This window comes from Methylobacterium sp. CM6257, assembly GCF_054611515.1.
In genome coordinates this window covers 3,073,372-3,184,491 of the sequence record NZ_CM137735.1, presented here as the reverse complement: position 1 = coordinate 3,184,491, position 111,120 = coordinate 3,073,372, and the positions used below count along the sequence as shown (strand labels likewise).

The following is a 111,120-nucleotide window of genomic DNA, read 5'->3' as shown; positions in this document are numbered from 1 at the left end:
TCCACGAAGGCGACGTGCCGCCAGCTGTTGGCGGAGAGGGCGCCGGTGTTGTCGAAGCTCTGGCCGGTGAGCCCGACATTGTCGGCCGGCAGGTTGTTCCACTCCTTGCAGGCGACCTCGCAGGCCTTGCAGCCGATGCACACGGTCGTGTCGGTGAAGAACCCGTAGGAGCGCCCCGGCTCGATCCGCACGCCGGCGGTGAGCTCGGATTCGTCGGGGATCACACGGGTGAGGGTCGAAGAGGCGTGGTCGAGGGCGCGGGGATGCATGTTCACGGGCCGACGCCTCCTCAGCGGGCCGCTTGCTGCGAGAGGAGGGTCACCGAACGGGCGATCAGGCCGATCAGGTTGCGGGCAGGCTCGTAGGTCACGCGCACCCGCGCCTGCCGAGCCTGGAGGGGCGCGAGCTGCGCCGGCTCGGCCGCGGCGTTGCGGTCCAGCAGGAACAGGTGCGAGATCCCGTTGTCGTCCGTGAGCTGGAAGCGGCTCTCCTGGACGATGGTGACCACACCATCTTTAACATGCGTCAAAGTTCGTCCCCGGGAAGCGGCCGTTGCAGCCTGGAATCGCTCGCACCTGTTCCGACAACCCCGGCTCGCCGCCGAAGTTTCTGCGCGCGGTCGGACTCAACCTTCGCCCTGCGACGTGATTGCCTTCGGCGCCGCCACTGGCCGGGAACCAATGGCCCCCACACCCGGCTTACCGCGCAAAGGCCGAGCAACGGGTGGCACCATGGCGACGATCCGCAGGCGCTTAACAGAGAGGGTGTCGGGCTTCGTGCGGGACTGGTCGCTCCCGCGCCAGCTCGCCGGGCAGAGCGTCATGTCCGAGGCGGCCCGGAGCACGACGTCCGAGCACCTGCGCCCGCGCCTTGAGGAGGCCGACCGGATCGGCACCAGCGTCTGCCCGTTCTGCGCCGTGGGCTGCGGCCAGCTGATCTACGCCAAGAACGGCAAGCCGATCCACGTTGAGGGCGACCCGCGCAGCCCGATCAACCAGGGGACACTGTGCCCCAAGGGCGCCGGCACGCTGGGCATGCTGCTCTCGCCGGAGCGCATCAGCGACGTGCTCTACCGCGCCCCCTATTCGGATCGCTGGGAGAAGAAGCCGCTGGCCTGGGCGATGGAGCGCATCGCGCAGCTCACCAAACAGGTCCGCGACGAGACCTTCGCCGAGACCCTGCCGGACGGGCGGATCATCAATCACACGTTGGGCCTGGGCTCCCTCGGGGGCGCCACCATGGACAACGAGGAGAATTACCTCATCAAGAAGCTGTTCGGCGGCGGCCTCGGGATGATCAATATCGAGAACCAGGCGCGCATCTGACACTCGTCCTCGGTGCCCAGTCTGGGTACCACCTTCGGGCGCGGCGCCGCCACCATGGCGCTGTGGGACCTCGCGAATTCCGACTGCATCATCGAGATGGGCTCCAACATCGCGGAGAACCATCCGGTGGGATTCCGCTTCGTCGTGGAGGCCCAGCGCCGCGGCGCGACCGTCATCCACATCGACCCGCGCTACACCCGCACCAGCGCGCTCGCCGACATCTACGCGCCGATCCGCTCAGGAAGCGACATCGCGTTCCTCGGCGGGATGATCCGCTACATCCTGGAGAATGACCTGTGGTTCCGGGACTTCGCGCTCGCCTACACGAACATCAGTCACATCATCGAGGAGGGCTACGGCGACCCTGAGCAGAACGAGGGCCTGTTCTCGGGCTACGACCCGGTGGCCGGGACCTATTCGCAGGACACCTGGCAGTACGCCGGCAAGACCGTGCCGTCCCCGGTGGCCGAGCATCGGGTGCAGTCCCAGGAGAACGCCTCCGACGAAGGCGAGGCGTTCGAGAGCATGACCAAGTCGCCGCCACCGCAGGACCCGACCCTGCAGCATCCGAACTGCGTCTACCAGATCATGAAGCGCCACTACGCGCGCTACACGCCCGAGATGGTCGAGGCGGTGACCGGCTGTCCGAAGGATCTGTTCGTGCGGATCGCCGAGATCTTCGCGAAGAATTCCGGCCGGGAGAAGACCGGGGCCTTCACCTACGCGGTGGGCTGGACCCATCATTCCACCGGTGTGCAGATCATCCGGGCGGCGAGCATCATCCAGGGGCTGCTCGGCAATATCGGCCGGCCGGGCGGGGGCATCATGGCCCTGCGCGGCCATGTCAGCATCCAGGGCTCGACCGACATCCCGACGCTCTACAACATGCTGCCGACCTACCTGCCGCAGCCGAACGTCTTTCACGACCACGCGACCCTCGACCGGTATCTCAAGACCGAGACGCCGACCACGGGCTGGTGGTCGAACATGCCGAAATACGTGATCAGCCTGCTCAAGGCCTGGTACGGTGACGCGGCCCGCGCCGACACCGAGTGGGGCTACCAGTTCCTGCCCAAGCTCACCGGCGACGCCTCCCAGGAGCCGATGACCATGGCCATGGCCGACGGCGTCGTGAAGGGGCAGTTCATCCTCGGCCAGAACCCCGCGGTCGGGGCGGTGAATTCCGAGCTCGTGGAGAGCGGCTTCGCCAAGCTCGAATGGATGGTCGTGCGCGACTTCGCCATGACCGAGACCGCCAATTTCTGGCAGCAGGGCCACCGGGTCCGCAAGGGCGAGGTCCGGCCCGAGGAGATCGGCACCGAGATGTTCTTCCTGCCGGCCGCCATGCCGGGCGAGAAGGACGGCTCGGTGACCAACACGAGCCGCCTCGTGCAGTGGCACGACGTGGTCTGCGAGGCGCCGGGCGACAGCCGCTCGGACCTCTGGTTCATCGTCCATCTCGGCCGGCGCCTGAAGGAGCTGTATCGGGACTCTACCGATCCCAAGGACCGGGCCATCCAGGCGCTGACCTGGGACTACCCGCTGAAGGGCGAGAAGCTGGAGCCGGACGCCGAGTCGGTGCTGCGTGAGATCAACGGCTGGACCGTGGCGGACGGACGCCAAGTCCCGGACTACCGGCAGCTCAAGGATGACGGCTCCACGGCCTGCGGCGGCTGGATGTATTGCGGCATCTTCCCGGAGACGGGGAAGAACCTGTCCCGCTCGCGCCGGCCGGACGGGCCGGGCGAGTCCGGCGCGCATCTGGGCTGGGCCTGGACTTGGCCGCTGAACCGCCGGACGCTCTACAATCGCGCCTCCGCGGATCCCGCCGGGAAGCCGTGGTCCGAGCGCAAGAAGATGATCTGGTGGGACGAGGCGCAGTCCAAGTGGACCGGCGACGACGTGCCGGATTTCGTGGCCGACAAGCGGCCCGATTACCGTCCGGACTGGTCGACGCAGCCGCACGGCATGGAGGCGCTCGGCGGCAACGACCCGTTCATCATGGAGGCGGACGGCAAGTGTGCGCTGTTTGTGCCTTCGGGCCTGAAGGACGGGCCGCTGCCGACACATTACGAGCCGATCGAGAGCCCGGTGCGGAACCCGCTCTACCCGAAGCAGCAGCGGAACCCGGCCGCGAAGCTCTGGGGGCGGCCCGGCAACGCGCTCCATGAGACCGCCGACCCGCGCTTTCCCTACGTCTTCACCACCTTCCGCCTGACCGAGATGCATTGCGGCGGCATCGCCACACGGATCATGCCGCACACGGCGGAACTGCAGCCGGAGGCCTTCGTGGAGGTCTCGCCGGAACTCGCCGAGACCCTGGGGATCGCGCATCTCGGCTGGACCGTGATCTCCACCCTGCGGGGCGAGGTCGAGGTCCGGGCCATGGTGACGGAGCGGTTCAGGCCGTTCCGGATCGAGGGCCGGATTGTCCACCAGATCGGGATGCCCTGGGTCTACGGCTGGCAGGGCTACGCCAGGGGCGACGTCGCCAACGTTCTGCTCGCGATCACGGGCGACGCCAACACCAGCATCCACACCACCAAGGCGATCACCTGCAACATCCGGCCCGGCCGCAAGACCCGTCCGGACGTGCTCCATCAGAGGGAGACCGTACCGTGAGCGCCGCTCCCGGACGGGAGGCCGGGCACCGGGCGCTCGCCGCTCTCGACACGGCGCTCTCGCGCAAGCCCGCGCGGGACGACCACACCCTTTCGGAAGCCGCGGCGGAGCTGACGAAATTCCGCGACGCGATCATCGCGGAACAGCGCCGCGGCGGCATCCGCAGCGCGGACGAGCGGCGGCACCTCGCCCACCTGAACTCGGTGCTCAGCGTCGTCCTGGGCGTGCACTTCCCCCTCGGGGAGACGCCCTGGGACGAGCTCCAGAAGGCCCGGGGCTGGCTCGCCGAGCTGGTAGCCTCGCCGTGAATCGCGTGACGCCGGGGCTTCTACGATCCGCGCCATGAAGATGCTCGGAAGGCCAGGGACGGCCGTCCAACCCGCGCCCTCATCCTGAGGCGCCGGAGCGCAGCGCAGGCCTCGCAGGGGCCCCCCAGGGATCACGGCGCCCTCTGGAGGCCTCCTTCGAGGCGGCTTCGCCGCACCTCAGGATGAGGGCGTGGGCTGGATCAGCCGAACATCCTGCGCGGTGATGACACGTGCCGGATCCGTCGAGCGATCCGACCGGTGACGCCGTCAGCCCCCGAAGGCCCGCGACGGCAGACCCGTCACGCCGACATCGAGTTCGAATAAGGCCCCGGCCTCCGGTACGTGCTCGGCCCCACGCGACGCCGAGGTGACGAACAGGCGGTCCAAGCCCGCCCCCGCGAAGGCGCAGCTCGTGATGTTGGGGGCGGGAAGGGGGATGGCGCGGATCAGGCGACCCTCCGGATCCACGCGGCTGATCCGTCCGCCGCCCCAATGGGCGATCCAGAGGCAGCCCTCGGCATCCGTGGTCATCCCGTCGGGCCAGCCCCACGCGTCGGGGAAGCGCAGGAAGGCCCGCTTGCCGGACAGCGTGCCGTCCTCGGCCAGGTCGAAGGCGTAGATGGTCCGGGCGGCGCTGTCGCTGTGATAGAGGATCCGGCCGTCGAGGCTGAAGGTCGGGCCGTTGGCCACCCCGTAAGCGCCGTCCATCCGCTGCCAGGTCAGGTCGGGGTCGAGCCGGTGCAGGGAGCCCGAGACTGCCGTCTCGGCCTGGTGCATGCTCCCGGCCCAGATCCGGCCGGCGCAATCGACCTTGGCGTCGTTGAGGCGGTTGTCCGGATATTCGGGCTCCGGGTCGCCGATCGGTGTGAGGCGGTCGGCCTCCAGATCGTAGGTCGCGAAGCCGCTCTTCAGCCCGACGATGAAGTCCCGCCGGCCCGCGCGGGGGATGATCCAGCCCAGCGGCTCCGGGAAGGGGCGCGTGCCGGTCTCGCCGCGCGCGAGGTCGAGCCAGTTCAGGGCCGGCGCCTCGATGTCGACCCAGAAGAGGCGCTCCCGTTCCGGCACCCAGACCGGACCCTCGCCGAGCCGGTCGCGCCGGGGCCGGGCCAGGATGCGGATCTGCGGGTCCATGATGCCTCCTTCGGGCCGCCCGCGATCAGGCGTTGCCGGACTGGCGGGCGCCGCCCGTCCGGCAGCCCCAGAGCGCGTAGAACAGGGCGTAGAGCTCGCAGGCGGCCGTGATCAGGAACGAGTGCTGCAGCCCGAACCGGTCCGCGGCCCAGCCCTGCACCACCACCAGCGCGCCGCCGGCGATCGCCATGATCAGCAGCCCCGCGCCCGTCTCGGTGAGCGGGCCGAGCCCGCGGATGCCGAGGGTGAAGATCGTCGGGAACATGATCGCGTGGAACAGCCCGACCGAGATCAGCGCCCACATCGCCACGGGGCCCGTCGCGAAGGTCGCCACCAGCATCACCGCGCAGGCGCCGACCGCCGCGCCGGCCAGCACGGTCTCGGCCGGCCGACTCTGCATCAGGTAGCTGCCGACGAAGCGGCCGACCATCATCCCACCCCAGAGCAGGAACAGGTAGCGCGAGGCCTGGGCGTGGGTCAGGTCGCCGATCTCGGGCTGCGAGACGAAGTTGATGAACAGGTTCGACACCCCGATCTCGGCGATCAGGTAGATGAAGATCGCCGGCACGCCGAGGACGAGGTTGCGGTGACGCCAGAGCGACAGGCCGGCGCGCTCGGCCCTGGCGGCCCGTGCCGCGCCCGCGTCGCCGTCCACCGTGTCACCCTCCATAGCGGGCAGCGGGAAGCGGGCGATCACCGCGGCGAGCATCACCAGGATCGCCGCCACGATCAGGTAGGGGAGCTGCACCGACTGCGCGTCGGCCAGGCGCTCGGCGGGGGCGAGCACGGTGCCGGCCGCGGCGTTGCCCGAGGCGGAGCGGCCCAGGATCAGGTAGCCGCCGAAGAGCGGCGCCAGGGTAGTCCCGAGGGAGTTGAACGCCTGCACGAGGTTGAGCCGCGCCGGGGCGCTCTCCGCCGGCCCGACGACCGCCACGTAGGGGTTCGCGGCGACCTGCAGCAGGGTGATGCCGCTCGCGATCACGAAGAGCGCCGTCAGCGTGATCGCGTAGGAGACCTGGTGGGACGCCAACACCATCCCGAGGGTGCCGGCCGCCATGATGCCGAGGCCCATGACCAGGGCGCGCTGGTAGCCGACCCGCGCGATCAGCTTCGCCGCCGGGATCGAGGCCACGAAATAGGCGATGAACCAGACCGACTCGATCAGCGTGGTCTGGGTATAGTCGAGGTCGAACACGCTGCGCAGGTGCGGCAGCAGCGTGTTGTTGATGACCGTGATGAAGCCCCACATGAAGAACAGGCTCGCCAGCAGCGACAAGGCCGAGCGGTAGCTGCCCCGGTCGCGCGCGGAGGCCTCTTCCGTCCGGGCTGCGGACGGGCCGAGGCTCGCGATAGGTCCTGCCATCGGGCCTTTCCTCTCCGATCGGGCCACCTTGCCGGGGCGCTGTGTTGTCCATTTCATTTGTCTGAGTATATATCGGAGCCGCGGACGTCAACCGCGGCCGCTCACCGCGAGCCGGCGCAGGATCGGCGGGACGGGGCACGACAGGGGGTAACCAATGCGTGGTTTGGGAACGGTGGCGCTCTGCGCCTGCGCGGCAGTCCCGGCTCTGGCCCGGGCGGCCGAGCCGAGCCGGACGGTGTTCGGCACCCTGCCCGACGGACGGACCGTCGAGGAGGTGACCCTCACGAACGGCAAGGGCCTCACCGCGCGCATCCTGTCCTGGGGAGCGCTGCTGCGGACGCTTGAGGTGCCGGACCGGTAAGGCGGCCGACGTGGTGCTCGGTTACAGCGACCTCGCCTCCTATCTGAGCAAGGGCAGCTATTTCGGCGTGAGCGTGGGGCGCTACGCCAACCGTATCCGCGCCGGGCGCTTCGTCCTCGACGGCCAGACCTACACGCTCGCCACCAATGACGGCCCCAACGCCCTGCACGGGGGCACCGCCGGCTTCGACAAGCGGCTCTGGACGATCACCGCGGTCAAGGGCGGCGCGGCCCCGTCGGTGACCCTGCGCTACGTCAGTCCGGACGGCGAGGAGGGCTATCCCGGCACGCTGACGGCGACCGCCACCTATACGCTGGACGACACGAACACGCTCACGGTCACCTACGAGGCCACCACCGACAAGCCGACGATCGTCAACCTGACCAACCACAGCTTCTTCAACCTCGCGGGCGAGGGTTCGGGCCGCTCGATCCTGGACCAGACCCTGACCATCCCGGCGGAGCGCTTCACGCCGGTCGACGCCACCCTGATCCCGACCGGCGCGCACCTGCCGGTGGCGGGCACGCCCTTCGACTTCCGCAAGCCCGCGGTGATCGGCGCCCGCATCCGCGACGGGCGGGACGTCCAGATCGTGCGCGGGCGCGGCTACGACCACAACTGGGTCGTGACCGACGCGCCCACGGCCGAGCCGCACCTCGTGGCGCGGGTCGAGGATCCGGATTCGGGCCGCGTCCTGGAAGTTTCGAGCAACCAGCCGGGGGTGCAGTTCTACGCCGGCAACTTCCTCAACGCGACCGTGGTGGGTAAATCCGGCCTCGCCTACCGGCAGTCGGACGCCCTGGCCCTGGAGCCGGAGCTCTTCCCCGACACGCCGAACCAGCCGGCCTTCGGCTCCGCCCGGCTGGATCCCGGCAAGATCTACCGGAACGTGATCACCTACCACTTCTCGACCAGCCCCGCCCACCGGACCCACAAATGACCGACCGACCGATTGCACGGCCCCTGCGCTCGCGCGCCTGGTTCGACAACCCCGACAATATCGACATGACGGCGCTCTACCTGGAGCGCTACCTGAACTTCGGCCTCAGCCTGGAGGAGCTGCGCTCGGGCAAGCCGATCATCGGCATCGCCCAGACCGGCTCGGACCTGTCCCCGTGCAATCGCCACCACCTCGTCCTCGCGGAGCGGATCCGCGAGGGCATCCGCGAGGCGGGCGGCATCGTGCTGGAATTCCCCGTCCACCCGATCCAGGAGACCGGCAAGCGACCGACCGCGGGCCTCGACCGCAACCTCGCCTATTTGGGCCTCGTGGAGCTGCTCTACGGCTACCCCCTCGACGGGGTCGTGCTGACCACGGGCTGCGACAAGACCACCCCGGCCTGCCTGATGGCGGCCGCCACCGTGAACATCCCGGCCATCGCCCTGTCGGTGGGTCCGATGCTGAACGGCTGGTTCAAGGGCCAGCGCACCGGCTCCGGCACGATCGTCTGGAAGGCCCGCGAGATGCTGGCGGCGGGCGAGATCGACCACGACGGCTTCATCAAGCTCGTGACCTCGTCGGCGCCCTCGACCGGCTTCTGCAACACGATGGGCACGGCCACCACGATGAACACGCTCGCCGAGGCTTTGGGCATGATGCTACCGGGCTCCGCGGCGATCCCGGCGCCCTACCGCGACCGGCAGGAGGCCGCCTACCAGACCGGCAGGCGCATCGTCGCGATGGTGGCGGAGGACCTGAAGCCCTCCGACATCCTGACCCGCGACGCGTTCCTCAACGCCATCGTGGTCAATTCGGCGATCGGCGGCTCGACCAACGCACCGATCCATCTCGCGGCGATCGCCCGGCACATGGGGGTCGAGCTCGACATCGCCGACTGGCAGACCTACGGGCTCGACGTGCCGCTGCTGGTGAACCTGCAGCCGGCCGGCGCCTATCTCGGCGAGGATTACTACCGCGCCGGCAGCCTCCCGGCCGTGGTGGCGCAGCTCATGAGCCGCGGGCTGATCCGCGAGAACGCGCGCACGGTGAACGGGCGTTCCATCGGCGAGAATTGCCGCGCCGCCGTGATCGAGGACGAGGACGTGATCCGGCCCATCGACCGGCCCCTGAAGGAGGCGGCTGGGTTCCTGGTCCTGCGCGGCAACCTGTTCGAGGCCGCGGTGATGAAGACCAGCGTCATCGGCGCGGAGTTCCGCGCCCGCTACCTCTCGAATCCCGAGGATCCGGACGCCTTCGAGGGCCCCGTCGTGGTCTTCGACGGGCCGGAGGATTACCACGCCCGGATCGACGACCCGAGCCTCGGCATCACCGCCGACACCCTGCTGGTGATGCGCGGTGCCGGGCCGGTGGGCTATCCCGGAGCCGCCGAGGTGGTGAACATGCGCCCGCCCGCGCAGCTGATCCGGGCCGGCATACACGCGCTGCCCTGCCTCGGCGACGGGCGCCAGTCGGGCACCTCGGCCTCACCGTCGATCCTCAACGCCTCACCGGAGGCGGCGACCGGCGGCGGACTCGCCCTGCTGCGCACCGGCGACCGGGTGCGGATCGACCTGCGCCGGGGCACCGCCGACATGCTGGTCGACGGGGACGAGATCGCCCGGCGCCGCCGCGCCCTGGAGGAGGCTGGCGGCTACGCCTATCCCGCCTCTCAGACGCCCTGGCAGGCGATGCAGCGCGCTGCGGTCGGGCAGATGCACACCGGGGCGATCCTGGAAGGCGCCGAGCGCTTCCAACGGATCGCACAGACCAGCGGCCTGCCCCGCGACAACCACTGACAGGCCGCACCGCCCGCGGGCGGTGCGGTCACGGCCGCAGCGCCAGCTCGGTATCGGCGAGCGCGAGGCGGACCAGCTCGGTCATCGCCGTGCGGGCGGCCTCGGGATCACCCGCCACGATCGCCTCGTAGAGCGCGCGGTGATCGGGCATCGGGTCGCGCGGCTTATCCTGGCGCCGGTGCTTGTAGATCGTGGTCCAAGTGACCGCGGCGGCGATCGAGCTCGACAGGGCGAGGAGCGGCCCGTTGCGAGCCGCCTCCAGGATCGTGTTGTGGAAGGCCTGATCGGCGGCCCGTCCGGCCTCCGTGGCGACGCCGTGGCGGCCCATCTCCTCCAGGGCGTGCCCCATCCGGGCGATGTCGAGACCCGAGCGCCGCTCGGCCGCGAAAGCCGCCGCGGCCGGTTCGACGATCATGCGCAGCTCGAACAGGTCCCGGATGAACGCCTCGCTCGGCTCGGCCTCGAAGGCCCAGGCGAGGATATCCGGATCGAGCAGGTTCCAGCGGCTGCGCTGGCTCACGCGGGTTCCGGTGCGCGGACGGCTCTCCACCAGACCCTTGGCGCTCAGGATGCGAATCGCCTCGCGATAGGCGGTGCGCGATACCTTGAGCTGCTCCGAGAATTCGATCTCGCCGGGCAGGACGTCCCCCGGCGCGTAACGGCCGGCCAGGATCGCCACACCCAGATCGCGCGCCACCGAGCCGTGGATGCGACGCCAGCCTGACGCAAGCGGGAGCCTGATATCCTCGTGACCGCGATCCTGCCTCACCCATCACCTCCGGTTCGAGCCGCCGGAAGGGGGCAGGAGCGTCGCGATCGTACTTGGAAGTTGTAGGAGCGCAAGCGCCGACACCTCTAGGCGTGGAGGCCAGGACGCTTGCGACCTCGGGCGAACGGATCTAGCTTATTTGTATGAGTAAACAAAAGACACCGGGTCCTGTGGTCCGGGGCACGGTCCTGGTCGGGGCCGCCGACACCACCCCGACCGAAACGTTCCTGGCGCGGAATCCGGCGACCGGGGCGGCGCTGGAACCGGCCTTCGCGGCCGCCGGCGCGGCCGAGGTTGAAGCCGCCTGCGCGCTGGCCGAGGCGGCGCTCCCGAGCTTCTCCGAGACCGATCCCGAGACGCGCGCGACCTTCCTGGAAGCGGTGGCCGCGGCCGTGACGGACCTTGGCGCCCCCCTCATCGAGCGGGCGATGGCCGAGACCGGGCTGCCGCAGGCGCGTCTGGAAGGGGAGCGGGCCCGGACGGTGGGTCAGCTCCGCCTGTTCGCCGATCTCGTCCGCGCGGGCGAGTGGATCCAGGCGACGATCGAGACGGCCATACCCGAGCGTCAGCCGCTGCCGCGGCCGGACCTGCGCCGGCGCCACATGGCGCTGGGGCCAGTGGCAGTGTTCGGGGCGAGCAATTTCCCGCTCGCCTTCTCGGTGGCGGGGGGCGACACCGCCTCGGCCCTGGCGGCCGGCTGCCCGGTGGTGGTCAAGGGCCACCCGGCCCATCCGGGAACCGGGGAGTTGGTGGCCCGGGCGGTGCGCGGCGCGGTGGCGGCCTGCGGTCTGCATGCGGGCGTGTTCTCCTACCTGCCGGGACCGACCAGCGCCCTGGGGACGGCCCTGGTCGCCGATCCGCGGATCAAGGCGGTGGGCTTCACCGGTTCGCGGGGCGATGGCCTCGCGCTGCTGCGAGTCGCGGCCGGCCGGCCCGAGCCGATCCCGGTCTACGCGGAGATGAGCGCGGTCAATCCCGTGCTGCTCCTGCCCGGGGCCCTGCGCGGGCGGGGCGCGACCATCGCGGCCGGCTTCGTCCAGTCCCTGACCCTGGGGGCGGGGCAGTTCTGCACCAACCCCGGCCTGCTGATCGGCATCGGGGGCTCCGACCTCGACGCCTTCGCGGAGGCCGCCGGGGCCGCGATCCGCGAGAGCGCACCCCACACCATGCTCACCGCGGAGATCCGCGCCCGGTTCGAGCAGGCGGTCGCCGGGCTGGCATCCCGCCCGGGCGTGACCGTGGCGGCCCGCGGCGCGGGGGCCGGGCCGGGGGGCGCGCCGGCGGCCCTGCTCCGCACCGAGGGAGCGCGGTTCCTGGCGGACCCGGCTCTGGCCGACGAGATGTTCGGCCCCGCGGCAATCCTCGTGGCGGCCGCCGACATGGCGGAGGTCGCCCGGATCATCGGATCCCTCGGAGGGCAGCTCACCGCGACGCTGCATCTCGACCGTGCGGACGAGCACCTCGCCGCAGGCCTGATCCCGCTTCTGGCCCGCAAGGCCGGCCGCATCCTGGCGAATGGCTGGCCCACCGGCGTCGAGGTCGCCCCCGCGATGGTGCATGGCGGGCCGTTCCCGGCGACGTCGGACAGCCGCGCGACGTCGGTGGGCACCCTGGCGATCGAGCGCTTCCTGCGCCCGGTCTGCTTTCAGAACCTGCCCGACGCGCTCCTGCCGCCGCCGCTGCGCCCGGACAATCCCTGGCATCTCACCCGCAGGATTGACGGCACCCTCAGCCCGGCTCCCAGGCCCTGAGGGTGCCGGCACGCGCCGGCATCGCAAACGGGCCGACCCCACGCAGGCCGGTCCCGGGAGGACCAAGATGGGACAGTCACTCCTACAATTCCGCGACGCCGGCGGGCGGCGGGGTGTGGCGATGCTCACGCACGGGCGAGCGCGGCGCGTCGCGGGCATGGGCAGCGTGCTGGACCTGGCGCGGAAAGCGCCGGCCACCGGGGACGACCTAGCCACGACGGCGGCCCGGGCCGGGCTCGGAGGCGCCGTCGATCTCGACGCCGTGCGCCCGTTGCCGCCGGTCGACCACGCGGATCCCGCGCACCTGCTGCTGAGTGGGACTGGCCTGACACACCTCGGCTCCGCGAAGGGCCGGGACACGATGCACCGCGGCGGCGCGGCCGACCCGACGCCGACTGCTTCGATGGGGATGTTCCGGATGGGCGTCGAGGGCGGCAAGCCGGCGCCGGGGGAGCCGGGCGTCCAGCCCGAATGGTTCTACGAGGGCGACGGCTCCTGCCTAGTCGCCCCGGGCGAGCCGCTCGTCTCGCCCGCCTTCGCCCGCGACGGCGGCGAAGAGCAGGAGATCGCCGGAATCCACCGGATCGATGCCGACGGCACTCCGGTCCGTCTCGGCTTCGCCCCGGCGAACGCGTTCTCCGACCGCGTGACGGAGCGCGGCAACCACCTGCGGCTCGCGCATCCGAAGCTCCGCCCGGAGGCGCTCGGCCCCGTATTGCGGCTCGGCGCGCTGCCGTCTGACGTGCGCGGCGCCAGCCGGATCCTGCGGGATCGCGCCGTGATCTGGGAGAAGCGGTTCCTCTCCGGGGAGGGGAACATGTCCCAGGCGATCGCCAACCTGGAGCGGCACCACTTCAAATACGCGCCGTTCCGCCGCCCCGGCGACGTGCACGTCCATTTCTTCGGGACCGCCACCCTGTCGTTCGGCGACGGCGTCACCGCCCGGGCCGGCGACGTGTTCGAGATCGAAGCCTCACTCTCCTCGCTGCCCCTGCGCAATCCCCTGGCGGTCGCCCCCGCGGCCGAGACGACCATGAAGGTGCTGTGAGATGGCGAACCCAATCCGCATCGGGCTGGTGGGCGTCGGCAAGATCGCCCGCGACCAGCATCTGCCGGTGATCGGCGCCTCCCCGGACTACACCCTCGCGGCGGTGGCGAGCCGCCAGGGCACGTATGACGGGGTGCCGAACTACCGAACCCTGGCGGAGATGCTCGCGGGCCGGCACGCCCTCGACGCGGTGGCCCTGTGCCAGCCGCCGCAGGCGCGGTTCGAAGCCGCCCTGGCGGCGATCGAGGCGGGCCTTCACGTCTTCCTGGAGAAGCCCCCGGGGGCGACGCTGGCCGAAATCGGGCTCCTCGTGGAAACGGCGCGGGCGCGGGGCGTGAGCCTCTTCGCCAGCTGGCACTCCCGCTACGCCTCCGGCGTCGAGCCCGCGCGGCGCTGGCTGTCGGGCCGCCGGATCCGCGCGGTGACGATCGCCTGGAAGGAGGATGTCCGGCACTGGCATCCGGGCCAGGACTGGATCTGGGAAGCGGGTGGGATGGGCGTGTTCGATCCGGGAATCAACGCCCTGTCGATCGCGACCCACCTCCTCCCACCCTTCTTCCTGACCGGCGCGACCCTGTCGATGCCGGAGAACCGGCAGGCGCCGATCGCCGCCGAGCTGAGCTTCACGGACGCCGCCGGCACCCCGATCCGGGCCGTGTTCGACTGGCGCCAGACCGGTCCGCAGACCTGGGACATCCGCGTGGAGACCGAGGACGGCACCCTCGTTCTGTCGCGGGGCGGCTCGGTCCTCACCCTCGACGGCCGGGACCAGCCGCTGCCGCCCGAGGCCGAGTATCGCGGCCTCTACGACCGTTTCGCCGCCCTGGTCCGCTCCGGCGCCAGCGACGTCGACCTGAATCCGCTGACCCTTGTCGCCGACGCCTTCCTGCGCGGCGAGCGCCGGACCGTGGAGGCCTTCACGGACTGACCGGCACGGGTCCCGGCGGGCACGAACGCGACAGAGCCGATCAGGGCCGCGCGTCTATGGGGGAGTCATCGATGAGGAAGACCACGCGATGGGCGGTGCTCGCACTGTGCGCCGCCACGGTATCGGCAGGCCTCCGCCCGGCCGAGGCGCAACAGGCGGATCCCGCCCTCGACGGGGCACCGGCTCTGGAGAGGCCGGGTCCGAAGGCGAGCCGCGCGCAGAAGGCACAGTACCGCGCGAACCGCGCCCGGCGCCGGACCATCCGTGAGGCCCGGAGCTTCGCGGGCGCCAGCAGCGCGGCGGCCTCGAGCATCGCGGAGGGCAGCAGCGCGGCGCCGCCCGGGCTGCCGCCCGGCACCCTCGACCTCGGGAACGGGATCACCATGGTCCTGAACTACACGGGCGAGTTCGCCGCCAACCCGAAGGGCGGGATCCGCCAGGGCTCGGACTATGCCGGCCAGGTGTTCTTCGGCCTCGACGCCGATCTCGGCCGCCTCGCCGGGATCGACGGCGGCTCGGTGCACACCATCGTGACCGAGCGCCACGGGCGCAGCCTGTCGAACGACGTCATCGGCAACACCACCAGCGTGCAGGAGATCTACGGCGGCGGCCAGACCGCGCATCTCTCGTCTCTGTCCTACGAGCAGAAGCTGTTCGACAACCGCCTCGACATCGAGGTCGGCCGCCTCCTGGCCAACCCGAACTTCCTGGCCTCGCCGTTCTACTGCAACTTCCAGAACAACGGCATCTGCGGCGCCCCGAAGGGGGTGTTCAAGATGACCAACCTCACTTGGTGGCCGATCGCCACCTGGGGCGCCCACGCCAAGGCCTGGGTCACCGACACGGTGTTCGTGCATGCCGGCGTCTACGAGGTGAATCCGCGCGATCAGCAGGACGACCAGAACGGCATCGACTGGTCGACCCGCGACGCCACCGGCGTCGTGGTGCCGGTGGAGGTCGGCTACGCGACCAATTTCGGCAACGACCCGCTGCCGCGCAACTACGGCCTCGGCGCCATCATCGACCGGTCGGACTACACGGATCCGGTGCTGGACGTGTGCGGCGGCGCCTCCCTGTTCAGCGGCCTCGACCCGCTGACCCGGTTCGGCCGGTCGGCGATCTACGCCCGGTTCGACCAGATGGTGTGGCGTCCGGACCCGAGCGCCGTCCAGGGCCTGACCCTGTTCGGGACCTTCCTCGCCGGGACGGGCGGCCGCCAGTACGAGGATTACTTCCTGAACGGCGGCGCCGTCCTCACCGGCACCTTCCCGGGCCGTCCCTACGACACGCTGGGCCTCGGCATCGCGCTGGAGCACTTCTCGCCGCTCGGCCTCGCCCATTACCGGGCCGCGCGCGCCTCGCTCGGCCTCGACAACCGCGGCATCGCCGCCACGCAGACCATCCTGGAGCTGAGCTACGGCATCCAGCTCACCCCGGCGGTGCGCCTGATGCCGAACCTGCAATACGTCATCAACCCGCAACCGCAGGAGCGCTTCGTGTTCCGGCCGCGGACGATTGCCGACGCCTTCGTGGTCGGCGCGAAGCTGTCGGTGGACCTGTTCACCCTGGCCGGTCTGGCCAAGGGACCCGGCAGCCTCTGACGCCGGGCACGGCGCATCGGGAGCCGGCCTCCTGCCGGGCCGCGATGCGCCTGCGCGTGAAGAGCGGCCGCGCCGTTCATCCGCGCGGCCGCATCGTTCCGGACCGGGCATATCCGCCCGGATGCCCCTGCGCCCTCCGGCAGGCGGGACGCTTCAGGATCGCGGCCGGGCCCGGTCCGCGCTCGACAGGGTCCCGTCGCGCGCCATCGCGCGGATGCGGTCGGCGGTACGGCAGGCGATGGCCTGGATGGTCAGCGAGGGGTTCACGCCGCCCACCGTGGGGAAGACCGAGCCGTCACAGATCCAGAGGTTCGGGATGTCCCAGGCGCGGCAATCGGCGTCCACCACGCTGGTGCGCGGATCGTCGCCCATGCGGGCCGTGCCGTTCAGGTGGCAGGTGTCGTTCTCCTGCTCCCAGATCTCGCGTCCTCCGGCGGCCTCCAGCGCCTGATGCATGAAGCGCAGCGCGTGCCGGTTCATGGCCTTGTCGTTGTCGCACCAGGAATAGGTGATGTGGGCGACTGGCAGCCCGTACTGGTCCGCCACGTCCGAGAGCGTCACCTGGTTGCGCGCCTGCGGCATGTACTCGGAGACGACCTTCAGCCCGGCCACGTGATTGTAGCGCTGCATCTCGGAGACGAGCGCCTCGCCCCAGAGGCCATGGGCCGTGGCCTGGGTGTTGCCCCAGAGCGCCGGCAGGGGGCCCTGGCTCATGTAGCAGTAGCCGCCGTGGAAGTCCTTGCCCCTGTCCTCGTAGTTCCAGTGCTCGGTGATCGCCAGCGAGGGCGGGCCCTTGTAGGAGCGGATCTCCTCGTCCATCACGCCCCAGACCGCTTGGTTGCCCTGCACGGTGAGGTAGCGGCCGACGAGGCCCGAGGAATTGGCGAGCCCGTCCGGGAATTCCGGATTGGCCGACATCAGCAGCAGGCGCGGCGTCTCAATGGCGTAGCCCGCCACCACCACGTTCTTCGCCCGCTGGAAGCGCCAGCGGCCCTCGCGGAGGTAGTGGACGCCGGTGACACGCCCGTTCTTCGTCTCGACCCGGCCGACCATGGCGAGATCGCGGATCTCGGCACCGGCCTTTAGCGCCCGCGGCAGCCAGGTGACCAGCACGCTCTGCTTGGCGTTGGTCGAGCAGCCGAGCACGCAGAAGCCGCGATAGACGCAAGGCGGCGAGTCGCCCCGCGGCGCCGAGACCGTGGCCAGCGGCGTCGGCGTCCAGGCGATGCCCATCGCCTCGCAGCCGCGCGCCAGCACCTTGCCGGCCGCATTCACCTCGTGGGCGCGGTAGGGATAGCGCGGGCGCTTCGGGCCCCACGGATAGGTCACAGGGCCGGCGATGCCGATCGCCCGCTCGACCTCCGTGTAGTAGTCCCACATCTCGCGCCAATCGAGCGGCCAGTCGGCGCCGTAGCCCATCAGCGTGCGCGCCTTGAACCACTCGGGCCGGAAGCGCAGCGACACCATGGCGAAGTGCACGGTCGAGCCGCCGACCGCTTTTCCGGAATTGTTGGAGCCCATCTGCAGCGGGTTCTCGCCGTCGACGATGCGCTCGTCCGTCCAGTAGAGCTTGGACTGGTGGTTCTCGTCGGAGGCGAAATCCTCCAGGGGGCGCCAGTAGGGCCCGGCATCGAGGGCCGCCACCGAGAAGCCGTACTCGGCAAGCTTGGCAGCTAGCGTCCCGCCGCCAGCCCCGGTGCCGACGATGACGAAGTCGACCTCCTCGTCGTCGCGGAACTGGCGCATCGGCACCCATTCGCCGATGCGCATCACGTCCGGGGCGCGGCCGTGCGCGGCGCGGGGATGGTGCAGGGCGTCGTCCTGCGCGGCTCTCGCCTGCGGGTTGTCGGCGGCGTTGCCGGTTCCTGACAGTCGCATCCGTCAGCCCCTCAGCGCCGGCCGATGCGGAGGTTCTCCGCCCGGGCTTCCGCCTCGCGCCCGGGATGCGCTTCCGCAGCCTCCCAGGGATCGCGCCGGTCGAAATCCATGCGCACGTAGCCGCGCGGGCTCGCCGGGCCGCCCCAGCCGATCTCGCTCCAGGCGGTGGGGTGGCCGTAGTAGGACCTGACCACGTCGGGCAGCACGCGCTGCTTGAAGAACAGGTCGCAGGGCATGTCGCCCCAGGCCGGATCCTTCAGCACGCCGTCCTCGGCCCAGGCGAGGAGCTCGTCCTGCGCCCGGCCGCCGAGCTGCGCGAAGCCGCGGCCGAAGGCGCGCCGGGCCTCGGCATCGAGGGCCTTCAGCCCGCGCCGCCACGCCTCGCCCTGCTCGGGCAGGGCCGCGTTCCGGTAGCCGTCCTGCGCGCCGCTCTGCAGCTTGTCGTCGATCAGGGCCGGGACGGGGATCGGGTCCGCCCGGTCGGCCGGCTGCGGCACGATGCGCTCGCAGAGCGCCGCCAGGATCGCCCATTCCGCCGCATCGAAGAAGCGGCGGCTGGCGGGGCCGATCGCGAGCCGCGCGGCGACCACGTCGCGGGTCTTGGCGTTCCAGGACGGCGAGTCGCGCTTCGCCAGGACATCGTAGCCGGGATAGAGATCGTTGCGCGGTTGCACGGGACCTCGGGGGCTTGGGTGTATGGTCAGAGGGAGGAGCGGTGGCGCTCGAGCAGCTCGATGGCGGCGAGGCCGCCCAGCGCGACGCCCGCGAACGAGGGCGGCGCCGGCAAGGGCGGACCGTCGATGAGGTTCTGGCGCCAGTTGCTCCAGCCCCCCATCATCCGGGCGACGCCGTAGGCGTGGAAGGCGACGCCGAGGATCCCCATCGCCGAGACGGCCCAGAGCGTCGCCTTGGCGCCCGGGCGCTGTGCGCCGGGCGCGCCGGCAGCGGTGGCGGCCAGCACGGCGGCGGCGGCCGGCGGCAGGGTGACGGGCACGAACATGGCCGGGTTCTGGAAGGCGCCGCGGAAATGCAAGAGGCCGGCTTCCGCGGTCGTGCCCAGCAGCATGGCGGCGGTGGCGAGCGCGAGGGTGCGGCCGGCCGGCAGCCCGGCGAGCCGAGGCTGCTCGGGGTCGGCGTCGCGCACCCGCTCGGCGGTCACGCCGAGGATGCCGGCGAGCGTCAGCGCCAAGGGTGCGCCGATCGGCGCGGCGTAGAACAGGTTCTGGAGGCTGTAGCCGCCCTCGCGCTTGCCGACGTTGTAGAGGTGGAAGCCGAAGCCGCCGAGGCCGGTGGCGCCGGCCAGGGCCTGGACGGCGTGGCGGACATGCGAGCTGCCCGGGTCGGTGTCGCCCGCCCCGTGGAGCGAGACGGCGAGCGTCACGCTCGACACCAGGATCGGCGTGTACATGGCCCGGTTGAAGAACTGGCCGCGGTAATGCTCCAGGCCGGAGTCGAACAGGACCGAGGCCGCCAGCATCGACGAGGCATGGTTGAGCCTCTGCGCCGCCGATGCCGTGACCGCCCGTTCGTCCGGACCTGCCCGACCGCCAGACCGCCGCGAGGCCGGGCCGAGCCGCTTCGAGCGGCCGGCCGCGAACCAGGCGAGGAGACCGGCACCGGCCGCGGCGAGCGCCAGGATCGCCACCGGATGGATCTCGCTGTCGAGGCGCAGTCCCGCCGGACGGGTCCGACGCGCGACCGGCTGCCCGCGCCGCCCGCCCGGGCCGGAATCAGACAGCATGGCGGTCCGCCTCCCGCTCCTTGAGGGTGAGGCCGTGCCCGGGCCGCGCCAGGTCCGGGGCGACCGTGCCGTCCCGCGGCTCGGGGGCGCCGTCGAACAGCATCCGCTCGATGCGGACATGGTCGTGGAACCATTCGAGGTGCCGGAAGCGCGGCGCCGCCACGGCCACAGGCAGGTGCAGCGCCGGCGCGCAATGGCCCGACAGGTCGAGATGGGCTGCCTCGCAGAGGGACGCTGCGGCCAGGAAGCCGCTGTAGCCGCCGCAGCGGGTCACGTCCGCCTGGGCACAATCCACGGCGCCGGCCGCCAGCAGGGCGTGCAGGTCGTCGAGGTCGTAGACGTACTCGCCCGCAGCGATCTCCATGCTGGCCGGAGCGCGACTGCGGACCCGGGCGAGGCCGGCCGGATCGTCGCTCGTCACCGGTTCCTCGAACCACGCGACCCCGTAGGCTTCGGCGCGCTCCGCGAAGGTGATGGCGTTCTTCGGCGTGAAGGCGCCGTTGGCGTCGATGAACAGCCGGGCCGTCCCGATCGCGTCCCTGGCGGCCGCCATCCGGGCGGGATCCCGCTCCGGGTCGCTGCCGATCTTCATCTTCACGGCGCGGCAGCCGTCCCGCTCCACCCAGCCCGAGAGCTGCGCGCGCAGCTGCCGGTCGTCGTAGCTCGTGAAGCCGCCGCTGCCGTAGATCTCGGCCCGTTCCCGCGCCCGGCCGAACAGGGCCGCCAGCGGCAGGCCGAGAAGGCGCGCCTTCAGGTCCCAGAGGCCGGTGTCGAGTGCCGAGATCGCGGTCGCCGCGAGCCCGCTGCGGCCGAGATTGCGCACGGCGCCCCGCAGCACCGCGAGCGCCCGGGGGATGTCGAGGGCGGACAGGCCGACGAGCCTCTCCGCCAGGGTGTTGCGCACGAGACAGGCCACGCTGGCATCGGTGTAGCTGTAGCCGAGCCCGGTCTCGCCCCCGGCCTCGACGTGGACGACCACGATCGTCGTCCGGTCCCAGGCCAGGGTGCCGTCGGCCTCGGGGGCGTCGGTGGGCACGGTGTAGGCCCGGGCCTGCACCGACGTGATCGTCGGATCGTCCCGCATCGGTCGAGGCCCGCTATTCCTTGCTGCCGGGCAGCACGGAGCTGAGCACCTGCCGGGCGGTGTCGGCCAGAAGATGACCCTCCTTCGGATCGCCCTTGCCGAGCATCGACATGAAGTTCTGGACCTGCTGGAGCGTGAAGAACGGCGGCAGCGGCGGCACCTCCGGGTCGGTCTTCACCTCCAGCACCACCGGAACCGGGCTCGCCAGCGCCGCGTCCCAGGCCGGGCCGACCTTCGCCGGGTCGTCGACGTAGAGGCCTTTCAGGCCGATCAGCTCCGCGAACTTGTGGTAGGGCACGTTCGGGATGTTCTGGGTCGCCTCGAACTTCGGATTGCCCTCCATCACCCGCTGTTCCCAGGTGACCTGGTTCAGGTCCTCGTTGTTGAAGACGCAGCAGATCCAGGTCTTGTTCGACCACCGGTGCATGTATTTCGCCACGGTGATCAGCTCGGCCATGTTGTTCATCTGCATGGCGCCGTCGCCGACGAGGGCGATCACCGGCCGGTCGGGATGGGCGACCTTGGCGGCGATGGCGTAGGGGACCGCCGCGCCCATCGAGGCCAGCCCGCCCGAGAGCGAGCACATCTGGCCGCGCCGCATCCTCAGGTCGCGCGCGTACCAGTTGGCGCAGGAGCCGGAATCCGAGGTGATGATCGCCCGCTCGGGCATGCGCGGCGAGAGTTCCCAGGTCACGCGCTGCGGGTTGACCGGATTGGCCTTGGCCATCGCCCGGTCCTCCGCCTCCTTCCACCAGGAGGCGACATTCTTTTCGATCCCGGTACGCCAGGCGCCGCCCTCCTTCTTCTGGTCGAGCAGCGGCAGCAGGGCGCGCAGGGTCTCGGCGGACTCGCCGCAGAGCGGCACCTCCATGGGATAGCGCAGCGACAGCATCTGCGGGGCGATGTCGATCTGCACGCCGCGGGCCTGGCCCTCCTTGGGCAGGAACTCGGCCCAGGGGAAGCCGGAGCCGATCATCAGCAGGGTGTCGCACTCCTCCATCATGTCCGAGGACGGCTTCGAGCCGAGCAGGCCGATCGTGCCGGTGACGAAGGGCAGGTCGTCGGGCAGCGCGGCCTTGCCCAGCAGCGCCTTGGCGACGCCCGCCTGCAGCTTGTTGGCGACCGCGATGACCTCGTCGGTGGCGTGCAGGGCGCCCGCGCCCACGAGGATCGCGACCTTCTCGCCGGCGTTGAGCACGTCGGCGGCGCGCCTGAGGTCGGCATCGAAAGGCACGACCTTCGGCGCGGTGTAGCCGACGCCCGAGAAGGTGTTGCCGTGCTTGCGCACCGGCGCCTCGTAGGGGACGTCCTGCAGGTCGTTGGGCAGGATGATCGCCGAGACCTTCCGCTCCGCCTTGGCGATGCGCATGGCGCGATCGACGATGTGACGGACCTGCGCGGGCGAGGAGGCCTGCTGCACGTAGGCGGCGACGTCCTTGTAGACGCTCGTGAGGTCGAATTCCTGCTGGTAGTGCGCGCCGTTGACGTTCCGGGCCTGCTGGCCCGCAATGGCGAGCAGCGGCACGTGGTCGAGATGGGCGTCGTACATGCCGGTGAGCAGGTGCGTGGCGCCAGGGCCTGAGGTGGCCATGCAGACGCCGACCTCGCCGGTGAACTTGGCGTAGGCCGCGGCCATGAAGGCCGCCATCTCCTCGTGGCGGACTTGGATGAACTCGAAGGGCAGGTCGAGGCGCTGCATCGCGCCGAGCAGGCCGTTGATGCCGTCTCCCGGGTAGCCGAAGATCGTCTTCACTCCCCACGCAGCGAGACGCTTCCAGAAGAAATCGCCGACCGTGTCAGCCATGAAGGATCCTCCGCACAGGCGGATAGCGGCCCCGCGGCGCGGGACGGCCAAGGATAGGAGCGTGATGCGGCCGCCCGCTTCCGGGTGGCGGCAGCTTTCTCTTCGCTAACGGGTCGTGGAATACCCGGTTCCTGGCAGGCTTCGACCCATGTTTACATTTCCGTGAGCGGAAACGTCAGGCTCGGGTCTTGAGCAAGTCGAGCGCGTAGAGGTGCTGCTGGGCCGTGATGAACAGGCGCGCCTCGTCCGGGCCGAAGCAGCAGTTCGAGCAGACCTGCGGGGTCGGGATCAGGCCGAGCCGGTGCCCCTCGGCGGAGAAGACCTGAACGCCCGCCTCCGAACTCGTCCAGATCCAGCCGCGGCGATCGACCCGCAGCCCGTCCGGGACGCCGGGCTCGATCTCGGCGAAGATGCGCCGGGCCCCGAGTCGCTGACCGTCATCCACCGCGAAGGCGTAGATCGTGTGCCCGTCGCCCCCCTGCGTGCGCGACGTGTCGGTGACGTAGAGCGTGCGCCCATCCGGCGCGAAGGCGAGGCCGTTCGGCTGGCCGAGCTCGGCCACGCGGTCCAGGGCGCCGCTCGCCGGATCGAAGCGGTAGACGCTGTGATGGCCGAGGTCGGAGGGCGCCAAGCGACCCTGCTTCGGCATCGTCAGCCCGTAGGCGGGATCCGTGAACCACAGGGCGCCATCCGCGGCGCAGACCACGTCGTTGGGAGAGTTGAACCGGCCGCCCCGGTAGGTCTCCACCAGCACCTCGTAGCGCCCGTCCGGCCGCGTGCGGGAGAGGCGGCGGTTGCCGTGCTCGCAATGGACCAGGTTGCCGTCGCGGTCGACCGTGTTGCCGTTGATGAAGGGCGTCGCGTCGATCACCACCTCGACCCGGCCGTCCGGATGCCAGCCGAGCACCCGCCGCCCCTCTACATCCGACCAGACCAGGATTTCGCGGGCCGGCCACCAGGTCGGCCCCTCGCAGAACACAGCCTGGTCGTAGAGCGCGACGAGGCGGGCGGCATGCGGCACCACCTCGGAGAACCGGGGATCCTGCGCCCGCGGCGGGTCGACATCCGGGACGGAGGCGGGCGGTCCGGCGGGGCGCAGCAAGTCTGGCATCGGGGTAATCGTGCTCCTGCCCGGGCGCGCTCGATCCGCGATGGACACGCGGGCGTTGCGGTCCGGGGCATCGCCCGCAAGCGGAAAGCCGTCGCGCCGGCCAGCCGCCGCCCGGCCGTCCGCTCAGGCCCGCCGGGATGGTGCCCGCGCGATCTCCTCCGGTCCGTTCAGACAACCGCGCCGGACGGAGCGGGTTCTCGGGCTCCGGACCGGGTCGCCCTTCCCCGCATCGCCCGCGGAATCGCCTGCCGGCCGGGCCGGCGCCTTGACGCACCGCACCCGACGACCAGGGCGACCATATCGTTCCGTCGATCCGGCGGAACCTAGAATTTCAAGCTCATGAGCGGCAAATTGATAGATCGGATACCTATACCTACAGATTCCCGGACAGACCTTGCCGATTCAATGGGCACAATTCCGGAAGGCTTCGAGATGAAATCCTGCTTGAAGCGGCCCATCACGAGGATAATGTTTTTCCTCTGCCGATGAATTAGCGACGCCGTTTCATTGACGCGCAGCGATATGACTATCAATTCTATCAAACAATTCGGGCGTCCGGTCGCACAGCCGCCGCGCTCCCGATCGGAGCGATCCGCCCTCCTGCCCTAGCGAAGGCACCCAGAATGACACGACCGAGACTCGTCGGGCTGAGCGCGAACGTGCAGCGGCCGTCCAAGACCCGCACCCTGGTCGATGCGGTGCTGCGCGAGGCCAGCGCCCAGGCCCCGCTCGACGCGCGCATCCTGGACTTCGTCGATGCCGGCACGGGCCTCGGTTCCGCCTGGACCCGCGATCAGCTCCCGAAGGCCGCCCGGAGCGTGCTCGCGGCCATCGAGGAGGCGGACGGGCTCGTCGTCGGCTCGCCGGTCTACAAGGGCGCCTATACCGGCCTGTTCAAGCACCTGTTCGATCTGGTCGATCCGGGGGCGCTGGCCGGCAAGCCGGTCGCCATCGTGGCCACAGGCGGCGGCGCGCGGCACGCGCTGGTGGTCGAGCACGCCTTCCGGCCGCTGTTCGGCTTCTTCGGCGCGCTCCAGATCCCCACCGCGGTCTACGCCTCCGACGCGGATTTCCGCGACGGCGTGCTCACCGAGGCCGGCCTGCGCGCCCGCGCCACGGAGGCAGGCGGGCAGCTCGCGGCGCTCCTCGTCCACCGCGCGGCCCAGGCCACGGCCGCCCCGGTCGAACTCGCGGCTGCCGAGTGAGTCGCGCGATGCTGCCCCGCCGCACCCTCCTGGCCGCCCTGGCGGCGCTGCCGGCAGGCTTGGCCGCCCCCCGACCCGTCCGCGCGGCCGAGCCGGGTGTGGTGCGGATCGGCTACCAGAAGAACGGCATCCTGGTCGTCGCCAAGCAGCAGGGGATCATCGAGCGCCGCCTGGAGCCGCTCGGCCAGACGGTGCGCTGGACCGAGTTCTCCTTCGGGCCGCCGCTGCTGGAAGCCCTGTCGCTGGACGGGATCGATCTCGGCCAGACCGGCGACGCCCCGCCGATCTTCGCGCAGGCGGCGCGGTCCAACCTCGTCTACGCGGCCGCCCAGGAGGCCGGCGGTTCCGGCGCCGGGATCCTGCTGCCGAAGGGCTCGGGGATCCGCAGCCTCGCCGAGCTGAAGGGCAAGCGCATCGCCTTCGCCAAGGCGTCGAGCGCCCACAACCTGACCATCGCGGCGCTGGAGAAGGCGGGCCTGAGCTACGCCGACATCGAGCCGGTAACCCTGGCGCCCGCGGATGCCGCAGCCGCCTTCGCCCGGGGCAGCATCGACGCCTGGACGATCTGGGACCCGTATTTCGCCATCGCCGAGCAGGGGGAGGGGGTGCGCGTGCTGGCGCTCGCCACCGCCATCACCCCGCAGAACAACTTCTTCCTGGCGAGCCGGCCCTTCGCGGAGACCCGCGCCCCGGTGCTCACCGCCGTGATCGACGCGCTCGCCGAGGTGGCGGCCTGGTGCACCCAGAACCGCGGCGCGGTCGCCGAATTCCTGTCGCAGGGCACTGGCGTGCCGCTGGCCGCGACGCGGCGGGCGGTCGACCGGACCGACTACGTGATCGGCCCGATGACCGACCGCGTCGCCGCCGAGCAGCAGCGGGTCGCCGACCGCTTCCACGCCCTGAAGCTGATCCCGAAGCCGATCCGCATCGCCGACGCGGTCTGGACGGCCCCCGCCCGCAACGGCTGAGACCCATGACCCACCGAACGCCCCACGCCCTGTCCCTCCCGCACGCCGCCGGGACCGCCCCGAACCGCCGCCTGCTCCTGTCGGCCGGGCTCGGCCTCGCGGCGGCCGCGATGCTGCGCCCCGCCCGCGCGGCGGTGGGCAGCATCCGGATCGGCTACCAGAAATACGGCGCCCTCGTGCTGCTCAAGGCCCGCGGCACCCTGGAGACGGCGCTCCGGCCGCTGGGCACCACGGTGTCGTGGTCGGAATTCCCGTCCGGACCGCCCCTGCTGGAGGCGCTGAACGCCGGCGCGATCGATTTCGGCACGGCCGGGGAAGCGCCGCCGATCTTCGCGCAAGGGGCGAGCCCGGAACTGCGCTACGTCGCCACCGAGCCGCCGGCCCCGCGGGGGGAGGCGATCCTCGTGCCCAAGGACAGCCCCGTCCGCAGCGTCGCCGACCTGCGCGGCAAAACCATCGCCCTCAACAAGGGCTCCAACGTCCATTTCCTGCTGGTGCGTGCCCTGGAGCGGGCGGGCCTGCCCTACGATGCGGTGAAGCTCGCCTTCCTGGCGCCGGCGGACGCCAACGCCGCCTTCGTGCGCGGGTCCGTCGACGCCTGGGTGATCTGGGATCCGTATCTCGCCGCCGCCGAGCGCGCCACCGGCGCCCGGGTGCTGGCGGACGGGCAGGGGATCGCGCCCAATCGCGAATTCTACCTGTCACGCCGGGCCTTCACGGAGTCGAGCCCCGAGATCGTCTCAGCCGTGATCGCGGCGATCGGGTCCATCGATGCCTGGGCGGAGGGTCACGCCGACACGGTGGCGGCGGAACTCGCACCCGCGATCGGCGTCCCGGCCCCGGTCCTGCAGGTCGCCCTGGAGCGCCAGTCCTACGGCGCGGCGCCCCTGGACGCCACCGCGATCGCCGACCAGCAGCGGGTCGCCGACGCCTTCCACACCCTCGGCCTTCTGCCGAAACCCATCCGGGTCGCCGACGCGGTCTGGACGCAGCCCGAACGCCGGGCGGAGAGCCGCTGATGCGCGTCGCCCCTTTCGATCGCCTGCGCGACGCGGCCCTGCCCTGGCTCCTGCCCGCCGTAATCCTCCTGAGCTGGCAGGCCGCAGTCTCGGCCGGGCTCGTCTCCAACCGGTTCATGCCCGCGCCCCTCGACGTGGTCCGGGCCGGCTGGGAGGCCGGGCGGACCGGTGAGCTCTGGACCAATCTCGGGGTCAGCACCCTGCGGGCACTGGCGGGCTTCGTGGTGGGCGGCGGCATCGGCTTCGCGCTGGGCCTCGCCAACGGCCTGTCGCGCGTCTCGGAGCGGCTCACCGACACCTCGGTGCAGATGGTCCGCAACGTGCCCCACCTGTCGCTGATCCCGCTGGTGATCCTGTGGTTCGGCATCGGCGAGGAGGCCAAGCTGTTCCTGGTGGCGCTCGGCGTGTTCTTCCCGATCTACGCCAACACCCTGCACGGCATCCGCTCGGTGGATCCGGGCCTCGTGGAGATGGGCCGGGTCTACGGCATGTCCCGGACCGAGCTGTTCACCCGGGTCGTGCTGCCCGGCGCCCTGCCGTCGATCTTCGTGGGCCTGCGCTACGCGCTCGGCATCATGTGGCTGACGCTGATCGTCGCCGAGACGATCTCCGCCTCGTCGGGGCTCGGCTACATGGCCATGCAGGCGCGCGAGTTCATGCTGGTCGACGTCGTGGTGCTGGCGATCCTGATCTACGCAGGCCTCGGCAAGATCGCCGACGCGCTGACGCGCCAGCTGGAACGCGCCTGCCTCGCCTGGAACCCCGCCTACAGGAGCGCCTGATGCTGCTCGACGCCATCCGCCGCGAGGCGCTTCCCGACGCGATTACCGAACCCCGTCCGGCCGGCAGCCCGGCGCCGTCGGGCCCGCCCACGGGGCCCGCCGCTCGCGGGATCGCCGTGACCGTCCGCGGCCTGCACAAGCGCTTCGACGGCAACCCGGTCATCGAAGACCTGAACCTCTTCCTGCCGGCGGGCGGGTTCACCGCGGTGGTCGGCCGCTCCGGCTGCGGCAAGAGCACCCTGTTGCGCCTGATCCTCGGGCTGGAGACACCCAACGGCGGCCGGATCGATCTGGAAGGGTCGGACAGCAGCCCCCGCCGGTCCGAGCCGCCGAAGCGGATCATGTTCCAGGAGCCCCGGCTGCTCCCCTGGGCGCGGGTGGTGGACAACGTCGCAGTCGGCCTGTCCGGCCACGGCACCCGGGCCGAGCGCCGGGAGCGGGCGCTGGCGGCACTCGCCGAGGTCGGCCTCGCCGACAAGGCGGGGCAGTGGCCCGCGACCCTGTCGGGCGGTCAGCGGCAGCGCGTGGCGCTGGCCCGGGCGCTGGTGAGCCGGCCCGGCCTGCTCGCCCTCGACGAGCCGCTGGGCGCCCTCGACGCGCTGACCCGCATCGGCATGCAGGACCTGATCGAGCGGATCTGGCGGGCTCAAGAGTTCACCGCGCTGCTGGTCACCCATGACGTCGCCGAGGCGGTGGCGCTCGCCGACCGTATCCTCGTGGTGGAGTCCGGCCGCATCGCCCTCGATCTGCGGGTCGACGTGCCGCGCCCGCGCCGGCGCGGAGATCCGGATCTGGCGCGGCTCGAGGGGCGTATCCTCGACCATCTGCTCGGCACGCCGCAGGCCGCTTGACACACAACGGAGTTCTACGATGACCGCACCGCATGACGGGCGCGCCGACGTCCTCTGGTTCCTGCCGACCCACGGCGACGGCCGCTATCTCGGCGCGCAGGAGGGGGCCCGGGAGGTCTCGCTCGGCTATCTCCGGCAGATCGCGCAAGGCGCGGACGAGCTCGGCTATTACGGCGTGCTGCTGCCGACCGGGCGCTCCTGCGAGGATTCCTGGATCGTCGCCTCGGCGCTGGCGCCGCTGACCAAGCGCCTCCGCTTCCTCGTGGCCGTGCGGCCGGGGCTGATGGAGCCCTCCGCGGCGGCCCGCATGACCGCGACCCTCGACCGGATCTCGGACGGACGCCTGCTGATCAACGTCGTCACCGGCGGCGATCCGGTGGAGCTCGCCGGCGACGGCGTGTTCCTGTCCCACGACGAACGCTACGCCGTCACCGACGAGTTCCTGACGATCTGGCGCGGCCTCCTCTCGGGCGAGACCGTGAGCTTCGAGGGCCAGCATCTGCGCGCCGAGAACGGACGGGTGATCTTCCCACCGGTGCAGAAGCCCTATCCGCCGCTCTATTTCGGCGGCTCCTCGCCCGCCGGCATGGCGGTGGCGGCGGACCATTGCGACGTCTACCTGACCTGGGGCGAGCCCCCGGCGCAGGTCGCCGAGAAGATCGCCGCCGCCCGCCAAACGGCCGAGGCGCGGGGGAAAACCTTCTCGTACGGCATCCGCCTGCACGTGATCGCCCGGGAGACGGAGGGTGAGGCCTGGGAGGCGGCGGAACGGCTGATCTCGAAGCTCGACGACGCCACCATCGCCCGCGCCCAGGAGACCCTGAAGCGGCAGGATTCCGTCGGCCAGAGCCGGATGATGGCGCTGCACGGGGGGCGCCGCGACAAGCTGGTGGTCTCGCCCAACCTCTGGGCGGGCGTCGGCCTCGTGCGCGGCGGCGCCGGGACGGCTCTGGTCGGCTCGGCCGATCAGGTCGCCGACCGGATGAAGGCGTATATCGATCTCGGGATCGACCGCTTCATCCTCTCGGGCTACCCGCATCTGGAAGAGGCCTACCGCTTCGCCGAGCTGGTCTTCCCGAAGCTGCCGCTGCGCGCCACCACCGGCCGGCCGGCCGGCAATGTCCGGAACGACGGCCCGTTCGGCGAGATCATCGCCAACGACCTCGTGCCGGCCCGCCGGGTGGGGGCGCACTGACCGGAGGACATGCGGGGCCGCCCGGATCGGCCCGGCATCCCGATCCGGACATGCCTGGCCCGCATCCGCGCCATCCGGCCGTCATGGTCACGCCATCCTTGGCGCTCATCCGCCCCGCCCATCGCCGCGCGACGCGCTCGCGCGATTTGGATGAGCGAAGGATGTCCATGACTTCGACCGAGACGGCCCTCACGACAGCCCTCCTGGCCACCGGCCTCTGCCTCGGTCCCGCCGCCGCGTTCGCGGAGCAATCCCCGGCCCGCGAGGCACTCAAGCAGTACTGCACCGGCGACTACATGGATTACTGCAGCGCCTACGCGCCGGGCGGCCCGGAGGTGGAGGCCTGCTTCAAGGCCAACCTGAAGAAGCTCTCGCCCGGCTGCTCGGCGGCGATCACCGCCTACAAGAAGGAGCAGCGGGCGACCAAGCGCGTCAGCGAGGCGCGGTAAGTCCCGAGTTCCTCACCGCACGGCGAACCCCAGGGGGATGCCGCGGCAATTGAGATGGGCCGGGTTGGTCGAGACCACCCCGGCATTGCACCCCGCCTGCGTGCCGACATAGAGCGGCGTCCCGCCCGATCCGGGGGACGCGAGGTAGCCGATCGGCCGCGTGCCGGCGTCGAGATGGCGCGGGTTGTTGGTGACGAGGCCGGCATCGAGTCCGGCCGCCGTGCCCACGTAGACGGGCGCATCCGCCGGCGAGCTCGGCCGGGCCAGCGTGGCGCCGATCGGGGCCGTGGCGCAGCCCTTGTAGCCTGGATCCGTCGTCACCTCGCCGGCATTGCAGCCGGCCTGCGTGCCGACATAGAGCGCCTCGCCGGGGACCCGGTTGGCCGGGGGCGGTGCGGCGGCCTGGGGGACCGGTGCGCGCGGGGCCGGGGTGGGGGGTTTTCCGCCGCCCAGCGCCGTCCGCAGGGCGGCGATCCCCGTCTTGACGTCCTCCAGCGTGCCGACCACCACGTAGCAGGTGTAGCTGTGGGCGCCCGCGGGAACGTTGTTCTCCCGGAAGACGCAGTTCCACTTCACCGTCGCGTTGCCGGAACCCGGCAGGGTCGCGAAGTTGAAGCGGCCGTAGCCGGCATTCGGCACGGTCGGCTGGGGGAGGGCGGGGCTGTAGACGCCCATCGCCCGGGACCCGTCGGCATTGGCCAGGATCACCGGCACGCCCTGCTCGCCCGGCCCTGCCGAGAGCGGCGCGGACTGGCCCGTCGCCGGGTCGAAATTCCAGAACTGCGCGAATTCCGGAGGCATGTAGGCGGTGGCCGCCTCGAAGGTGGCCGAGGCGTGTGGTTGCGCGGTGATGTAGGTGACGCGGTACGCGATGGCGTTCGCCACCCCCTCGGCGCCGAGGGTGACCTGCTTGGCGAGCACGTCGTCCGAGCGGGGCCCGGCATGGGGGCCGGGTCCTTTGGGGCAGCTGCCGGTGGTCTGGCCGGGCCCGACCCAGTAGGCCATCTGCGACCGCGTCTGGAGCGTGTCGGCGCTGACCTGGAGGGCGGTGAGCAGGCTCGTGCTGCGCGGGCCCGGGCCGTCGGCATCGCTGCCGGCCTCCGTGGGATTCAGGCACTCGCCGTAGCCGTCATAGGCCGAGGCCGATTGCAGCTCGCGGCCGTGATCGTGGGCGTTGATGAATTGCGTGCCGCCCCAGATCAGGCTGTCGACGGCCCCGGCGGTCCGGGACGAGACGCCCACGGTGATCGGCGATCCCTTGAAGGCCCGGCTGATCGTGGCCCGGCCGCCGGGCTCGGGCCAGGCGATCGACGGCGCATCCTCGGCGCGCGCGAACCCGGCCAGCCCGGCGAGCAGCAGCGCCGCGCAGGCGGGACGGGGCAGTCGGAACGGTGCGGACATGCGGCGGCTCCTCGACACCGTCCGCTTAGCAGCTGCGGCCGCACCGTCCAGGCCCAAGACCGGCCGGTCTCCGGGCTGCGGGGCGCCTGCACGATAATTTAAGCGCGCCTCCGTCATTAGGTTCGGATGGACTCGGCCAAGCTTGGATCCTGTGATTCCGCGACGATCCGCACGCGCGACTGCACGGGATCTGCCCGGTCGGCTCCAGAGGGACACCGAGATGCGGATGGCGTGCCGATGACAACCACCGACATAGCGTCCGCCGGAGCCGGGACTCAGGCCAGCCCGCGCGAGGGCTTGCTGCGCGGGGCCCGCATCGTGGCGGCCGCGGCGGTCACCGTGATGGTGCTCCTCCTCGACCTCATCAGCTTCTCGCAGCTCATCTTCTCGGGCCCGCTCGCCGAGAGCCGCGTCGCCGGCCTGTCGGCGATGCTGGCAGCCTATGTGCTGGGCAGCCTCGTCTTCATCGCGCTCCGGCGGACCGCCCGGGTGTCGCTCTCCTTCATCGGCGCGGCGGCGATCGTCCAGGCGGCGATCGCCGCCGCGGTCGCCGAGCGGCTGCGGGCCGCGGGGGTGACCGATCCGGAGGTTGTCGGCCGGATGGTCCTCGTCGCCTGCGGCGTCTCGACCTTCACCACCGGGATCGTCTTCGTGCTGCTCGGCACCCTGCGCGCCTCGCTGCTGACGCAGCTCCTGCCCTATCCGGTGCTGGCCGGCTTCCTCGGCGGCGTCGGGCTGCTGTTCCTGCGCAGCGGCCTGCAGATCGGCGCACATCTCGACGACCCTCTGGCGGCGCTGCTCGGTATCCTCGACCCGGCCGCCTTCGACCCGGGCCGGATCGATGCCGGGGCGCTCGGACGCCTCGGCCTGGCGCTCGGCATCGGGTTCTGCGCCTTCTACCTGCCCCGGCGGATCCGGCACTGGGGAACCTATCCGGCGGTCATCCTGGCGAGCCTGGTCGTGGTGCATCTCGGTCTCGCTTGGACCGGCACCGACATCGCCGCCGCGCAGGCGGCCGGATGGCTGATCGAGCCGCTGCCCTCGGGATCCCTGCTGCGCGCCCCGGCCGTGGGCAGCCTCCTGGACTTCGATCCCGGCCTGCTCCTGCCGATCCTGCCCCGGATCGCCACGCAGGTCGTCGTCGCGGTGATCATCCAGATCCTCTACGTGGTGAGCGTCGAGCTGGAGATCCGGCGCGAGCTCAACATCGACCGGATGTTCGTCGCCTCGGGGGCGACCAACTTGGTCGGCAGCCTGTTCGGCAGCTCGGCGATGGGCTTCGGGCGGACCTCGACGCTGCTGCTGCACAATATCGGCGGCGGCCACTGGCTCGGCTGGTGGCTGACGCTCGCCGTCATGGCGGCTCTGCTCGTGGTCGGCGCGAGCCCGCTCGCGCTGCTGCCCCGTCCGCTCGCCGGCGGCGCCCTGATCGCCATCGGCCTGGGGCTGCTGGTCAACCTGGCGCTCGCCTGCCGGACCTTCCCGCGCTGGGAGACCGGCATCGCGCTGGTGGTGTGCGGGGCGACCGCCCTGTTCGGAGCCACCGCGGGCTTCCTGGTCGGCGTCGTGCTGGCGATCCTGATCTTCGCGGTCCAATACGGGCAGATCCCGGCCGTCCGCCGGGCGCTCTCCGGGGCGGAGCGGCGCAGCAGCGTCATCCGCGGGCCCGACGCGGCCGAGCGGCTGCGCGAGGCCGGCGAGCGGATCCGGATCTACACCCTGCAGGGCTACCTGTTCTTCCTCAACGCGCAGGCGGTCTACCGCCGGGCCGCGGCGGAGTCCGGAGACCTGCGCGTCCTCATCCTGGATTTCCGGGAGTGCGTCGGGCTCGACAGCTCGGCGCTCATCGCGTTCCGCAAGGTCGGGCAGCTCGCCGAGCAGCGCGGGGTCGACGTCCTGCTGGTCCATCTGGAGCCGGCGGCGTGCCGGCAGATCGCGCGCAACGGCCTCACGGCCGATTCGCGGATCCGGATCCTGGGCACCCTGGACGAGGCCCTGCGCGACGCGGAGGCGACCCTGCTGTCGGAGGCCGGAAGCGCCGGGGACAGCGAGGTCGCGCACTTCGCCCGCCACATGGCGGAGCGGCTGGGCCGTGCGTTCGGGCCGGGCGATTTCGCCCCCTATCTCACGGTGCGCGACCTCGCGGCGGGCGAGGTGCTGCTGCGCCAGGGCGAGGCGGCCGACGCCCTCTACTTCCTTGAGCGCGGGGTCGTCTCCATCGAGATGGAGGTGCCGGGCCGCGCCAACCTGCGTCTGCGCACCACCACGGCGGGCACGGTGATCGGCGAGATCGCGCTGGCGCAGGGCGGCCGGCGCACCGCCACCGCCATCGCCGAGAGCCCCTGCCGCGTCGTCGGCGTCGACCGCGCCGCCCTCGCCCGCATGGAGCGCGAGCGCCCCGACCTCGCGCTGTCGTTCCAGCGCTTCCTGATCCTGGAACTCGCCGGCAAGGTCGCCGACACGAACCGGCTGCTCGAGGCCGAGCTGCAGTGAGGCGCTTGGCGGAGCCCGGGGATCAGGCCGCCGCCAGCACCACGGCGAGCCCGATATGGGTCACTTGGTGCAGGAACTGATCGACGCCGATCAGCCACCAGAACCGGGCATCGGTCACCGGGAATCGCGTGCGCTGGCTGACCAGCGCCTTGCCGCGGTCGATCGCCGTGTGGACCGCGAAATCCACGAGCCCCAGCCACCACAGGGCCGGCTTGACGGCGAGCGCGATGAGCAGCGTGCCGAGGCCGTGCAGGCCGGCATGGGCGCAGAGCGGGCCGGCCCAGGCCGAGGCCCGCTCCTTGCCCTGCGCCATCCAGTTGCTCTGCAGGAGGAAATCCGCTCCGAGGTGCTTCACCGCGAAGGCGAGGTACAGGAGCGCGAAGGCTCCAACCGGAACGAGGGTGTCGACGGACGGCATCGCGGCCCTGGTTCTCCTGCCGCGATCCTGCGGGGGATGCTCGAACCGGTATCCCGCGACCCGATTCGAGCATCCCCCAGCATACACGTCCGCACCTGACCTGGCTTGCGCCGGAATCTGCATCGACCCCGCGATTCAACCGTCCGTCCGGCCGCCGGGGAGACCCCGATCCGGTCGCCGGCCCCTGCGCCGGCCGAGCCTTCGATACCGGATTTCCGGGCGGCTCGGTACCACATCGAAGCCTGAAACAATGCGGAAGGCGGCATCTCCTCCAGTATAATTCCGCAAATAAAAAGTATTAACTCCTTCGATTCAAATCAAAACCGGGAATACCGCAAGTTTTAATAGTTCTAATTTATGAAGATAGACGTTGTTGAGAAAGTATCCCGCATGTTAGCCGTCCTGCCTGCATGAATCTTGCGAGCATGACATTGGCGCCCCGGGATCACGACGCGCAGGACCACGGTGCGGAGGGGGCGGCGAATCCGGCCGGTCCGCCCTGTCGGCGGCCGTACGGCGCCGTGCCGTGGAATCTCGCCACCTTCGAGCGGCGCCGGGCCGCCTATCTCATGAGCGCACGCCGCATCCTCGACTGCCCGGCGCAGGCCGAGGACGTGGTCCAGGACGTGATGCTCCGCCTCGTCGCCGATCCGCCGGAGGCCGGGGACGGACTCCAGGCCGCCTATGTCGGGCGGATGGTCCGCAACCTCGCCCTCGACCGGGCGCGGCGGCGGAGCCTCGAACGCCGCCTGTTCACCGGCCTCGATGCGGCGCCGGACCCGGTCGATTCCGGGGCGGGAACGCCCGAGACGGCCGTGGCCTCGCGAGAATCCCTGCGCCAGGTGGAGGCCGCATTGGCCGAGCTGCCGGAGCCGGTGCGCACCGCCTTCCGGCTGCACCGGGTCGAGGGCGTGCCGCAGATCGAGATCGCGCAGCGGCTCGGCCTCTCACGTGCCCTGGTGTGCGGCCTCGTGCGCCGGGGACACCTGCACTGCCTCGCGGCCCTCGACCGGCGCTGCGCCGCCTGTCCGGCGGGCGCGCGCGAGCCACGCGAGCATCAGCGCCAGTCCGAGCCCGTCGGCCAGGAACTCGGCCGCGAGCCGGCTGGCGAGCACCCCCGCATAGCCGAGGAGGGGCGGCAGGATCAGGAGCGGCGGGATCAGCGCCAGCCCCTGTGCGGCCAGCGATACGGCGGCGGCCCGGCGCGGCGCGCCGATCGCCTGGAACAGGGTCGCGGCTGTGAGCTGTAGCCCCACCGGCACGAGGGCGAGGGCGAAGACCGCGACGGCGCGGGCACCCTCCCGGGCGGTCTCGGGATCCTGCGCGAACAGGCCGGCGAGGGGCGCGGCGAGCGCCACCATCAGCCCGCCCGCCACCACCCCGTAGGCGAGGGCGGCGGCCACCACGAAGCGGAGGGCGCGGTGCAGCCGGTCCATCCGGCCGGCGCCGGAGGCGTGGCCCAGCACAGCCTGGGCGCCGGCCATCATGCCCAGCAGCGGCAGGGCGGCTACCAGGGCCAGGCGCAGGGCGATGCCCTGAGCGGCCACCGCGGCATCGCCGTAGGGCGCGGCCGCCTCCACGAACAGCGCCATCGCGAAGGCTGCGAGCAGGCTGGAGCCGGTGGCCGGCAGGGCGAGACGCAGGGCCTCGGCCAGCAGCCCGGGCGCGCTCCGGCCGGGCCACCGGAGGCGCATCCGATCCGCACCCTGCGCCCGGGCGAAGTGCAGGAGATAGGCGCCCGCCCCCGCGAGCTGCGCGCCGATCGCCGCCCAGCCGGCTCCCGCGGTGCCGAGGCCGCAGAGCCGGATCAGCACCCCGTCGAGCAGGATGTTGAGGCCGAAGCTGCCCACCATGATCGCGCCGCTGAGCCGCGCATGCCCCCGCGCGCGGACCACGAAGCCGCCGACGATCATCACCAGCATCAGGGCCGTCCCTAGCGTGGCGAGCGCCGTGTAGGGGGCGGCGGCGGCGGCGAGCTCGGCATCCGCACCGAGGAGCCCGAGCCAGGCGGGCGTGTCGGCCAGGATCGCGGCGGTGATCGCCAGCCCGGCCGGCAGGCTCAGCCAGAAGCCCAGGGCGGCGGCCGCGCCGGCCCGGTCCCGGTCCCCGGCGCCCAGCGCCCGGGAGACCTGCGAGGCCGCCGCGATCCCGGCGCCGTAGCCGAGGGCCGCGACGAGCAGCGTCACCGGATACGCGATGGCGATGGTGGCGATCGCCGCCGCACCGAGATCGGCCACGAACCAGGCATTGACGAGCATCTGCAGCGCGTGGGCCGAGATGCCGAGGATCGCGGGTCCCGACAGGCGCAGAACCAGGGCGACGACGCGGTCCTGGTCGAGGTCGACGGGCCGGTTCCGGGGGCGCGGCACGCTGTGTCTCACGGGACCGACGCGGTGAAGCGGATGGCGGACCGCGCGGCGCGCTCCGCGCCGAGGATCGTCCGGGCGATGGCGCCGGCCCGCACCGGCAGGATCGACAGCAGCGTCTCGGTGAGCCCGTGGGTCGGCTCGCTGAAGCCCTGGAGATGCAGGCTCACCCGGGGCTCGGCGGAGTCGAGCGGCAGGCGGTAGTGCCGGTCCACGATCTCGCCGGCCATGAAGGGCCGCACGGGATCGAGGATCGCCGGCACCGCCGCGCGCCGGTAGCCGGTGGCGCAGATCACCGCCGCGTAGCTCTGCCGCTCCTCGCCGCCGGCGACGTCGTCGCGCAGGGACGCGCGCAGCCCGTCGGGGGCGGCCTCAAGCGCCACCACCCGGGTGCTGCGCCGCAGCCGGTGACGGATCGCCCCGCTCACCGCCTGCTCGTACAGCGCGGCGTAGAAATCCTGGATCAGGTCGGCATCGACCACCGCGTAGTTGGTGGATCGGTGGGCGGCGATCAGCTCCGCCCGCACGGGCGCCGGCGCGGCGTGGATCAGGTCGACGGCGGCCGGGTCGAAGATCTCGTTGACGAAGGGGCTGTCATCGGCGGGCTTCAGGGCCGGTCCGCGGATCGCGAGGTCGATCAGGGTGCGGGGGTAGCGCGCGCCGAGGTCGGTGGCGATCTCGACCGCGCTCTGGCCGCCGCCCACCACCAGGATGCGGAGCTCGGGCCCGTCGAGGCGCGGCGCCCCGAGCGCCTGCGCGATCCCCGGCAGGTACCAGGAGGAGTGGATCAGCCGCGGGTCCCGCGCATGCGCGGCGAAGGGCTCCGGGATCGCCGGGTCGCCGCCGGCCGCCACGACGAGATGGCGGCAGCGGCGCAGGCGGGGTGCGCCCGTCCCGTCCCGGGCCTCGACCACGAAGGCGGCGAGCCGCCCGTCCCGGGTCTCCGGGCGGACGGCCTCGACCGTATGGCCGTAGGAGACCACGTCGACGAAATGCGCCGCCGCCCAGGCGAGATAGTCGTTGTACTCGATCCGTGAGGGGGTGAAGGTCTTGAGGTTGAGGAAGGTGCTGAGCCGCCCCTTCACGTGCAGGTAGTTGAGGAAGCTGAACGGGCTCGTCGGGTCGCGCAGGGACACCAAGTCCTTCACGAAGCTGATCTGCATGTCGGTCCCGGGCAGCATCATCGCCCGGTGCCAGCCGAACCGCTCCTGCCGCTCGATAAAGCGGACTGACGGCCGCAGGGGCCGCCCGGCCATGGCATCCCTCAGGGCGATGGCCAAGGCGAGGTTGGCCGGGCCGAAGCCGATGCCGATGATGTCGTCGGTGGCGGGGTGATCCGTCATGGCTCGTCTCTCTGGGCGGGAGGGCACGCATCGCCCGGCACGGCGGGGGGCCGCAGCGCTGCGTCGGCGGCGGCGCCCGGCACCCAGAGCCGGTCGCGGAAGAAGTGCTCGCGCGACAGGGCGACCAGGGCCGCGCGCTTGTGCGGGAAATCCACGGTGGCCAGCGTGCCGAAGCCCGAATTGTGCAGGTTGCAGATCTGCTGGGCGTGATCGGCCCGGGGCTCGCCGACGATGCGCTCCGTGCGCGGCTCGTCGAGGAACAGGTAGTGCATCAGCGAGGGCAGCCAGGCCGAGAGATGCGGGCGCCCGCGCACGGCCGCGTCGCCGATCGCCACGTGCCAGCCGCGGTCGTAGGGGCCGGATTCATAGAGCGGCCCGAGGCGGCTCTCCCGGGCCCAGTACAGCTCGAAATAGCCGAACGGCACGCCGTCGAGGCAGCCGAGGAGCGGCAGGCCAGCGGGGTCGGCCTGGAGCCGCGCGATGTAGGCCGCGTGCTCCGAGAGCGTGCCGTGCTCCTGCCAGATCGCGGCGACGCGGGGGTCGTTCATCCAGGCCGAGAACAGCGCGACGTCCCCCGGATCCGTCATCGTGCGGAAGCTCAAGCGTCGGCCGAGCCAGGGGATGGCGCGCGCGTAGACGGTGCCGGCGGGGGGCTCCGGCCGCAGCGGGTGGCGGCGGCCCTCCGTGGCGGTGAACAGCGCGGGGAAGGGCGGCCGGGCCGCCGGGAGCCAGCGGACGGCGCATTGCCAGAGCAGGGCCGGCAGGATCTCCACCCCGCCGCCGCAGCGCCGGGCCGCCCCGAGGGCGAGGAGCCGCCCGAGGGCTTCGGGCTCGGCCTCGACCCCGATCCGGTGCACGCGTGTGTCGGCCGCGGTCAGCGCCTCGGCGCGGGCCAGGATCGCCTCCGCCGCCTCGGCTGGCGGGGCGGGCTCGCGGACGCGGAGCACCGGGGCCTCCCGGGTTCCCGCCACGGCGAGCCGCACACCGGTCTCCGCCTGCGCCACAGGTCTCGCAAACGCGCTCATCCGTCCTCCGCGTGTCGTCGGCACCTCCCTGACGGATGGCCCCGGCCGCGGTTCAGGAGATTTCGTCCGGCCCACGCCGTGAACCGCGGGCCCGGTCAACCGTCAGACCTGGCGGAGCCCAGAGGGGCGCGGGAGCGGGCGATGGACAGGCAGGCCGGCCAGGAGCCGATCGGGGATTGGACCCGGGGCGCGGTCGTGGTTGCGTTCGACCGGAGCGGGCACGCCGCCTTCTGGCCGGCCGGACGCGGGCTGCCCGCCGGCTGGCGAGGCGCGCACGGCCCCTGCGGGATTGCGGCAGCCCGGGACTGGATCGCGGATCCGGCGAACGCGCCCGTTCCCGATCCCGCGGCCGGGCTGCCGCCCGACGCGGACCGCGAGAGCGTGCCGGCCCGGCTCGCCCGCCTCGCCGCGGCGGAGCCCGGGCGGCCGGCCGTACTGTTCGGCAGGGAGACGCTCACCCGGGGCGCGCTCGATGCCCGGGCCGCCGCCCTGGCGGCCGGGCTCGCGTCGCGCGGGATCGGACGGGGCCACCTCGTGGCGGTGGCGCTGGAGCGCACGCCGGACCTCGTCGTCGCGTTGCTCGGGGTCCTGCGGGCGGGCGCCGCCTACCTGCCGCTCGATCCCGCCTACCCGGCCGCCCGCGTGTACATGATGCTGGCAGATGCCGGGATCGCGCACTGCGTCGCCACCCCGGAGATCGCCGCGCGGCTCGCCCTTCCGGCGGGGATCGCGCGGCTCGATCCCACCGCGCTGGCTGAGGCCGATCCGGCCTCGGCCGTCTTGGACCTGCCGGCGCCGGGAGATCCCGCCTACCTGATCTACACGTCGGGCTCGACCGGACGGCCGAAGGGCGTCCTCGTCGAGCACGGGCCGTTGGCCATGCACTGCCGCGCCACCGCGGCGGCCTACGAGATGGACGCGGAGTCGCGCGAGCTCCACGTCCTGTCCTTCGCCTTCGACGGGGCCCACGAGCGCTGGATGACGCCGCTCATGGCGGGCGGCTGCATCGTGCTGCGCGGCCCGGAGCTCTGGACCGCGGCCGAGACCCTGGCGCAGATCCGCCGCCACCGGGTGACCCATGCGGGCTTCCCCACGAGCTTCATCGGCCAGCTCGCCGACTGGGCCGAGCGCCTGGGGGCGGCGCCGGCCGTGCAGGTCTACTCGTTCGGCGGCGAGGCCATGGCTCGCGAGACCTTCGCGCGGCTCGGCCGCGCCCTGAAGCCCCGGCTGCTGATCAACGGCTACGGCCCGACCGAGTGCGTGATCTCGCCGTTTGTCTGGAAGGTGCCGCCGGACGCGACCTTCGAGGAGCCCTACGCGCCGATCGGCGGCCCGGTCGGGGCGCGGGCGGCCTACGTGCTCGGGCCCGATCTCGAGCCCGTGGGGGAGGGGGAGACCGGGGAGCTCTATATCGGCGGCGGCCTCGCCCGGGGCTACTGGCGGCAGCCGGCGCTCACCGCGGAACGCTTCCTGCCCGACCCGTTCGCCGTCGGCAGCCGGATGTACCGCACCGGCGACCGGGTCCGGCGCCGGCCCGACGGCAGCCTCGCCTTCGCGGGCCGGACCGACGAGCAGGTCAAGATCCGCGGCCACCGGATCGAGATCGGCGAGGTCGAGGCCGCCCTGCGGGCGCTTCCCGGGGTGGCCGAGGCCGTGGTGCTGCGGCGCGAGGGCCCCGGCGGCGCCTATCTCGCGGGCTACGTGGTCCCGGCGCGCGGGCGCCGTCCGGAGCCCGGGCGCCTGCGCGCCGCGCTCGCCCGCCATCTGCCCGAGCCCATGGTGCCGGCGAGCCTGACGCTCCTCGACCGGTTGCCGGTGACTGCCAACGGCAAGCTCGATCGCAACGCCCTACCGGATCCGGCGGCCGACGACCGGCGCGGGCGCCCGCCCGACACGGCCACGGAGCGGCGGCTCGCCGGGATCTGGTCCGAGGTGCTGGGCTTCCCCGTCCGGGCGGCGGATCGGCGGTTCTTCGATCTCGGCGGCGATTCCCTGTCGGCGCTGCGGCTGGTGGCGCGCCTGCGCCTCATCGCTCCCCGGGGCGGAATCGGGGTCGCCGACCTCCTGCGCGACCCGACCGTCGCGGAGCTCGCCGCCCGGATCGATACCGGGGCGGGGTCCGCCGAGGAGGGCTTGGCTCCCATGGTCCGGCTGGCCGCCGGCCGGCCGGGGAGCCGGAGACCGCTGCTCGTGCTGTTCCCGGGCCTGCTCGTCAGCACCCGGGAATACGAGCCGCTGGTGGACGCGCTCGGGCCCGAACAGGAGGCCCACGGCTTCCTGTGCGCCTCGCTGGTCGAGGACGTGCGGTCCCTGCCGGCGGTTGCCGATCTCGCCCGCGCCTATGCCGAGCGGGTGCGCGGCCTGATGCGCGGCCGTTCCGGCGGATGCGCCTTCCTGGGCTGGTCCTGGGGCGGCGTCCTCGCCTACGAGACCGCCCGGCGTCTCGGCCCAGGCTTTCCCCTGGACTGGGTCGGCATGCTCGACGCCTGCGGGCTGGAACCCAACTTCGCCCGCGGCGCAGGCCGCCCGATCGAGGCCGAGGAGCAGGCCACGCACGAGGCGATGCTGGCCGCCTGGCTCGACCGTTCGCCGATGCGCGGGCCTTGGGAGGCGCTGCGCGCCCGGATGGATCCGGAAGCCGCAATCCAGTTCCTGCGCTTCCTGGCCGCCGAGCCGCAGCCGCTGCCCGCCGACGGCCCCGAGGTCGGCAGCCGTGAGCGGATCCTCTGGACGCTGGTCGACCACGCGATCCAGTTCCGGGACCTGCGTCTCCCGCCCAGTTCGGTGCCGATCCGCAGCTTCGTGGCGGCGGATTCGCTGGCCCGCGCCCTGCCGGTCATCGACTGGACGGCGCTCACCGGCCGACTCCTCTCGGTGGAGACCGTGCCGGAGACCGACCATCTCGACATCGTGCTATCACCGCACCTGCACGCGCGGATCGCCGCGCTGACGGCGGCATCCCCCGCCTGGAGCGCAGCCTGATCATGCGCGACGGCGATCCCGCCTTCGAGACCCTGCGCGACGCTCATGTGGCGGCGCTCACCGGCTCCCTGATCGACGGCGTCGAGCACGGCCCCGGGGGGGCCGGCTACGTGTGGTCACGCAGCATTCCGGACCCGACCCTGAACTTCGCCTACGGGGTGCACCGGCCCGACCAGTTCGCCTGGGCGGGCGCGGCGGCCCTGGGACGGGCCCGGGCGCCGGCCTTCCTGGCCCGGGACGCCGAGGAGGTCGCCGCCCTCCGCGCTCTGTTCGAGCCCGCCGCCCTGTACCCGGCGAGCTGGATGGTGGCGCGATCTCTGCCGGCGCCGTCCGCGGCCGACGGCTCGGTCGCCGTGTACGCCAAGCCCGCGCCGGGACCGGATTTCGAGGGGGTCTTCGCCAACCTGTCGGACGATCCCGCCGTGCGGATGCATCTGCGCCGCACCTACCTGCCGGCGCTCCGGGCGGCCCGGCGGCGGCCGGGGCTCGCACCCGTTCACCTTGTCCTGCGGGACGCGAGCGGGCCGGCCGCCTGCGCGAGCCTCTACCTGCGCGGCGACACGGCCGGGCTGTACAATGTCAGCACCCGGATCGGCCGGCAGGGCCGCGGCCTGGGCACCGCCGTGACCGTCGCGGCCCTGCGCGAGGCACGGGCGCGCGGGGCCGCCCAGGTCTTCCTGCAATGCCCGGCCGGCGGCGCCACCGAGGCCCTCTATGCCCGGGTTGGGTTCCGGACGGTCTGCGCACCGAGCCTCCTGTGCACGAGCCCGCCTTGAGCCGGGGACGCTCCTCAGAATGCCTCCTCGCCGTGACTGAAGAGCGTGACGCGGAAGACGAACCGGATCTCGGCCTGCGCGTCGGACAGCGCCAGCGCGCTCACCGGCCCGGCCACGACCACCCCGTCGCCCTCCGGGCGCGCCGCGTAGGGGCCGCGGGGCCCGCGCCCGCCCAGGGCCGAGAGGACATCCCGTGCCGCGGTCGGGTGCCGCGCGCCGTTCTCGTCCAGCCAGGCGGCCTCGTCCTGGGGCCACTGCCGCAGGGGCACGAACCGGTCCGCCTCGCGCTTCCGCGGTCGGATGCCCTCGAGCCGGTGCAGGACCGCGGCCAGCAGGGCGCTGCCCCTCACGGGAGGGTAGCCCAGGCCGCGGCGGGCGGGGCGGGCAGGCCAACCGCGGGCTCCGAAGGCGTGTCGGCCGTCCTGCGTGCCCGGCGCCCGGGCGGGACCGGGTCGATCGCGGCCAGGCGGACGATCTCCGCAGCTGGCCGGATGTAATCGGCGAGGTGAACGCCGTCCGGGTAGAGGCCCGCGCCGGCGAGCCCCGCATCGCCGGCGCGCAGCGTCGCGAACGGATCGAAGAACCTGTGGCCCCGTTCGGCGCGGAGCGCCCCGAGACGGACGGTGCGGCGGCCTCCGGGGCGCTCGGCGGGAGGCGCGGCGGCTTCCGGCCTTCGCGATCCGGCGCTACGTCGAGATCCGTGGGCCGGGCGCGCATCGTTGGCCGCCCGGGACGGACGAGGAAGCCAGGATGCTCAAGGATCGGGTCTACATCGTCACCGGCGCGGGCTCGGGTCTGGGAGCGGCGGCGGCGCGCGGCCTCGTGGCGGCGGGCGCGCGGGTGGTCGTGGCCGACATCGCCCGGGAGGCCGGCGCCCGGGTGGCGGCGGAACTCGGCCCGCAGGCGCGATTCGCGGAGACCGACGTCACCAGCGAATCGGATGGGCAGGCGGCAGTGCGGACGGCGCTCGACGCCTTCGGACACCTGCACGGGCTCGTGAACTGCGCCGGGATCGCGCCGGGGGAGAAGGTGGTGGGCCGCGACGGGCCGCACCGGCTCGAGACCTTCGCGCGGGCGGTCTCGGTCAACCTCGTCGGCACCTTCAACATGATTCGGCTGGCGGCCGATGCGATCACCCGCGAGGTGCCGGATGCGGAGGGCGCCCGGGGCGTGATCGTCAACACCGCCTCGATCGCGGCCTTCGACGGGCAGATCGGGCAGGCGGCCTACGCGGCCTCGAAGGGCGGCATCGCCGCCATGACGCTGCCGATCGCCCGGGAACTCGCCCGGCACGGCATCCGGGTCGTCACCATCGCGCCGGGCATCTTCCAGACGCCGATGATGGCGGGGCTGCCGCAGGACGTGCAGGACGGACTCGGCCGCAGCGTGCCGTTCCCGCCGCGGCTGGGGCGCCCGTCCGAATACGCGGACCTCGTCCGACACATCTGCGAGAACCCGATGCTGAACGGCGAGACGATCCGCCTCGACGGGGCGCTGCGGATGCCGCCGCGTTGAGGGCGCTTCAGCCGATGGACACGCTGGTCAGCACCCCGGCGGCCCGGCGGACCTCGTCGGCGATCATCTCCTCGCTCGGCCCGTCGATCGGCATGTCGGACAGGATCGCCGCCACGTCGCGCTTCACGTCCTCGCGGATCTCCGGGTTCTCCTCGGACAGGCGCCCGATCAGGACGCCGAGCACGATCTCCAGGGCGGACAGCTTGGCGTGCAGGCGCGTGAACTCGTCCAGCGGTTCGGGCTCGTTCGCGGTCATGGCCTGCTCCGTGTCGGAATGAATCGGCGCGCCGGCACTCAGCGCGTCGGGGTCTCGTTCCAGGCGGCGAGCGCCGCCGCGACGCCCGCGCCGGGCGGGAGCTGGAAACCTTCGGCCCGCAGCACCGCCTCCAGGGCGCCGAGCGTGATCAGCACCTTGTGCTTCATGGCGTTGTAGCCCATCGCGCCGATCCGCCAGACCTTGCCGGCGAGAGGCCCGAAGGCGGTGCCGATCTCGATCTCGAAATCCTCCCGCATCCGGCGCCGCACCGCCTCGCCGTCGATGCCCTCCGGGATCAGGAGCGCGGTGACGTTGGTCATACGGTAGCGGTCGTCGCCGAACACCGTGAGCCCCATCGCCCGCGCGCCCGCGGCCACGGCGCGTCCGGCGGCCGCGTGCCGGCGGTAGCGGGCCTCCAGCCCCTCGGCAAGGGCCACGCGGGCGCATTCGCGGGCGCCGTACAGCATGGTGGTCGCTTCGGTGTGGTGGTTCAGGCGCTTCTCCGACCAGTAATCCATGATCATGGCGAGGTCGAAGTAGTTCGAGCCGATCCGCACCCCGAGCCCGTCGTCGATATCGTCGCGGCGGATGCCGTGCTCCACATGGCGCCGGGCGAAGATCCGCTCCGCCGCCGCCGGCGAGATTGTGATCGGGGCAGAGCCCGAGGGGCCGCCGAGGCATTTCTGCAGGCCGCCGGTCACCACGTCGACGCCCCAGCGGTCGGCTTCGATCGCCATGCCCCCGATGGTCGCGGTGGCGTCGACATAGGAGAGGGCGCCGGCCCGGCGGCAGAGTGCACCGAGGCCCTCCAGCGGCTGGGCCATGGTGGTGGAGGTGTCGCCATGGACGGTCGCCACCACCTTCGGTTCGAAGCGCGCCACCGCCTCCGCGATCGCCTCCAGGGGCACGACCTCACCCCAGGGCGCGTCCACGGTCATGACCTGGGCGCCGACCCGCTCCAGGATCTCGGTGAGCAGCAGCCCGAACCGGCCGAAATTGACCACCAGCACCCGCTCGCCGGGGGCGACCAGGCTCACCAGGGCCGCCTCGATCCCGGCCCGGGCCGTGCCGTCCACCAGGAAGGTCCAGCGGTTCTCCGTCCCGAAGATCGGGCGGTAGAGGGCCATCACCTCGTTCATGTAGGCGGTCATCTCGGGATCGAACTGCCCGAGGAGGTCCGCCGACATGGCGCGCAGGACGCGCGGATGGGCGTTGACGGGGCCGGGACCCATCAGGAGCCGCTGAGGCGGGTCGATTTCGCCGATCTGCTCGAGCACGGGCTGCCTTCCTTGCTGTGCCGCATTCCCGGCCGGGCGACGCAAGCCTCCGGCCACGTCGCGGTCGCGCAACCGGTGCTAGGCATCCCGGGCGCTTCGATCAAGCCGGTAACGAGAGAGGGATTTTTTCCGGCGGCGGGCAACCGGATTTCCTGACCCGGCGTTTCACGCTCCCGTGAACGAACCCGCAAAAGGGCATCCCGCCATGATCACCCGTCTCACCGCCGCGGCCGGCCTGCTCGCGCTCTCCGCGAGCCTCGCCCTGGCCCAGACCGCCACCCCCGCCCCCGCCGAGCCGGCCTCCAAGGCCGACAGCAACATGAAGGAGTGGCAGGTCGCCAAGGTCGCCAAGGTCGGCCTCGCCCAAGCGCTCGCCACCGCCGAGTCGCAGGGCGACGAGAAGGGCGGCCGCGCCATCGACGCCGATTTCGAGAAGGCCGGCAGCAAGGACCCGGCCCACTACGCGATCAAGGTCGTGTACCCGAGCGGCAAGCTGGTGGAATACGGCATCAACGCCGATACCGGCGCGCTCTACAAGACCGAGAACCAGCCGATCGAGCGCTACTTCACCCGGCTGAAGGCCTCCGACTTCCAGAACGCCAAGACCTCGCTGAAGGACGCGCTCGCCATCGCCGAGCAGAAGGCCGGCGGCGGCAAGGCCTACGAGGCCGAGGTCGAGAAGGACGGCTCCTCGGTCCAGTACGAGATCAAGGTGGCCGGCGCCGACAAGGACCAGACGGTCAAGGTCGGCCCGGACGGCAAGGTCGTCGACTGAGCCCGACGGACGACGCGGCGGGGTCGCGGCCGACGCCCCCCGCCGCTGCATCCTGTCGCCCCGCCGCCCGCGGAGCCGAACGGTCCCCTCGGCGATTCTCCTCGCGCGATGCGGCCTGAGCGGCCGCGGACGGGGAGGGCGGCATGGATGCGGGCGCGCTGGAATCCGGTAGGCACCTCGGCCGGGCCCATACCCGGGTGGAGGGCCCCGACAAGGTCACCGGCCGGGCCCTCTACAGCTCCGACCTCACCGGGCCGGAGACCGACACGGCCCACGCCGCCCTGGTGACCAGCACGGTCGCCCGGGGCCGCATCACCGGGTTCGACCTCGACGCCGCCGAGCGGGTGCCGGGCCTTCTAGCGATCTTCACCCATCGGGACTTCGCGGGGGCGGTGGCGCCGGTGAAGCACCTGATGGCCGGCGGCTTCGCCAACAGCGCGCACCGGCCCCTCGACTCCGACGCGGTGGCCTATGCCGGCCAGATCGTGGCGCTGGTCGTGGCCGAGACGCGAGAAGCGGCCGAGGCGGCGGCGGGCGCGGTCCGGGTCGCCTACGCGGCCGAGCCCGCCGCCGGCGGTTTCGACGCGCCCGGCGCCGAGACCGTGCGCCTCGCCGACCTGAAGTCCCATCACGAGGACATCGAACGGGGCGACGCCGAGGCGGGCCTGCGGGACGCGGCGGTGCGGGTCGAGGCGCGCTACGAGACCCCGGTCCAGCATCACAACCCGATCGAGCTGTTCACCACCCGGGCCGCCTGGGACGGCGAAAGGCTCACCGTGCACGAGCCGACCCGCTACGTCGGCGCCGTCCAGCACGGGCTCGCCGCGCAGCTCGGCCTCGACCCCGCGCGGGTGCGGGTGGTGGCGGGCCTGATCGGCGGCCATTTCGGCTCGAAATTCGCGCTGTCGCAGCACACGGCCCTCGTCGCCCTGGCGGCCAGGCGCCTCGGTCGGCCGGTCTCCCTGGTGCCGAGCCGGCGGCAATGCTTCACCATCGCCAATTACCGGCCGGAATCGCGCCACCGCATCCGGCTCGGCGCCGACCGGACGGGCCGGTTCACCGCCCTGGTGCACGAGGCCGAGACGGTGACGTCGCGCTTCGACCCCTTCGTCATGGAGGGCGCGGAGGTGACCGCGAGCCTCTACGCCTGCCCGAATATCCGGACCGAGGAGCGGGCCGTGCGGGTCGACCGCAACACGCCGGGGCCCATGCGGGCGCCCCCGGAGGTGCCGTTCCTGTTCGCCCTGGAGAGTGCCGTCGACGAGCTGGCGGTGGCGCTGAATTTGGACCCGATCGCCCTGCGCCGGGCCAACGACACCGCGATCGACCCGGTCACCGGCAAGCCGTTCTCGACCCGACCGCTGATGGCCTGCTTCGAGGCGGGCGCGCGGGCCTTCGGCTGGTCGCGCCGGGGGCCGCGCCCCGGCGCGATGCGCGAAGGATCCTGGCGCGTGGGCCTGGGCTGCGCCACCTCGGTGCGGCCGGTGAAGATCGCCGCCGCGACCCTGCGGGTCCGGCTCGGTCCGGACGGGTCGGCGGAGGTGGCCTGCGCGCACCACGAGATCGGCAACGGCATCACCACGCTGCTCGCCCTGGGTGCGGCGGACGGGCTCGGCGCGGAGGTGGAGCGGGTCACGGTCCGGCTCGGCGACACGGACCTGCCGCCGGCGGGCATCTCGGGCGGATCGAGCACGACGACGAGCCTGATGAGCGCGCTGGCGCTGGGCTGCGGGCAGATCCGCGAAGCCCTGGCGCAGGCCGCGACCGGGCAGGGCGGGCGCCTCGCCGGCCGGGATCCGGGCTCCTTACGTCTTGCGGGCGGGCGGCTCGTGGCCCCGGACGGAACGGGAATCGCGCTCGCCGAGGCGGTCGGGCCCGCGGGCGTCGAGACCGTCGCGGAATTCGTGCCCGAGGGCGGCGACCGGGAGAAGGCGCTGGCGGGCCTGCGCGGCGGCCATATCGGGCTCAGCCTGGGCGGGGCGGAGAAGGCTGTGTCCTGGGCCTTCGGGGCGCAGTTCGCGGAAGTCCACGTCCACGCCGAGACCGGGGAGATCCGGGTGGCGCGGCTCACGGGCGCCTTCGCGGCGGGGCGGATCCTCAACCCGCTGACCGCGAAGAGCCAGCTCATGGGCGGGATGATCTGGGGCCTGGGCTCGGCGCTGCTGGAAGAGACGGTGGTCGACGGCGCCGCCTACCGCAATCCGGACCTCGCCGAGTACCTCGTTCCCACGGCGGCCGACGCGCCGGAGGTGGAGGTCCTGCTGGTGCCCGATCCCGACGACCGGGTGGATGTCCTCGGGCTAAAGGGCTTGGGCGAGCTCGGCATCATCGGGGTGAACGCGGCCATCGCCAACGCCGTCTACCACGCCACCGGCCGCCGGATCCGCAGCCTGCCGATCCGGTTGGAGGACGTGGCGTGATGGGACGGCAGGCGCGGACATCCAACCCAAACCCCTCATCCTGAGGTGTGGCGCAGCCGCCTCGAAGGAGGGCTCCAGGGACCGCGCGGCCGGCTGGAAGCCTCCTTCGAGGCCTGCGCTACGCTCCGTCATCTCAGGATGAGGGAGAGAGTGGGACCTGGCCTGAGAGTGGGACGGCGGCGCCGGCCTCATCCGCAGTACCGTCATCCCGGGGCCGCGCAGCGGAGCCCAGGATGACGGCGTACATCGGCAGCGGCGCGCGATGAGCGGCGCCCTACTCCATCGTCGGCGCGAGCTTCTTGACCCCCTGCACGTCGTCGCCGAGCCACGCCGCGTTCTTGGCGGTGCCGTCGAAGGTGGCGCTCGTCTTGAACAGCTCGTACTTGCCCTCCAGCGCGTAGGGCTTCGAGCGCGACAGGAGCTCGGCCACCGCCGCCTTGTCCATCGGCTTGAAGGTCTTCACCGCCTCGAACGCCTGGTCGAGGTCGCGCTGGTTCTGGATGCCGGTGATCACCACCGAGACCGGCAGGTTCAGCGAGAAGTGCAGGTACTCGATCGGCTTGATCGGCGCGTCCGCCTTCAGGATCACCCCGTCGCCGAAGGTCTTCATGGCGAGCGGCGCGATGCCGTTCTGCACGAGATACGGCAGCACGAGGTGGCTGAACGAGCGGAAATGCGCGTCCATCACATTGACGGGCATCTGCACCGAGTCGAAGTGGAAGCCGCGCTCGGCGGCGACCTCCAGCATCTGCAGGTGGATGCGCGGATCCTTGTGACCGGTGAAGCCGATGTAGCGCAGCTTGCCCTGCTTCTTCGCCTCCAGAAACCCCTCCATGGCTCCGCCCTCGGCGAAGACCCGGTCCGGGTCATCGTAGCGCAGGATCTCGTGGTGCTGGACGAGGTCGATTCGGTCGGTGCGCAGGCGCTTCAGCGAGGTGTCGATCTGCTTGAGCGCCTCCTCCTTGGTCCGCCCGTCCATCTTGGACATCAGGAAGACCTTGTCGCGGTAGCCGCCCTGGGACAGGGCGACGCCCATCCGCAGCTCGGAGCGGCCCTCGTTGTAGTCCCAGCAATTGTCCATGAAGGTGATGCCGCGATCGATCCCGGCATGGATCAGCCGCGTCGCCTCGTCGTCGGTCACCGCGCTCTTGCCGAGGTGGAACCCGCCCATGCCGATCGCCGAGATCTTCTCCGACGTCCGGCCGAACGACCGATAGAGCATCTCGCCCCGGCGCTCGCCGGGATCGGTGACGAAGGGCAAGTCCGCCGGGTCCCGCGGGCGGGTGTTGGGGAGGCCGGGGGCGTTCACGGCCGCACCCGCGCTGCCAACGCCCGCCAGGCCTGCGCCTGAAAGTCCCGCGCCGAGCACGGCGCCCTGAAGGAAGCTGCGGCGTTCCATCGGCTGTCTCCGCTCAAAGATGTTGGGATCGGGGTTGGAAACGGTTCGCGCCGGGTCATCGTTCGATCTCCTCAGCGAGGCGGCCTGCCGCGTGGAACAGGCGCAGGGCGGCGCAGGCGGCGCCGTAGCCGTTGTCGATGTTGACCACCGTGATGCCCGGCGCGCAGCTCGCCAGCACCGCCCCCAGGGCGGCGCGCCCGCCCGCGGCGACGCCGTAGCCCACGGAGGTCGGGACCGCGATCACCGCGCCCGCCACGAGGCCGCCGACGACGCTCGGCAGCGCCGCATCCATGCCGGCGACGACGATCACCACCGGATGCGCCCGGATCTCCTCGAGCCGCGTGGTCAGCCGCCACAGGCCGGCGACGCCGACATCCGCGAAGAGCGACGCGGCCCGGCCGGCATAGGCCAGCGTCCGCAAGGCCTCGCGGGCGACGGGCACGTCCGAGGTACCGGCCGCCACTACGGCGACGCGGGCCGGGCCCGCGATCCGCGGCGCCTCGCCGAACACCGCCGTGCGCGAGACCGGGCAGTAGTCGAGCCGCGCGGCGTCCCGGAGCCGGTCGCGCTTCTCCGGGTCGAGGCGGGTGAGGAGCAGCGAGGCGCCCCGGGCTCCGGCGACCTCGAGGATCGCGTCGATCTGCTCGGGCGATTTGCCGGCGCAGAAGATCGCCTCCTCCAGCCCGATCCGCTCGGGCCGGGCGAAATCGAGGGTGAATTCCTCCGCGACGCTCACGACCGGGCCTCTCGCTGCTGCACCAGGAAGGCGCTGCCGACCCGGTAGGGCGCGAACCGGACCGGGCCGGCGAGACGCGCCGGCGCGATGTCCCGGATGCCCGCCCCGAGCGTTTCGCGATCCTCCGCAGCCAGGGCCGCGAGGCTCGCCGGATCGAGTTCCACCACCACGCCCTCGGCGCGCACCCGGCACCGGACCGCGCGCTTGGCGCCGCTGTCCGCATCGAGCGCCCCGCCCACCAGCCGCTCGACGGCGTGGATGAAGCCCAGAATCTCCGGCTCGATCGCGATGCCGGTCTCGACCCGGCTCGACAGGCAGGGCGCCGCCGGCAGCTCCGCCACGGCGCCGAGGCCGAGGTCGCGGGCGAGCGCCCGGACGGAAGCCTTGTCGAATCCGGCCTCCACGTAGGGGTGGCGGACGCCGTGCTCCCGGGCGGCATCGAGGCCGGGGCGGTATTCGCCGAGATCGTCGCGGTTGGCGCCCGACAGGATCTGCCGGTCTGTGACGCGCCGGATCGCCCCGTACAGATTGGTCTTGCAGAAGAAGCAGCGGTTGACCGGGTTCGCCCGGTAGGCCGGGTCGGCGAACTCGCCGGCCTCGATCACCCGCAGGGCCCAGCCCTCGCGGGCCCCCTCGGCACGGACCCGCGCGGTCGCCTCCTCCGGCACGGCCGGCGAGACCGCGTGGACCACCAGGGTCGCGCCCGGCGCCAGCCGGTGGGCGAGGGTGGCGAGCGTCAGGCTGTCGACCCCGCCGCTCACCGCCACCGCGACGGGGCCGAGCCCGGCCAGGACCGATTCGAGATGCTGGCGCGTCACCGCTCCTCCTCCGGCTGCTGCGCCGGCTGCTGTTCCAGGGCGAGGCGCTCGGCCTCGCGGCGTAAGGCGACCCGGACGGCGTGGCCCGGATGGTCGCGGGCGTCGTCGGCCTCGGCCTTGGCGGTGCGCCCGCCCGGCCGATCAACGATCTTCACCCGGACCGGCCGGCCGGCATGCTCCACCGTGCGGGCCTCACGGTCGAGCACCGCGCCCGCCACCCGGTGGTAACGCAGGCCGATCGTGGTGGTCTCCCGGAAGCAGGCCTCGATCGCCGCCTCCAGGCTCTCCGGACGCACCAAGGCCTGGATCCGGGCCATCATCCGGCCCTTCTTGCCGATGACCGGCATCTGCACGACGTCGAGGATTCCGGGCTCCCCGCGCAGCCGGTCGAGGCCCAGGGCGAGATCCTCGCCGGACTGGTCATCGACCTCGAAGGCGATGACCGTGAGCTCCCGCCTTCCCGGACCGGCGGCTGCGTCCTCCAGCACCAGGGCGCGCAGGCAGTTGCTCAGGCCCGGCAGGACCTTCGTGCCGAAGCCGATGCCGGTGCGCCCGAGGATCCCCCGGGGCCGGGATCGCCCGGGATCGTTGCCGCAGAGATGGCGCAGGATCGCCGCGCCGGTGGGGGTCACGCGCTCGCCCGGGATACCGTCGTCGAGGGTGGAGAACCCTTCGAGCAGCAGCGTCGTGGCGGGGGCCGGGACGGGGAGGGGGCCGTGCTGGGTCCTCACCCGGCCGGAGCCCAGCGGCAGGGCCGAGACGCTCCAGCTCCGCACCTCCAGCGCGGCGATCAGGTGGGCGGCGGCCACGATATCGGCGATCGAGTCGAAGGCGCCGACCTCGTGGAACGCCACCGCCTCGACCGCGATGCCGTGAACCCGCGCCTCCGCGTCGGCGAGGTGGCCGAAGATGCCGAGCGCGTGTGCCCGCACCGCCGGCGCGAGATCCGCCGCCTCCAGCGTGGCGCGGATCTCCGACCAGGGCCGATGGCCGTGGTCGGGCCCGTGATCGTGCGAGTGGGCATGATCGTGGTGCGCGTGGTGGGCGTGGTGATGGTGTTCGTGACGGGGCGGCGCGTGGCCCTGCCCCGCGCCGGGGGCCGAGACGGCGAAGCGCAGCCCGCTCAGGATGCCGTCGTTGTGCGGCCGCGCCGCGCAGGCGATCCGCGCATCGACGGCCCGCACGCTCGCGCGCACGCCCTCCTGGTGCTCGGGAAAGGCGTCCAGCAGGGCCGCGGCGAACATGTCGCCGGCCACGCCGCCGAGCGCGTCGAGATGGATGTGCATCGTCTGTCGGTCGGCCCGTGCCGGAAGGAAGGTCCCGCTCAGATCGGCCGCATCGGCCCCAAGGCAAGGTTCGGCAGGCCACCGCGCCGCCGCGGCGTATCGCCCGCCGCGCTCAGGCGAGCTGCAGGTAGGCCGGATCGAACAGCCCGCGCTCCATCAATCCGTCGAGGTCACAGATCGTCAGGCGCCGGCTGCGCAGGGCGATCAGGCCGCTGATCCGCAGCTCCTTCAGGGTCCGGTTGATGTGCACGCTCGTCTGGCCGAGCGCGTCGGCGAGGTCCGGCTGGGTCACCGGCATCGGCAGGGTGTTCCCGTCGGTGAGATCGACCCGGGCGAGTCGCCAGTGCAGCTCGCAGAACAGGTGCGCCAGACGCTCGATCGCCGAGCGGCGGCCGACGCTGGCGATCCACTCGCGGTGGATGGCGATGGTGGAGAGCATCTCCCGCCACAGGCATTCCTCGACGGCCGGCCGGCCTCGGATCGCGTCGCCAACCTGGTCCGGCGCGATCCGGGCGACGGTGACCGGGGTGAGCGCCGCGATGGCGTGGTCCATGCGCGCCCGGCGGAACACGAACGGGTCGCACATGTCGCCGGGCAGGAGCAGGGAGACGATCGCCCGCCGGCCGTCCGGGAACTGCTTGTAGCGGCAGGCCCAGCCGTCGAGGACGAGATGGGTGTGGGTCGGATCGCTGTGCTGCCCCTCGATATCCTGACGCGGCGCGATGTGGCGGACGTGCTGGCGGGCGAGGCTGTCGAGCAGGGCGCGGTCCTCGGCTGCGAGCCGGACGTGCCGCTCCATCTTTCGCACGAACGGGTTATCCACGTCCTTCTCCGGTCAGATCTCAGCCGCGCCTGCGCCCTGCGAGCCGGCCTCACGCCGCCGGTCCGACGCGTCGAGGCGCGACGCGGCCGGGACCGGGCACCCCGCCGCGTCGCGCCTGACGGCGCGGTCCCGCGGCGGGCAAGCCGCGTCGTCCCGCCCGGCAGCGCCGTCGGAGATATCGATGAAGAATTGCAGCACGGATATTTCTACTGGCAGGGGGGCAAACCGTCTTCCGAACCTCAAGGTCCGGAACTTCTTGATTGGCTTGTGCCCGGGCCGGGAAAATGCGCGCCAACCTGTGTTAAGTCGCCTCTCCGGACTGTTCGCGACGGGCGAGACAAGTCCCGGATCGTCTCCGGCACCGGTCCGCGGCGTTGTCACGGATTCTCTCTGAGACCCCTATTCCGCGGCGGCGCCCACCGTGTCGGCCATGCGGGCCCGGCGCGCGCCCAGGGGCCGCGGTTCGCCGACCGTGGTGTCCTCGGCAGTCTGGTGCTCCATCTCGGCATTCACCTGGGCGCCGGCCAGCACGATCATGGTCGAGAGCCAGATCCAGGTCATGAAGCCGATCGCCGCCCCGAGCGAGCCGTAGGTCTTGTTGTAGCTGCCGAAATGGGCGACGTACCAGGAGAACAGGGCCGAGGCGACGAGCCACAGCACGGCCGCCAGGGCGCCGCCCGGCGTCACCCAGCGCCAGCGCGGCGCGTCCCGGCTGGGGCCGTAGCGGTAGAGCAGGGCGAGCCCGAGCAGGACCGCCAGGAGCAAGGCCGGCCAGCGCAGCCACGTCAGCCACCACGCATTCGTGCCGAGCCCGACATAGGCGAGCATCACCGGCAGAACCACGATCGCCGCCAGCGCCAGGACGAGGAACAGCAGCGCGCCCGCCGTGAAGGCGAGGGAGACGAGGTTGAGCACGAGGAAATTGCGCTTCTCGCGCTCATTGTAGACGAGGTTGAGCGCGTCGAAGACGTGCTTCACGCCGCCGTTGGCGCTCCAGACCGACAGGGCGACACTGATGAGCAGGCTGAGGCCGAGGGTGGTGTTGCCGTTCTCGTTGAGCCGCTTGACCTGGTCGCCGACGATCTCGATGGCGCCCTGGGGGAGGAGGCCCTGGAGGCTGGCGAGCTGGTCGTTGATGGTCGAGGCGTCGGCCACGAGGCCGTAGCAGGACACGAGAGCCGCCACCGCCGGGAAGATCGCCAGGAGCGTGAAGAAGGTGACGCCGGCCGCGATCAGCGACAGGCGGTTCTCGCCGATGTCGTGATAGGTGCGCAGGGCGATGTCCTTCCAGCCCTTGGCCGGGATCTCGGTCGGCCCCGCGGCGCCGCGGCCGCGATCGGCTTGGGTCCGGGCGACCGCCTGAGCCTCACCGCCCGCATGCGAGGGTGAGGGCCGGCGCGCCCCGTCCTGGCCGGACGTCCTCTCGATCGGCCCCTCGATCGGCCGCGCCGACCGGCGCGGCAGGGCGACCAGGCCGATCAGCGCGGTGGCCAGCGCCAGCGTCCAGACCGTCGAGGCGTGCCCCTCCGGACCGGCGGCCTCGGTGCGGGCTGGATCGGGGGCTGGCATGGCGGACCTCGGCGCGCTTCGAGACAACGTCAGGGCGGACATTCGGGAGCGCGTTCGGGAAGGCCCGTCCGAATGGCCGCAGTTGGAATGGGGAACGCCGCTCCACGCGCAACGGTTCGCCCTGCAGTTGCAACGCGATGGGGAGCGCGGACATGGGGAGCGCGGACATGGCGCGCCTGAACGGCGGCACGGTCGTCATCACCGGGGCCTCGAGCGGCATCGGCCGTGCCGCGGCCGATGCCTTCGCGGCCCGGGGCGCCCGGGTGGTCCTGGCCGCGCGCCGGGCCAGCGTCCTCGACGACATCGTCCGGGCGTTGCGTGCGGCGGGCGGCGAGGCGCTGGCGGTCCCCACCGACGTCACCGATCCGGGGGCGGTCGAGGCGCTGGCCGGAGCCGCGATCCGCGCCTTCGGGGGCATCGACGTCTGGATCAACAATGCGGGCGTCGGCGTGTTCGGGCCCCTGCTGGACGCGCCGCTCGACCTGCACCGGCAGACGATCGCGGTGAACCTGCTGGGCGCACTCCACGGCGCCTACGCGGTGCTGCCGCACTTCCTCGACCGGGGCCGGGGCACGCTGATCAACACGGTCTCCATGGGCGGCTGGGCGCCGACGCCCTTCGCGGCCGCCTACACGGCGAGCAAGTTCGGCCTGCGCGGCTTCTCGGCGAGCCTGCGCCAGGAACTCGCCCGGCACCGGGACATCCATGTCTGCGCCGTGTTCCCGGCCATCGTCGACACGCCGGGCCTGGAGCACGGCGCCAACGTCACCGGCAAGCGGCTCAATCCCGGCCATCTGTTCTACGCGCCCGAGACCGTGGCCGAGACCTACCTGCGCCTCGTACGGCATCCGCGCGACGAGGTCGCGGTGGGTTGGCCGGCCCGCCTCGCGCAGGTGGGCTACGCCCTGGCCCCGTATTCGACCGAGCACCTCATGGGCCTCGGCTTCCGCCGCGCCCTCGACCGGGCCGATCCGGGCCCACGCACGCACGGCGCCCTGCGCGAGCCGGTGCCCCAGGGGACGGGCACCGACGGGGGCTGGCGGGCCCGCAAGGGCGTGCCCGATGCCGGGACGCTGAGCGCCGGCCTCGCTGCTGCCGGAGCCTGCGCGGCCCTGCTGGTCGGGGTCGCGGCGGCACGCCGGCTCGGCGCCCGCGGCTGATCCGCGTTCCGGGAGATCGGTTAACCCATGTTGCGGCATGGGCGGCCGGTGCGCGCCACAACCGGTCCCACGGGCGCAACCGGCCCGCTCGCCGACGACCGGACCTTATGCCCGACACCGAAGGCTCATCCCTCCTCGATCCCGCCGAGGACCTCACGGAGGACCCCGCCGAGGATGCCCGATACGGCCTGCCGGAAGCCGTGCGGATCCACCTCGGGACCCTGCTCGGCCTCACCTATGACCGGCTCGGCCCGGCGCCGGGGGCCGCCTCGGACCGCTTCGCCGACCTGCTGGCTCGCCTCGACGCCGCCCTCGCGCAGGCCGAGGGCGAGCGGGAGGCGACATTCCGCGCAGGGCTGCTGGAGGTGGTGCCGGCGCTGCACCGCTTCGCCGTCTCGCTGACGCGCGACCCGGCGACGGCCGACGACCTCGTGCAGGACACCCTGTTGCGCGGCTGGCGCGGCCGGGGCGGCTTCTCGCCCGGCACCAACCTGGAAGCGTGGCTGTTCACGATCCTGCGCAACGTGTTCTACAGCCAGCACCGCAAGCAGGGCCGCGAGATCGCCGACTCGGACGGCAACCATGCCGAGCGGCTGACCAGCATCCCGGAGCAGGGCGGCCATCTCGACCTCCAGGACGTGCGCGCCGCCCTCGACCGGCTCGCGCCGGTGATGCGGGAGGCGCTGGTCCTCGTGGCGATCGAGAACCTGAGCTACGAGGAAGCCGCCGCCGTGATGAACTGCCGGATCGGCACCGTGAAGAGCCGGGTCTGGCGCGCCCGCGAGCAGCTCGCGCGGATGCTCGGCTACAGTGGGGCCGAGATCGGCAGCGACGGCGTGATGCTCTCGGTGACGGGCGCCTCGGCCTGATCCGCCCCCGAGACGACGCGAATAGCCCTTCCCCGATCCGTCGACCCCGGCCAAACCGAACGGTCGGGCGGGCTTCACCATGAATTCGGTCGACGGGTTTTTCCAACGCCGAATACGCCTATCCGGCACTTCTCCAGCTGTATTCGGCGTAAAATTTGACTTAGGTAAAAGCGCCCAGGGTCGCTCCTGGGCGATATGAAACGGGTTGGGTCGCTCCGTCGGCTCGGCTCGGCTCCCGTCGGCGCGACATCCCCCCGATCCGCCGGCGGGAGCCTTCTCGGTCCCTCAGGTCGAGGCGCCGCCGGCCCGGTCCGCGTCGAGCTGCTGGAGCAGCTCCGCCAGCCGCGGATCCAGAGCCTCGTCGATCACCGGATCATACATCGCCCGCAGCTGGTGACCGAGCCGCAGGCGCGTCGGCCCGTCGAGGACCGGGCTGCTGCTCGGGATCGGGACCACCCGGAGGGCCTTCGGCGCGGAACCGGAGGCTGCAGGTGCGGGACGTCTCGGGGCGGCGCGCTGGCGTTCGGGCTGAGGCATGCCTTCTACATCGGCCCGCACCCGCGCGGCGGCAACCACCCGGCGGCGCGAAGTCTCAGGCGTCGTCCTCGGGCGCGAACACCTCGCCCTTCTCGGCCAGGACGGTGTCGGCCGCGTCGCGGGCCAGCTCGTCCGGGTCGGGGCGCCCCACGGCCCGCGCCAGCGCGCGCTCCCAGCCGGGCGGAAGGGCCGGGCCCGTCCCGGCGAGGATCTGCCCGACCCGGCGGCAGACCTGCTCCCAGGCCGCCGCATCCATGCCGGCGAAATCGGTTCCGAGGTGGAGTTCGGTCCCGGCGCGCGCCGCGGCCGCGGTCCATTCCGGCGGGGGAGAGGGCGTGTCGGTCATGGCTGCAGGGCCTCCCGCGAAAGATCCGGTGCGTCGGAGCTGAGATAGGGCGCGCCCGCGCCGGCGGCCGGATGTCAGCGCAGCCCGCGGGCGGCGAGTTCCTCCGGCACGAGCGCGGCCGCGTCCTGGCGCGCCAGGATGGCATCGAGCGTGGTCGGGCGGTCGCCCCACGCGTCCACGCCGACGTCGCAGGAGCGGGTGGTGTCTTGCAGCCGGCCGTGGCTGTGGCCGTAGAGGTGGCGCGTGTCCCGCCAGAGGCCCGGCCAGGCCCGGTGCGCGTAATGCGACAGGAACAGGCGGTGCTCCCGCCCCTGCGCGTCCGGGACCGACAGGCGGATGCTGTCCACGGGGCGTTCCGCCCAAGGCAGATCCAGCACGCGGTTCGAATCGTGGTTGCCCCGGACGAGGCGCTTCGTGCCGTTCAGCCGCGCGAAGATCGCCGCGCAATGCGCCCGGCTCGCATGGGCGGCGAAGTCGCCGAGGTGCCAGACCGCATCCTCCGGGCCGACGACAGCGTTCCAACCGGCGACCAGGGCCTCGTCATGGGCCTCGACGCTGCCGAACCGCGCCCGGCGCTGCCGGAGGATGTACGGATCGCCGAAATGCGTGTCCGCGGTGAAGAAGATCGTCATGGTGCCGAGAGGAGATCCGTGATCGCAGCCATCCGATACCGCCGCGGCCCGCCCTGCGGTTCCGGAGCGAGGTGGGCCGGGTCGCGCCCCGAGCAAGGCTGCGCCGCATCCTGCCCCCGGACCGCGCCCCGGTCGCAGGCTCTGACCGCCGCGCGGCGCGGGGCCGGCCGCGCCCTGGACAGGCGGGTCCCCGATGGGAGATGAAGCGATGCTCGATCCCGAGATCTACGCGCATCTTCTGGCGGCGGCCCAGGCGCATCCGCCGCTGCGGGCCGCCCTGGTGCAGGCCGGCCCGATCCGCATCGCACCGCCGGCGCACCGGCACGTCGCCGACCGCCTGTTCGTCGAGGTGGTGAACCAGCAGCTCTCCACCCGGGCCGCCGCGGCGATCTGGGCGCGGATCGAGGCCGCAGCCGCGGCGGCGGGCTCCAGCCCCCGCGGCCTGTTCGAGGCCGGCGACGCGGATCTGCTGCGAGGCTGCGGCATCTCGGGCAACAAGATCCGCGCCCTCCGGGCGATCGTCGCGGCCGAGGCGGCGGGCCTGCTCGGCCCCGATCTCGCGGGCCGGCCGCATCCCGAGCGCGCCGCGATCCTGTGCGGCATCCGCGGGGTCGGCCCCTGGACCGCCGACATGGTCGGCATCTTCCACTTCCACGACCCCGACATCTGGCCCGAGGGCGACGTGGCGGCGGTGGGCTGCCTGCGCCGTCTCACCGGCGACGCGGATACGCGCGCGGTAGCGGCCGGCTTCGCGCCCTACCGCTCGATCCTGGCCCGCTATCTGTGGCACATCAAGGACACGGCCGTCGCGCCCGCCGAGCCCGCCGCCTTCGCGGCGGAATCCGGGTGACGGACGGCCGGGGATCGGCTATCCGTCGGCGCCTCCCGGGCCCGTAGCTCAATGGTTAGAGCCGGCCGCTCATAACGGTCTGGTTGCAGGTTCGAGTCCTGCCGGGCCCACCATCCGGGTTGCGCGGCCTAACATCCGATCGGCCCGATCCCGCTGATCGCCGGTTCCTTGATGCCGGCCGTGCCCTCGACAGGACGCGGCAGAAGGCGGTCAGTGTCACACCACTGGACTGCACCCACGACGCCTGAGCGCCAGCGGGTCAGGACGAAGTACGGCTTCGGCTCGCCGAGCTGGCCGGACACGGCCGCTTGCCCGGGCATGCTGGGCGGGAAGGTGCAGCGCGGCTGCCAGGGGCTCTGGTCCGGCGGCTTGACGATGGTCCGGATCGGATCAAAGGCGGCCGAACGCCCCCATGCGCGCGTCGAACAAGCCAGCCTCTCGCGGCGCGCAATGTCGCACCGCCGTCACATCGAGACCAAGCATCCGAACAGGATCAAGGCTTCGAAAGCGATCCAGCCGCCGAACACGAGGACGAGCTCCCAATCGGTCTTTTCCCTGGTTTTCGTCAAAGCGTGCATGTTCGACCTCCTCGCGGTGCCTTCTGCTCCGCAAGCGGCTTGCTCCAACGCGACGGTCTCTTACGCCCACCAATATTCAACCAGAATCTCGGGCGACGTGCAATTACGCACCCGGCCGGCATTTATCGAGCGATCGATAAATCTTCATTCCGAACTCCAATGTTGCGGCGCAGCAAGTATTGCCAGACATCGCCGGATCGGGCGGAGGGACGGCCGCCAGGCCATCCCGTTCGGAACCCATCGACCGTTCGCGGGTCTACGGGACAGTTCTCATGGCGTGACAACTTCCCGCCCGCCCGGCTCGCCGCGGCGGGCTTTTTTCGCGGGCCGCCCGGATCGCGGCTCCGTCCCGTGCATGGGAGCCGTGCCTTCGGGCATCCGTGCCCCGGAGCCGTGAGGCAGCGCAGGTTGGAGATCGCGCAGAGCAGGCCCCCTGACGGGCGTCGCATTTTTTGAGGCGCTCACGGGGAGGTTGATCGCCCCGCTACTGCTTCGACATTCACGACGGTCGTTCCAGCCCCACACAGAGGGGACCGAGTGTGCGAACTTCGATGCCGCGCGCCGGGACGCGATGATCAGCCTGCCGGAGATCGCCCGCTGGACCATCCCGAGCGACGGCGACAACCAGGCCTTCACCGTGCTGGTCCGCGACGCCAGCGGGGCGGTCGTCTACACGGCGACCCAGACCTTCGCCGCCCTGACGCTGAACGGCGCGACCGCCGCGGAGCGCAGCCCGGCGTCTTGAACGGGAGGCGGCCCCCGACGTTGGTTCCACGTCGCTCGAGAGAGTCGGCGCGAGAAACGTTCGAGGGTGCGCAGATGAAGACGTTGATCCCCATGGCCGCCGCAAGCCTCCTGGCGCTGGGCACGGCCGCTGTCGCCGCCGAGGGAACCGCGGCCGGCGATGCCCAGCACGGCGTCCGCATGCAGGGCTCGCCGAACGCGGCGGGCTATCCTGGAAAGGGCGAGACGACGGGCACGACCCGGGCCGGAAGTCCGGGCTCGGAAATGCCGCAGCAGGGGGGCCGGATGCAGGGACCGCCGAATGCGGCGGGCTTCCAGCAGGGCAACGGCGCCCCAGCGGGCGGAACGTCCGGCACCTCCGGCCGCTGAACCTCCGAGTGCCGCGGAGCCCTGCCGTGCCGTGAGGCGGGGCGCCCGCGGAGCCGGAGGTGCGGTGACCCTGCGCGGCCGGGAGAGCCCGCTGCGCGGGCGTCATCCCGTCGTCATCGGACTGGCCTAGGGCGCCCCTTCCTGCCGAGGCGACCCGTTGTGTTCACGCGATGAATTGGTTTGACCTGCCCGAGGACGTCCACCCGCCGGCGGCCGACGAGAGCCGGATGCGAATGTACATCACCGTGGGGCTGATCGGCATCGGAGCCCTCGGCTTGGTCGATGGGATGCTGCACATCCTGCCTGCCTGACGGCCGGTGCCGTCCCGGCGCAGGTTCGGATGACGCGCGTAGAGTGCCGGCAGCACCACCGGCCTCAGCAGGGTCGCGCGGCTCAGGCCGCCAGTTTGAGAACCCAGCCGTAGAAATCGGCCCAGCTCTCGGTCCGGGCCTGCGGGTTCGGGGCCGAGGCGGCGATCTCGGCCATGACCTGCGCGCGGACATCCCGCGGTGCGCAGCCGAATTCGGCCCGGAAGGCCTGCGCAAAATGCGCGGGGCTCTCGAACCGCCAGCGATACGCCACCTCGGAAATCCGGGCGAAGCGCCCGTCACCGGTGGCGAGCTCCCGGTAGGCTCGGGCGAGCCGGCGCTGGCGGACGTAGCCGGAGATCCCGCCGAGGGGGACGAACAGGCGATACAGGGCGCTGCGCGAGACGCCGAATTGCCGCCCGAGCCTCTCGGCGTTCAGGTCGGGGGAAGACAGCTCGGCCTCGATGAAGCGCCGGATGGCGAGCAGGAGTGGCGTGCGTTCCGGATCCTGGGCGACCCGCTCGTCTTCGGGCAGGCCGAGGGCCGCCGCACCGAGCAGCACCGCCGTCGCCTCCGCGGCCGCGGAGGCCTCCCGCGCCGAGAACCCGGTCGCGTGCACGCCCAGGGCGCGCAGGTGATCGTTGATCATCCGGCCGAACGGGGTCGAACCCCGGATGACCGCCCCGTGAAGGGTGTCGAGCGCGCCCTGATTGGCGCCGAAGAGCGGGCGCGGCAGCACGACCGTGAGAGCCTGGTAATCCGTGGAGCGGGCAGAGAGGGGCCGCGACAGGTCGAAGAGGCAGATGTCCCCCGGATCGCACTCCCGCTCGCTGCCGCCGATCTCGATCCTGGATCGGCCGGAGAGGCGCACATGGGCGAGGATGTGATCGACGCCCATGCGGGCCACCAGCGAGCGCTCGCGCGCGAACCGGAGCCCCGAGGCGCTCGCACGACAGAGGATCGCCTTGCCGAGGTGCTGGACATGCGACTGCCCGCGGAACTCGTCCAGATCCTCCTTCCGGATCGTGAAGTCCCAGAACGGCGCGACGGCATCGCGCCAAGCCGCGGCCTGATGGAGGCCGGGGCTTTCACTCCTGAGCTGCAGGACAGGATTCGATCGCATCGCCCGTGTCACGCATCCCGCATCTGGAGTGCTCGGCTCACCGCTTCCCGTACGACGATTCCGGCTCCGAAGAAAAGCGACCCCGGGTTCTCAATGGTCGTGTCTCCCGGCCCTGCGCGGAAATCGGCGGCCCGGACGGAACATCCCCGATCCAACACCGGATACGGCCGAGGACGATCGATCCGCATCACCGCACAAGTCCGCATGACGGGCTGTTGGCCCGGATACAAGAAGTCCCGCACGCCGTGTGCGGCCGCGGGACTGAAAGTTGCACGGTTTGAGTGGCCGGTGATTTCGGCGCTTACGGTTAACGTTGCGTTACCGTCCGCTCGGAGCCGCACCACTGCCGGTGGCGCCGTTGCCGGTGCTGGAATCGCCGGCGGGGGCGCCGGGGGACGAGGTGTTGCCGTTGGGCGTGCTCTGAGCGGCGGCCAGCCCGGCATTGCCGGCGACGAGCGCGAGCGCGAGCAGGGCGGATTGAAGGGTTCGGCTGGTCATGGCTCTCCTGGGTCCCGATCTTCGGTGCTGGAGCATCGTCCCGAACGGTGGCTGCCGGCCTTCGGGGTGAAGACGATGCACGACGAAGAGATCGCGCATCGGCTTGGTCCCGATGTCCGGACGATGCGCTGGCCTGCGCCGGCATGGCCTGGATAACGGGCCGCTCCCCCACTCGTTCCGGCCTGCGCCGCACTGGCCGCCCCGGACGTCGGCGGGGCCGGGCAGGCGCGGGGGGAGGACCGCAACCCGTGAGGTGCCGCGGGCCGGCTCATGAAGGAGGCAGCCCCCGCGCGACGAACCGCCAGCCGCGTCCGTCCGACTGGGAACGCGCGCGCCGCCCGCCGGCTTGTCCGAGGGTCGAACCCGGGGAGCGCGGCGGTGAAGGTGTTCCGGATCATGCAGGCCGCAACGGGCACGATCCTCTGGATCGGCGCAGCGCTCGACCCCCTGAGGGCCCTGGACGCGATGGCCAGCGCCGCCGGCTACCGCGACCGCACCCGCATCCCGGACCACCTGCGTGCCGGCGGCCTCCATGTCGAGGAGGTGGAGGCCTGAACCGGATGGCGGCCGCCAATCCGCGGGCCCTGCCCGGCGGAATCGGAGAAGTCCCATGACCAAGCTGTTCATCGCACAGGTGCGCACGGCAAACGGCCCCGAGCCGCTCGTGACGGTTCGGGCGGAGGCCGAGGGCGAGGCGCGCCTGTTCCTGACGGCGGCCTACCCGGACGCGGAGATCGCCGGTATCGCCGAGCCCAGCGACTGGGCGAGCGATGCCGATACCGGCTCCCGGGCCGGCGACATCCGCGAGCATCCCGGCGTCGCATGGCAGCCGCCGTCCAGCCTGGCCGGATGAGGCCGATCGCGCCCCGGCCGGCGCACGCGCGTGTGGACGGTCCCGCGAACCGGCCGATTGACGACAAATGTAGCGGCAGGGTTCACGGGTCGTCAGCCCGCAGCCCCGAGGCTGCGGCATGATTTCCGACGATCCGACACCGCGGCTCTTCGCGGCCGCGGCCTCCCTCACCGGCACCGGGGTCCTGATGTGCCGCTCGGAGCCGACCTGGGACGGGATCCTGATCGGCCTGCTCTGCCTCGGCCTCTGGGCCCTCGGGACCCTCGCGGCGCGGCCGATGCGGCTCACGAGGCCGGTGCCGCCAAGGCGGCCGATGGTGCTGGAGGCTGTCGCCGTCGAGACGCCGCGGGCCGCGCCGGAGCTGCTGCCGGCTCCGCCGCGCGCGGCCCGCGGCGGCAGCCCGGTGGCCCCCTCCCGCCTGCCCGAGGTGCCGACCCATCGGCAGCGGGTGATCGAGCGGTACACGCGTCAGCGCCGGTAGAGCGGGTCCGCGGCTACCCCGGGCGCTCATATGCGCGGCACCGGGCGCCCGGAACGGGCCGGACGCGGAACCGCCGCGCCCATCACGCCCATTCTCAGCAGGCCGCGGCGCGGCCCGTCGGTCCGACCGCCTCCGGCAAGGATTGCGATCCATGCTCGATCGACCCATCACCGGCTTGGCCGTGTGGCTCTCGAAGCCCGTCGGCTTCCTGGCGACCTGCTTCACGGTGACGGCGGGCCTCGGGGCCGGCGCCCTCCTCAGCTTCAACGACCATTGGGCGCCGGTCTTCAACCTGTTCCTGTCGGTTGCCGCCATGCTCCTGGCCGGCGTCATCCTGGTCGCCGGCGCCCGCGACACGGGCGCCATCCAGATCAAGCTCGATGAGCTGATCCGCGCCGTCGAGAACGCGGATGATCGCCTGGTCGGGATCGAGGCGCGCAGCGCCGAGGAGCTAGCCCTGATCCGGCAAGGCCAGCATCCGGTCCCGGACCCGGAGCCCTGACCGTCACCTGCCCCCGGACCGATCGCGAGCTTCTGCCGCAGCGCCGATGCCGCGCGCGCCGCGTTGCCAGAAGCCAACCCAGGAGACAGCATGGCCGACAAGGCAGACGTGACGACCTACACGGTGAAGCAGGCGCTGGCCGCCAAGGTCGCGGATCACATCGAGATCGCGGTGGAGGCCCAGGACGGCACGAAGCTGAAGCTCAAGGCGACCGCCGACCAGCTGGACGCCCTGGTGGGCGATCTGGAGACCATCCTGGACGCCGACGACGCGGAGGGCGAAGCGGCCTGAGCCGCGCCCGGAAGAGAGACCGGCTCGGCGCGGGAGCGCGTCGAGCCGCGCAGGGCGGGACGGGAGTCCCGGCTCTCCCGAGACGGCGGATCGGTGCGCGCGCCGAAGCCCCGACATCGCCGGAAGGCCGCCGGACGGAGCCCGGTCGCGCACGAACCGGTTCGATCTGGTCGAAGACCGTTCTGGGCCCAGATCATTCTTGATATGGACCGTTCCGAAGCATCGGAATGCGGAGGCCCCGGGTGTCTCGCTACGTCCTCGCCATCCAGGATGATCGGTCAGTCCTGACGGATCCGGCGCGCCCGGCCGGCCTGCGCGCCGCTCCCGGGCCGCGGCCGCGCGGCCCGGGAGCGGCGCAGATGCCGTGACCGGTCCGGAGATCGACATGGCTCCTTCCCCGCCTCCGGCGCCCTATCGCCTGCAATGCGTCGTCCATCGCGAGAGCGCCAGCGGCATCATCATCCACGACGAGCAGATCCTCGGGTCCACCGAGGCCACGGCGGTCGCCGACGCGAAGGCGCGCTTCTCCGAGCTGCTCGCCGGCCGTTCGGGCTCGGCAGCCCTGAGGGACGCGGCCGGGCGGGTCGTCTGGTCGACGCGGCAGAACGCGCCGCCTGCGACCGAAGGCTCCGACCTCAAGCCCCTGTAGGGTCCCGCCCTGGCAGGTCGCGGCCGGTGCGGCGCGCAACGCTCTAGCGGCGCGGTTCCAGATCAATCACCGGGCCGCCCATATCGAAGAATTCGTCCTCGAACGGAAGACCATCTTCGACCTCCTCCGCCTGCCGGCGCCCAAGAGGCACGAGCGACGACAGTACTCCGAGGCACAATGCTCCGGCAACGAGGGCAACCAGGATCGCGATGCTCATGACGGAACACTCGGGCGCAGCGTGCGCGGTGCATCAAGCACCGGCAAGATTAAGGGCAAGTTCCTGGGACGCGCAATGGAAATCGGCGCGAGCACGGCCCTGGAGCACGCGCGGGGAAGCGGCCCCCGGCTTTCCGGAATTCTGACGCGATGACAGAAGGATAGGGCGCTCCGCCACTCGCCCGGCATGGCAGCACGCCCTGGGCCCGACGCGCAGTGTCCGACCTGCGCCCGGGTGCGGGAGACGCGCACCCGGCGGCTGCCAGGCCGGCAGCGGCGGGATCGGCGACGCTCCGAGCCTGATGCCGGGTGGGTGATTCGGGTCTAGCGCCGCGTCGGGACCTTGTCTTGCTGCCGGCTGACCTCGTCGCGCACGCCATGGCCGGCCATCAGGATCTCGGTCATGAAGGCGCCGATCGCCGCGACGGTGCAGACCAGCGCCACTCCGAAGCACGCGAACAGGATCGAGGCGGTGGCGGCGTCGCGCAGCGCGCCCACGAACAGGGTCAGCACGGCCATGCCGATCAATCCGCCACCCAGCGAGGCCAGGACCACCGCCACGTCGAGGACGAAGGAGCGGCGCCGCAGGAATGTCAGCCGGCGGGACAGGCGCTCCGCCTCGGCGGTCGTCGCCTTTGCGGCCTCCGCCGAGAGGGAATCGACCTTGTCGGATATCCGGCCGAGACGGGTCGAGAACACGTTGAGCAGCGTCGCGAGTGCCGAGAGCAGGAAGGCGGGTGCGAGGGCGACCTGGATGATGTGCGCGACGCTGTCGGGCTCAGTGGAGTTGATGGAGAAGCCGAACATCTTCGCGCTACGCTCGCGGGCGCGTCACGACCGTCCAGTGCTGGGAGCCGCCCCGGCGGGCGGCGGATGATCGCGAACGCAGCATGCCGGAAGGCTCACCACAGGACACCCTCCGCGTGCAACCCGGCCACCAGCAGAAGCAGCGCCGTCAGGAAGGCCACCGCGAGATAGGGCGCGGGCGTGTCCGTCACCGGAGCCTCCACACCCGCGGAGTCGTGGCCACGATCGCCAGGACGTAGAGGGCGACGCCGAGCGGCGTCCCATAGGCCACCACGGCGACGCCGATTCCGATCCAGGCGGCCAGAAGAGCCAGCATCGAGAGCAGTGCGAGCGGGTTCATGCGCGTCTCCCGAGAGCTTGGCCGGGCGGCAAGGCCCCGACCGGCACCGGTTCGGTCCGCGCCGCCGCGGCGGTGAGGGTGGACCGGAGGGGCGGGGCGGCGCTCTGCGCGAAACACATCAACAACATGGATCGACGGGGATCAACCTGACACGGATCGACCTGGGACGGCGACCTGGCTGGGCCGGTGTCGGGTCGGGCCCGGCCTTCATCGCCCTCCGCTGAGATGATCGCGGCCCCGCAGACGTCAAGTCGCGGGCCGGGCGCGCTGTTCGACACCGCGGATGCCTCCGTGAACGCTATCCCGCCGCGCGCTGCAGGGCGCTCGGGCGCGGCTCCAGATCCGCACCCGGCAGGTTCGCGCCGGTCATGCGCTGCTCGACGGCCGCGAGCGCGTCGAGCAGGCGCTTCCGGAGCCGGGCCGCACCGTCCGCCTCCAGCGCGTCGACGTCGATGTAGAAGTCGATCCCCCGGGCGTGCTCGGAGAAGATCGTGTCCTGGGCCCCGGCGCTGAGATCGCCCTCGATGGCATAGGGGACGACGTCGCGGCTGATCCCCTTCATGCGGATCGGCTCCTGCGGGCTCGCGCGGACGATGTCGCTGACCAGCGCGTAGGTCTCGTAGCTCAGGGTGATCCCGCCCGGCGCCGCGGCCGCCTGTAGGCGGGCGGCGAGGTTCGCTTCCGCGCCGATGATCGTGTAGTCCATCCGCTCGTCGCTGCCGAAATTGCCGACGTTGCAGTAGCCCGTGTTGATGCCGATCCGGGCCTGGAACGGGCGCTCGATGCCGGATCGCCGCCAGCGGGCGTTCAGCTGGCCGAGGCGCCGCTGCATCTCGATGGCCATCCGGACGCAGGCCTGCGCGTCCTCGCGGACGCCCTTGGTCTCGGGGTCGCCGAAGAAGACCAGCATCGCGTCGCCGATATACTTGTCCACCGTGCCGCCGTGCTTCAGCGCGATGGCGGTCATCTCGGTCAGGTACTCGTTCAGCAGCGCGGTCAGCTCCTCGGGCTGCAGGCGCTCGGTGGTGGCGGTGAAATCCTTGATGTCCGAGAAGAAGATCGTCAGCTTCTTGCGCTCGGTGGCCACCGACACGTCCCGTTCGCCGCTGAAGATGCTCTTGTAGACCTGCGGCGAGATGTACTTGGCGATCTGCACCGAGACCGACGCCAGGAAGCCGTTCGACTCCGTCAGTTCGCGGTTGATCCGGTCGATGAGCCGGGATTGGCGCGCCTGCAGGAGCAGGAAGGTTGTCCCGGCGAGCGCCGCCAGGATGAAGTAGCCGAGCAGGTACTTGAAGGCGAAGACGTTGGCGACGATCGGCTGGCGCAGCACGATCTCCTGGATGCCGCGCACGTCGCCGACCTTCCAGTCGGTCTTCGGGCTCAGGGGATGCCCGTTGTGGCAGCGCACGCAGGCCGATTCCATCCGGATCGGGGCGGCGATGCGCACCTGGCGGTCGAAGATCGAGCCGGTGGTCTCGGCGACGAAACCGGATTGCGGGTGGGCCCGCAGATCGGCCAGCGCCCGGGCTTCGAAGGCGTCGAGGTCGTGGGGCTTGCGGTCCTTGAACGGCAGATCGGAGATGAAGCGGTACTTCACCGCCCCGTGCTCGCCGCTGATCCGCTCGCCGAGTTCCAGGGAGAGCGTCGCGGGGATCGGAATCGCGTTGGGCACGCCCTTGTAGTCGTGCGTCGTCACCACGCGGCCGGTGGCGCCGTTGACCGCCTGGACGACGTCGCTCGCGTAGAAGCTGCGCATCTGGTCGATGATCCGGCCCGTCTCGACCGCCTGCGTCTCCAGCATGCGCTCGGACAGGCCGCGCAGGTCGAGCCAGACCGCGAGCGGCAGACCGGCGAGGCCGAACAGGATGGCGCAGACGAGCAGGGGTCCCATGATCCGCTGATGCCGCGCGGTCCGCTCGATCACGCTGGACATCCCGGTCGCCTCTTCTCCACAGGCTGGATGACTTGCCCGCACGCCGGCCCCGACGGCGGCAGACCCCGGCAGCTCTGCCGTCCCGGCCTGCGAGTCGCAGGCTGGCCGGAACACTACAATGCCCGAAACACGCCGTCCAAGAGCATGTCCGGCCGATTACAGTGTCCGCGCCCAAGTGCTCGCCAGGATCACTGTCCAGGCCTGGGCGGCGGTCGCGCCGGATAGCGGAAGGATCACCCGCCGCCTTCCGGAGCGCGGCGGCGACCTGCGGACGCGCGCTCACCATGCGGGGCGCGCGATCGGGCAGGGTCGCAAATTAATGTTAACTGCTCCCTGCATCCGGAAGCGGCTTGCGGGCCGCCATCCGGTAGGATTTAAGAGACAACGAAGCTCCTGGTTGGTCCTGGGAACGTTCACGAGCGAACTCGAGCCCCGTCAGCCTTCGTGCGGCGGGGCTTTTTGTTTCTGGAAACAAACGGATACGGGAGCTCATCCGCCTCTCGACCATCCGTTCGCAGGATGTGCTTTAACGCACCCGGCCGTTTTGGCCCGATGGCCCGCTTTCGCCCTGTTGCAAAGCTGCACTATCGCGGGAGCGCATCCTGGGGTCCTTGTCGCGCCGCACACATCCCGCACAACGGGAGACTGAGGACCAGATGATCAAGAAGCTTCTTCTCGCGAGCGCCGCCACGGCGCTCCTGACCGGCGCCGCCTCCGCGGCCGACCTGCCGCGCCGGGCTGCGCCCCCGCCGGTCTTCACCCCCGTCCCGGTCTTCACCTGGACCGGCGCCTACTTCGGTATCAACGCCGGCTACGCCTTCGACGCCAGCAGCAACAACACGTCGAGCTTCGCCGTGCCCTTCCCGTACGGCAACGGCACCACCGCCTCCTTCAGCCAGCGCAACCAGGAAGGCTTCTCCGGCGGTGGCCAGATCGGCTACAACTGGCAGCTGACCCCGGGCTCGGGCGTGGTCATCGGCTTCGAGGCCGACGCCCAGTACCTCGACTTCGGCCGCAACCGGAACAACGCCTTCGTCACCGGCCCGCTGGCGCCCGGCTACTACGTCACCGACCCGCGCGGCCTATCGAGCCTCGACTTCTTCGGCACGGTGCGCGGCCGCCTCGGCTACGCCTTCGACCGCGTCCTCGTGTACGGCACCGGCGGCTTCGCCTACGGCTCGGGCAGCGCCGACCGCTCCTTCGGCGGCTTTGCCGGCAACGACAGCTTCCGCACCGGCTGGGCCGTCGGCGGCGGCATCGAGTACGCGCTCCCGACCGACTCGTTCCTGAACTTCTTCCGCTCGTCCGCCGTGACGCTGAAGGTCGAAGGCCTGTACGTGAACCTCGACCGCAACACCCGCAACCAGGGTGCGTTCGTGATCAACGCCGCCAACAACATCCCGGTCGTCTACAGCCCGGTCGGTCGTCGCGACGACGAGTTCGCCGTCATCCGCGCCGGCCTGAACTACAAGTTCGGCTCGTACTAAGAACCTCGCTCGGACGTGTCCTCCGCGCCGTGCGGCGCGGAGGACGATCTCCCACCGGGGCGTCCGCCAGACCCTCTGAACGCGCCGTATCACGCTCGACCTTGAGCCTCCCCAGCCCGATCAGACTGGCCGCTTGAGCCGAGAAGCGTCCCGGGAGCCTCTTCCGGGACGCTTTCCGTTTGGCCGGTCCGCCGATGGGCGCGCCGGTCTGCGGCGAGCCTCAGGCGTGGACGGCGTGTTCCAGCTGCGCCTTCGACATCCGCGAGCGGCCGGGCACGTTCTGCGCCCGGGCCCTGCGCATCAGTTCGGCCTTCGTGGTGCCCGACTGCCCGCCCTTGCGCGCGGCGGCGGCCTTCTCGGCTGCGGCCTTCGGCTGTCTCGAGAACTGCTTGCCCTTGCGGGTATCGGCCCGCTTCTTGGCCGTGCTGTCGGCATATTCCTTGTCGGTCAGGCGCTCGCGGGCCTTCTTGGGCAGGTAGCGCTCGCCGGTCTTGCCGCTCGCCTTGCCCGACTTGGTGCCCCATTCCTCCTCGGTCCATTGCTGGAGGTGGTTCTCGGGATCCTTCTTGCCTGCGTAGCCGCCGCCTTCCTTCTTGTATTCGGCCGTCGCCATCTGCGCCTTGCGGGCCGACCACTGACCCGGCTTGCCGCCCTTGCCGGAATTCGTGACCTGCTTCTTGACCTTGTCCCACAGCTTGGGATCGGTCTTCTTGGCGGTTCCTGACATCGTCGCGCCTCGCAAAAAAGATTTGGCAGACAACACGAGGCCTTCTGCTCCGTTCCTGCGGCGCGTTTGCCCGCGCGCTGACGACCGCGACCCCGATCGGCACAAGTCCCGCCCGCAGCGCCCTCATCGATCCCGGATACGGCGGCCGCCTCGGCGGGTTGGCCCCGAAGGACGGCCTCCCCGGCCCGTCGGCGGCGCCTGCCGCAGACCGGATCGGTGCCGGGAGCCCCAAGGCGTTAAGAGGGATGCCGCATGGCTGACGAACCGATCGACACCCAGGCCCAGCGGATGCCCGGCGGCAAGCCGGCGCGCGAGGGGTTGGCGAACGCGCCGCTCGATACCGCCACCGGGGCGGTGAAGCCGCAGGACGGCCCGATGGAGCGGGCCGGCACCGAGAAGGAGGAAGCCCGCCGGGGCGGCACGAGCCTCGGGGCGGAGCGGGACCGGCCCAGCGGCAGCCAGGGGTGAAGCGCGAGCGCGCGGCCGAGCGCGTCCGGCGGGCCCTGCGCCGAGGCCCGGCGGCGACATTCGACACAGAGAGGAACCAGCAGCATGCACATCCGGCACAAGCCCCTGCGTGAGCAGGTGATCGTCATCACCGGCGCTTCCAGCGGGATCGGCCTGGCCACAGCGCGGGCGGCCGCCCGCCGCGGCGCCCGCGTGGTTCTGGCAGCGCGCAACGCCACCGCCCTCGACGACATCGTCCGCGACATCCAAGACCAGGGCGGCGAGGCCCGGGCCGTGGTGACGGACGTGTCGCGCCGCGAGAACATGGAGGCGCTGGCCGCCGAGACGGTGCGTGCCTACGGGGGGTTCGACACCTGGGTCAACAATGCTGGCCTGTCGATCTTCGGCCGGCTCGAGGAGGTCTCGGACGAGGACCACCGCCGGCTGTTCGACGTCAATTTCTGGGGGATCGTCTACGGATCGACGGTGGCGCTGCAGCACCTGAGACGCACGGGCGGCGCGCTGATCAACCTGGGCTCGGTCGCCTCCGACCTCGCCTTCCCGATCCAGGGCATGTATTCCGCCTCCAAGCACGCGATCAAAGGCTTCACCGACGCGCTCCGGATGGAACTCCAGGAGGAAGGTGCCGCCGTGTCAGTGACGCTGATCAAGCCCGCCTCGATCGACACGCCTTTTCCCGAGCACGCCAAGAACTACATGGCGCGCGCGCCGAAGCTCCCGCCGCCTGTCTACGACCCGGAGGATGTCGCGAAGGCGATCCTCTACGCCGCCGAGCACGGCCCGCGGGATCTCTACATCGGCGGCGGCGGCAAGATCATGAGCTCGTTGCGCAAGCGCGTCCCCGCGGCGACCGACTGGATGGGCGCCCATGTGGTGGCGAAGACCCAGAAGGCCGGCGCGGCCGGGGAGGGCCGGAACGGAGCCCTCTACAAGGCCGGCCGGGATGGGGCGGTGCGGGGCGGCTCGCCCCACCACGTCATGCGCAGCGTCTACACCCAGGCCTCGATCAACCCGGTCCTGACCGGAATCCTGCTCGCGGGCGCCACGGCGGCGGCGGCCTCGCTCCTGGCCCGCCCCGGCCGCCACTAGGCCGCTTCCGGCCGGGTTAAACGCCGGCGCGGCGGTCGGGACACGCGACGCAGCCCGGCATCACGGACCGTGCCCGATCACCGCGATCGGGCACGGCTCAACCCGCCGCATTGTTTGTTTCTGGACGATTATGGCTGGGGTCAGCGCTCATTCAGGCCCGATGACCACTCTGGCGAGGTCTTGCCCCGGCCCATCCCGGGGCAAACCCGTACAGAAGGTCTGATCATGACGCATGTGAAGATTCTTGCGGCTGCCGCGGCCGTCGTCGGCGGCCTCGGCCTCGCCTCTGCCAGTGCCGCGCCCCTGGCGCCTGTCGCGGCCGACGCGGTCACCGGCCCTGCTGCGGTCAGCACCGTCGCCTTCGGCTGCGGGCCCGGCTGGGCGCCCGGACCCTACGGACGCTGCCGGCCGATCTACCGCCGTCCGCACTTCTACGGCCCGCGCTGCGTCTTCCGCCCGACTCCCTTCGGACCGCGGCGCGTCTGCCGCTACTGAGGCGGGCCCGCGCCGGGACGGGACATCCCGGCGCGGGGACGGCACGTCCGGGGGCACCGAACCGTGAACGCCTCCGCGGGTTGGTCCTAGGGCCGGTTGCTGTCACACGACAACAGCAATCGGTCCTATCGTTTTGCGATCGCAAACGGATTCCGGGTAGGTGCTTCCCGCACCCCGGCACGCCGCCTCAAGATGTCCGGCGCGGGCGCGCGCGCCGGCCTGTCGAGTGAAAGCGTATCTGTCACCGTAGTTTGAGCGAACTTTCTCATGCGGTCCGGCAACACGCGGGAGAGCCCATGACCCGGGATCAGAGCGGTGGCGCGAATCCCTCTCCGAAGGAACGGGCCGCGGGCGAGCGCGCCGGTCGCAAGCGCCTCGGCGAGAATGGCTACCCGCAGCCTGCACCCACGCCCGAGGAGCAGGATGCGGCCAACCGCACCAAGATGACGGTGACCAAGAAGCCGGAACCGAACCCCCATGCCATCAAGGGGGCGATGGGCGAGGAATAGGGTGCTGTCCGCTGAGGGCGCTGCCGTTCGGCGACAGCGCGCATTCAGCCGGGAATAAACCCTGCGGCGGGCCGGTTCTTGATCCTGTGGCGCATCGCTGCAGGGTGGGCACCCATGGCTTTGCAGGCAACCGACCGGGCGGGCGCGGCTCGGCGCACGCCATGACGACCCTGGCGCGCGCGCGGTTCAGCCGGCTCGTGCTTCCGCGTCTCGGCGAGGGCTACCGGCTCGCCCACTGGCTCACCGGCAATGCCGCGGATGCCGAGGACGTGATGGAGGCGTGTCTGCGCGCCTACCGGGCCATCGAGAACTGGGCGGTGTCGGACCTGAACATCCGGGACCTGCGCGGCTTCGCGGAGCTGTTCCGGTCCCGGCTCGCCCGGACGGGGTAACGCGCCCGGGCATAAAGGTCCGCTCCGCCCGGTTCTTCGGGAGGTCGTCCCATCGATCAGATGAGGATCCGCACGTGATTGCCAAATCGGAGTCGATCCCCCGGATCGCGGGGGACATGATGGGGCGCTCGCCCGGCCTCGCCTTCGAGCGGAGGTCCAGTGTCGGCGGGGCCGACCGGCCCTCCCCGGACCCGGTGATCGTGGAGACGGCGCTCCACCTCCTGGCCGAACATTTCGAGCAGGGGCTGGCGGTCACCGATCGGCGCGGGCGGGCGCATTTCCTGAACCGCTCCGCCCGCGCCTGCGTCAACCGGGGTCTTCTGCGCCTGGAGCACGGCTGCCTGCGCGGCCCAACGCCCGAGGGCAGCGCGGCCCTGCGCAGGACCATCGCGCGCTGCGCCGCCGGCCGCTGCAGCGGCTCGATGCGCCTCGAAGGCGAGGGCGGCACGCTCTTGATCGCCGCCCGCTCGATTTTCCCAGGGGCGAGCCCGACCGCCGAGGGGGCGGTGCTCCTGCGCCTCATCGATCCCGCGGCAGCGCGGCTGCCGGCCCCCTGCGTGCTGCAGGATCAGTTCGGCTTCACCCCAGCCGAGGCGGCCCTGGCCGTCGACATCCTGGCCGGAAACGATCTGAGGGCGAGCGCGGCGCATCGCGGGATCACCCGGAACACGGCGCGCGTGCATCTGCGGCGCCTCTTCGAGAAGACGGGAACGCGCCGGCAGGCGGAGCTGATGCGTCTTCTCCTGCTCTGCCCGCAACCCATCGGCCCCGGGCAGAGCGGCCCCTCGGTCGTGTCTGCACCATCTACCGCCAGTATCCTGAATGGATGATGCGAGTGCAGTAGAAAATCCCAACGCCGAGTCGGACAATCGAAGATCGATAAAACATTTCTGACTCAATGAAGACAGAATTGGATTTGCATCATTTCTGAAACTCGTCCGGAAAAGCCGCGCGTGGACGCGGACCTCCCGCGTGCTCTCGGCGTTCGACGATACGCTGCACGATATCGGCCTGGACCGGCGCACGCTCCGCACCTTCTGCCAGAACGGCTGCACGCATCGGCCCGCCCCGGCGCACCGGTCCGAGGCTCCCGGTGCGGTCGCGGCGGCCGGCGTGTTCGGGATGGCCGCCGGCTGAGCGGCTTGCCCGGGGCCCCTCAGATTTCGACGCAGATCTTGCCGAAATGGCGGTTGCTCTCCTGATGACGGAACGCCTCGACGAGATGGTCGAGCGGGTAGCGGCTGTCGACCACCGGCCGCAGCCCGCAGGCCTCGATCCCGCGGACCATCTCGATCTGATGGCGGCGGCTGCCGACCAGCACGCCCTGGAGGCGGATCTGTTTCAGGAGCGCCGGGACCAGCGGCAGCTCGCCCGCCACCCCCGACAGGATGCCGATCACCGAGATGTGGCCGGCGACCCGTACGGCGGCCATGGACTGCTCCAGCGTCGCCGGCCCGCCGACGTCGAGGACGTGGTCGACGCCGCGCCCGTCCGTCAGCCGCCGGGCGGTCTCGCCCCAGGCTGGATCGGTCCGGTAGTTGATCAGGTGGTCGGCGCCGAGCCCGCGCAGGCGCTCCAGCTTCGCGTCGCTGGAGGAGGTGGCGATCACCGTGGCGCCCGCCGCCTTGGCGAATTGCAGGGCGAACAGCGACACGCCCCCGGTACCCTGCACCAGCGCGACGTCGCCGCTCTTCAGGCCGGCATCGGCGTGCAGCGCCCGCCACGCGGTCAGCGCGGCGGTGGTCAGGGTCGCGGCCTCGGCGTGATCCCAGCCCTGAGGGGCGCGGGTGAAGGCGGTGGCCGGCGCGGTGACCTGCTCGCGCGCGTAGCCGTCGACCCCGTCGCCCGGCACGGTGGCGAAGCCCTCGACCAGCGGGGTGCCTTCCAGCCAAGTGGGAAAGAACGTGCTGACCACCCGGTCGCCCACGGCGAACTCTGCCACGCCGGGGCCCACGGCCTCGACCTCGCCGGCGCCGTCGGACATCGGGATGCGCGGCTCGCTCGGCCCCCACATACCGCTGACCACGGCATAGTCGTGATAGTTGAGGGAGCTCGCCCGCAGGCGAACGGTGATCTCGCCGGGACCCGCCTCCGGGACCGGCCGCTCGCCGAAGGTCACCTTGTCGAAGCCGCCGCCGGGCTGGACGATGACGGCCCGGGCTGTCGATCCGGTCATTGACGCACCTCTCGCTCCGCGGCCTGGGCCGCCGGGCGGTGGAGACTGGCAGGCGGCGCGGCCGGCGTCGAGACGGGGGCCGAGGTTTCCGCGGGGCGATCCGGCCTCCTCTCCCGTGTGGGAGGGATTGCGGGGAGGGGGCGACGGTTCAGGACGGATCACGCCATCGACGCGCGTTCAGGACAGAGCCTCATCCGGAGAGTTCTTGCCCCTCACCCTGTCCCTCCGCCGCACGGGAGAGGGGGCCCGCGCTCGGTTCTGGGCGTGTGTCGTCCGCCTCAGCGTGTGAAGCCGGCAGCTCACACAGGCGGGCGAAGACGTCGCAGCCCGCCGGGCAGGGCGCCGTTCCTTGACCGGCGCCCCCGCAGCTCACGGCCGCGGCAGGGTGTGCAGCGCCTTCAGGAAGGCGTCCAGCTCCGCGCGGGTGTTGTAGAAGGCGAGCGAGGCCCGCACCGACTGGTCGACCCCGAACCGGCGCAAAGCCGGCAGGGCGCAGTGATGGCCCGAGCGGACCGCGATGCCGTGCGCGTCGAGATGGTGGGCCACAGCCTCGTTCTCCTGCCCCTCGATCACGAAGGACATGACGCTGGCCTTCTCCCGGGCCGTGCCGATCAGGCGCAGGCCCTTCACGTCGGCGAGGCCGGCTTGCGCGTACTCCAGCAGGTCGTGCTCGTAGGCGGCGATAGCCGGAATGCCGACGCCGTCCAAGTAGTCCAGCGCCGCGCCGAGACCCACCGCCCCGGCGATGTCCGGCGTGCCCGCCTCGAATCTTTCGGGCGCGCCCTTGTAGACGGTCTTCGCGAAGGTGACGTCGTGGATCATGTGGCCGCCGCCCTGCCAGGGCGGCATCGCCTCCAGCAGGTGCGTCTTGCCGTAGAGCGCGCCGATCCCGGTCGGCCCGAACACCTTGTGGCCCGAGAAGACCAGGAAGTCCGCGTCGAGGGATTGCACGTCCAGCGGCATGTGCGGCGCGGATTGCGCCGCGTCGACCAGCACCGGCACCCCGTAGGTATGGGCGAGCTGGATGATCTCCCGCACCGGGTTCACGGTGCCGAGCGCGTTGGCCACCTGCGTCACCGAGACGATCTTAGTCCGGCCCGACAGCAGCGCCGCGTATTGCTCGAAGATGATCTCGCCTCGGTCGTTGACCGGGATCACCCGGATCGTCGCTCCGCTCTGCTGCGCCAGCAGCTGCCAGGGCACGATGTTGGCGTGGTGCTCGATGGTCGAGACGATGATCTCGTCGCCCGGGCCGATATTCGCCCGGCCGTAGGCGTTCGCGACGAGGTTGATCGCCTCCGTGGTGCCGCGCAGGAAGACGATGTCGTCCTTCGACGGGGCGTTGAGGAAGCGGCGCACCGCCTCGCGGCCGCCCTCGAACAGGTCGGTGGCGCGCGCCGCCAGGGTGTGGGCAGCCCGGTGGATGTTCGAGTTGTGCCGCCCGTAGAACTCCGAGGTCGCGTCGATCACGGCTTGCGGTTTGTAGGTGGTGGCGGCGTTGTCGAGCCAGACCAGCGGGTGGCCGTTGACGCTCTGGTGCAGGGCCGGGAAGTCCCGGCGGACATGCTCCACGTCGAAGGGCGCCGCCACCGGGCTCGACCCCTGCGCCGCCGGCCGCGGCGCCGGGCCCGGATCGCGGGTCGGCTCGACCCGAGGGCTCGCCGGCGCCTTGCGGGCCGGCCCAGGGCCGAGGTTCAGGAAGTAATAGTCGGCCGGTGGGGCCTCGGGCGCCTGGGAGAGCCGTCCCGTTCGCGAAAAACCCGCCTGCACCGCGTCCACGCTCCACGCCGACGGGTCGGCCGGCACGAGATGCGGGGCGAGCACGTGCGCGAAGGCGTTGGCGCGCGGGTGGTCCGCGGCGATCTGCCGGTGCAGCGCCGGCCCGCCGGGGAGGGCGGCTGCCAGCGCCGGGGCGCTGGCGAAGGAGAAGTCCGGCAGGACGGGACGCGGGCTCGCCGGGTGGACCGGCGGGATTGCGGCCCCTTCGGTGAAGGCCGGGCTCGCGGGCGCGAGATTCGGCACGATCGGACCGGTGAGGCCCGGCAGGCCGACCGGCGGCGCCCCGAAGGCGCGCCCCGCCAGCACCGACGCGTCGGGCTGCAGCCCGGAGGGCTGACCGCCCGAGGGGGCCGGGGGGATGCCCTGAGGGGCGCTCGGCGGCGCGCCGCCCGGGTCCTGGAGCAGGCCCTCAAGGGCCTGCCGGACCTGCGGGCCTGCGGGAATCGCCGGGGCGAAGGGCTGGCTCGCGGCCGGTCCCTGCCCGTAGATCGCCCGGGCGAGGCGCCCGACGAGATCCGCGTGGGCCAGGTCGCCATGAACCAAGTCGCCCGGGCTCGCCCCGGGCAGCCCGAGGGCGAAGGCCTCAGGCGTAGTCATGGTAGTTGCCCAGCAGCACGTTATCGAGTCGGGCGATCGCGTCCTCGACCAGCACGGCGGCCGAGAAGTAGCGGGTCACGAGGTGCGAGGCGATCGAGTGGTCGTTGGTGCCCATGTAGCGCACTGACAGACCGGGTTCGATCTCGCCGGTCACGCCGGACTTCTGCAGGCCGACCACGCCCTGCTCCCCCTCGCCGACGCGCAGCAACAGGATCGCGGTGGTCTCGGCCCCGGTCACCGGGTCGATATCGATCGGCAGCTTGTCGCTCGGCACCAGCGGCACGCCGCGCCAGGTGATGAACGGCGCGCCGAACAGGTGCACTACCACCGGCGGCACGCCCCGGCGGGTGGCCTCCCGGCCGAAGGCCGCGATGGCGCGGGGATGGGCCACGAAGAAGGCGGGCTTCTTCCAGACCAGGGTCAGCAGCTCGTCGAGGTCGTCCGGGGTGGGCGGGCCGCCGCGGGTCGGGATGCGCTGGCGCGGGCCGACCTCGCCCAGCAGGCCGAACTGCGCGTTGTTGAGGAGTTCCCACTCCTCGCGCTCCTTCACGGCATCCACCGTCAGGCGGATCTGCTCGCGGAGCTGGTCGATCTCGTTGGAGTACAGGTCGGTGACCCGGGTGTGGGTGTTGAGGATCGTCTGGATGGTCGAGAGGTGGTACTCGCGCGGGTGCGCCTCGTAGTCCACGAAGGTCGTGGGCAGGCGCGGCTCGCCGGTCTGGGCCGCCAAGAGCTCGATGCCCTGCTCGCCGTAGGAATTGGTGTGGCCTCTGAGGCGGTCGCGCTCCTCGCGGTACTGGGCGATCTTGGCGTGGATCTCCTCGCTCTCGACCGCGGCGGCGTCGAGGGTCAGGAGGGTCACGGCCGACAACGCCTTCACGGCCGGGGCAGGGGCGCTGTCGCCGACGAGGCCCGCATCACCGAAATAGTCGCCCTTGGCGGCCAGGCCCTGGCGCAGGCGGCCCTTGTAGGGACCCGACAGGGTCAGCTCGACGGTGCCGTCGGCCACCACCGTGAGGCTGCGGCCGGCGGAGCCCTCCTCGTGGATCACCGCGCCGGCCTTGTGCTGGCTCTCGGTGAACTTGGCCGCCAGCGCCGCGAGCTCGGCATCGCCCAGCCGGCTGAACAGCGGCACGGCGCGCAGGGAGGCGGGGCGGATCACCCGGCCCTTCTCCTCGACGGCGAGGTCGATCCGGCCCGGGCGCACCAGCACGACGGCGCGGCGGTTGACGCGGTAGACGCCACCCGCCACGTCCACGAAGGGCAGGAGCCGCAGGAGCCAGCGCGGCGTGTTGGCCGCGTTCTGGACCGAGGTGACGGTCGCCGTCGCAAGATTGCGTGCCGCCGTGGCGCTCACGCTCAGACCCGGTCCGCTCATCGTTCGTCCTCACTCCATCAGGGTTGCAGGCGCGCCGCATCGATCCGCGCGTCGGCGGTTCGCCCCGCAGCGCGCGGGGCGGGCGCACAGCGCACCAGTCAATTATTCACGCCGACGACAGATCTTTAGATTTACTTTTTCCGGGTAATTACCCACGGGGTGGATTGGTCGGCGGTTGAACGCCCGCGGCTGCGCCGCTTGCCGGGACGAGCTTGCCTCTTGCCGGGAGCCAATTTCGCTGATTCTCTCGTGAGATGGGCCGCAGCGAACTGGAACGGCTGAGCCGCGAGGAGCTGATCGAGTTGGTGCTGCGGCTGCAGCGGCCAGAGAAGACCTCGCGCACCTCGTCCAAGCCGCCCGCGACCGATCGCAAGGAGCAGCGCGCGCAGTCCAAGCCCGGCGGCGCCAAGCCCGGTCACGAGGGTCACAGCCGGGCGTTGAGCGACGATCCCGATACGCTCGTCGAGCATCGTCCCGAGGCTTGCACGCGCTGCGGCGGCAGCCTGCATGCCGCTCTTCCGGCAGAGATCGTCAGCGTCTCTGAGCAAATCGAGCTGCCCGCGGTGGCGCCGATCGTGACGCAGCACCAGCGCCTCGCCGTTTGTTGTCCGAGCTGCGGAGAGCGGGTCGTCGCACCGGTGCCGGAGGCGGCGCGCGGCACCCCGTTCGGTCCGCGGCTGCACGCGGTGGCGACGTACCTGAAGACCTTCCAGGCGCTCTCCTACGAACGGCTGCAGGCGGCGCTCTCCGACCTGTTCGGTCTGACGCTGAGCCAGGGCGGTCTGATGAACCTGCTCCGCCGCGCGCAAGGCCGCTTCCGTGCCGGTCGTGACACTGCCATCGCCGCCCTGCGCAAGGCCGAGGTTGTCGCCTGCGACGAGACCGGCGTGCGGATCGAGGGCTCGAACGCTTACCACTGGCTGTTCCACTCGGCGCAAGCCGTGGTGCACGCGGCCTCGCCGACGCGCGGCGCTGTCGTGGTGCACGAGATGATGGACGGGCATCGGCCCGCGGTGTGGATCTCCGACCGCTACACCGCCCAGCAAGGCCATGCGGATGAGCACCAGACCTGCCTGGCGCATCTGGCACGCGACGTCGCCTATGTCGTCGAGGCCAGCGACGATCCCGTGCCCTGGCGTCTGCAACTCTGGCTGCAGCGCGTGTTCGCCCTGGCCGGGCGCGTCACCGACTTGGCCGCCGCGACGCTCTCGGCCAAGCGCCGCAGCCTGGATCGGCAACTGGGTGCCATCCTCGCCACGTCGAGCCGCCGTGATCTGAGCCGCGACCTACAGGCCAAGATCAGCCGCGCCCGCGATCAGCTCCTGGTCTTCCTCGCCTATCCCGGAAAGGTCGAGCCGACGAACAACGGCTCCGAGCGGCTGCTGCGTCCGGCTGTCGTGCAGCGGAAGGTCACCAACGGCTACCGGGCCATGTGGGCGGCCGAGGGCGAGGCCGCCATTCGCACCGTCGTCGACACCGCGCGCCTCACAGGCAGCAGTCCCTTCGGCGCCATCCTCAAAACCGTCGGCGCCTGAGCCCAGCCATCACAGGCCTGGGTAATTACTTTTCCGGATTCGTGACACGTATATCCCGCAATCCGGTCAATTCTTACCTGTTGAACTGAAGCGCTTATCGCGACCTCTCTCTGCCGTGATCTGGATAAACTCTGATTCGGCCGAGGGTCAACCAAACGGTTTTCTCATTTTTTCACAGATTGCGGAAGCAAAACCCCTGGTATGCATGACGCATAGGATAGACATACCGACAAAGCCAAAGACAGAGAATTTAATTTTACGAACCTCGCATGCGCAGCAGCAGCCGGACGACTTTGTTTCAAGGGAGGAAATTTTCCGCCAGTCTCAGATGCCATCCCCGTAGACGAAGGACTGATCCATGCTGAGCGCCGGTTCCTCGCCGGCGGGCAGGCGCGAGACGACCCGCGCGGGCACGCCCGCTACGGTCGTGTGGGGCGGCACGTCCTGCAGGACCACCGCGGCGGCCGCGACCTTGGCGCCCGCGCCGACCCGGATGTTGCCCAGCACCTTGGCGCCGACGCTGAGCAGCACCCCGCGCTCGATCTTGGGATGCCGATCGCCGCTCTCCTTGCCGTTGCCGCCGAGCGTCACCGACTGGAGGATCGACACGTCGTCGGCGATCACCGTCGTCTCGCCGACCACCACCCCGGTGGCGTGGTCGATGAACACCCCCGAGCCGATCCGGGCGGCCGGGTGGATGTCACAGCCGAACACCTCGGAGATGCGGCTCTGGACATGCAGCGCCAGGGTGGCCCGGCCCTGGTGCCAGAGCCAGTGGCCGATCCGGTAGGCCTCCAGCGCCGCCAGCCCCTTGTAGAACAGGAACGGGTCGAGGTAGCGGCGGCAGGTCGGGTCGCGCTCGCGGATGGCCACGAGGTCGCGCACCGCGTGGGCGCCGGCCTGCGGGTCCGCCTCGAAGGCCGAGAGGCACAGATCGCGCATCGACAGCCGGGCGAGGTCGCCGTCCCCGAGGCGGTGAGCGAGGCGGTAGGCGAAGGCCTGCGCCAGGGAGCGCTGGTCGAGAATCGTCGCCTGGATGATCCCGGCATAGAGCGGCTCCTCGACCAGCGCCGCCTCGGCCTCTGCGCGCAGGGCCGCCCAGACCTCGGCCTCCGCGGTGCCGCGGCTCGTGGTGCGCAGGGGCGGCTGCGTCGGCGCCAGCGCGCTCATGGCAAGGTGTTGCACGCGGGCGCGCCGTCACTGCACGGGCTGGAAGGCCATGGTGTCGAACTCCCCGGATCGGCAGGTCGCCGCGGCCCGATCCTGTCGCGGACCCGACCGGGACAGAATCGGGCCCGATCCGTGGGAAGGCTCTTCCGGATGCCCCAGACCGGCAGAGAAGGTTTCGGTCACATGCGGGGCGATCGAGAGCATTTTTTCGTTAAACCATTGAATCGTAATGATATTCTCGAATCCGACAGAGTTTTGCAAGCCTGCCTGCGGGGCGCCGTCGCCCCGCGCGGACGCCGTCGGTCCGCTGGCCGGCCTCGGTTCCGGCCCGGGAGTGCGGGCGCCGGGTCTCACCTTCTGCTCCGGGATGCACGTTTGACGAACAACCTGAGCTTCAAGACCAGGTCAATTTGGCAGCACATTCTCGCCCTTGGCGCCTAGATTGGCACCGCCGCCGAGACAGTCGAGGCTAGGCTGATGGAGGGTACCGTGATCGCCAGCATGGATCGGATTGCTCTGACGACTTCGCAATGTCTGCCGTGTTGCCGCGTCCGAGACGAGGAGAGCGCACGACATCATACATGGAAGGCGACCAGCGATGCTGATCTATGACACCCCCCACGACACGCCTGCAGACCTGAGCGCCGCACCGGCCGCGCTCCCCGATCCCGCCACGGCGGTCGGCAATCCCCTGTCCCGGAGTATCCGGGTCTATCCGTCCCACGAGCGGGCGGCCCTCGCGAGCGCCCTCGATGACGGCCTGATGCCCGACGAGGTGGCCCGGATCCTCGCCGGCCGACGGGTGGCCGAGGCCTTCCCGGTCCGCTGGGGCGAGAGTCCCGAGGCCTACGCGTCCCGGGCCGTATCCGAGATGTTCGTCGCCTACCTCCAGTAGGTCGCTGCGGCCGGCCCTGCCGGCATCCCCGACCGCGACCGTGCGCAGGGCGACCCCACGCGGGCTTCCGCCGCAGCGTCGCGCCTCCGCCCCATAAGGATCCGACATGGCCGACGTCACCCTTGGAGGAGGGCGCCGGACGGGGACGGCCGCGGCCGCCCTCGCCCTGGCGCTCGGGGTCGCCGCCTGCCCGGCGGGCGCCGCCCCCCTGCCGAAGCACCGGACCGCCTCTGCCGCCGCGGACGGGCCGGACGTCCCCGCCCGGGTGACGGTCGGGCCGGGTGGCCGCGACCTGCACCTCGCGGGTGACCTCACCGCGGGCGTGGCGGCCCGGGTCGCCGAGATCCTCGCCGCGCACCCGCAGGTCGAGCGCATCCGCCTCACCAGCGCCGGCGTCCGCGGACGGGCGCGCCATCTCGCAGCCGGCAGCCGGCTCGGCTTCCACGCCCCCTACGAGATCGGGGCGCACGGCCGCATGCGCCCGGTGAATTCCGCGCCGGAGCGGGCGGCCTATCGCGCCGCCGGCCTGCCGCGGGCCTTCGTGGCGCGGGCCCTGGCGGTGCCCCCGGCCGGCATCTGGATTCCCGACGCGGCGGAGCTGCGCGCGGCCGGTATCGTGACCGAGATCGTCGAGCCGGACCGCTTCCTCGATCCAGCCCGCGCTCCGGAACCCGGGGCGTCCGGGTCCCGGACCTCCCGCGTGCCGATCCGCGAGGCCGCCGCGATACGCGCAGAGCCGCGCCAAGCGAACGCGAACAGCGCCGGGCCGTAGGCGTCGCTCCCCCTCGACACGCCACGCAGGTGCCTATCTTCGGACGGTCGGTCGGGATCATGGGGGAACGGATGCCGGATTATCGCCTGCGCGGGGCGGCCCGCGGAGAGGACGGGGAGATCGGCACGCCGATCGTCGACGAGGTGCTTACGGCCGTCGACGCCAAGGAGGCGGTGCGGCTGGCCAACAGCCGCTCGCTCACGATCGACGACGATGCGGTGAACGCCCTCTGGCTGGTGGACGCGAACGGGACCCTGCTGTGGTCCCTGCGCCGCGCCGACCGCGAATCCTGACGGTGCCGCGCGCCAGCGCGGCCGTCAGGCCGGCGCGCGTGCGCGCGGGCTGCGCCGAGAGCGGGACCCGGGCTTTCGGCAAGGCCGGGAGGCGGGCTCTTCACGTCGTCCCGCGCCCGCAGCGGGGTGGTCTTGCCGGCACCGGTGTCACCCACCAGGGCGACGATCTCCCCGGCCTGGACCGTGAGATCGATGCCGTGCAGCGCGTGCGCCGCCCCGCCATGGACGACCTCCAGCGCCACGACCTGCAGGAGGGCCGGACCGGCGCCCGATCGGTCCGCCGCCGCGGCCTGCTTGCGGCTCTTGGCGTCGCCAGCCCCCTCGGCCGGCGCAGTCGCGCGGGGTGGGGAAGGGCCGGCGCGGGGAGCAGGCCGGGGAGGAGCTTCTCGTGCCGGCCCGATCGGACGTGACGCAGCGCAGGCTGCAGGGTCTGGTCGTCGGCCTCCCTTGGGCCGCGAAGCCGGGATTCGCCGCCGGACCGGGTCACGGCCGCGCCTCAAAAATCTCCGATGAGCTCCCCGATACCGGAAACTAATCTGCATAAGTATTCATTTGATACATCTCTATGTAGGTTCGGCTTCCCACGACGTCGTGGAGGAGCAGCCATGCCCAATCCGCTCGTGCGCAAGCTAGAATGCTATGTCGGCCTCTCGGAGGCGGACCGGCTGTGCTTGGCCGACGCCGTCAGCCCTGGCCGCTTGGTGGCGGCGCGCACCGACATCATCCACGAGGGGGACGATCCCCGTGCGGTCAACGTCGTGCTCGAGGGCTGGGCCTGCCGCTACCGGCAATTCGCCGACGGGCGCCGCCAGATCGTCGGGCTCCTCCTGCCGGGCGATGCGTGCAACCCGCATGCCTTCCTCCTCGACGAGATGGACCACGCGATCGGGGCGATCACGCCGGTTCTCCTGGGCCAAGTCTCCGGCACCGCGATCCAGTCGATGACGGCCCGCAGCCCGCGGCTCGATCTGGCCTTCCACCGCGAGGCGCTGGCCGCGGCGGCCATCCAGCGGGAATGGACGGTCAGTCTCGGCTGCCGCACCGGCATCGAGCGCCTCGCCCACCTGTTCTGCGAGCTGCATACGCGGCTGGCGGCGATCGGCCTCGCGGACGGGGATTCCTGCCCCATGCCGGTCACCCAGAACGATCTCGGCGACGCGATGGGCCAGACCAGCGTGCACATCAATCGCACGCTGCAGGAACTGCGCGGCCTGGGTCTGATCACCCTGCGCGGCCGGCGCCTGACCATCCACGATCCGGCGGCCCTGGCCCGCCTCGCGTTGTTCGATCCCACTTACCTCCATCTCACGGTGGGGGCCGGCCGTGCCGTTGCGCAGCGCGCTTGAACCGCGCGCCCCCCGGAGCGATTGGGCCAGCAGAGACGACATCCGGAGAGACCCGGCATGACAGACCCTCGCGATCTGGCGGAGCGACTCACCGCCCTGGAGGCCGACAATGCGCGCCTGCGCCGGCTGCTCGACGAGGCGGGCATGCCCGACAGCCTGCGGCACGGCATGCGCAACACGATGGCGATGGTGCGCACGATCATGCACCGGTCCGCCGAGGGCGTCGCGGATGTCGAGACCTACGTGGCGCATCTCGACGGCCGTTTCGGAGCCGTCATGCGGGTTCAGGCGGCCACCGACGCGTTCGGCGGGGCGGATCTGCACTCCCTCATCTCGGACGAGCTGATGTTCCACCTCGTGCGCGAGGGCGAGCAGGCCACGATCGGCGGCCCGCGGGTGCGGCTCCGGCCCAAGGCCGCCCTGGTCCTGGCGCTGGCGCTCCACGAGCTGACGAGCAACGCGATTGAGCACGGCTCCCTGGCGCTTCCGCAGGGTCGGATCAGCGCGACGTGGCAGGTGGACACCGCCCGGGACGGCGCAGGAATGCCCCCCCCGGTCCTGACGCTCGACTGGGTCGAGACCGGCGGCAGCGGGGTGCGGGAACCGGCCAAGCGCGGTTTCGGCACGGACGTGCTGGAGGACATGCTGTCCTACGATCTCGGCGCACAGGCCTCCCGAAGCTTCGCGCCGGACGGGCTGCGCTGCACCATCCGCCTGCCGCTCACCGCCCGCATCGGAAGCCCCGTGGCCGAGGAATCTGCGGCCGAACGCTGGGACGGCGAGGGCTGCTGAGGATCGCGGCGCGGGCGCGATGCGCTAGCAGGCCTCCGCGGCATCGTAGACGGCCCCCGCCAGATCCTCCAGCTTCTCGCGGTCGACGACGGTGATGCGCCCGCGCCGCGCCCGGATCATGCCGGCGCCTTCGAGCATGTGGGTCGCCGTCGTCACGGTGGGACGGCGTACGCCGAGCATCTTCGAGAGCACCTCGTGCGTCAGTTGAAGCTCGTCCTGCTCCAGGCGGTCATGGGTCATGAGGATCCAACGGGCGAGCCGCGCCTCGACCGGGAGGTCGGCATTGGCGTAGACTGTCTGTCCCACCTGCACGATCAGGCTCTGCACGTAGCGGCCCAGCACCCTGCGCAGGCCGGCGCTCGCGTCGAGGGCCTCCCGCAGGACGCCCGCCGTGATGCGCAGCGCCTCGCCGCCGGCCTGCACGATCGCGGTATGGGGCGTGGTGTCCGCACCGAGCGCGAGCGGCACGCCGACGAACCCCTCGCGTCCCGTGAGCCCGACCTCGATGCGCCCCTCGCGGGTATCCGCCACGAGCGAGACGAGCCCCTCCTCGATGAAATGAGCATGCGTGATCGGCTGCTGGGGTGCGATCAGGACGTCGTGCAGCGGGAGCGGCACCGGCTCCAGGGCGGGAGCGATACGGCCGAAATCCTCCGGCGCCAGGGCGGCGAGCAGGCGGTTGCGGAGGGCGGCTTGCTGCGGCTGAACCATGGGCTGCTCCGGGTCGGGCAGGAGCACAAGGGATCTCCCAGTCACCCGCGCCCGAAGATCCCGGCGGATGATCTTCATTCTCGCACGCTGAGCCGCACAGCAGTATGGAATAGATTAGTTTTGGCGTTCCAAGTCACGCCGCCCCAAGTCGTTGCTGCGGTGAGGCAGGATTCGGGGCGGCCGGGATCGCGGTCGGTCACGGCCCCGGCGCCGCACGCACCCGCCGCGTCATCGCGGGCAGCGCGCCCAGAGCGTCCTTGGCCTTACCCGAGCCGGACAGGAGCAGGTATTCGGGACTGAACCCCGCGAAATCCTGCAGGCGCCTGAGATCCGGCACGCGCACGCTCTTGCGCCCACTCTCGATCAATCCGGCCTTGCGGAGATCCGAGAGAACCCGGGACAGGTGGACGTTCGAGAGCCCCGCCGTGTCGGCGAGCTCCGCCTGCGCGAGGGGCAGGCGGTAGCCGGGCTCGGTGCCGATCCCGATGGCCTGCAGGCGCGTAACGAGTTCGCAGATGATGTGCGCCACCTGCTTGTCGGCGGACCGGCGCCCCACCCCGACCAGCCATTCCTGCAGAACCGCCTCGTCGGCCAGGACCGACCACCACAGGGCGCGATAGATGTTCGGCCGGACGGCCGCGAGGGCCTTGATCGTCCGGTAGGGCACGGCGGCGACCGTGCAGGGCGTCAGCGTCGCGACGGAGTGGATCGCGCGATCGAGCAGGGATGCGTGCAGGTCACAGCCGTCTCCCGGAACGAGGTAGGCGATGATCGATCGTCCGCCGTCGGGCACGAGCCTGTAGCGGCAGGCATACCCGTCGAGGATGACGGCGGCCGCGTCCTGGCGCTCCCCCTCGGAGACCAGATCCCGCCCCGCCTCCACGCGCGCAACATCGCCGGTTGCGGCCGCCAACGCGTCAAGATCGTCATCGTCCAAATCTGCGCGGAGCGACAGCTTGCGAAGGAAGGGGTTCAACACGGCTCCCGAAAGGATCGCGCCACGTCAAGCCCGGCGCGACCGTAAACGCGTGGCAGAGTAGCTTTACTCCCGAAGATCAGCAACTTACCGCACCGCTCCGCCTTCGATTTCCGACTGCCACGCTTCGGAGAACAACCGATAATCGGACACGTCAACACCCGAATGCGGTATTCAGCGGGGCCGAATTGGGTCCAAGGTGACGGAAATCCGCGGCACACGCTGCGATCAGCCGTGAGGGAGGGGCGATTCCCGTGACTGCCACCGCGGCTCAGACACTCGAACCTGCGTCCGGCACGGTCGCACTCCGCGTGCATGTCAGGCGGATCCTCGGTCGGATCGCGGCCCCTCGACCGGGCTGTCAGTAAAGCTGAAACACGCGCAGCACGACGCCGTTTTCGTCATGGATCTCCATGCGCCAGCGTTCCGCGGCATCCGGCAGCTCGCCGTTGTCACGGAACTCCGCAATCAGCGTCACGGCTTCCGCTTCCGCCTGCGCGATCGACCCGGCCAGGACCCCGGTCTCGTCCTCGATCGTCTCGCCGTCCCCGACCAAGCGGAAATAGTAGCGCTCAACCATCGCATCCTGCCGCACCCGGCACCGTCGCCGCACGTCCCCGCGGCCCGCACCGGGATGACGATTCCCCCTCTCGCCCACAATTCCCGCCGCGGACTGGGGTAAGTGGCAACGCCGCACGCATGATCAACACGGCAGACCTGCACCCGGGGCGCCGCGCTCGCCGGCGCGCCTGTGACACCGGCACGGTCGCCGTCACCGAAAAAAGGGGCGGCAGGCCGGTCCTTCTCGCAGGACCGAACCGCAAGATGGGATCGCCCGGCGGTGACTGCCTAAAATTTTGGCACACGATTTGCGAAGCCTCGGACCGTCTGAACGAAGACGACGAAGGGCACCGCCGTGACAGCATTTAGAACCTGGGCCTCGGCCGCCGCTCTGGCCGCCGGGCTGGCGATGAGCACTCTGGGGGCGGGGGCCGCCCGGGCGCAGGAGACCATCAAGGTCGGCATCCTGCACTCGCTGTCGGGCACGATGGCGATCTCCGAGACCACCCTCAAGGACGCGATGCTGATGCTCATCGCCGAGCAGAACGCCAAGGGCGGCGTGCTCGGCAAGAAGCTGGAGCCGGTGGTGGTCGATCCGGCCTCGAACTGGCCGCTCTTCGCCGAGAAAGCCCGCGAGCTCATCAGCAAGGACAAGGTCGCGGCCGTGTTCGGCTGCTGGACCAGCGTGTCGCGCAAGTCGGTGCTGCCGGTGTTCAAGGAGCTCGACAACATCCTGTTCTACCCCGTCCAGTACGAGGGCGAGGAGAGCGAACGCAACGTGTTCTACACCGGCGCCGCCCCGAACCAGCAGGCGATCCCGGCGGTGGACTACCTGATGTCCGAGGATGGCGGCGGCGCCAAGCGCTGGGTGCTGGAGGGGACCGACTACGTCTATCCGCGCACCACCAACAAGATCCTCGAAGCCTATCTCAAGTCGAAGGGCGTCAAGGACGAGGACATCCTGATCAACTACACCCCATTCGGCTTTTCCGACTGGCAGACGGAGGTGTCGAAGATCAAGGCCTTCGGCTCGGCCGGCAAGAAGACCGCCGTGGTCTCCACCATCAACGGCGACGCCAACGTGCCGTTCTACAAGGAGCTCGGCAACCAGGGCATCAAGGCCACCGACATCCCGGTCGTCGCCTTCTCGGTGGGCGAAGAGGAGCTCGCCGGCATCGACGCCAAGCCGCTCGTCGGGCACTTGGCCGCCTGGAACTACTTCGAGTCGATCAAGACGCCGGAGAACGAGGCGTTCATCAAGAAGTGGCAGGCGTTCAAGAAGAACGCCAAGGCGGTGACCAACGATCCGATGGAGGCGCACTACATCGGCTTCAACATGTGGGTGAAGGCCGTCGAGAAGGCCGGCACCACCGAGCCCGACAAGGTGATCGCCGCGCTCCCCGGTATCGAGCAGAAGAACCTCACCGGCGGCACCGCCAAGATGCTGCCCAACCACCACATCACCAAGCCGGTCCTCATCGGCGAGATCGAGCCGAACGGCCAGTTCGACGTGGTGTGGAAGACCGAGGGGCTGATCCCCGGCGAGGCGTGGTCGAAGCAGCTCGAGGGCTCGAGGGACCTCGAGGCCGACTGGGTGAAGCTCAACTGCGGCAACTACAACACCAAGACCAAGACCTGCGGCGGCGCCTGAGGCGCGCTCCCGCTCCTCCGCGGAACCGAGGTGCCGGACCTGCGATCCGGTTCGGCACCTTCGGATCGCGGTAAAACGCGGGTTCCCTCTCTCATGCGGGAGAGGGAGAGGGCCAAATCTCTCCGGAGAGGTCGCCCCCTCAGCCCAACCCTCTCCCGCACGGGAGAGGGGGCCTGTCGGGCCCAGCATCGACCCATCCGTACGGATCACCGCTGCCCGTCAAGGACCCAGGTCCTCCGCGCGTCGTCGCCGTCCCGCTTCCTGAGCGCAACGAAAAATCTCGATGCTCCGTCTCCTTACCCTCCTCGTCCTGCTGCTGGCCGCCCCCGCGCTGGCCCAGGCGCCCGACTCCTACGGTCAGCTCGCCGGCGACGGCTACGCCGAGATCGAGGCCGGCGTCTCCGGCCTCGCGGCGAGCGGCGACCCGCGCGCCGACGCGATCCTCTCGGCCCTGTCGGACGGACGGCTGCTCGTGCGCCCCGCCGACAAGGCCCTGCTGATCCGGCAGGGCGGCACGGTGGTCGACGCCCGGACCGGCGCAGCCGTCGCCGACAGCCCCGACCTCAAGCCCGTCCGGGCCAACAACCGGGTCCGCCGGGCGGTCGAGGCCGCCCGCGGGCAGCTCGACCTCGCTAGCCCCGACCCGGCCAAGCGCCGCGCCGCCGCCGACGCGGTGTTCAAGGCCCGGGACGCGGCCGCGCTGCCGGCCCTCGACGCGGCCCTCGGGCGCGAGACCAACGCGGGCGTGCGGCAGTCGCTGATCGAGGCGCGCGCCGCCGTACTGCTCGGGAAGCCCGGGACGCCGGACGCCGACCGGCTTGCCGCAATTTCCGCCATCCAGACCCGGGGCGATGGCGACGCGATGGGCATCCTGCGCGGTCTCGCGGCGGATCCGAGCGAGGCGGCGCGGGCGGCGGCCGCCCGCGGCATCGCGGCGATCGAGACGCGGCTCGCGATCCTCGGCGCCCTTCAGAACGTCTGGTACGGCATCTCGCTGGCCTCGGTCCTGCTGCTCGCCGCCATCGGGCTCGCCATCACCTTCGGGGTGATGGGCGTGATCAACATGGCGCACGGCGAGATGGTGATGCTCGGCGCCTACACGACCTACCTCGTGCAGGAGCTGATCCGCACCAAGGCGCCGGTTCTGTTCGGCTGGTCGCTCGCCATCAGCATTCCCTGCGCGTTCCTGGTCGCCGGCCTCGTCGGCGTACTGATCGAGCGGTTCATCATCCGCTTCCTGTACGGGCGCCCGCTGGAGACGCTGCTCGCCACCTTCGGGGTCAGCCTCGCGCTTCAACAGGGCGTGCGCTCGATCTTCGGCCCGACCAACCGCGAGGTCGGAGCTCCCGCCTTCATGAGCGGCGCCGTCGATGTCTACGGCCTGTCGATCACCTGGGGCCGGCTGTGGATCATCGTGTTCGCGATGGCGGTGTTCCTCGGGCTGCTCTTCGTCCTGCGGAAGACGTCCTTCGGCCTGAAGACCCGGGCGGTCACCCAGAACCGCCGCATGGCCGCCGCCATGGGCATCCGCACGCCCTACGTCGACGCCCTGACCTTCGGGCTCGGCTCCGGCATCGCCGGGATGGCCGGGGTGGCGCTGTCGCAGATCGACAACGTCTCGCCGAACCTCGGCCAGGGCTACATCATCGACTCGTTCCTGGTGGTGGTGTTCGGCGGCGTCGGCAACCTGTGGGGGACGCTGGTGGCGGCGCTGACGCTCGGCGTCGTGAACAAGCTCGCCGAGCCCCACATCGGCGCGGTACTCGCTAAGATCGGCCTCCTGATTTTCATCATCCTGTTCATCCAGAAGCGCCCGCGCGGCCTGTTCGCGCTCAAGGGCCGGGCGGTGGAATCGTGAGCCTCATGTCCCCCCGCACACGCCTGATCGACCTGAAGGGCTGGATCTTCCTCGCGGTCCTGGCAGCCATCTGCCTCGCCGTGCCAGTGCTGAACCTCGCGGTGCCGGAAGGCTCCGGTCTGCACCTGCCCACCTACCTCGTCTCGCTGTTCGGCAAGTACCTCGCCTACGCGCTGCTCGCGGTCAGCCTCGACCTCGTCTGGGGCTATTGCGGCATCCTCTCGCTCGGCCACGGGGCATTCTTCGCGCTCGGCGGCTACGCGATGGGCATGTACCTGATGCGCCAGATCGGGCCGCGGGGCGTCTACGGCAACCCGGTCCTGCCCGACTTCATGGTGTTCCTGAACTACAAGGCGCTGCCCTGGTACTGGTACGGCTTCGACCACTTCGCTTTCGCGGCGCTCATGGTGCTGCTCGTGCCGGGGCTCTTGGCTTTCGTGTTCGGCTGGCTCGCCTTCCGGTCGCGGGTCACGGGCGTGTACCTGTCGATCATCACCCAGGCGCTGACCTACGCGCTGATGCTCGCCTTCTTCCGCAACGACATGGGGCTCGGTGGCAATAACGGGCTCACCGACTTCAAGGACCTGCTGGGCTTCCCGGTCCAGGGGCAGGGCTTCCGGGTCGCCCTGTTCGTCGCCACCGGGGTCGCGCTGGCGCTCGGCTACCTCATCGCCCGCGTCATGACGGTGTCGGCCTACGGCAAGATCCTAATCGCCGTGCGCGACGCCGAGAGCCGCACCCGCTTCCTCGGCTACCGGCCGGAGCACTTCAAGACGCTGGCCTTCACGGTCTCGGCGATGATGGCCGGCGTCGCCGGCGCCCTCTACGTGCCGCAGGTCGGCATCATCAACCCGGGCGAGTTCGCCCCCGGCAATTCCATCGAGACGGTGATCTGGGTGGCGGTGGGCGGCCGCGGCACGCTGGTCGGCGCGGCGCTGGGTGCCGTGCTGGTCAACTACGCCAAGACCGTGCTCACCGGTGTGATGCCCGACGCGTGGCTGTTCGCGCTGGGGGCTCTGTTCGTGGTGGTGACGCTGTTCCTGCCGCGGGGCCTGGTCGGCACCGCCATCGAGCGCCTCGGCTCCCGGCGGGCCGCCGCCACGCTGCCGCCGGAGCCGGCCATCACCCCGAAACTCGCGGAAGAAGGGCAGGGCGCGTGAGCACCGACCTCCTCGAACGCCCGGAGGCGACCGCCCGGGGTCCCGCCAACCAGAAGCGGCAGACGGGCGCGCTCCTCTACCTCGATGATCTGCGGGTGACCTTCGACGGCTACAAGGCCCTGCGCGGGCTGTCGCTGACGCTCGGCCGCGGCGAGCTGCGGGCGATCATCGGCCCGAACGGCGCCGGCAAGACCACCATGATGGACTGCATCACCGGCAAGACCCGGCCGGACAGCGGCATCGCCCTGTTCGACGGCACGCACGACCTGCTGAAAAGCGACGAGCCGGCGATCGCCGACCTCGGCATCGGCCGCAAGTTCCAGAAGCCCACCGTGTTCGAGAGCCACACGGTGGCCGACAACATCCTGCTCGCCCTGAAAGGCCCGCGCGCCGCCTTCGCGTCCCTGTTCGGCTGGCGTAACCGGGTGGAGCGGGAGCGGATCGACGCCCTCTTGGAGACGGTCGGCCTGCTGCCCCACCGGGGGCGCCCGGCGGCCGATCTGAGCCACGGCCAGAAACAGTGGCTGGAGATCGGCATGCTGCTCGCGCAGGACCCGAAGCTCCTGCTGGTCGACGAGCCGGTGGCCGGCATGACCGATGCCGAGACCGCCGAGACGGCGCGCCTGCTCCGGCGGATCGCGGGCGAGCACGCCGTTCTGGTTGTCGAGCACGACATGCACTTCGTCCGGGACCTCGGCTGCCGGGTCACCTGCCTGCACGAGGGCGCGGTGCTCGCCGAGGGGTCGATCGACGCGGTCTCGGCCGACCCGCGGGTGGTCGAGGTGTATCTGGGACGATGACCATGCTGCGTGTCGAGGGGATCGACCTCCATTACGGCGCCGCGCAGGCGCTCCGCGGTGTCTCGCTGACGGCCGAGGCCGGGCAGGTCACGACGGTTCTGGGCCGCAACGGCGTCGGCAAGACCTCGCTGATGCGGGCGATCGTCGGCCAGCAGCCGGTGCGCTCCGGCGCGATCCGCCTCGACGGCCGCCCGATCCAGGATCTCGCCCCCTACGACCGGGCCCGGGCCGGGATCGCCTTCGTGCCCCAGGGCCGCGAGATCTTCCCGCTGCTCACCGTCAAGGAGAACCTGGAGACCGGCTTCGCGCCGCTCAAGCGCCGCGACCGCCACATTCCCGGGGAGATCTACGACCTGTTCCCCGTGCTCAAGGACATGCTGCACCGGCGCGGCGGCGACCTCTCGGGCGGCCAGCAGCAGCAGCTCGCCATCGCCCGGGCGCTGGTGACGCGGCCCAAGCTCCTGGTGCTCGACGAGCCCACCGAGGGCATCCAGCCCTCGATCATCAAGGATATCGGCCGGGCGATCACCTACCTGCGGTCCAAGGGCGAGATGGCGATCGTGCTGGTCGAGCAGTATTTCGAGTGGGCCCGCGACCTCTGCGATTCCTACGCGGTGATGGATCGCGGGCAGGTGGTGCTGGGCGGCACCCGGGCCGGGATGGTCGAGGCCGACGTGCTCCGGTGGATGTCGGTGTAGGGCCGGTCGGCGACGGCGGCTCTACGGGGCCGCCAGGCGCTCGGCCACCGCGCGGAGCGTCTCGCCGGTGATGTCGGGCTGCCGCAGCGCCGGGGCATAGGGCCGCCCGCGGGCGACATAGACGCCGATAAGGTCGGCGCACAGGGCGCCGTGGACGTCCCAGGGATGCGCCGCGACGAGGGCCATCTCGGACGGCGCCACGCCGCTCGCCTGGACCGCGTAGAGGTAGACCTCCGGGCGCGGCTTCGCGAGCGCGATGTCCTCCACGGACAGGATGTCGGCCACGAACCCGTTCAGATCGGCCTTGTCCAGAAGCGCCCGCGTGGCCTTCACGGAGCCGTTGCTGAGGGCGACGATCCGGATCCCGGCCTCGGCCAGGGTCCGGAAGGCCGGCCGTGCGTCGTCGTGCGCGGGCAGGTCCTGCATCATCCCGAGGATGGCCCGCTTCTGATCCGGACCGGCCTCCACACCCTGCAGGGCGAGAAGCTCGTCGAGGCAGGCCCCCAGGACGGTCTGGAACGGCGCGAAGCTGTTGGTCGCGGCGAGCGCGAAACTGTCCCGCAGGGTCGCGCTGTAGAGCCAGTCGAGGGCCAGCGCCGGCAACCCGAGCCGGGTCAGCGCATACCGCATCGGCTCCATGCTGAAGACCGTGCCGATGATGTCGAAGGCAACGGCCTTCGGACGGTGCGCCATGAAGCCCCCGCGGGAACACTGCTTCTCGGCCCAACCGAGCGGGTGGAGGCGTGTGCCCGGGGGAGGGGACTGCGCGATGGCCCGTCCCGGCGTCGAACCGACCGGTGATTCGGCGGCGGCCGGCCAAAGCTGTCGATGGGCGCTCAGAAAGTGGTATTCAGAGCGCGTATGCAGCAATCATCACTCAAAATGTCGAGCAACCGGTACCGAAAACTGTGTATGAGACCCGAACCGCCAAGGTTCAAACACAATTTGGGTCCGCCATAGGGGCGCATTGCAGGAGCGCCCATGACGATCCTAGATCCGATCACCGGCGAGCTGGTCACCATCTCCGTGCCGAGGCCCCGCCCGCAGACCGGTCCCCGTTGAGGGTTGGGGCACACATGCCCCCGCTCTGCTGCGCGCTGCCATCACAGCAGCGAGCAGGCTGGTGGCGCCCGGCGGCGCCGACATTCAACATGGGTAGCCTCATGGCGGATGCGAGTGATCGAAAGACTGCCGGCCGGCCAGGGCGCGGACTGACCTCTCCCATTCGGACGGTTCCGCCGGCCTTGCTTCTGGTCGGCGCAGGCGGGGGCTCTGCCTCGAATGGCGAGCTGACCGCCGCCGAGCTGATCGCCCTGGCCCGGGCGGCGCGCCGGGAGGCCGGGTCAGGGAACGGCTGAAGGTGCCCAAGCCAGGACAGGCGGAGACTCTACGTGGCACCCTCGAAGCCGCAGGGCAGGATCGGGATCGCTGGATAAGGATCCGTCACGCCCGTTGTGGGCGACGCACAGGAGCAGGTACCCGGCTACTCCAACCACGTGGGCGGCGGTTACCCCATGGCCACAGATAAGCCATTTGTGCAGGCAACATGAAATTGCCGAAGGCGTGGGGAAGGTTCCTCTTTCACCAGCACGTTAGGTCATCAGACCATTTTCCAAATCAACGCGGCGAAACCAACTCCCTTCTAGGACCATTTGATAGCAAAGATCGCTGCAATGTCTTTTGCAGCCGTCTTGATATTGAAAAATATCCCCTTTGGCGCAAAGTACAATCCGCAAACAAGGGTCTTTGCCCAGATGCTGCACGCCATCACCCGATTGCTGCAGCCAAACATCGATATGCGTGCTTGCTGCAAGTCATGAACCTCGTTCCACCATTGAACGGCTTTGGAGCGATCAAAGCATGGGAGCCGATCAGTTTTCTCAAAACTAACCTTCGCTATTAGGTCTCTGATTTCTGCGGCCGATCTCGATCTATGCTGAGCCTTTTCTTCAATTTCTGTTCTGCACTTCGATATATTATGTTTCGACGGCGCGCCATAGACATTATTACCGTGCTGTCGGTAGCTCACCAAGTCGCGACTGATACAAGCTATCTTGCCGGCCGATCGCGCCAGGATGCTGACCCATGTATCGTGGGCTTTATTTGCTTTGCCGTTGAGATTTATGTCAAATTTGTCGGCCGGCACCAGATCGAGCAATGATTTCCGAAAAACCATTGAGAAACCAAAATGGCCGCCCCACGGATCGCCGGATAGCGGCTCAATAAGATAATCACTCTTTATGTATTGCGTAAATCTTCCGATATTGGCGCCATCTTGATCGATCAATTGTGCTGAGTGAGCCACCAGAACAATCAGCGGGTCAGAAAGTTTTTCTACACACACGGCAAGCTTATCTGGATGCCAGATATCATCCTGATCAGAAAATGCGATGATATCTGCGGACGCCAGCCTTGAACCGGACAGGAAGTTCCTTCCAAACCCGATATTATTGTTCCTCTCCACAATACGGATTGGCACATTTGATTTATTCATAAAACTTCTGACAATAACCAAGGTGTCGTCAGTGGAGCAATCATCCGTAACGATTATTTCCTTTGGTAGATAAGATTGGTTGATTATGCTATCGATTTGCTGCGAAATGTACCTTTCTCCGTTGAATGAGCCAAGGACGACAGAGACGGAAGGGAGAGAGTTCGTTGCTGCATCTGACAACATTGCAGGACCTATAAATAACAAACCTCAAACAATACCACCCACCACTCAACTGAGCGCAAGTGAATTGAGCATACTGCGTACTAGATCTCGCGAGTGTAAGCCATTGTTACTGCAACCTGAACGGCAGGACAACTCCAAAATCTCACGGCTTGAGGCGATTCATGGTGTGATGATCGCTGCGGCGACCAGCATCTCGCTCCGCTCGGTTCGGTGCATCTGGCAGGAGCACCGCCTGCAGTCGCACCGGGTGCGCACCTTGAAGCGCCCCACCGATCCAGCCGTTGCCGAGAAGGTGGAGAACGGCTCCCATCGAACCTGTTCGATGGGAGCCCCGGATCGTTGGCCTCTCCATGGATCCGCCCCGCCGAGCGCTGATGCTGTCCGTGGACGAGAAAAGCCAGTCCCAGGCCCTTGAGCGCACCCGGTTCGACCGCCCGCTCGCACCACGACGCCCGACAGCGCGCACCGGAGGGTGACCAGCTTCTGGCAAGCACCGAGCGGGTCCGAAGCGGAAGCCATCGGCTCCGTTCGGGACTACGGACGATGGGCCCGGGAGAACCCCATGAGTGTCTTCAATTGCCCGCCTCTGCTTCCGGAAGCACGGATGTAGGCGTTCCTGTACTGCTCGTAGAAACGGTCGATGGAGAACGGCGTCAGGTTTGCGCCCGCGGCCGCCTTCTGGCGCGCCAGCTTGGCAGGATCGCCGAGGAGGTCGGCAAGGGCCGCAGCCAGGGCCGCCGGGTCACGGGGCGGCGTCACGATTCCGGCCCTGCCGAAATCGAGGGCTTCGGGAATCCCGTCGACATCCGTCCCGATGACGGCGCAGCCGGCCGCCCGCGCTTCGAGGTTGACCAGCCCCAGGGGCTCGCGATGGGACGCGAGCACGAAGATATCCGTCGCTCTGAGCACGACGAAGGGATTGTGCAGCACGCCGTGGAATGTGATGCGCTCCGCCAGGTGCAGGGTCCGGCTCAGCGCTTCGAGCATGGGCCGATCCGGGCCCGCGCCGACGATGTTGAGATGCGCGTCCGGAAACCGGCCCGCGATCTGGCCGAACGCGTTGACGAGGTCGGCCACACCTTTGCGGACGTGAAGCCCGCACACCGTGGTGATGCTCGGTCGGGGCAGATCGAGGGGTCGATCATGGCGGAACTGCTCAAGGCGGTGCCCACCGAGGGGGGCGTTCACGATGGAGATCGTCCGCTTCGGATCGAACCCGCGCTTGATCAACGCCTCGCGTTCCGCGCGGCTGACGGCGACGACGAGGTCGCCCAGTTTCATCAGTTGCGAGTGAGAATCGAAGGAATTGTGGATGGTGGTGACGAGCGGTGTCCCGGTCAGGCGTGTTGCGACATATCCGAGAACGGCACCGGACATCATATGTGCATGAACGACATCCGGCCTGAAGGCGCGTATCTCCCGGATCAGCTTCACCTGGGCCGCCGCGGCCGGTAAAGGCTTCCGGATATTTTGCTTCAGAGATCGATGTTCGACGCCGGCCGCTGCGAGGAGCGGCTCGAAGTTACCGCCCTCGCTCATGTAGACGACGCGATCTCCGTTTTTCGCCTGTTGGCACGCGAGATCGACGGCGGCATGCACATTCCCATGCCCGCGCGTACAGTGATTCACGAGGTGGATGATTCGCAAAAATTCGATCCTCTCGAGTGGTCGTCCGAACCGCGAACCGAGACTGGCTTACCGCACGCTCAAGGAACATACCGCCTCCGTCGATTTCCATACACCAATGTTCAGCTGAGTGGACCAGCCAGGAACTCCGGTCGGTCCATATTCAGCAGGGCGGCGTGACTGAGCCCTCCGACGGCTGTCCTGCCCCGATTGGCCCGTTCGCCGGACGGGCGACCGGCCTTCGAGGACGGGCGCGCCGTCAGGGATCCTCATAGGCAAGGGTCGCGGGCAGGAGGCGTGGGCAGGAGGCGTGGGTAAGAGTCACGCATCCGTCGCGTGTCCGGGCGGGCAGCGTCGCCGACGCGTGGCATCGCCCGCACACCTGCCACGGCCCGCCGCCGTTCGCCGGCCGAACGATCGGAGCCGCCTCCGCCGCTGCAAGGGCCCAGGCCGTGCCCGATCGCGAGGCGACCCGGCACGGCGCCGGGATCATTTTTCCGACACGTATGCAGGGGATTTGAAACGCCGGAAGATCGCACCGAGCGGCAGGACCCTGGACAGGACGGCAAGGTCGCCCATCAACTTGCGGCCCTGCAGAAGGCCGAGCAAGGCCAGATAGACGAGCCCGGCCCCGATCAGCGCCAGCACGAAGTTCGGGATCGTCTGAGGCAGACGGACCGTCAGCGCGTGGCAGGCGGCGCCGGCAGCCAGAGCCGAGAGCGCCGGCGGCAGGATCTCGCCGAGCAGGTTTCGGAATCCGACCCCGGTCTTGAGGGCCAGATTCAGGGCAGCGAACAGCGACAGCGTGTAGGCCACGGCCAGGATACCGAGACCGAATGCCACGCCGGTCTCGCCCAGCCCGCCGCCGAACTGGATCAGCAGAACGCGCGCCAGCGTCAGGCCGCCCACATTCCAGATCAGGATGGCGTTCCGACCTTGCGACACCAGCACGGCTCCGCACAGTTCCGCGGTCGTGCTGAGGGCGTAGAACGGCGCCAGGATCTGCAGCATGGGCGCGGCGTCCGCCCATTTCGGACCCAGGGCGAGCGCGAAGAGTCCGGGTGCGACCGCCGCCAGCAGACAGGCGACCGGAAAGACCAGGGCGGACAGCAGGCGCATCAGCCGGGCATGCAGCGCGGCCGTGGCGGCCGGCGACTCGCGCAGGCCATAGACGTAGAGCGATGTCCAGACGGGGGTCGCCGCCGCCTCGCAGACGAACCGGACGATCTGCTGCGCGAGCGTGAAGACGCCGAGCGAACTCGCCCCGAACACGTGCCCGAACAGGAGGTTCTCGACTGAGCGGCCGGACAGGGCGATCGCGTTGCAGGTGACGAGCGCGCCACCGGTGCTGAAATGCCCGCGCAGGCTGCGCAGATCGAAGACGAGCGCCGGCCGCGCGAAGGCCCCGATATTGAGCACCGTAACGCGCACGGCGAAGGCTGTGAGGAATTGGCCGGCGAGACTCCAGGCACCCGCGCCGGCGAATGCCATGCCGATCCCCACGATGGCGCCGAGGCAGGCCCCCGCCAGATCGCCGACGGAGTGGTAGATCAGGTTCGCGCGCCGCGCCAAGCGCGCGCCCGGCAAGGCCGCGAGGGACACCATGATCAAGCAGACCGACAACAGGGCGACGAGCCCTGCGAGTTCCGGCTTTCCTGACACATAGGCGAGGATGAAGCCCACGCCGATGACCGCGAGGGCGATCAGGCTGCAGAGGCCGAGCAGGAACCAGAAGGCCGTCGACCAAAGAGTCGTCTGCGATTCGTCCTCCCGGGCCAGGGAGGCTCCGAGCCCGCCATCGGCGAGAACGAGCGCGAAGGTGACGGTGGGCAAGGCGAGGGCGTAGAGGCCGAAATCGCTCGGCCCGAGCAGGCGCGCCATCACCGGGAGCACGACCAGTTGGACAAGGGTCTTGCCGATGTTGGCCGCCCACGAAGCCCCGGTATTGACGGCAAAACGTCGCCGCTTGTCGACGGCAGGCGCCGCGCCGACCTGAGTCATGATGAAGCCTTTTCCGCCGACAGATCGATAGCGTCGGGACCAGCCGGGTCACTCTCGCCTATGGCGCTGCCGTCACGGAACCAACCGATGCGCGACCCGGGAGGCGCCGCTCGCCGAACCGGCAAGGTCGTCGCAAAGTCCGTGCTGACAGCCCCGGACGGGCTCTTGGACCCGAATTTCCGCGACAATGCAAGTTTCCATTGCTGTAGTGAGGCGGCTGAATTGATCCGGCTCGGTGAACGACGCAGGCCCTTCATGCGCAGCAGTTCACCGGCCTTCGCGGCGTCGGCAGCGTTCGGGATTTCGTCCACGGGGCCATGGGTTATGAGCGGCCGGCCGGGACGAGGCGGTCGACGTGACGCATGCCCGCTGCGCGATCGGCCACGCACGGCTCCCTTGCCACCCGCCGCACCGATGAAGGGCTTCGCGCTCGCGCGATCACAACACGCTTCGATGCGCCGCAGATGATCCGTGTCACCCGATATGGATCAGCTTGGCGCGCGTCCGATCCGGACGGGTAGCCAGTCAAGGCCTGTCGGACGATGCAGCCAAGTGCTTGACAACCCTGGCGCGTCCTACGCGAATCGAACCCGTGTTTTCGCCGTGAAAGCGCGAGGCAAATCGTCCAAATTGGTCCAAAATTGTGCACGCAAGCGATTGATATGTAACATCTTTCGTGCCTTTCCAAGTGTTGGCTCGTCCAACCCAATGTGCGGTCATCCAAGCACGTCGACGGGACACTATGGCTGGCGACGCGCGCGCACCGAAGCGCGAAACTAGGACCAGCCGGCTGCGCCTGCCAGTGGTTAAAAAACCCGTCTTCGCCCGCATCCCGCCCGGCTACCACCGTAACGAGACCGCCGGAACTTGGGTGCTGCGGGTGGCCGACGGAAAGGGCGGCTCTTGGACCAAGCGCATCGGGCCGGCCGACGACTTCGGTGAGAGCGATGGTCAGGGCGTGCCCACATTCTGTGAGGCGCAGCAACTCGCGAAGGATTGGGCATGCAGTGAGAAAGGAGAGGGAGCGCCGCGGGCGCCACTCACCGTCGAGGTCGCGCTCGAACCTATCTGGCGAGCCTCCAAGCCTGGAACTGGCGCACGGCCTACGATGCCCGTTTGCGCTTGGAACGGCTCCTCCTGCCACGCCTTGGCTCAAGCCGGATCGCGGATCTTACACGCCGCCAGCTCGAAGCGTGGCGCGATGGCTTGGTGCGGGCGGGCGGCGGCGCTGAGCAACACCGCCGCGGCCAAGACACCACCAAACGGGTGCTCAGCATCGTCAAGGCGATGCTCATCCACGCGGTGGGTGGTCCGAAGAATGGTCGGACGGACGATAGCGCCTGGCGGCTGGTTCGCCCGTTCCAGTGGGTCGGCCGGCCTCGCGCGGTGCACTTCACGCCCACCTAGGTGCTGCGCCTGCTCGAAGGCTGCGAGGATACCGGTTTCCGTGACCCGCTGACAGCGGGGCTCCTGACAGGCGCGTTACGGTGAGCTTGCCGCCTGTCAGGTCCGCCACTTCGATGCGGAGGACGAAACTCTGTACGTGCCGCGCGGCAAGGCAGGGGCTCGCATCGTGATATTGCAGCCCGAAGCGGCGTTCTTCTCACGCCTTGGTTCGCCAAGCCAGCACCCCGGCCCGGCTCTCCTCTTGATCCGAGGAGGAGCGTATGTTGACCTGCCACACCATGACCGATCCAATCGCCCTCGCCCTGGACCTGATCGGCTTCGACAGTGTCAGCCCGCCAGGAACCGAGGAGGCCTGTTCGGCCCACCTAGCGATGCTGTTGGAGCAGGCTGCCTTCCAGATCACGCGTCAGGCCTTCGCGCCGGGGCGGACCAGTCTGGTCGCCGGATGGACGGGCTCCGACAAGGAGCTGGATCCTCTCGTCTTTACGGGCCATCTCGATACCGTCCCACTTGGGAGTCGCGCCTGGTCCACCAACCCATTCGGCGAAATTCGCGACGGCCGGCTCTATGGCCGCGGTGCATCGGATATGAAGGCTGGCGTGGCCGCCTTCGTGGCTGCGGCCATCGACGCCACACGCGGAGAGCCCACGCTGAGGCGTGGCATCGTGCTCGTTCTGACAGCCGGCGAGGAAACGGGATGCTTGGGAGCCGCTGCGCTCGCCGAAGCTGGCCTGCTCGGCACGGCCAGCGGCCTTGTCGTCGCTGAGCCGACCTCCAATCGATTGGCCTTGGCCCACAAGGGAGCACTTCATCTACGGGCTCATACCTCCGGAGCGACGGCTCACGGCTCCATGCCCCATCTTGGTGACAACGCGGTGTTCAAGGCGACCCGCGCCGTCGAGGCCCTGCGTACCTTCCAGTTCGGTGTGCCCGCGCATCCACTCCTAGGCAAGCCTACTGCGACGGTGACCAGCCTCCATGGCGGCGAAGCGGTGAACGTGATCCCAGATCGCTGCAGCCTCACCTTTGACCTGCGAACCCTACCGGGCCAGGACCATGCTGAGGTTCTGGCGGCACTGAGCGATTGCCTCGGGTCTGATGTGCGGTTCGATCCGCCTTTGGCTGACATGCCGGCCGTTGGAACCGAGCCGTCGGATGCTTTCGCGGTCATGGCAGCTGAGGTGCTGGACGAGGCTGAAGCGGGCCAAAGTGAGCCGCCGATCGGAATGCCGTACTTCACCGACGGTTCAGTGCTGCAGGGTGCGTTTGGCAACTGCCCCACAATCATTCTCGGTCCTGGCGAGCCGGGGCAAGCTCACCAGACGGATGAGTGGTGCGAGGTCCAGGCGATCAACGATGCCAAACGGATCTACCATTCGATCATAACCCGATGGTGCGCCTGAGGAAGCTAAACAGGTCACGACCGTGTGCGGTCGAACCAGCTACGGTCGTTCCCAGGCGGCTTCCACAGGCGTTGCTACTCAGAACCGCAGTGCTGCCTGCCTCAATCGCATCCCTCCGTCGAGCCAGGTCAAGGCAGCCGAGACACGCGAGGCCGTCGATTGAAGCTCGACCGGTGACATCGAAGGCAACGGTCTTTCGTCCGCCTCGCTGTCAACGCTCCTCTGCAACCAAGGAGCGCTCCCGCCGGCGAATGGCGGGGCTTGCTTGTCTGCATACCTGATCCAACAAGGTTGGTGCTGAGTGCTCAGGCTGCGCGTTGACGAGGCGCTAAGAACGGAGGAACACACCATGGACGAGGACCGCTTCAACATCGAGTTGCGCAAATTCCTGAAAGAAGTCGGAGTCACGTCGCAGCGCGAGATCGAGCGCGTGGCACGCGAAGGGCAGGTGCAGGGCGGATCCTTGAAGCTTCGCATGACACTCACGGCTGAGAACACACCGCTCGAGCACGTGATCGAGCGTACAATCTCACTCGGTGAGGACTCGGGCACGACGAGCTAACGCGCTGCGTCGTTCATATCGCCGAGCTTCTCAAACAAGTGCGCCGGTCATCCGGTAGCCGCTACGCTTGGACTATCGCCAGTCTGCTTTCGGGAAGCCTGATTGCGGAAGCGGACGTTCGTTCGGGCAGCGATGGCCGACAGCTTTGCGCCCATTGCTGCAGTTTCAGCCATGCCCGGTGTTGATCGGCGTAGGGGTTCGACGCCGATTCAGCGAGCAAGTCACTGGTGCCATTCACAATCGGCGTCCAAGACCGCGTGCAAATTCACGCTCGGCTGCGACGCCGTGCCTTACAGAGGTCGAATGCTCTGTCTCATCGGCCTGCCTCAATCGCGATACGTGATGCCTTGTTGCCGGACCGGACTGCGCCTTCGATGCAGGCAGGCAGACCCGTGTCTGTCCAGTCGCCGGCGATGAACAGGTTTCGGAACTCCGTGCGGGTCCGGGAACGGGAGAACGCTGCGGCCGGCGTAGCCGCGAAGGTCGCCCGCTTTTCGCGGACGACCTGCCAGGGCGGACATGGGTCCAACTGGCCCGTCATGTATGGCCGCGTGACGGAGGTGACCTCGGTCCAAATCCGGCGCGCGAGTTCCTGGCGACCTATGCCGCTCAGGTCGGTTCCGCTGATGGTCACCGATACTCTGTCCGGATATGCGAAGATCCAGTCGGATAATCCGTTCACTACGCCAGTCATCCGGGGCATCTCGGCCGGACAATCCATGCGGAAGTGGACGTTCGCGATGCCCCGGTGGTCCTCGGGAGCTTTCAGCATTGGAACGAGATCGGTTGCGGCTTTCGGTGACACCGCAAGGATGACCTGCTCCTTGGGCCCCAGCAGAATCACGTCGTCACCGAAGACGAGGCCGGCCAGGCGGTCCCCCCTGTACGCGAGGCGATGTAGCCGCCTGTTGTACCGGACCAGAGCGCCGCGCTCTCCGATGTAGCGGAGGGCGGGTTCTACGAAGGCCTTCGAGAGGCCACCCTCGGCGATGACGGGCCTGCACCCGCGACCACCGGCGCCGAAGGTCGCGCGCAGCACCTGCGCCGCAACGGTCGCGTCGGCATCCTTCGGCTCGATGTTCAGCGCCGCCAAAAGGATCGGGCGCCAGAGACGCTCGTAGAGCGGCCCCTCGCAGCACAGAACGTCCGATACCTTTGCGCCCCGTCGTGCCGACAGCAGGCAGACGATCGAGGTGTAGTCGGCCACCCGACTGCCCGGAACGCGCCGGCACGGATCGAGCACCCACCACGGCACACGCCCCTGGTTCAGATGCAACGTCCAGCGCTCGTTCGTGGCAAGGTCAATGAACGGGAACTCGGCGCGCGCATGCTCGACAACGGCCGAACGGCCACCGACTTGGTCCAGAAAGGCGAGCGCCGCCTCGTTACCCGATAGGGCCAGATGGTTGCCGTTATCGATAATCATCCCGAGCTGCGGGTCGTGATAGGATCTGCATCGACCGCCAGCATGGCCGGCTGCCTCGTGAACGATCACCGGACACCCGGCATTCACGAGGCGCACGGCCGCGGCGAGTCCCGACAGCCCTGCGCCCACGACGTGAACGGCGCGCGGCACCGCGTTCGCTCCCGCTACCGAACGAGCACGTTGCGGAACTGCCAGGGATCGCTGGTGTCGATGTCCTCCGGGAACAGGCCGGGGCGGTCGGTGAGCGGCGTCCAGTCCGTGTAGACGCCCACGACCGGGCCGAGATACGGGGTCTGGATCTCCAGGCAGCGGCGGAAATCCATCTCGTCGGCTTCGACGATGCCGGCCTCCGGGTTCTCCAGCGCCCAGACCATGCCGGCAAGCACCGCCGAGGTCACCTGCAGACCGGTGGCGTTCTGGTAGGGCGCGATCCGGCGGGTCTCCTCGATGGAGAGCTGCGAGCCGTACCAGTAGGCGTTCTTCGTGTGGCCGTAGACCAGCACGCCGAGCTCGTCGATGCCGTCGACGATCTCGGTCTCGTCGAGGATGTGGTGCTGCGCCTGCACCGTGCCGGCCTTGCCGAACATCTCGTGGAGCGAGAGCACCGCGTCGTCAGCCGGGTGGTAGGCGTAGTGGCAGGTCGGCCGGAAGACCGGCGTCTGGCCCTCGCGCACCGTGTAGTAATCGGCGATCGAGATCGCCTCGTTGTGGGTCACCAGGAAGCCGAACTGCGCGCCCGCGGTCGGCACCCAGGTGCGCACCCGCGTGTCGGCCCCCGGCTGCAGCAGGTAGATCGCGCAAGCCGAGCCGTTCTCCTGCGCGCGGGCATTGGCCGGCTTCCAGGTCTCGTGCGTGCCCCAGCCGAGCTCGGCCGGCTGGTTGCCCTCGGAGACGAAGCCCTCCACCGACCAGGTGTTGACGAAGACGCCGCGCGGCTTCGGCGTCTTGGCGCGCTGGGTGTCCCGCTCGGCGATGTGGACACCCTTGACGCCCAGATCCTTCATCAGGGCGGCCCACTCGGCCTTGGTCTTCGGCTCCGGCCGCTGCAGGCCGGTATCCTGGGCGATGTTCAGGAGCGCCTGCTTGACGAACCATGAGACCATGCCGGGATTGGCGCCGCAGCAGGAGACCGCGGTGGTGCCGCCGGGCTTCTGGGCGCGGGCATCGAGGATGTCCTGGCGGAGCGCGTAGTTGGTGCGCTCGCCCTGGCTCTTGGTCTTGTCGAAGTAGAAGCCCGGCCAGGGCTCGGCCACGGTGTCGATGTAGAGGGCGCCCAGCTCGCGGCACAGCTCCAGGATGGCGCGCGAGGAGGTGTCGACCGAGAGGTTGACGCAGAAGCCCTGGCCGCCGCCCTCGGTGAGGAGCGGGGTGAGCACGTCGCGGTAGTTCTCCGGCGTCAGCGCCACCTTCTCGAAGCGCAGGCCGTGCGTCTCGGCCAGCGCCCGGTGGGTGTCGACCGGGTCGATCACCGTGAAGCGGGCGCGGTCGTACGCGAAATGGCGCTCGATGAGCGGCAGGGTGCCCCGGCCGATCGAGCCGAAGCCGATCATCACGATGGGGCCGGTGATCCGGCCATGCAGGGGCCAGCGGAATCCGGTCATATCTTCGTTTCCTGCGTGTGGATGATGCTGGTCGGGCTTCAGCCGCGACCGTGTACCCGAACCCATCGGAGAGCGCGGAAAGAGCGGATGTCTACAGGTTCAGCGGCGATCAAATACTTGGGAGGCATGCGGATCCTCCTCGCCTCCTCGTGGATCCACGCTCACCACCTCGACCACGTACTCGCAGCCGGTCGCGGCGTCGCAGAACGGCATTCGGTCTCCAGCTCGCAGACCGAGCAGCGCGATCCCGAGCGGGCTTGTCGCCGCTATCTCATGCTCCGGGTCAACGAGATCACTCGGATGCACAAGACTGTGCGCATGCAGCGTCGAATGATCATCGCGTCTATAGCTGACCCGGCAATTGACCGAAACAACGTCTTCCGGAAGCTCTCGAGCCGGGCACAAGGTCGCCCGCCTCAGCTCCGAAAGCAGAAAATCGGCACCGTGATCCCCGAAATGGCTCGCGGCGAGACCAAATGCGATCAATCGATCAAAGTCATAGTTGGAAATCGTGATCGGCGGGAGCTCTCGAACCGCATTCATCTTGGCACCTCACAGCAGGGCGTCTCCACCCGGCGAAGCCGGGCAGAGTGGATTCCGGCGCGGTCCACTCGCGAGCTTGCGCGCGGAAGAAGAAGGATGTGCTGGAGTTTGAACCCTGGAGCAGGCCGCGCCTCGAGAGGCCGGCCGGGCGCCAGGGCTTAAGAGCCTGCTTGCAGGCTGCCCGCACGCCCCAGGAGGCGGATGCTTTGAAGGCGGTTCGACATGATCAGGCAGACAATAGGCTGAGCCGTACGGGTGTCAAGCACGCCTCGGCGAAGAGATCCGCGGTTCTGAACGCCGACGATTGCTTCGTGAGGGCAATTGACAAGCGCGTCGACTCGGCCAATGTTTGATCCATCATGCGTATTTTTGCGCCCTTCAATCGTGACCTGCTTCGGGCAGGTCGCCTGATCGCGGGCCAGTAGCCCCGAGCCGGCGGCGCATCGGCGCACGCGCAGCTCGGGGACCGCGGAACATCGCACGCTGGGGCGCTGTAGGCTGCCGCGGCAAGGCCAATACCCGTCAAGACATCAGGTTGTTCGTCCTGCGTATGGAGCGCCCCGCTCCCGCCGGTGAATCTGCACTGCGTCCTGGCCGCTGAATGGGCGCCAGTCACGTGTATCGGAGCGCGAGCCATGGACACTCCCGAGCGAAGCCCAACACCTTGCCCGCCGCACGATGCCGGCGAGACCTCTTCCGAACAAGAAGGGCGAGCGCCTGCACGCAACGTGGTGCCATTTGCACGCACCATTCTCCCCTTTGCACGCAAAAACTATTCGTATCCGCCGGCGCCACCCAGTGGAAGCGAAGATGCGCCTCATCCATCCGGTGACGACAACGATCCTGGACCAAGTGCCGCGTAGCAATCCGACCCTGAACACTGAGGCGAGCCCCTCGATGAAGACCAACCGCAAAGATGACAGGCCACGCATCAAGATGACGGCCGACGACCATGAGCGCCTGTCCCGATTGTCGGCGGCCGCCATGGACTGCATGCCTGAAGTCGCATCCTTCCTTTCGGACGAACTCGACCGAGCTCAGGTCGTCCGAAGCGGGAAGACGTGCGGGGATTTCGCGCACATGGGTTGTTGGGTTGAATTCCAGGACAACGCGACGGGCAAGGTTCAAACCGTAACACTGGTCTATCCAGGTGAAGCCGACATCGCGCGGGGCAGAATTTCCGTACTGACACCGGTTGGGGCAGCCCTCATCGGCTTGAGCGCTGGGCAATCGATCGACTGGGAAACCCGCTCCGGCAGCATCAAACGCCTGACCGTGCTCGATGTTCGGGAGCCGGAGACCGTTTAGGGAGCGATTTGACTCGCCGTATCCGGCGATCTGTTCTCGACTTCCTGGATAAACCTACTCGCCGACTGCGTGTTGAACGAGGGTTTCGACGATGATGGGCCATGCTGTGTCCGAGCACCTGCCTTCCCTGATCATCCCGGTTCCGGATTTCCGTAGCCTGAGATTGGTCGCATCCGGTGCGCGCGGAGCAGGCATCCAAGCCGAGACAGCGGCTTGGCTCGCGGGCGAACTTGGGCGCGCGACCGTGGTGGCACCGGACGTCGTGCCGGGGAATGTCGTGACCATGCACACGCATCTGAAATACCGCGACGACGCAACGGATCGGGCTGGGCGCATGACGTTGGTCTATCCCGGCGAAGAGCACTGGGACGAGCAATGCATCTCGGTTCTCACTCCGCTCGGTGCGGCTGTGCTTGGCCTGTCGGAGGGACAATCCATCCGGTGGTACACGCCG

General features: G+C 70.5%; 107 protein-coding genes, 1 tRNA gene and 5 pseudogenes (2 of these 113 cut by a window edge). 61 read left to right on the top strand and 52 right to left on the bottom strand.

Annotation, left to right across the window (positions count from 1 at the left end; genetic code table 11):
- Positions 1-269: the beginning of a 4Fe-4S dicluster domain-containing protein gene (locus tag ACYCO6_RS15540; protein ID WP_459773584.1), read on the bottom strand. The gene continues 634 nt to the left of window position 1, outside the view; 269 of the gene's 903 nt are visible here — the first part of the coding sequence; its start codon is at positions 267-269; the stop codon falls past the left edge of the window.
- A gap of 20 nt (positions 270-289) precedes the next feature.
- A complete protein-coding gene (locus ACYCO6_RS15535; protein WP_459772721.1) occupies positions 290-529 on the bottom strand; it encodes a hypothetical protein in 240 nt (79 codons plus the stop codon).
- A gap of 202 nt (positions 530-731) precedes the next feature.
- Between ACYCO6_RS15535 and fdh the strand changes: the two genes are divergently transcribed.
- Positions 732-3,947, top strand: coding sequence for a formate dehydrogenase (gene fdh / locus ACYCO6_RS15530; protein WP_459772719.1), 3,216 nt, complete (start codon positions 732-734; stop codon positions 3,945-3,947).
- Positions 3,944-4,255, top strand: a complete 312-nt coding sequence (locus ACYCO6_RS15525; RefSeq protein WP_459772718.1) for a hypothetical protein — start codon at positions 3,944-3,946, stop codon at positions 4,253-4,255. The genes fdh and ACYCO6_RS15525 overlap by 4 nt, the downstream gene beginning before the upstream one ends.
- Before the next feature lie 267 nt (positions 4,256-4,522).
- Here ACYCO6_RS15525 and ACYCO6_RS15520 read toward each other — a convergent pair whose 3' ends face one another.
- Positions 4,523-5,386 (bottom strand): SMP-30/gluconolactonase/LRE family protein, encoded by an 864-nt coding sequence (locus tag ACYCO6_RS15520; RefSeq protein ID WP_459772716.1) that lies wholly within the window; start codon positions 5,384-5,386, stop codon positions 4,523-4,525.
- Positions 5,387-5,411: 25 nt separating this feature from the next.
- Complete coding sequence (locus ACYCO6_RS15515; protein WP_459772715.1) at positions 5,412-6,749, bottom strand: sugar MFS transporter; 1,338 nt, start codon at positions 6,747-6,749, stop codon at positions 5,412-5,414.
- Between the two features lie 154 nt (positions 6,750-6,903).
- Between ACYCO6_RS15515 and ACYCO6_RS15510 the strand changes: the two are divergent.
- Both ACYCO6_RS15510 and ACYCO6_RS15505 read left to right on the top strand, forming a co-directional pair.
- Positions 6,904-8,050: pseudogene (locus tag ACYCO6_RS15510) on the top strand (aldose epimerase family protein).
- On the top strand, positions 8,047-9,846 hold the full coding sequence (locus tag ACYCO6_RS15505) for an IlvD/Edd family dehydratase (RefSeq protein WP_459772713.1): 1,800 nt from the start codon (positions 8,047-8,049) through the stop codon (positions 9,844-9,846). The pseudogene ACYCO6_RS15510 and the gene ACYCO6_RS15505 overlap by 4 nt, the downstream one beginning before the upstream one ends.
- A gap of 28 nt (positions 9,847-9,874) precedes the next feature.
- On the opposite strand, the gene ACYCO6_RS15500 is transcribed toward ACYCO6_RS15505, so the two are convergent.
- Positions 9,875-10,615: a FadR/GntR family transcriptional regulator gene (locus ACYCO6_RS15500; RefSeq protein ID WP_459772712.1), complete on the bottom strand. Its 741-nt coding sequence runs from the start codon at positions 10,613-10,615 to the stop codon at positions 9,875-9,877.
- Positions 10,616-10,758: 143 nt separating this feature from the next.
- On the opposite strand from ACYCO6_RS15500, the gene ACYCO6_RS15495 reads away from it, so the two are divergent.
- The 4 genes from ACYCO6_RS15495 (at position 10,759) to ACYCO6_RS15480 (ending at position 15,943) form a co-directional block, all read left to right on the top strand.
- Positions 10,759-12,366 carry an aldehyde dehydrogenase (NADP(+)) gene (locus ACYCO6_RS15495; protein WP_459772710.1) on the top strand — a complete coding sequence of 536 codons (1,608 nt, stop codon included), beginning with the start codon at positions 10,759-10,761 and terminating at the stop codon, positions 12,364-12,366.
- 67 nt (positions 12,367-12,433) lie between these two features.
- Complete coding sequence (gene araD1, locus ACYCO6_RS15490) at positions 12,434-13,414, top strand: AraD1 family protein (RefSeq protein WP_459772709.1); 981 nt, start codon at positions 12,434-12,436, stop codon at positions 13,412-13,414.
- A gap of 1 nt (position 13,415) precedes the next feature.
- Entirely contained in the window at positions 13,416-14,342 is a 927-nt protein-coding gene (locus ACYCO6_RS15485) for a Gfo/Idh/MocA family protein (protein ID WP_459772707.1), read from the top strand.
- 71 nt (positions 14,343-14,413) lie between these two features.
- The gene (locus ACYCO6_RS15480) at positions 14,414-15,943 is read left to right on the top strand and encodes a carbohydrate porin (protein ID WP_459772705.1); all 1,530 of its coding nucleotides are present in this window, start codon (positions 14,414-14,416) and stop codon (positions 15,941-15,943) included.
- Positions 15,944-16,096: 153 nt separating this feature from the next.
- Here the strand turns inward: ACYCO6_RS15480 and ACYCO6_RS15475 are convergent, their stop codons facing one another.
- The 6 genes from ACYCO6_RS15475 to ACYCO6_RS15450 form a co-directional block, all read right to left on the bottom strand.
- Entirely contained in the window at positions 16,097-17,821 is a 1,725-nt protein-coding gene (locus tag ACYCO6_RS15475) for a GMC family oxidoreductase (protein ID WP_459772704.1), read from the bottom strand.
- An 11-nt stretch (positions 17,822-17,832) separates the two neighbouring features.
- The gene (locus ACYCO6_RS15470) at positions 17,833-18,495 is read right to left on the bottom strand and encodes a gluconate 2-dehydrogenase subunit 3 family protein (protein ID WP_459772703.1); all 663 of its coding nucleotides are present in this window, start codon (positions 18,493-18,495) and stop codon (positions 17,833-17,835) included.
- A 26-nt stretch (positions 18,496-18,521) separates the two neighbouring features.
- Positions 18,522-19,562: a hypothetical protein gene (locus tag ACYCO6_RS15465; RefSeq protein ID WP_459772702.1), complete on the bottom strand. Its 1,041-nt coding sequence runs from the start codon at positions 19,560-19,562 to the stop codon at positions 18,522-18,524.
- Positions 19,552-20,646 carry an enolase C-terminal domain-like protein gene (locus ACYCO6_RS15460; RefSeq protein ID WP_459772701.1) on the bottom strand — a complete coding sequence of 365 codons (1,095 nt, stop codon included), beginning with the start codon at positions 20,644-20,646 and terminating at the stop codon, positions 19,552-19,554. Before ACYCO6_RS15460 ends, ACYCO6_RS15465 begins: the two co-directional genes overlap by 11 nt.
- Positions 20,647-20,659: 13 nt before the next feature.
- Complete coding sequence (locus ACYCO6_RS15455; RefSeq protein ID WP_459772699.1) at positions 20,660-22,450, bottom strand: thiamine pyrophosphate-requiring protein; 1,791 nt, start codon at positions 22,448-22,450, stop codon at positions 20,660-20,662.
- 175 nt (positions 22,451-22,625) lie between these two features.
- Positions 22,626-23,561, bottom strand: a complete 936-nt coding sequence (locus ACYCO6_RS15450) for an SMP-30/gluconolactonase/LRE family protein (protein ID WP_459772697.1) — start codon at positions 23,559-23,561, stop codon at positions 22,626-22,628.
- Between the two features lie 623 nt (positions 23,562-24,184).
- Here ACYCO6_RS15450 and msuE point away from each other — a divergent pair.
- From msuE to ACYCO6_RS15415, 7 genes are all read left to right on the top strand, one after another.
- Positions 24,185-24,766 (top strand): FMN reductase, encoded by a 582-nt coding sequence (gene msuE / locus ACYCO6_RS15445; protein WP_459772696.1) that lies wholly within the window; start codon positions 24,185-24,187, stop codon positions 24,764-24,766.
- An 8-nt stretch (positions 24,767-24,774) separates the two neighbouring features.
- Entirely contained in the window at positions 24,775-25,734 is a 960-nt protein-coding gene (locus ACYCO6_RS15440; RefSeq protein ID WP_459772694.1) for an aliphatic sulfonate ABC transporter substrate-binding protein, read from the top strand.
- A 5-nt stretch (positions 25,735-25,739) separates the two neighbouring features.
- Entirely contained in the window at positions 25,740-26,753 is a 1,014-nt protein-coding gene (locus ACYCO6_RS15435) for a sulfonate ABC transporter substrate-binding protein (protein ID WP_459772693.1), read from the top strand.
- A complete protein-coding gene (gene ssuC, locus ACYCO6_RS15430; RefSeq protein WP_459772692.1) occupies positions 26,753-27,535 on the top strand; it encodes an aliphatic sulfonate ABC transporter permease SsuC in 783 nt (260 codons plus the stop codon). Before ACYCO6_RS15435 ends, ssuC begins: the two co-directional genes overlap by 1 nt.
- On the top strand, positions 27,535-28,386 hold the full coding sequence (locus tag ACYCO6_RS15425) for an ATP-binding cassette domain-containing protein (protein ID WP_459772690.1): 852 nt from the start codon (positions 27,535-27,537) through the stop codon (positions 28,384-28,386). The genes ssuC and ACYCO6_RS15425 overlap by 1 nt, the downstream gene beginning before the upstream one ends.
- A gap of 19 nt (positions 28,387-28,405) precedes the next feature.
- Positions 28,406-29,581, top strand: a complete 1,176-nt coding sequence (ssuD, locus tag ACYCO6_RS15420; RefSeq protein ID WP_459772689.1) for an FMNH2-dependent alkanesulfonate monooxygenase — start codon at positions 28,406-28,408, stop codon at positions 29,579-29,581.
- Between the two features lie 167 nt (positions 29,582-29,748).
- Positions 29,749-30,030, top strand: coding sequence for a hypothetical protein (locus ACYCO6_RS15415; protein WP_459772688.1), 282 nt, complete (start codon positions 29,749-29,751; stop codon positions 30,028-30,030).
- 12 nt (positions 30,031-30,042) lie between these two features.
- On the opposite strand, the gene ACYCO6_RS15410 is transcribed toward ACYCO6_RS15415, so the two are convergent.
- Complete coding sequence (locus ACYCO6_RS15410; RefSeq protein WP_459772687.1) at positions 30,043-31,431, bottom strand: hypothetical protein; 1,389 nt, start codon at positions 31,429-31,431, stop codon at positions 30,043-30,045.
- 237 nt (positions 31,432-31,668) lie between these two features.
- On the opposite strand from ACYCO6_RS15410, the gene ACYCO6_RS15405 reads away from it, so the two are divergent.
- Complete coding sequence (locus ACYCO6_RS15405; protein ID WP_459772685.1) at positions 31,669-33,924, top strand: SLC26A/SulP transporter family protein; 2,256 nt, start codon at positions 31,669-31,671, stop codon at positions 33,922-33,924.
- Between the two features lie 22 nt (positions 33,925-33,946).
- Here ACYCO6_RS15405 and ACYCO6_RS15400 read toward each other — a convergent pair whose 3' ends face one another.
- A complete protein-coding gene (locus tag ACYCO6_RS15400; protein WP_459772684.1) occupies positions 33,947-34,342 on the bottom strand; it encodes a DUF3307 domain-containing protein in 396 nt (131 codons plus the stop codon).
- Between the two features lie 410 nt (positions 34,343-34,752).
- Here ACYCO6_RS15400 and ACYCO6_RS15395 point away from each other — a divergent pair.
- Positions 34,753-35,265: pseudogene (locus ACYCO6_RS15395) on the top strand (sigma factor); the annotation flags it as partial.
- 24 nt (positions 35,266-35,289) lie between these two features.
- Here ACYCO6_RS15395 and ACYCO6_RS15390 read toward each other — a convergent pair.
- Genes ACYCO6_RS15390 through ACYCO6_RS15380 form a run of 3 tightly spaced genes read right to left on the bottom strand, consistent with a single transcriptional unit; the run spans position 35,290 to position 39,076 of the window.
- Complete coding sequence (locus tag ACYCO6_RS15390) at positions 35,290-36,711, bottom strand: MATE family efflux transporter (protein ID WP_459772682.1); 1,422 nt, start codon at positions 36,709-36,711, stop codon at positions 35,290-35,292.
- A gap of 8 nt (positions 36,712-36,719) precedes the next feature.
- Entirely contained in the window at positions 36,720-38,051 is a 1,332-nt protein-coding gene (locus ACYCO6_RS15385) for a lysine N(6)-hydroxylase/L-ornithine N(5)-oxygenase family protein (RefSeq protein WP_459772680.1), read from the bottom strand.
- Positions 38,048-39,076 (bottom strand): GNAT family N-acetyltransferase, encoded by a 1,029-nt coding sequence (locus ACYCO6_RS15380; protein WP_459772678.1) that lies wholly within the window; start codon positions 39,074-39,076, stop codon positions 38,048-38,050. Before ACYCO6_RS15380 ends, ACYCO6_RS15385 begins: the two co-directional genes overlap by 4 nt.
- Positions 39,077-39,217: 141 nt before the next feature.
- On the opposite strand from ACYCO6_RS15380, the gene ACYCO6_RS15375 reads away from it, so the two are divergent.
- Both ACYCO6_RS15375 and ACYCO6_RS15370 read left to right on the top strand, forming a co-directional pair.
- The gene (locus ACYCO6_RS15375; protein WP_459772676.1) at positions 39,218-42,058 is read left to right on the top strand and encodes an amino acid adenylation domain-containing protein; all 2,841 of its coding nucleotides are present in this window, start codon (positions 39,218-39,220) and stop codon (positions 42,056-42,058) included.
- 2 nt (positions 42,059-42,060) lie between these two features.
- On the top strand, positions 42,061-42,834 hold the full coding sequence (locus tag ACYCO6_RS15370; RefSeq protein WP_459772674.1) for a GNAT family N-acetyltransferase: 774 nt from the start codon (positions 42,061-42,063) through the stop codon (positions 42,832-42,834).
- Positions 42,835-42,848: 14 nt separating this feature from the next.
- On the opposite strand, the gene ACYCO6_RS15365 is transcribed toward ACYCO6_RS15370, so the two are convergent.
- Positions 42,849-43,184 carry a hypothetical protein gene (locus ACYCO6_RS15365; RefSeq protein WP_459772673.1) on the bottom strand — a complete coding sequence of 112 codons (336 nt, stop codon included), beginning with the start codon at positions 43,182-43,184 and terminating at the stop codon, positions 42,849-42,851.
- Positions 43,185-43,584: 400 nt separating this feature from the next.
- On the opposite strand from ACYCO6_RS15365, the gene ACYCO6_RS15360 reads away from it, so the two are divergent.
- Positions 43,585-44,349, top strand: coding sequence for an SDR family NAD(P)-dependent oxidoreductase (locus ACYCO6_RS15360; RefSeq protein ID WP_459772672.1), 765 nt, complete (start codon positions 43,585-43,587; stop codon positions 44,347-44,349).
- 7 nt (positions 44,350-44,356) lie between these two features.
- On the opposite strand, the gene ACYCO6_RS15355 is transcribed toward ACYCO6_RS15360, so the two are convergent.
- Both ACYCO6_RS15355 and ACYCO6_RS15350 read right to left on the bottom strand, forming a co-directional pair.
- Positions 44,357-44,605 (bottom strand): hypothetical protein, encoded by a 249-nt coding sequence (locus ACYCO6_RS15355; RefSeq protein ID WP_091780848.1) that lies wholly within the window; start codon positions 44,603-44,605, stop codon positions 44,357-44,359.
- Positions 44,606-44,643: 38 nt separating this feature from the next.
- Positions 44,644-45,882, bottom strand: coding sequence for a pyridoxal-phosphate-dependent aminotransferase family protein (locus ACYCO6_RS15350; protein ID WP_459772670.1), 1,239 nt, complete (start codon positions 45,880-45,882; stop codon positions 44,644-44,646).
- Between the two features lie 205 nt (positions 45,883-46,087).
- On the opposite strand from ACYCO6_RS15350, the gene ACYCO6_RS15345 reads away from it, so the two are divergent.
- Together ACYCO6_RS15345 and ACYCO6_RS15340 are read left to right on the top strand one after the other, a co-directional pair.
- On the top strand, positions 46,088-46,657 hold the full coding sequence (locus ACYCO6_RS15345; protein ID WP_459772669.1) for a PepSY domain-containing protein: 570 nt from the start codon (positions 46,088-46,090) through the stop codon (positions 46,655-46,657).
- A gap of 143 nt (positions 46,658-46,800) precedes the next feature.
- The gene (locus tag ACYCO6_RS15340) at positions 46,801-49,077 is read left to right on the top strand and encodes a xanthine dehydrogenase family protein molybdopterin-binding subunit (protein WP_459772667.1); all 2,277 of its coding nucleotides are present in this window, start codon (positions 46,801-46,803) and stop codon (positions 49,075-49,077) included.
- 274 nt (positions 49,078-49,351) lie between these two features.
- On the opposite strand, the gene ACYCO6_RS15335 is transcribed toward ACYCO6_RS15340, so the two are convergent.
- The 7 genes from ACYCO6_RS15335 to ACYCO6_RS15305 form a co-directional block, all read right to left on the bottom strand.
- Positions 49,352-50,476: an aldo/keto reductase gene (locus ACYCO6_RS15335; RefSeq protein ID WP_459772665.1), complete on the bottom strand. Its 1,125-nt coding sequence runs from the start codon at positions 50,474-50,476 to the stop codon at positions 49,352-49,354.
- A 55-nt stretch (positions 50,477-50,531) separates the two neighbouring features.
- Positions 50,532-51,212 carry a nickel pincer cofactor biosynthesis protein LarB gene (larB, locus tag ACYCO6_RS15330; RefSeq protein WP_459772664.1) on the bottom strand — a complete coding sequence of 227 codons (681 nt, stop codon included), beginning with the start codon at positions 51,210-51,212 and terminating at the stop codon, positions 50,532-50,534.
- Positions 51,209-52,030: an ATP-dependent sacrificial sulfur transferase LarE gene (larE, locus tag ACYCO6_RS15325; RefSeq protein WP_459772663.1), complete on the bottom strand. Its 822-nt coding sequence runs from the start codon at positions 52,028-52,030 to the stop codon at positions 51,209-51,211. Before larE ends, larB begins: the two co-directional genes overlap by 4 nt.
- A complete protein-coding gene (gene larC / locus ACYCO6_RS15320; RefSeq protein ID WP_459772661.1) occupies positions 52,027-53,316 on the bottom strand; it encodes a nickel pincer cofactor biosynthesis protein LarC in 1,290 nt (429 codons plus the stop codon). The genes larE and larC overlap by 4 nt, the downstream gene beginning before the upstream one ends.
- Positions 53,317-53,428: 112 nt before the next feature.
- Positions 53,429-54,139, bottom strand: a complete 711-nt coding sequence (locus ACYCO6_RS15315) for a Crp/Fnr family transcriptional regulator (RefSeq protein ID WP_459772659.1) — start codon at positions 54,137-54,139, stop codon at positions 53,429-53,431.
- A 12-nt stretch (positions 54,140-54,151) separates the two neighbouring features.
- On the bottom strand, positions 54,152-54,337 hold the full coding sequence (locus tag ACYCO6_RS15310; protein WP_459772657.1) for a hypothetical protein: 186 nt from the start codon (positions 54,335-54,337) through the stop codon (positions 54,152-54,154).
- A 201-nt stretch (positions 54,338-54,538) separates the two neighbouring features.
- Positions 54,539-55,708: a YihY/virulence factor BrkB family protein gene (locus ACYCO6_RS15305; RefSeq protein WP_459772655.1), complete on the bottom strand. Its 1,170-nt coding sequence runs from the start codon at positions 55,706-55,708 to the stop codon at positions 54,539-54,541.
- Between the two features lie 167 nt (positions 55,709-55,875).
- On the opposite strand from ACYCO6_RS15305, the gene ACYCO6_RS15300 reads away from it, so the two are divergent.
- Positions 55,876-56,868 carry an SDR family oxidoreductase gene (locus ACYCO6_RS15300; RefSeq protein WP_459772654.1) on the top strand — a complete coding sequence of 331 codons (993 nt, stop codon included), beginning with the start codon at positions 55,876-55,878 and terminating at the stop codon, positions 56,866-56,868.
- 107 nt (positions 56,869-56,975) lie between these two features.
- Entirely contained in the window at positions 56,976-57,737 is a 762-nt protein-coding gene (locus tag ACYCO6_RS15295) for a sigma-70 family RNA polymerase sigma factor (protein ID WP_459772653.1), read from the top strand.
- A 285-nt stretch (positions 57,738-58,022) separates the two neighbouring features.
- Here the strand turns inward: ACYCO6_RS15295 and ACYCO6_RS15290 are convergent, their stop codons facing one another.
- The 3 genes from ACYCO6_RS15290 to ACYCO6_RS15280 form a co-directional block, all read right to left on the bottom strand.
- Complete coding sequence (locus ACYCO6_RS15290; RefSeq protein ID WP_459772651.1) at positions 58,023-58,274, bottom strand: hypothetical protein; 252 nt, start codon at positions 58,272-58,274, stop codon at positions 58,023-58,025.
- 55 nt (positions 58,275-58,329) lie between these two features.
- On the bottom strand, positions 58,330-58,620 hold the full coding sequence (locus ACYCO6_RS15285) for a hypothetical protein (RefSeq protein ID WP_459772650.1): 291 nt from the start codon (positions 58,618-58,620) through the stop codon (positions 58,330-58,332).
- A gap of 74 nt (positions 58,621-58,694) precedes the next feature.
- The gene (locus ACYCO6_RS15280; protein WP_459772649.1) at positions 58,695-59,252 is read right to left on the bottom strand and encodes a metallophosphoesterase; all 558 of its coding nucleotides are present in this window, start codon (positions 59,250-59,252) and stop codon (positions 58,695-58,697) included.
- Positions 59,253-59,460: 208 nt separating this feature from the next.
- Between ACYCO6_RS15280 and ACYCO6_RS15275 the strand changes: the two genes are divergently transcribed.
- The 5 genes from ACYCO6_RS15275 to ACYCO6_RS15255 all read left to right on the top strand — a co-directional run bounded on the left by ACYCO6_RS15275 (position 59,461) and on the right by ACYCO6_RS15255 (position 62,104).
- Complete coding sequence (locus ACYCO6_RS15275) at positions 59,461-60,102, top strand: DNA-3-methyladenine glycosylase family protein (protein ID WP_459772648.1); 642 nt, start codon at positions 59,461-59,463, stop codon at positions 60,100-60,102.
- A gap of 37 nt (positions 60,103-60,139) precedes the next feature.
- A tRNA-Ile gene (locus tag ACYCO6_RS15270) sits at positions 60,140-60,215 on the top strand.
- A 1,036-nt stretch (positions 60,216-61,251) separates the two neighbouring features.
- The gene (locus ACYCO6_RS15265) at positions 61,252-61,425 is read left to right on the top strand and encodes a hypothetical protein (RefSeq protein WP_459772647.1); all 174 of its coding nucleotides are present in this window, start codon (positions 61,252-61,254) and stop codon (positions 61,423-61,425) included.
- 74 nt (positions 61,426-61,499) lie between these two features.
- Positions 61,500-61,793, top strand: a complete 294-nt coding sequence (locus ACYCO6_RS15260; RefSeq protein WP_459772645.1) for a hypothetical protein — start codon at positions 61,500-61,502, stop codon at positions 61,791-61,793.
- Positions 61,794-61,963: 170 nt separating this feature from the next.
- Positions 61,964-62,104, top strand: a complete 141-nt coding sequence (locus ACYCO6_RS15255) for a hypothetical protein (RefSeq protein ID WP_459772644.1) — start codon at positions 61,964-61,966, stop codon at positions 62,102-62,104.
- Between the two features lie 82 nt (positions 62,105-62,186).
- Here the strand turns inward: ACYCO6_RS15255 and ACYCO6_RS15250 are convergent, their stop codons facing one another.
- Positions 62,187-63,224, bottom strand: a complete 1,038-nt coding sequence (locus tag ACYCO6_RS15250; RefSeq protein ID WP_459772642.1) for a helix-turn-helix domain-containing protein — start codon at positions 63,222-63,224, stop codon at positions 62,187-62,189.
- A gap of 318 nt (positions 63,225-63,542) precedes the next feature.
- Entirely contained in the window at positions 63,543-63,722 is a 180-nt protein-coding gene (locus ACYCO6_RS15245) for a hypothetical protein (protein ID WP_459772640.1), read from the bottom strand.
- 378 nt (positions 63,723-64,100) lie between these two features.
- Between ACYCO6_RS15245 and ACYCO6_RS15240 the strand changes: the two genes are divergently transcribed.
- The 7 genes from ACYCO6_RS15240 to ACYCO6_RS15210 all read left to right on the top strand — a co-directional run bounded on the left by ACYCO6_RS15240 (position 64,101) and on the right by ACYCO6_RS15210 (position 66,498).
- A complete protein-coding gene (locus ACYCO6_RS15240; protein ID WP_459772639.1) occupies positions 64,101-64,277 on the top strand; it encodes a hypothetical protein in 177 nt (58 codons plus the stop codon).
- A 55-nt stretch (positions 64,278-64,332) separates the two neighbouring features.
- Complete coding sequence (locus ACYCO6_RS15235; RefSeq protein WP_459772638.1) at positions 64,333-64,575, top strand: hypothetical protein; 243 nt, start codon at positions 64,333-64,335, stop codon at positions 64,573-64,575.
- 118 nt (positions 64,576-64,693) lie between these two features.
- Positions 64,694-65,056 carry an energy transducer TonB gene (locus tag ACYCO6_RS15230; RefSeq protein ID WP_459772636.1) on the top strand — a complete coding sequence of 121 codons (363 nt, stop codon included), beginning with the start codon at positions 64,694-64,696 and terminating at the stop codon, positions 65,054-65,056.
- A gap of 151 nt (positions 65,057-65,207) precedes the next feature.
- Positions 65,208-65,558 carry a low affinity iron permease family protein gene (locus tag ACYCO6_RS15225; protein WP_459772634.1) on the top strand — a complete coding sequence of 117 codons (351 nt, stop codon included), beginning with the start codon at positions 65,208-65,210 and terminating at the stop codon, positions 65,556-65,558.
- A 90-nt stretch (positions 65,559-65,648) separates the two neighbouring features.
- On the top strand, positions 65,649-65,849 hold the full coding sequence (locus ACYCO6_RS15220) for a hypothetical protein (RefSeq protein WP_459772633.1): 201 nt from the start codon (positions 65,649-65,651) through the stop codon (positions 65,847-65,849).
- Between the two features lie 242 nt (positions 65,850-66,091).
- Entirely contained in the window at positions 66,092-66,217 is a 126-nt protein-coding gene (locus tag ACYCO6_RS15215) for a hypothetical protein (RefSeq protein WP_459772631.1), read from the top strand.
- Positions 66,218-66,234: 17 nt separating this feature from the next.
- A complete protein-coding gene (locus ACYCO6_RS15210; RefSeq protein ID WP_459772630.1) occupies positions 66,235-66,498 on the top strand; it encodes a hypothetical protein in 264 nt (87 codons plus the stop codon).
- 43 nt (positions 66,499-66,541) lie between these two features.
- Here ACYCO6_RS15210 and ACYCO6_RS15205 read toward each other — a convergent pair whose 3' ends face one another.
- The 4 genes from ACYCO6_RS15205 to ACYCO6_RS15190 form a co-directional block, all read right to left on the bottom strand.
- Entirely contained in the window at positions 66,542-66,715 is a 174-nt protein-coding gene (locus ACYCO6_RS15205; protein ID WP_459772629.1) for a hypothetical protein, read from the bottom strand.
- A 323-nt stretch (positions 66,716-67,038) separates the two neighbouring features.
- Positions 67,039-67,521 carry a DUF2721 domain-containing protein gene (locus ACYCO6_RS15200; RefSeq protein ID WP_459772628.1) on the bottom strand — a complete coding sequence of 161 codons (483 nt, stop codon included), beginning with the start codon at positions 67,519-67,521 and terminating at the stop codon, positions 67,039-67,041.
- Positions 67,522-67,708: 187 nt separating this feature from the next.
- Positions 67,709-67,861, bottom strand: coding sequence for a hypothetical protein (locus ACYCO6_RS15195; RefSeq protein WP_459772627.1), 153 nt, complete (start codon positions 67,859-67,861; stop codon positions 67,709-67,711).
- A 298-nt stretch (positions 67,862-68,159) separates the two neighbouring features.
- Positions 68,160-69,797 carry an adenylate/guanylate cyclase domain-containing protein gene (locus ACYCO6_RS15190; protein WP_459772625.1) on the bottom strand — a complete coding sequence of 546 codons (1,638 nt, stop codon included), beginning with the start codon at positions 69,795-69,797 and terminating at the stop codon, positions 68,160-68,162.
- A 656-nt stretch (positions 69,798-70,453) separates the two neighbouring features.
- Between ACYCO6_RS15190 and ACYCO6_RS15185 the strand changes: the two genes are divergently transcribed.
- Positions 70,454-71,284: an outer membrane protein gene (locus ACYCO6_RS15185; protein ID WP_459772623.1), complete on the top strand. Its 831-nt coding sequence runs from the start codon at positions 70,454-70,456 to the stop codon at positions 71,282-71,284.
- A 220-nt stretch (positions 71,285-71,504) separates the two neighbouring features.
- Here ACYCO6_RS15185 and ACYCO6_RS15180 read toward each other — a convergent pair whose 3' ends face one another.
- Entirely contained in the window at positions 71,505-72,011 is a 507-nt protein-coding gene (locus ACYCO6_RS15180; protein ID WP_459772622.1) for a hypothetical protein, read from the bottom strand.
- Positions 72,012-72,263: 252 nt separating this feature from the next.
- On the opposite strand from ACYCO6_RS15180, the gene ACYCO6_RS15175 reads away from it, so the two are divergent.
- From ACYCO6_RS15175 to ACYCO6_RS15145, 7 genes and pseudogenes are all read left to right on the top strand, one after another.
- Positions 72,264-72,479 (top strand): hypothetical protein, encoded by a 216-nt coding sequence (locus tag ACYCO6_RS15175; protein WP_459772621.1) that lies wholly within the window; start codon positions 72,264-72,266, stop codon positions 72,477-72,479.
- A gap of 84 nt (positions 72,480-72,563) precedes the next feature.
- Positions 72,564-73,568, top strand: coding sequence for an SDR family oxidoreductase (locus ACYCO6_RS15170; RefSeq protein WP_459772619.1), 1,005 nt, complete (start codon positions 72,564-72,566; stop codon positions 73,566-73,568).
- Between the two features lie 225 nt (positions 73,569-73,793).
- Entirely contained in the window at positions 73,794-74,063 is a 270-nt protein-coding gene (locus tag ACYCO6_RS15165) for a GCG_CRPN prefix-to-repeats domain-containing protein (RefSeq protein ID WP_459772617.1), read from the top strand.
- Positions 74,064-74,359: 296 nt separating this feature from the next.
- Positions 74,360-74,572 carry a hypothetical protein gene (locus ACYCO6_RS15160; RefSeq protein WP_459772615.1) on the top strand — a complete coding sequence of 71 codons (213 nt, stop codon included), beginning with the start codon at positions 74,360-74,362 and terminating at the stop codon, positions 74,570-74,572.
- A 161-nt stretch (positions 74,573-74,733) separates the two neighbouring features.
- A pseudogene (locus ACYCO6_RS15155) lies at positions 74,734-74,889 on the top strand (sigma-70 family RNA polymerase sigma factor); the annotation flags it as partial.
- 149 nt (positions 74,890-75,038) lie between these two features.
- The gene (locus ACYCO6_RS15150) at positions 75,039-75,794 is read left to right on the top strand and encodes a helix-turn-helix transcriptional regulator (RefSeq protein ID WP_459772613.1); all 756 of its coding nucleotides are present in this window, start codon (positions 75,039-75,041) and stop codon (positions 75,792-75,794) included.
- Positions 75,795-75,936: 142 nt separating this feature from the next.
- Positions 75,937-76,101: a hypothetical protein gene (locus tag ACYCO6_RS15145; protein WP_459772612.1), complete on the top strand. Its 165-nt coding sequence runs from the start codon at positions 75,937-75,939 to the stop codon at positions 76,099-76,101.
- Between the two features lie 19 nt (positions 76,102-76,120).
- Here the strand turns inward: ACYCO6_RS15145 and ACYCO6_RS15140 are convergent, their stop codons facing one another.
- From ACYCO6_RS15140 to ACYCO6_RS15130, 3 genes are all read right to left on the bottom strand, one after another.
- Positions 76,121-77,140 carry a zinc-dependent alcohol dehydrogenase family protein gene (locus ACYCO6_RS15140; RefSeq protein WP_459772610.1) on the bottom strand — a complete coding sequence of 340 codons (1,020 nt, stop codon included), beginning with the start codon at positions 77,138-77,140 and terminating at the stop codon, positions 76,121-76,123.
- 369 nt (positions 77,141-77,509) lie between these two features.
- On the bottom strand, positions 77,510-79,516 hold the full coding sequence (locus tag ACYCO6_RS15135) for a family 2A encapsulin nanocompartment cargo protein cysteine desulfurase (protein WP_459772608.1): 2,007 nt from the start codon (positions 79,514-79,516) through the stop codon (positions 77,510-77,512).
- Complete coding sequence (locus tag ACYCO6_RS15130; protein WP_459772606.1) at positions 79,503-80,894, bottom strand: family 2B encapsulin nanocompartment shell protein; 1,392 nt, start codon at positions 80,892-80,894, stop codon at positions 79,503-79,505. Before ACYCO6_RS15130 ends, ACYCO6_RS15135 begins: the two co-directional genes overlap by 14 nt.
- Positions 80,895-81,148: 254 nt before the next feature.
- Here ACYCO6_RS15130 and tnpC point away from each other — a divergent pair, with 254 nt between their 5' ends.
- Positions 81,149-82,429, top strand: a complete 1,281-nt coding sequence (gene tnpC, locus ACYCO6_RS15125) for an IS66 family transposase (protein WP_459772605.1) — start codon at positions 81,149-81,151, stop codon at positions 82,427-82,429.
- A gap of 324 nt (positions 82,430-82,753) precedes the next feature.
- Here the strand turns inward: tnpC and cysE are convergent, their stop codons facing one another.
- Positions 82,754-83,599 (bottom strand): serine O-acetyltransferase, encoded by an 846-nt coding sequence (cysE, locus tag ACYCO6_RS15120; protein ID WP_459773582.1) that lies wholly within the window; start codon positions 83,597-83,599, stop codon positions 82,754-82,756.
- A 598-nt stretch (positions 83,600-84,197) separates the two neighbouring features.
- Here cysE and ACYCO6_RS15115 point away from each other — a divergent pair.
- From ACYCO6_RS15115 to ACYCO6_RS15105, 3 genes are all read left to right on the top strand, one after another.
- Positions 84,198-84,494, top strand: a complete 297-nt coding sequence (locus ACYCO6_RS15115; RefSeq protein WP_459772604.1) for a hypothetical protein — start codon at positions 84,198-84,200, stop codon at positions 84,492-84,494.
- 106 nt (positions 84,495-84,600) lie between these two features.
- On the top strand, positions 84,601-85,266 hold the full coding sequence (locus tag ACYCO6_RS15110) for a hypothetical protein (protein ID WP_459772602.1): 666 nt from the start codon (positions 84,601-84,603) through the stop codon (positions 85,264-85,266).
- Positions 85,267-85,337: 71 nt separating this feature from the next.
- A complete protein-coding gene (locus ACYCO6_RS15105) occupies positions 85,338-85,559 on the top strand; it encodes a hypothetical protein (RefSeq protein ID WP_459772600.1) in 222 nt (73 codons plus the stop codon).
- A gap of 155 nt (positions 85,560-85,714) precedes the next feature.
- Here the strand turns inward: ACYCO6_RS15105 and ACYCO6_RS15100 are convergent.
- A pseudogene (locus tag ACYCO6_RS15100) lies at positions 85,715-86,101 on the bottom strand (hypothetical protein); the annotation flags it as partial.
- 63 nt (positions 86,102-86,164) lie between these two features.
- On the opposite strand from ACYCO6_RS15100, the gene ACYCO6_RS15095 reads away from it, so the two are divergent.
- Together ACYCO6_RS15095 and ACYCO6_RS15090 are read left to right on the top strand one after the other, a co-directional pair.
- The gene (locus ACYCO6_RS15095; RefSeq protein WP_459772599.1) at positions 86,165-86,905 is read left to right on the top strand and encodes a Crp/Fnr family transcriptional regulator; all 741 of its coding nucleotides are present in this window, start codon (positions 86,165-86,167) and stop codon (positions 86,903-86,905) included.
- A 57-nt stretch (positions 86,906-86,962) separates the two neighbouring features.
- Positions 86,963-87,697: an HWE histidine kinase domain-containing protein gene (locus tag ACYCO6_RS15090; protein WP_459772597.1), complete on the top strand. Its 735-nt coding sequence runs from the start codon at positions 86,963-86,965 to the stop codon at positions 87,695-87,697.
- A 24-nt stretch (positions 87,698-87,721) separates the two neighbouring features.
- On the opposite strand, the gene ACYCO6_RS15085 is transcribed toward ACYCO6_RS15090, so the two are convergent.
- From ACYCO6_RS15085 to ACYCO6_RS15075, 3 genes are all read right to left on the bottom strand, one after another.
- Positions 87,722-88,408, bottom strand: coding sequence for a Crp/Fnr family transcriptional regulator (locus ACYCO6_RS15085; RefSeq protein WP_459772595.1), 687 nt, complete (start codon positions 88,406-88,408; stop codon positions 87,722-87,724).
- Between the two features lie 196 nt (positions 88,409-88,604).
- Positions 88,605-89,387 carry a Crp/Fnr family transcriptional regulator gene (locus ACYCO6_RS15080; protein ID WP_459772594.1) on the bottom strand — a complete coding sequence of 261 codons (783 nt, stop codon included), beginning with the start codon at positions 89,385-89,387 and terminating at the stop codon, positions 88,605-88,607.
- Between the two features lie 358 nt (positions 89,388-89,745).
- The gene (locus ACYCO6_RS15075) at positions 89,746-89,979 is read right to left on the bottom strand and encodes a DUF6894 family protein (protein WP_459772592.1); all 234 of its coding nucleotides are present in this window, start codon (positions 89,977-89,979) and stop codon (positions 89,746-89,748) included.
- 375 nt (positions 89,980-90,354) lie between these two features.
- Here ACYCO6_RS15075 and urtA point away from each other — a divergent pair, with 375 nt between their 5' ends.
- The 5 genes from urtA (at position 90,355) to urtE (ending at position 96,112) form a co-directional block, all read left to right on the top strand.
- Positions 90,355-91,596: an urea ABC transporter substrate-binding protein gene (urtA, locus tag ACYCO6_RS15070; protein WP_459773580.1), complete on the top strand. Its 1,242-nt coding sequence runs from the start codon at positions 90,355-90,357 to the stop codon at positions 91,594-91,596.
- Positions 91,597-91,879: 283 nt separating this feature from the next.
- On the top strand, positions 91,880-93,454 hold the full coding sequence (urtB, locus tag ACYCO6_RS15065; RefSeq protein WP_459772591.1) for an urea ABC transporter permease subunit UrtB: 1,575 nt from the start codon (positions 91,880-91,882) through the stop codon (positions 93,452-93,454).
- 5 nt (positions 93,455-93,459) lie between these two features.
- Positions 93,460-94,614, top strand: a complete 1,155-nt coding sequence (gene urtC, locus ACYCO6_RS15060; protein ID WP_459772589.1) for an urea ABC transporter permease subunit UrtC — start codon at positions 93,460-93,462, stop codon at positions 94,612-94,614.
- Positions 94,611-95,414, top strand: a complete 804-nt coding sequence (gene urtD, locus ACYCO6_RS15055; RefSeq protein WP_459772588.1) for an urea ABC transporter ATP-binding protein UrtD — start codon at positions 94,611-94,613, stop codon at positions 95,412-95,414. Before urtC ends, urtD begins: the two co-directional genes overlap by 4 nt.
- Positions 95,415-95,416: 2 nt before the next feature.
- Positions 95,417-96,112, top strand: a complete 696-nt coding sequence (gene urtE, locus ACYCO6_RS15050; protein WP_459773579.1) for an urea ABC transporter ATP-binding subunit UrtE — start codon at positions 95,417-95,419, stop codon at positions 96,110-96,112.
- A gap of 21 nt (positions 96,113-96,133) precedes the next feature.
- Here urtE and ACYCO6_RS15045 read toward each other — a convergent pair whose 3' ends face one another.
- Positions 96,134-96,805 carry an HAD family hydrolase gene (locus ACYCO6_RS15045; RefSeq protein WP_459772586.1) on the bottom strand — a complete coding sequence of 224 codons (672 nt, stop codon included), beginning with the start codon at positions 96,803-96,805 and terminating at the stop codon, positions 96,134-96,136.
- Between the two features lie 949 nt (positions 96,806-97,754).
- Entirely contained in the window at positions 97,755-98,789 is a 1,035-nt protein-coding gene (locus tag ACYCO6_RS15040; protein ID WP_459772584.1) for a glycosyltransferase family 2 protein, read from the bottom strand.
- A gap of 163 nt (positions 98,790-98,952) precedes the next feature.
- Here ACYCO6_RS15040 and ACYCO6_RS15035 point away from each other — a divergent pair.
- Positions 98,953-99,256 (top strand): annotated as a pseudogene (locus ACYCO6_RS15035) (hypothetical protein); the annotation flags it as partial.
- Between the two features lie 67 nt (positions 99,257-99,323).
- On the opposite strand, the gene ACYCO6_RS15030 reads toward ACYCO6_RS15035, so the two are convergent.
- From ACYCO6_RS15030 to ACYCO6_RS15020, 3 genes are all read right to left on the bottom strand, one after another.
- Entirely contained in the window at positions 99,324-100,388 is a 1,065-nt protein-coding gene (locus ACYCO6_RS15030) for a glycosyltransferase (RefSeq protein ID WP_459772582.1), read from the bottom strand.
- 516 nt (positions 100,389-100,904) lie between these two features.
- Complete coding sequence (locus ACYCO6_RS15025) at positions 100,905-102,416, bottom strand: oligosaccharide flippase family protein (RefSeq protein WP_459772580.1); 1,512 nt, start codon at positions 102,414-102,416, stop codon at positions 100,905-100,907.
- The gene (locus ACYCO6_RS15020) at positions 102,413-102,727 is read right to left on the bottom strand and encodes a hypothetical protein (protein WP_459772579.1); all 315 of its coding nucleotides are present in this window, start codon (positions 102,725-102,727) and stop codon (positions 102,413-102,415) included. The genes ACYCO6_RS15025 and ACYCO6_RS15020 overlap by 4 nt, the downstream gene beginning before the upstream one ends.
- Positions 102,728-103,538: 811 nt before the next feature.
- On the opposite strand from ACYCO6_RS15020, the gene ACYCO6_RS15015 reads away from it, so the two are divergent.
- From ACYCO6_RS15015 to ACYCO6_RS15005, 3 genes are all read left to right on the top strand, one after another.
- Positions 103,539-103,823 carry a hypothetical protein gene (locus tag ACYCO6_RS15015; RefSeq protein WP_459772578.1) on the top strand — a complete coding sequence of 95 codons (285 nt, stop codon included), beginning with the start codon at positions 103,539-103,541 and terminating at the stop codon, positions 103,821-103,823.
- A 260-nt stretch (positions 103,824-104,083) separates the two neighbouring features.
- The gene (locus ACYCO6_RS15010; protein WP_459772577.1) at positions 104,084-105,226 is read left to right on the top strand and encodes a M20 family metallopeptidase; all 1,143 of its coding nucleotides are present in this window, start codon (positions 104,084-104,086) and stop codon (positions 105,224-105,226) included.
- Between the two features lie 349 nt (positions 105,227-105,575).
- Positions 105,576-105,788 (top strand): DUF6494 family protein, encoded by a 213-nt coding sequence (locus ACYCO6_RS15005; protein WP_459772576.1) that lies wholly within the window; start codon positions 105,576-105,578, stop codon positions 105,786-105,788.
- A gap of 313 nt (positions 105,789-106,101) precedes the next feature.
- Here the strand turns inward: ACYCO6_RS15005 and hpnE are convergent, their stop codons facing one another.
- The 3 genes from hpnE to ACYCO6_RS14990 form a co-directional block, all read right to left on the bottom strand.
- Positions 106,102-107,364, bottom strand: coding sequence for a hydroxysqualene dehydroxylase HpnE (gene hpnE, locus ACYCO6_RS15000; protein WP_459772575.1), 1,263 nt, complete (start codon positions 107,362-107,364; stop codon positions 106,102-106,104).
- Between the two features lie 14 nt (positions 107,365-107,378).
- Entirely contained in the window at positions 107,379-108,815 is a 1,437-nt protein-coding gene (locus ACYCO6_RS14995; protein WP_459772574.1) for a homospermidine synthase, read from the bottom strand.
- Positions 108,816-108,914: 99 nt separating this feature from the next.
- Positions 108,915-109,358, bottom strand: a complete 444-nt coding sequence (locus tag ACYCO6_RS14990; RefSeq protein WP_459772572.1) for a GreA/GreB family elongation factor — start codon at positions 109,356-109,358, stop codon at positions 108,915-108,917.
- 897 nt (positions 109,359-110,255) lie between these two features.
- On the opposite strand from ACYCO6_RS14990, the gene rnk reads away from it, so the two are divergent.
- Positions 110,256-110,666, top strand: coding sequence for a nucleoside diphosphate kinase regulator (rnk, locus tag ACYCO6_RS14985; RefSeq protein WP_459773578.1), 411 nt, complete (start codon positions 110,256-110,258; stop codon positions 110,664-110,666).
- Positions 110,667-110,757: 91 nt separating this feature from the next.
- Positions 110,758-111,120 carry the 5' portion of a GreA/GreB family elongation factor gene (locus ACYCO6_RS14980; RefSeq protein ID WP_459772570.1) on the top strand. The gene runs 87 nt beyond the window's last position, so the window shows 363 of its 450 coding nt (coding positions 1-363); the start codon lies at positions 110,758-110,760; the stop codon falls past the right edge of the window.

Coding starts and splice junctions, on each gene's coding strand:
- ACYCO6_RS15520 (WP_459772716.1), bottom strand. CDS start 5,386: ATGGACCCGCAGATCCGCATCCTGGCCCGGCCCCGGCGCGACCGGCTC.
- ACYCO6_RS15515 (WP_459772715.1), bottom strand. CDS start 6,749: ATGGCAGGACCTATCGCGAGCCTCGGCCCGTCCGCAGCCCGGACGGAA.
- ACYCO6_RS15505 (WP_459772713.1), top strand. CDS start 8,047: ATGACCGACCGACCGATTGCACGGCCCCTGCGCTCGCGCGCCTGGTTC.
- ACYCO6_RS15495 (WP_459772710.1), top strand. CDS start 10,759: ATGAGTAAACAAAAGACACCGGGTCCTGTGGTCCGGGGCACGGTCCTG.
- araD1 (WP_459772709.1), top strand. CDS start 12,434: ATGGGACAGTCACTCCTACAATTCCGCGACGCCGGCGGGCGGCGGGGT.
- ACYCO6_RS15485 (WP_459772707.1), top strand. CDS start 13,416: ATGGCGAACCCAATCCGCATCGGGCTGGTGGGCGTCGGCAAGATCGCC.
- ACYCO6_RS15480 (WP_459772705.1), top strand. CDS start 14,414: ATGAGGAAGACCACGCGATGGGCGGTGCTCGCACTGTGCGCCGCCACG.
- ACYCO6_RS15475 (WP_459772704.1), bottom strand. CDS start 17,821: ATGCGACTGTCAGGAACCGGCAACGCCGCCGACAACCCGCAGGCGAGA.
- ACYCO6_RS15465 (WP_459772702.1), bottom strand. CDS start 19,562: ATGCTGTCTGATTCCGGCCCGGGCGGGCGGCGCGGGCAGCCGGTCGCG.
- ACYCO6_RS15460 (WP_459772701.1), bottom strand. CDS start 20,646: ATGCGGGACGATCCGACGATCACGTCGGTGCAGGCCCGGGCCTACACC.
- ACYCO6_RS15455 (WP_459772699.1), bottom strand. CDS start 22,450: ATGGCTGACACGGTCGGCGATTTCTTCTGGAAGCGTCTCGCTGCGTGG.
- ACYCO6_RS15450 (WP_459772697.1), bottom strand. CDS start 23,561: ATGCCAGACTTGCTGCGCCCCGCCGGACCGCCCGCCTCCGTCCCGGAT.
- msuE (WP_459772696.1), top strand. CDS start 24,185: ATGACACGACCGAGACTCGTCGGGCTGAGCGCGAACGTGCAGCGGCCG.
- ACYCO6_RS15440 (WP_459772694.1), top strand. CDS start 24,775: ATGCTGCCCCGCCGCACCCTCCTGGCCGCCCTGGCGGCGCTGCCGGCA.
- ACYCO6_RS15435 (WP_459772693.1), top strand. CDS start 25,740: ATGACCCACCGAACGCCCCACGCCCTGTCCCTCCCGCACGCCGCCGGG.
- ssuC (WP_459772692.1), top strand. CDS start 26,753: ATGCGCGTCGCCCCTTTCGATCGCCTGCGCGACGCGGCCCTGCCCTGG.
- ACYCO6_RS15425 (WP_459772690.1), top strand. CDS start 27,535: ATGCTGCTCGACGCCATCCGCCGCGAGGCGCTTCCCGACGCGATTACC.
- ssuD (WP_459772689.1), top strand. CDS start 28,406: ATGACCGCACCGCATGACGGGCGCGCCGACGTCCTCTGGTTCCTGCCG.
- ACYCO6_RS15415 (WP_459772688.1), top strand. CDS start 29,749: ATGACTTCGACCGAGACGGCCCTCACGACAGCCCTCCTGGCCACCGGC.
- ACYCO6_RS15410 (WP_459772687.1), bottom strand. CDS start 31,431: ATGTCCGCACCGTTCCGACTGCCCCGTCCCGCCTGCGCGGCGCTGCTG.
- ACYCO6_RS15405 (WP_459772685.1), top strand. CDS start 31,669: ATGACAACCACCGACATAGCGTCCGCCGGAGCCGGGACTCAGGCCAGC.
- ACYCO6_RS15400 (WP_459772684.1), bottom strand. CDS start 34,342: ATGCCGTCCGTCGACACCCTCGTTCCGGTTGGAGCCTTCGCGCTCCTG.
- ACYCO6_RS15385 (WP_459772680.1), bottom strand. CDS start 38,051: ATGACGGATCACCCCGCCACCGACGACATCATCGGCATCGGCTTCGGC.
- ACYCO6_RS15380 (WP_459772678.1), bottom strand. CDS start 39,076: ATGAGCGCGTTTGCGAGACCTGTGGCGCAGGCGGAGACCGGTGTGCGG.
- ACYCO6_RS15375 (WP_459772676.1), top strand. CDS start 39,218: ATGGACAGGCAGGCCGGCCAGGAGCCGATCGGGGATTGGACCCGGGGC.
- ACYCO6_RS15370 (WP_459772674.1), top strand. CDS start 42,061: ATGCGCGACGGCGATCCCGCCTTCGAGACCCTGCGCGACGCTCATGTG.
- ACYCO6_RS15360 (WP_459772672.1), top strand. CDS start 43,585: ATGCTCAAGGATCGGGTCTACATCGTCACCGGCGCGGGCTCGGGTCTG.
- ACYCO6_RS15355 (WP_091780848.1), bottom strand. CDS start 44,605: ATGACCGCGAACGAGCCCGAACCGCTGGACGAGTTCACGCGCCTGCAC.
- ACYCO6_RS15345 (WP_459772669.1), top strand. CDS start 46,088: ATGATCACCCGTCTCACCGCCGCGGCCGGCCTGCTCGCGCTCTCCGCG.
- ACYCO6_RS15340 (WP_459772667.1), top strand. CDS start 46,801: ATGGATGCGGGCGCGCTGGAATCCGGTAGGCACCTCGGCCGGGCCCAT.
- ACYCO6_RS15335 (WP_459772665.1), bottom strand. CDS start 50,476: ATGGAACGCCGCAGCTTCCTTCAGGGCGCCGTGCTCGGCGCGGGACTT.
- larC (WP_459772661.1), bottom strand. CDS start 53,316: ATGCACATCCATCTCGACGCGCTCGGCGGCGTGGCCGGCGACATGTTC.
- ACYCO6_RS15305 (WP_459772655.1), bottom strand. CDS start 55,708: ATGCCAGCCCCCGATCCAGCCCGCACCGAGGCCGCCGGTCCGGAGGGG.
- ACYCO6_RS15300 (WP_459772654.1), top strand. CDS start 55,876: ATGGCGCGCCTGAACGGCGGCACGGTCGTCATCACCGGGGCCTCGAGC.
- ACYCO6_RS15295 (WP_459772653.1), top strand. CDS start 56,976: ATGCCCGACACCGAAGGCTCATCCCTCCTCGATCCCGCCGAGGACCTC.
- ACYCO6_RS15290 (WP_459772651.1), bottom strand. CDS start 58,274: ATGCCTCAGCCCGAACGCCAGCGCGCCGCCCCGAGACGTCCCGCACCT.
- ACYCO6_RS15285 (WP_459772650.1), bottom strand. CDS start 58,620: ATGACCGACACGCCCTCTCCCCCGCCGGAATGGACCGCGGCCGCGGCG.
- ACYCO6_RS15280 (WP_459772649.1), bottom strand. CDS start 59,252: ATGACGATCTTCTTCACCGCGGACACGCATTTCGGCGATCCGTACATC.
- ACYCO6_RS15275 (WP_459772648.1), top strand. CDS start 59,461: ATGCTCGATCCCGAGATCTACGCGCATCTTCTGGCGGCGGCCCAGGCG.
- ACYCO6_RS15265 (WP_459772647.1), top strand. CDS start 61,252: ATGATCAGCCTGCCGGAGATCGCCCGCTGGACCATCCCGAGCGACGGC.
- ACYCO6_RS15260 (WP_459772645.1), top strand. CDS start 61,500: ATGAAGACGTTGATCCCCATGGCCGCCGCAAGCCTCCTGGCGCTGGGC.
- ACYCO6_RS15255 (WP_459772644.1), top strand. CDS start 61,964: ATGAATTGGTTTGACCTGCCCGAGGACGTCCACCCGCCGGCGGCCGAC.
- ACYCO6_RS15250 (WP_459772642.1), bottom strand. CDS start 63,224: ATGCGATCGAATCCTGTCCTGCAGCTCAGGAGTGAAAGCCCCGGCCTC.
- ACYCO6_RS15245 (WP_459772640.1), bottom strand. CDS start 63,722: ATGACCAGCCGAACCCTTCAATCCGCCCTGCTCGCGCTCGCGCTCGTC.
- ACYCO6_RS15235 (WP_459772638.1), top strand. CDS start 64,333: ATGACCAAGCTGTTCATCGCACAGGTGCGCACGGCAAACGGCCCCGAG.
- ACYCO6_RS15230 (WP_459772636.1), top strand. CDS start 64,694: ATGATTTCCGACGATCCGACACCGCGGCTCTTCGCGGCCGCGGCCTCC.
- ACYCO6_RS15225 (WP_459772634.1), top strand. CDS start 65,208: ATGCTCGATCGACCCATCACCGGCTTGGCCGTGTGGCTCTCGAAGCCC.
- ACYCO6_RS15220 (WP_459772633.1), top strand. CDS start 65,649: ATGGCCGACAAGGCAGACGTGACGACCTACACGGTGAAGCAGGCGCTG.
- ACYCO6_RS15210 (WP_459772630.1), top strand. CDS start 66,235: ATGGCTCCTTCCCCGCCTCCGGCGCCCTATCGCCTGCAATGCGTCGTC.
- ACYCO6_RS15205 (WP_459772629.1), bottom strand. CDS start 66,715: ATGAGCATCGCGATCCTGGTTGCCCTCGTTGCCGGAGCATTGTGCCTC.
- ACYCO6_RS15200 (WP_459772628.1), bottom strand. CDS start 67,521: ATGTTCGGCTTCTCCATCAACTCCACTGAGCCCGACAGCGTCGCGCAC.
- ACYCO6_RS15195 (WP_459772627.1), bottom strand. CDS start 67,861: ATGAACCCGCTCGCACTGCTCTCGATGCTGGCTCTTCTGGCCGCCTGG.
- ACYCO6_RS15190 (WP_459772625.1), bottom strand. CDS start 69,797: ATGTCCAGCGTGATCGAGCGGACCGCGCGGCATCAGCGGATCATGGGA.
- ACYCO6_RS15185 (WP_459772623.1), top strand. CDS start 70,454: ATGATCAAGAAGCTTCTTCTCGCGAGCGCCGCCACGGCGCTCCTGACC.
- ACYCO6_RS15180 (WP_459772622.1), bottom strand. CDS start 72,011: ATGTCAGGAACCGCCAAGAAGACCGATCCCAAGCTGTGGGACAAGGTC.
- ACYCO6_RS15175 (WP_459772621.1), top strand. CDS start 72,264: ATGGCTGACGAACCGATCGACACCCAGGCCCAGCGGATGCCCGGCGGC.
- ACYCO6_RS15170 (WP_459772619.1), top strand. CDS start 72,564: ATGCACATCCGGCACAAGCCCCTGCGTGAGCAGGTGATCGTCATCACC.
- ACYCO6_RS15165 (WP_459772617.1), top strand. CDS start 73,794: ATGACGCATGTGAAGATTCTTGCGGCTGCCGCGGCCGTCGTCGGCGGC.
- ACYCO6_RS15160 (WP_459772615.1), top strand. CDS start 74,360: ATGACCCGGGATCAGAGCGGTGGCGCGAATCCCTCTCCGAAGGAACGG.
- ACYCO6_RS15140 (WP_459772610.1), bottom strand. CDS start 77,140: ATGACCGGATCGACAGCCCGGGCCGTCATCGTCCAGCCCGGCGGCGGC.
- ACYCO6_RS15135 (WP_459772608.1), bottom strand. CDS start 79,516: ATGACTACGCCTGAGGCCTTCGCCCTCGGGCTGCCCGGGGCGAGCCCG.
- ACYCO6_RS15130 (WP_459772606.1), bottom strand. CDS start 80,894: ATGAGCGGACCGGGTCTGAGCGTGAGCGCCACGGCGGCACGCAATCTT.
- tnpC (WP_459772605.1), top strand. CDS start 81,149: ATGGGCCGCAGCGAACTGGAACGGCTGAGCCGCGAGGAGCTGATCGAG.
- cysE (WP_459773582.1), bottom strand. CDS start 83,599: ATGAGCGCGCTGGCGCCGACGCAGCCGCCCCTGCGCACCACGAGCCGC.
- ACYCO6_RS15115 (WP_459772604.1), top strand. CDS start 84,198: ATGCTGATCTATGACACCCCCCACGACACGCCTGCAGACCTGAGCGCC.
- ACYCO6_RS15110 (WP_459772602.1), top strand. CDS start 84,601: ATGGCCGACGTCACCCTTGGAGGAGGGCGCCGGACGGGGACGGCCGCG.
- ACYCO6_RS15105 (WP_459772600.1), top strand. CDS start 85,338: ATGCCGGATTATCGCCTGCGCGGGGCGGCCCGCGGAGAGGACGGGGAG.
- ACYCO6_RS15095 (WP_459772599.1), top strand. CDS start 86,165: ATGCCCAATCCGCTCGTGCGCAAGCTAGAATGCTATGTCGGCCTCTCG.
- ACYCO6_RS15090 (WP_459772597.1), top strand. CDS start 86,963: ATGACAGACCCTCGCGATCTGGCGGAGCGACTCACCGCCCTGGAGGCC.
- ACYCO6_RS15085 (WP_459772595.1), bottom strand. CDS start 88,408: ATGGTTCAGCCGCAGCAAGCCGCCCTCCGCAACCGCCTGCTCGCCGCC.
- urtA (WP_459773580.1), top strand. CDS start 90,355: ATGAGCACTCTGGGGGCGGGGGCCGCCCGGGCGCAGGAGACCATCAAG.
- urtB (WP_459772591.1), top strand. CDS start 91,880: ATGCTCCGTCTCCTTACCCTCCTCGTCCTGCTGCTGGCCGCCCCCGCG.
- urtC (WP_459772589.1), top strand. CDS start 93,460: ATGTCCCCCCGCACACGCCTGATCGACCTGAAGGGCTGGATCTTCCTC.
- urtE (WP_459773579.1), top strand. CDS start 95,417: ATGCTGCGTGTCGAGGGGATCGACCTCCATTACGGCGCCGCGCAGGCG.
- ACYCO6_RS15045 (WP_459772586.1), bottom strand. CDS start 96,805: ATGGCGCACCGTCCGAAGGCCGTTGCCTTCGACATCATCGGCACGGTC.
- ACYCO6_RS15040 (WP_459772584.1), bottom strand. CDS start 98,789: ATGTTGTCAGATGCAGCAACGAACTCTCTCCCTTCCGTCTCTGTCGTC.
- ACYCO6_RS15025 (WP_459772580.1), bottom strand. CDS start 102,416: ATGACTCAGGTCGGCGCGGCGCCTGCCGTCGACAAGCGGCGACGTTTT.
- ACYCO6_RS15010 (WP_459772577.1), top strand. CDS start 104,084: ATGTTGACCTGCCACACCATGACCGATCCAATCGCCCTCGCCCTGGAC.
- ACYCO6_RS15005 (WP_459772576.1), top strand. CDS start 105,576: ATGGACGAGGACCGCTTCAACATCGAGTTGCGCAAATTCCTGAAAGAA.
- ACYCO6_RS14995 (WP_459772574.1), bottom strand. CDS start 108,815: ATGACCGGATTCCGCTGGCCCCTGCATGGCCGGATCACCGGCCCCATC.
- ACYCO6_RS14990 (WP_459772572.1), bottom strand. CDS start 109,358: ATGAATGCGGTTCGAGAGCTCCCGCCGATCACGATTTCCAACTATGAC.
- rnk (WP_459773578.1), top strand. CDS start 110,256: ATGAAGACCAACCGCAAAGATGACAGGCCACGCATCAAGATGACGGCC.